Here is a 115,343-nt window from a genome sequence, read left to right on the forward strand (position 1 = left end):
CCAGTAGGTCCTGGAGGTCCACCAGGTCCTGGAGGTCCACCAGAAGGTCCAGTAGCTCCAGTTATGCCGGTAGGTCCTGTCGCTCCTGTTATTCCAGTAGGCCCTATTTGAGGTAAAGGAAAGGCACATGGAAAGGGGATGTGACAATTCTTTTTAAATTTACTCATTTTTACACCTCCCTTATAAATTAACTACCAATTTATATTTATACTTTAACAACTTATGAGTAAACAGACACACGGGTGTAAGGAAAAACCCTATAATAATTACATAAAAGGTTTTAAGAGCAAGCCTTTATTTCACATTCCATACCAAAAAGAGCACTATATATAAGTGCTCTTCGAATCAAAGTTCTTAGTGTAAAAGAGTACGTGATACTAAATGTAATTTTTTCATGGGCGTGAAGTATTTGAACAAAAAAAGCTATTTTAGTAGGGAACAAGTTTAAAAGGCCCTGGTTGACACAGGACCTTTTAAAAGGGAACAACAATTGACATGTTAATAATTATGACTGAAAGTTACTTTCATATTACCATTATTGGGATTTTAATTCTAATAATGGTTGTTGAGAAATAAAAAATTATTTGGCACAACAAAGCAGCTAGCTGAAGTAGCTAACTGCTCCATTGTACAATTTTAGAAGTTTCACTGGATACAGATATAAGTTGTAACGAAAAGTTACAACTATAGTATAAACAGAATTCGAAAAAATATGCAGGAAAGAAAACTAAATTAAAACTTCATTCAGCACAACAAAGCAATCAGCTTAATTAGCTAACTGCTTGTTGTACAAAAGAAAATTAGGCCCTACAAGTTAAGATGTGTAACTTAAAGTTACATTTATAGTGTTAGCAGGACTGGAAATGTTATACGGGGATTAATGCAATAAAAATTTCATTTTGTAGAAAAAAGAAGCTAAAAAAGAGCACTATATATAAGTGCTCTGTTCGAGAGTGAGTATAAATTCCTATCATTCTATACTAGTATATGCTCTGCATTATGTAATTGCTATTAAAATGGGCGTAAGATTTATTAAAAAATAGAGGCTTCTTAATTATAAAGCCTCTATTACCGAAAACTAAAATTACGTTATAGTGAATTCAATTGCAATAGGAGTACCTCCATCTAGGACTGCTCCTCCTACAATAGTAGCAGCTGTAGTAGTCACACCAGTAATAGTATCGCCGGTTTGAATAACACCATTAATATAAAGCGTGAAAAAAGCATAAGAAGCAGGAAATGTTGTTACAGCACCAGTATCATCAGTGAAGTCGGTGTTGGCAAAAGTTAAATCTGCTCCAGCAGCAGTTCCTGTTGCTGCTGTACTTACAAATCGTCTTCCAGCAATAAAAGGCTTAACGATAGGCATTTATGTTCACCTCTTTTTAAGAATTAACTCGGACAAGTTTTTAGAAAGCTTGGTCCTGTATTTTATACTATGTTGTGTTTCTTTGAATAGAAACGGCTTGTACACTAGTATAAAAACACTATTTTGTAATGAAATTATCCAATTTAAAAAGAGCACTATAAAAAGTGCTCCGTCAAAAAATATTGTTATTTACTTAATTTTAATAATAACTAACAAAAAGAAATTGGAATTTGCTTACTGTTATATAAGTTGCGGAAAATTTATTGCGGCTGGGACTACTGTAAATACTCTTAGTGAAATTGTTGCTGACCTTGTTGGTTACCCATTTGTTGACCTTGTTGGCCACCCATTTGCTGGCTCACTTGATCAACTTGTGATTGAGCTTGAGAAATAGCTTGATTTATTTGACTTAATGTTTGATTAGATTGTAGATACTGTAATCCTTGGTTTAATGTTTGAATAGCTTGTTGAATTGTTTGCTGTAATTGTTGATCAGCTTGTTGCATTTGTTGTTGAGATTGGTGACTAAATTGTTGAAGTTGTTGCATTAATTGATTAGCTTGTTGTAATCCTTGTTGGCCACCCATTTGTTGATTTTGTTGTAATCCTTGCTGTTGACTCTGAGATGCTTGAGATAAAGATTGATGTAACTGTTGAATTTGATTTTTAAGACTAGTTAATTCTTGTGAAACTTCTAAATCAGCAGCTTTACGTGCTACAGCCTCAACTTTTTTTCAGTACGTTTGTCCATTTTTAACTCCTCCTTATGTAACCACATCATTGTGTGGAACATTTTTATAATGTACAAATTAATATTTTTAATACTAAAAAGTAAAATTTAGAGACTGGGGAAGAGAGGCATATGAATAGTAATTTAATTAAAAAAGGACAAGCAAAATTGCTTGTCCTAGAAGGAGGAAATCTCAAAGCACTAAATTGACTCGCATTGGTAAACAGGTTCCTGAATAGTATGATTCAAATTAAGAAAGTTATACAAAAATGGCAGGCAAAGAAACTTTGCCTGCTTGTGGGGTGAATGAGTTAGCCAATTACGATAAATTGACTTCTCATTCTTTTACAAAAAGAGTGAAGCCACTAGTATATATGGCTTATAAATAGTGTGTGTAGTGTTCGAGAGCTTATTCAAAAAAATTAAAATGAGTAGTGCCTTTAATAAGTTGGTTTTTCTTAGGTTTGTGTAGAGCGCATGGTAGTATATGAGGATTATTTATTAACGTGCAAATATCTAATGGAATTTTCATTTTGTAGAAATAAGGAAAATAAAAAAGAGTACCATGCATAAGTGCTCTTTAAGATAGGAGGTAACACTTTGAGTTGGATACTTAGGTTAAAAGTATATGGCGTAGAAGTGAAATAAGACCTAAAATTTATAATTAACTCAATGCAAAAGAGCAGTTAACAATCGTTGACTGCTCGGCCCTCAGAGAAAGGGGAAAAAACATTACAGAGGTCACTGTGAATTCAAGCTGTATCAGCCCATTTATAGTATTGGACATAATATAGAATTTTATTCGGACAAATTCAAAAAAGGCAGCTAGCAAAAGCTAACTGCTTAGTCCCAAGGAAGAGAGAGGAGCGCTTTATTAGGTCTAATACTAAAGGCTGAAATGAGGATTTAGAAATTTAGACCTACATATATTATGAATTTCATTTTGGAAATTATGCACTTTAAATATTTTTTGGCAGACAATTATAAAAAGCTGTCTGCCAAGTGAATGAACATTTACGTTTTTATTAGGCTACATCTGTAATAGCTCATAAATAGTATGTGCTTAAATTCTAAATTTATGTAATGAAAACTAAAAAAAGCAGTTAGTTGTATTAACTGCTCTATGTAATACAACCTGGGTCAGAAGTAGATTGTACTGTCATTAGCATTAGTGGAATATCGAATTTTATTAATTCTTTTAAAAAAATCCTTATTTAAATAAAAAGAGCGCTTGTTAAGGCGCTCTATGACCAAGAGAGCATTGAAATAAGATGATCTTGGTTATTGTATGTATGTTCATAATTTATGTGTAGTTTATAAACAAAATCGTTATTTTATCTTAAATAAAAAAGAGCACACATATAAGTGTACTCTCAAATAAGAAAGGTAGAATGCTATGAATGGAAAGCTTCCATACAATAACATATGCTTGTCCAGTAAAAATGTGAATGAATTTTAAACAAAAACGCTTAAAAGGACCCGATTAGGGGTACGGGTCCTTTTAGTGAAACACTAAACTCTTATGGGATTACCAACAGATTACCATAAAAGGGAGTGGATTTCCATGTGTTGGGTATTGAGAAATCTTTTTATAAATCCTTCATTTAGCACAACAAAGCAGCTAGCTCAATGAACTAACTGCTCGTTGTACAAAAGAAACGCTGCACTTACAGAAATAGTTCGTAACTAAGAGTTACAAAAAGTAGTATGAACAGGGTTGAAAATATTATTCGGAAATGAAAGAAAACTAAACAAAAACTTCATTTTATACAATAAAACAGCTAGCGTGATTAGCTAGCTGTCCTGGTAAGAAAAGAAAACGGTGCTTATTAAATGTTGCTTTTGTAATTGCGAGTTACAACTATAGTATGAACAGAGTTGAAAATGTTATGCAAGAATGTTAAATAAAAACTTTATTAAGTACAACAAAGCAGTCAGCTTGATTAGCTAACTGCTAGTTGTACAAAAGAAATTAGGCCCTGCAAGCTCGGATATGTAACTTTAAGTTACAGTAATAGTATGTACAGAACTTGAAATGCTATGTGGGAACAACTTAATAAAAATTTCATTTTGTAGAAATAAGAAAACTAAAAAAGAGCACCATGCATAAGTGCTCTTTAAGATAGGAGGTAACACTTTGAGCCGGGTCTAGGTTAGAAGTATATGGTGTAAAAAAAGAAATAAGAACAAGATTTTATTAACTTAGTACAAAAAGCAGCTAGCAAAAGCTAACTGCTTGGCTGGTTCTCCGTGGGGAGCGGAGAAAGGTTAGGGATTCAATAAATGAGTTCTGGCTATTGCCTATCTACATTATTGACGGAATGTTTATTATATAATCATAGTGGTAATTTATTATTTGTTTTAATTTAAGGCTGGTTCCAAAAAAGTGACATACCAACAAAATATAAAATTATTAAAAGGAAAATTGCTATGAAAATAACTAAAAAGATCTTTTTCATCAGTAGACCTCCTTTATGAAGAATATTAACATTCTTTCAGAATCTGAACAAAAAAATCCTTTTAAAGTGAAAGCAAACTGAATATAGTCCGGCTAGAAAACTAGAGGACACCAATTCATTAAAGCGGCAATTAAAGCTGTTTTAGGGATAGGTGTCCTTTTTATTTTTGAAAAGGGAGATGGGGAAATGAAGGCGCTAGAAGATCAGTTACGCGAATGGAAAAAGCAATCAAAACAAGCTAAGAAGAAAAATAAGAAAAAACGAAAAGAAAAATTAAGCACTCGTGAGATTGAGGGTTTAATGGGGATGCATAGACCTTGCTATGAGCGTAGGCGTGGAGCATTAAGACAAAAGTAATAAAAAATAAAAAGGAGTGGTCTTACATGACTATACAATTATCTTTCTTACCAAAAATCGATAGAGCAGCAACGCAGAAAAAATTAGAAGGTGTTCTCGAAAATGTACGTTTATATAGACAGTTTGGAATGATGCGTGAAGAAATGAAAGTCACTCCTTCTTATGAAATTAGATATCACGGACCTACAAATAATGTGGGAAAGCCATTAGAAGATGTAGTGATGGCTAATATACAACAAAGTGAACGAGAAGAGTGGATTAAGAAAACGTCATTTCGTATCGATCAATTCCTAAATCGTTTGGGTAATGGGCGTGCAGGAAAGGATCAAAGAAATATTATCATTAAGCGTTATTTAGAAGATGAAGATGTATGTGATTATATGGTTTATAACGAAATTGGTATGAGCGAGCGTACTTATCGACGTGTTAAGGCTAGAGTGTTTTATAAACTTGCTTTTGCTCTTAGATTAGAAGTTTACGAGACAGAAGAAACTGGAGGGATTGAATAATGAATTTTGTTCAGCCAATACGTGATCCAGAGCAAATACAACAAATTAAAGAGTATTTAAAAGAAAAGAGTGAACGTAATTATATCTTGTTTGTAATGGGAATTAATACAGGTCTACGTATTAGTGACATTCTAAAACTGAAGATTGGAGATTTAAAGGGAAGCCATATCTCAATGCGTGAAATGAAGACAGGTAAGCAGAAACGAATTCAGATTACTGCAGCATTAAGAAGAGAGTTAAAATGGTACATCAAAGATATGGAAGATTATGAGTATCTAATCAAGAGTAGGCAAGGAACGAATCGACCAATTGGAAGGAGCATGGCGTATAAAATACTGAACAGTACAGCAGCAGTGTTTGGCTTAGATGAGATTGGAACGCATACACTACGTAAGACATTCGGATACCATATGTACCTGCAGACAAAGAATATAGCCTTGCTAATGGAGATATTCAATCATTCAAGTGAACGAGTAACATTACGATATATAGGAGTAAACCAAGATGCAATGGATAAAGCAATGACTAGGTTTAAAATCTAATCATTGCTTTTTCTTTTTAGTTCGAGGATAGCATCACATACCTATCGACTTAAGAACAGAAACTTACGCTTGAACATAATATCAAATCTAGATGAGCAAAGCTATTTCAAGTGAATAGAATTCACTCTTTAAGAATACATAAAATATATACATACAAGCTTAGTCTGATCACTACATCATTAGTGAAAGTAGAATTCTATAAATTTTGGAGGAAGAGATATGCAAAAAAAGGTTCTCCTGTTCACAGATTTGGGGATTGATGATGCGTTTGCTATACTGTACATCTTTTTTCGTAAAGACATTCAACTTGTAGGAATTGTAGCCGATTATGGGAATGTATCAAGAGAAAATGTAATAAGGAACATTAACTATTTGAAGTACATTGCGGGAAGAGAAGAGATACCTGTATTCCTTGGTGCTTCTGTACCGTTGACAGGAATATTGATTCAGTATTTCCCTGAGGTACATGGAAAAGTCGGATTAGGACCTATCATTCCCCCTGAAATTTCATATCCAGTTTATCCTTTAAATGATATTTATCAAATTATAGAATCAAATTTAGAAGATCTTACAATTATCAATTTAGGAAGACTCTCTTCGCTAGCTACGACTTTTGTATTGAATTTACAAACAATGCGAAACGTAAGAGAATGCATTTGCATGGGGGGAGCTTTTTTCTATCCAGGTAACGTAACTGCTGTGGCTGAAGCTAACTTTTACTCAGACCCTTATGCAGCAAACTTAATTCTGCAGCATGCAAAGAACTTGACGGTTATTCCTTTAAATGTGACTCAACATGCGATTGTTACACCCGAAATGGTCCAGCAAATCGATGCATTTCATCGGAATACACAGGATCTTGCAGGACTCATCATCAAACCTATGTTAGATTATTATTATAATTTCTACTCCAAGTCGAGTCCTGGTATAAGTGGAAGTCCTATGCATGATTTTGTAACGGTGTGGTATTTGCTGAATCAAGAGGCTGTTAGCCTTTCAAGGGTACCCATTAAAGTAATTCCTGATCAAGGGGAAGGATTTGGTCAAAGCATTGCAGACTTTCGTTTTGTTACTAATCCAGGCTATAAAACGCATAATGTAGCTTTTCAGTTTGATTATGAAAAGTTCAAGAAGGATATTATGGAAACATTCCTAAAGAAGAGAGTGTAACGGACTTTATTAACTTCAGATAATACGGATTATATGAATGAAATATCACTGCACTTCACGTACAAGAATTCGACTTTTTTAGGTTAAAATTCGTCTAACATACAAAGCTTCCGAAATGTTGGCTGTATCCTATCACTATCAAGCTAACAGAATAAAATCTTCCTAATTGCTGGTACATTAAACCTTTAACTTGATGACCATGTGGTGCTACCCTATTCTATACGGTTACTTATTTTTATTATGTTGTGTAACTCAAAAGAGAAAGTGCTATGAAGCTATCAATATCAAGGGCTGTAGCGTTTGACTTAGTTACACAAAATATAAGATATGGGTAACTGAAAAGCATAAAATGATGTAATTCTGTATATTAGTTAAATATACTTAATACGAGGTGATGATGGAGTGGTCTGCGAAGAGCTACTGTGTGAATTGGTTGAGTATCAAATGTTACAGGGCGAAAAACCGAATCTATTAAGGATAAATCCAAATTATTATAGAATGATATTAGAGGACTTGGCTTATCCAAAGTGGCTAATTAGAAAAAAGCAAAAGGTAAAAGATCATGGTTTATTAGGGATTAGAATAGAAATTACAGATCAAATTGAAAAATTTGAAATGAGAATAGTGAAAGAAGTGGCAGAGTCGTGACCGTTTTTTGGCAGGAAATGTACAGGTTATTTTGGAATTTCCGTGTTATATTTGTATTGTGAGAAGTGGCGGAAAACATTTCTCACAAAATTCCTGATAAATGAAAATGGATCGTCATGACCGGTGGCGATGGTTGCAGATTGGATAACCCGTTGTTTCTTGATTCCACATTCAATTGCAATTTACGTTGTGTAAACGAAGAAGGGCTTTTGCTCTTCTTCCAGTTACTTAATAATATTGATGCAAATAAATGTGAGAAAACAGGTGATTGGAAGAAGGATAAAACTTCATTTACCGTAATTGAAGTGTAAATTAATACTTGAATAAAAAGCATCCATTCGGGTGCTTTTTATTTTATAGATAAGGAGTGAGGATAATGTGTGAGCATAAGTATCAAGTGCTAGATAGTGATACTACTTCTTTCTATTCTGATGCTAATTGTTATGGTGTAGATGTTGCTGCTACTTTCTACTGTGAGAAGTGTCTGGATATACAACATCGGGAGAAGCGGATTGATACAGGTATGATTGAGGTAACGGATAGTGAATGAATATAAAACAAAAAAACAGAAGCGTAAGTTCTATGACAGTGGTGAGTGGAAGAGTACACGCGAACAAGTAAAGAAGCGAGACAACTATGAGTGCCAGGAATGTAAACGTAACGGTCGAGTGCAAACAGATACCAATGAGTACAGTGAGAGTGCCAAACGAAAGAAGATACAGCTCGTTGTCCATCATATAAAAGAACTAGAACATCATCCTGATCTTGCATTAGACATAGACAACCTTGAAACAGTTTGTGTAAATTGTCATAACAAAGAACATGGAAGAGTTTACGAAAAGAAACAAAATAAATGGGAACATGATGAGAAATGGTGAAAATAAAACAAAAATAACACCCCCCCTTAAAATATTTCATGAAAAATTTGTCTTAGGGGCACCGGAGGTGGGGGTCGTTTTTTCAGATTTTTGAGCTGTTTCGTATAGGACCCCTACCCAGTATGAAAATATGATTGAATCGAGGTGATATTATGGCGGACATTGATGAGCGTGAGGTGCTAGTTAACAAAGAAAAAAATCGTTTAAAAAGACTATTTAAAGACATCCCACCTAGTAAGTTGAAAGTGGTAGAAGGGTTAATTATTCAAGCAGCGAGATTACGAGTTTTATTGAATGAGATGTGGATGGATATATCTGAGAATGGTGACTATGAAATGTTCTCACAATCTGATAAAACAGAGCCGTATGAAAGAGAACGACCTGTTGCCCGGTTATATAATACCCGTGATCAATCATATCAAAGGGTCATTAAACAATTAACGGATTTGTTGCCGGAGGGAAATAATAAAAAAGAAATTAAGAAGTATTCGGCAAGTGATTTAATATGATTGTTCATAAGTATGTAAGTGAATATATAGAACTATATGAAACAGGAACCGTATTATTAAATAAAGAACGCATCATGCTTATTAATTATTTAAAGCAAGATATATTAACCCGTAATGATTTACATTTCGATATGGATTTAATTCATAAATGTGTAACTTTCATAGAAAAGTGGCATTTTAAATTAAATTCCTTTCAAAAATTTTTAATAGCATTTGTGTTTTTGTTTGATGAATATGAGGATGTTTATTTTGATCAGCATTTTTGGATGATGGCAAGGGGTGCTGGTAAAAACGGATTGATTAGTGCATTGACACACTTCTTTATTAGCGAATTGCATGGTATTGAGCATTATAATGTATCAGTAGTTGCTAATACAGAAAGGCAAGCTAAGACTTCTTTTACAGATGTTTATGAAAAGAATAAAAAACATGAAATATTAGACGAGCTGTTTGTATCAACAAAACAATTGATAACAAATAAAGCTACCCGTTCGACTTTTGAATTTCATACATCGAATGCAGGAAGTAAAGACTCATTAAGAGATGGATGTGTAATTTATGATGAGATACATAGGTATGAAAATAGCGATGTTGTAGAAGTATTCTCTAGTGGTTTAGGTAAAGTTCCTAACTCTAGGGAATTTTTTATTACCACAGATGGATTTGTTCGTGAAGGGTATCTCGACAAAATGAAAGAGCGAGCTATGAATATTCTGAAAGGAAAAGAAAAAGAGGATAGATTATTTCCTTTCATTTGTAAGTTGGATAATCCTGAAGAAGTAGATAATCCAGATATGTGGGAAAAAGCAAATCCAATGTTTAGTAAGCCTATAAGTCAATATGCTAGAGGTTTGTTTAAAAAAGTTATGCGTCAGTATAAAAACCTTGAGAATGATCCATCTAATAGAGAAAATTTCATGACTAAAAGAATGAATTTACCAGAAGTGGATTTAACTAAGTCTGTAGCTCCATGGGAAGAAATCATGCGTACTGGTTATGAAGAAGATGGAGTAACGCTTAGAGAAGTTCCAGATCTAAGACACAAAACTGCTGTGGGCGGCCTCGACTTCGCCAGCATCAAGGACTTTGCATCAGTCGGATTACTGTTTAAACATGGTGAAGATTACATTTGGAAATCACAATCATTTGTAAGAAAAGGCTTTTTGGACAAAGTGAAATTAAAAGTACCTATTAAAGAATGGGAAGAGCAAGGATTGCTTACTATTCTAGATGAACCAGTCATTAATATCTCTCACATTGTAGATTGGTTTGTAAAAATGCGTGAGTTATACGGGTTTAATACGATTGTAGCTGATACATTCCGTCTTGATCTTGTTAAATCAGCCCTTGAAGCTGAAGGTTTCATATTGTTATACATTCGTAATCCAAAAGCTATTCATTCTTTATTAGCACCAAGGGTCGAAACGTTATTTGCAAACAATCGTATTATTTTTGGAGATAATCCATTAATGCGTTGGTACACCAACAACGTTTACGTCCACATCAAAAAAGACGGTAACAAAGAATATCTGAAAAAAGATGAATTCAAGCGAAAAACAGATGGATTCCAAGCTTTTATCCATGCATTATGGCAAGCAGATAACGTTCTTGTGGATGAATTTGATTTTATGCTAGATGGTATTAAATTCTAATAAAGGGGGTGATAATCATTGGATGGCTGGATGCGGTATTTAAAAGAAATAGTGAGTTAGGATTTATGTTTGATGTGGAAATGTTTATTGAAAAGGCAAATAGAGTCCACATGAAGCGAATAGCGATTGATACCTGTATATCATTTTTAGGAAGGACAATTAGTCAATCAGAATTCAGAGTAAAAAACGGCGGAAAATTCGAAAAAGATGAGCTTTATTACCGATTAAATGTTAGGCCCAATAAGAATATGACAGCAAGTACCTTTTGGGAACAGTTCATTTACAAACTTATTTATGATAATGAAGCTTTAATTATACAAGCAGATGATGGTGATCTACTTATCGCTGATGACTTTGAACATAATGAGTACGCTGTGTTTGAAGATACTTTTACAAATGTCACCGTAAAAGATTATCAGTTTAAGAGAAGTTTTAAACAAAGTGAAGTCATTCATTTAAGATATCGTAATGACAAGTTATCACCGCTTATTGATGGGCTTTTTGCTGATTATGGTGATTTATTCGGTAGGATATTAAGCTCTCAAAAACGTAAAAATCAAATTCGTGCCACAGTTGATATGGACATGCTTGCTGCAAAGAGTAAAGACCATCAAGCAAAACTCCAAAATTTTATAGATGACATGTATAAAGCTGTTGGAGAAAATGATATTGCTATTATTCCACAACAACCAGGATTTAAATACGAAGAAACATCAGGTGGTGTAAATTCTGGTCAAAGTGTGGATGAAATAAACAAAGTAACGAATGGCTTTCTAAATCAAGTAGCTATGGCTTTTGGTATTCCGATCGCTTTGTTATATGGCGAAATGGCTGATGTAGAGAAGCAAACGAAAAATTATATGCTTTTCACAGTGAAACCATTATTAAAAAAGATTTCAGATGAAGCAAACGTTAAATTTTTTGAAAAAGAAGAGTATCTTTTAGGTCAAAAAATTGAAATTAAATCCGTTTCTTATCAGAGTATATTTGAGCTTGCTGAAAGTATCGATAAACTCATTTCTTCTAGTGCATTCACAGGTAATGAGCTTAGATTGGAAGTAGGATATGATATTTCAAATGATCCGAATTTAAACAAACATTATATTACCAAAAACTATACAGAAACTCATTTAACTGAAGGAGGTGAGAAAGAAAATGACGGTGAAAATTGACGTTAAAGGGCCAATTATTTCTAATGATGAAGCTTGGATTTATGATTGGTTTGAAATGGATGCTACAAGCCCAGGAAAGATTTCAAAAGCGCTTGATGAAGCAAATGGCGATGACTTAGTTGTATCAATTAATAGTCCTGGCGGTTATGTAAATGAAGGTTCAGAGATTTACACAGCATTAAAAAATTATCCTGGTCATGTGGAAGCTCAAATTGTTGGGTTGGCGGCAAGTGCAGCATCATTCATTGCGATGGGTGCTGATAAAGTTCGAATCTCTCCAACAGCTCAAATTATGATTCACAATGCCTCTATGTGGAATGGTGGAGATCATCGTGATATGGAAAAGGCTGCTGAGATGTTGAAAACAACAGATCGAGCGATTGTAAACGCCTATGTCATTAAAAGTGGGAAATCAGAAGAGGAACTACTTAATATGATGGCTGAAGAAACTTGGATGGGTCCACAACAAGCATTAGAAAACAATTTTGTGGATGAAATCATGTTTATGGATAATCAGGTTAAAATGACAGCTTCAACTGCCACTTCTGCCATGCTTCCACAGAAAGTAATCGATGGTTTTAGAAATGGAACAATGAACAAAGGCCAAGGGATTACAAAAGAAGATTTAAACGCAGCGTTATCAGGGTTAAAAAACGAAATCCTGAATGATTTACAAAACAATATAGAAGAACAACCAAAGGAGCCGAATCCTAAACCTGTAAAAAACAGTGGGATTAAAGGGCTCCTTTTAAATTTATAAATTTATAAAAATATAAAATTATAAAAAATGGGGGAAACACATAATGACGATTAAATTTAATAAATCTGAAGCATTCAATAAGGCGAAAACAAAGTTAACGGATGCTTTAACTAATGCAGAGAGTACAGAGCAAGAACAAACAGCAGCATTTGAAGGTTTCTTTGATGCGATGCAAACGGATATAATTAACACAGTCCGTAACCAAGTAAATGATGAAATGTTAGATCGTTCTATTCTTCAACAACGCGGTCAAAACGTATTAACAGCAGCAGAAACAAAATTCTTTAATGCAGTTGTACAAGATGGCGGTTTTAAAGACGGTTCTATTCTTCCAGTAACTACACAAGAACGTGTATTTGAAGACTTAGTTAAAGAACATCCATTACTTGATGCTTTAGGTCTACAAGATTTAGGTGCAGTTACAAAGTTCATTTACTCTGATGCGACAAAAGCGTATGCTTGGGGCGAATTATTCGGTGAAATCAAAGGACAAATTAATGCGGCATTTAGACAAGAACAAATTGGTCAACTTAAATTAACTGCATTTGCTGCTATTCCGAACGATATGTTAGAACTTGGGCCGGAATGGGTTGAACGTTATGTTCGAACTTTATTAGTAGAATCTTATTCAGTAGGTTTAGAGTTTGGTTTTGTAAATGGTGGTGGAGTTGTAGCGCATCAACCTGTAGGTTTAATGAAAGATGTAAATGCAACTACAGGCGCGGTTACTGATAAAAAATCATCTGGAACTTTGACATTTGCTCCTTCTGAACATGGCGAAGTAATTGCTGGTGAACTTTACGAAGTGGTAAAAGCTTTATCTGTTGATGGAAAAGGAAAATCTCGTAAAGTATTAAATAAAATTGTGATGGTTGTAAATCCTGTGGATGCAATCGGTGTACAAGCACGTAACACAATTCAAACTCCTAATGGTCAATGGATAATGGCGTTACCTTATAACATCCAAACTGCTGAATCTGAAGAAGTTCCAGTTGGAAAAGCATTATTCTTTGTAAAAGGACAATATCTTGCAGCGATTGCTGGCGGATATAAGCTTAAAAAGTTTGATCAAACATTAGCAATTGAAGATGCTACGCTTTATACAATCAAACAGTTTGCTAACGGTAAACCAAAAGATAATAAAGCAGCTCTTGTTTATGATTTAAAGATTTCTTTCGTCCCTAAAACTCCACCAACTCAAGGGTGATGTGAATGGATACAGTAATTTCAAATGAAATATTACAGCAATTCAAAGATAGAATGCGATTAGGTGATGATGAAGATGATAACCTAAAGCGCATCCTTTCTACGTCTAACAAGGCATTACTTAGAGTGTGCGGAAATTATGATTTAAATAATGACGAGGAGTTCAAAGAATTAGTCTTTGAACGCTCTCGTTATGTTTATAACGATGCATTAGAGTATTTTGACAAGAATTTTTTAAGTCAGATTAATAGTTTAGGTATCGATAAAGCGTTAGAAGAAATCAAACTGGACGGTGATTAATATGCGTCCTTTTCAGTATAAAAAGCCATTGAATACAGGTGATTTTAGAAATCGAATTTGCATTGAACAACCTGTAGTAATAAAAGATGAATTAAACCAAGTAATCGAAACATCTTGGCAAGAAGTTAAAAAAGCATGGTCAATGATAAAAACGGTAAAAGGGTCTGAGTATATTGAAGCTTCAGCTTCACAAGCTACTCGGATCTATCGTTTTGTAATCCCTTATACATCAGGAATTACAGAAGAAATGCGAGTTAATATGAAAAATCGTATCTTTGATATTATCGAACCGCCAATGAATGATGATGAAATGTATCAAACATTGACTATTATCGCAAAGGAGCATACTTGATATGAATGATTTTGCGAGTGATCTTGCTAGAGAATTACAAAGATATGCACATGTTGTGGAAGAAGAATTGTTGACAGCACAAGAAGAAGTAGCCGATCTTGCTGTAAGTAAATTAAGACAAAGTGGCCCTAAAAAAACAGGTGCTTATCGTAAAGGGTGGCGTAAGAAAAAAGAAGGTAATAGCGTTGTCGTCCACAATACAAAAGGACAATTAACACATCTTTTAGAAAAGGGACATGTGAAAGTCGGTGGTGGTCGAGTTCCAGCACAAGTTCATATTCGTCCAGTTGAAGAGTATGTAATTGACGAATTTCCAAGACGTATCGAAAGGGCGGTTCAACAATGATATTAGGTGAATTAACAAAAATTCTTGAAGCTACCGGTTATCCTGTGGCTTATTCGCATTTCACAGCAACGCTAAATAATCCAGTTCCGGCACCGCCTTATATCTGTTTTCTTGTGGATGGATCAGCAAATTTAATGGCTGATAACAAGGTTTACCACAAGATAAATGATTTGAATATAGAGCTTTACACAACTAAAAAAGATTTAGTTGCGGAAGCCAAGCTAGAGAAGGTCCTAGACGATCATGATATCCCTTATGAATCGTATGGGACTTTTATTGAATCTGAAAAGTTGTATCAAAAATATTATGAAACGAGGTTGATATAAATGAATGAAAACAAAGTAGCTTTTGGTTTGAAAAATGTCCATTATGCACTTTTCGATATTAAAGGTGGTGTAGTCACATTTAGCACACCGATTCCATTACCAGGTGCAGTTGAATTAACGTTTGATCCACGAGGGGATTTAATTGAATTCTACGCGGATGACATGCTTTACTATGCGGCAAGTAATAACCAAGGTTATGACGGAACGCTATCCATCGCGACAATTCCAGAACAATTTGCTGTTGATGCATTAGGAGAGGAATTAGACGAAGAAGACGGTGTGTTAAACGAATTAGCTGACGCGAAAGGGAAATCATTTGCATTATTATTTGAATTTGATGGTGATGTACGAGCAACGCGCCACGTTATGTTTAACTGTTCAGCAAGTCGTCCAACACTTGCATCTAAAACGAAAACAAATTCAGCGGAGCCAAATACAAATGAACTTAAATTTGTATCAAGCCCTATTGATATTAACGGAAAACGTATGGTTAAAACGAAAACTACTACTAAATCAAAACAAGCGATTTATGATAATTGGTACAAAAAAGTGTATACAAAAGTACCTGCATTACCGAAAGGAGCATAAGTAGATGGAAAAGACAATTTCAATAGATGGAAAACAAGTCAGATTAAAAAGTACAGCAGCAACAGTTAAACGATATAAAGCACAATTCAGACGTAATTTATTTGCAGATATGATGGGGTTAGGAGCAATTAGTACATTAACTTCGTCAGATGGATCACAACAACCTATCGATACATCTAATCTTGATTTAAGTAAAGTGGACTTTGAGCTTGTTTATGATTTGACTTGGTTATTCGCTAAAACGGCTGATTCAAGTATTCCTGATCCTATGACGTGGCTGGATGAATTTGAAGAATTCCCAATTGAAGAAATCATGCCAGAAATAATGGAACTAGTTCAAGTCACTATGGGAGCAAAAAAAAAATAAAAGAAAACAATGGAGAGCAAGGGATATTCAGTGATGAAGAATTAACCACTGATTTGTTCCTTGCTCTTTGTTATAAAGCGAAATTAACGCGTTGGGATTTAGAAGATATGACAATTGGTGATTGTTTTGATTACATTGCTGAATTCGCTGAAATGGAGAATCCAGACAAAGAAAAAGTTAGAAAAGCAAATCAAAAAGATTACGATGCGTTCTAAGAAATGAGGTGAGAAAATGGCAGGAAGAATTAAAGGGATTACTATTTCTATTGACGGAGAAACCACAGGACTTCAAAATGCTTTAAAAGATGTAAATAAACGGAGTAATGATTTAACCAAAGAGCTTAAAGATGTTGAGCGCTTATTAAAGTTTGATCCTGGTAATGTGGAAGCATTAGCGCAAAAACAAAAATTACTTACACAACAAATTGAAAATACAACGCAAAAGCTAGATAAATTGAAAGCAGCGGAACAGCAAGTACAAGCTCAATTCCAAAACGGAAAAATTTCCGAAGAACAATATCGTGCATTTAGGCGTGAAATTGAATTTACACAAGGGTCACTTGATGGTCTGAAAAATAAACTTGGAAATATGAAAGCTGAACAAGAAAATGTAGCGAGTTCAACAAGACAATTAGAAACGTTGTTTAGTGCTACAGGGAAAAGCGTTGATGATTTTGCAAGTGCATTAGGTAATCGTCTTGTAAATGCAATTAAAAGCGGAACAGCTACAAGTCGCCAATTAGAACAAGCAATTGGGATTATTGGTCGTGAAGCATTAGGAACTGAAGCGGATATTGAAAAGTTACAAAGAGCGTTACGATCTGTGGATGCTGGTAATTCAATACAACAAGTTCGAAATGAATTAAGAGATTTACAGCAAGAAGCCCAAAGGACGGAAAGAGAATTTCAAGAATTAGATATTGGCTTAGAAAACGTACTTGGTGCAATGGTAGCTGGTGGTGGAATTGCCGGGACAATCGAAAAAGCACTTGATATGTCTAAGTTAAAAACAAAGATTGATATTACTTTTGATGTACCTGAGTCCTCCAAAAAGTCAGTAGAAGAAGCTATTAGAGGTGTCACTACTTATGGCGTTGATGCTGAAGCATCTTTAGAGGGCGTGCGCAGGCAATGGGCTTTAAATAAAAATATTAGCGATGAAGCTAACGCATCTATAGTAAAAGGGGCAGCGGTAATTGCAACATCTTATGAAGGTATAGATTTTACAGAGTTAATCCAAGAAACATATGAAATAGGAAATGAATTAGGGATAACTCAAGATAGTGCCCTTGGCATGGTTGATGCATTGTTAAAAATGGGATTTCCACCAGAACAACTAGATATCATTGCCGAATACGGAAGTCAGCTGACTCGTGCAGGTTTTAAAGCTGAAGAAGTCCAAGCGATTATGGAAGCAGGCGTTGAAACAGGTAGTTGGAATTAGATTATAGTTCCCTTGTATGGTGACATACAATGAAAAACTCCTTTAATTCAGTGAAACTCTCAAATGAGACAATACTGAGCGAAGCCTTTTAATTAAGGAACGTGCAACGACTAGTCGAAAGACGTAGGGTGTAAGCAAATGGCACTCGAAATGGGGAGCGACTCAAGTAGTTGAAGATATAGTCTAATCTATGCGGTGACGTATAGCAGTTCATAAGAGAACGGGCGTGACGTTGCGAATCACGTTGAATATAAATGATTGATAATCTCTTAGATGGGCTTAAAGAAGGAAGGGTTCAATTAACTGAATTTGCTCAAGGTGCGGATAAGGCTTTGAAAGAAGCGCTAGAGGGTTCTGGTATTGCCACAGAACAAATAGAAAAGTGGGGTGCAGCTGTCGCTAAAGGTGGAAGTGATGGTTCGAAAGCTATGGTAGAAGTAGCTAAAGCAATTGAAGGGATAGAAGATCCAGTAAAAAGAAATCAAGTGGGGGTTAAAGTTCTAGCCACTATGTTTGAAGATCAAGGACAAAATTTAACTAACACTTTAATAAGTGCTTCAGAAAAAACCGTAGACTTCCAGAAGAATCAGGATAAATTGAATGAATCTATTAAAAAAATGGATGCAAGTCCAGCCGTTAAATTTCAAAAAGCAATGGGTGATTTACAGATGGCGCTGAAACCGGTTCTTGGAGTTGTAGCAGATCTAGTCTCTAAATTTGCGGAATGGATTTCTAATAATCCAGAATTAGCAGCGACATTAGCAGCTATTGGGGTAGCTATCGGTGTGATTTCTGGTGCGATTATGGCACTTGCGCCTATAGTTGTGACGGTCATGAGTATCTTTGGGGTCGGAGCAGCTATAGCGGCTAGTATTGTTGCAGCTATTCCCCTTATCGTAGCTGCTATAGCTGCCATAGGTATTGCAATTTATAAAAACTGGGACGATATCAAAAATTGGACAATAGAAACGTGGAATTCTATTAAAGAATATTTGATAGAACTTTGGGACGGTATCGTTCAATCATCTAGTGAAGCATGGAATTCATTTTTAGAAACAATGCATTCATTCTTTGATCCAATAGGTCAGTTTTTTAGCGATTTATGGATAGGAATAGGCGAGATATGTAGTAGTACCTGGAATTCTATTGTCGAATTTTTCTCAGGAGCTTGGGCTTCATTCACAGAAATGATGCATAGTTTCTTTAATCCGATAGGCGAATTCTTTAGTAGTTTGTGGTCTGGAATTGTTGAAACAGCTTCCTCTTGGTGGACTTCTTTAGTTACAACAGCTTCTGAACTGTGGGGAACACTCGTACAAGCTTGGCAAGACACTTGGAATACCATTGTTACCGTTTTAGATCCAATCATTTCATTTATCGCAACAGTTTTAGAAGCAGGTTGGCTACTTATTCAAGCAGGAGCGCAAATCGCCTGGGCAGCTATAAGCCAATATATTATTCAACCAATTCAAGAAGCTTACAATTGGATGAATACAACAATCAGTGAAATGGTTACTTGGCTTGGTACACAATGGGAAATTGCAAAAGCTGTGGCACAAGTAGCCTGGGGATTATTTAAGCAATATATCATTCAACCAGTCGTAGACACTTGGAACTTAGTAAAAGAAAAGTTCAGTGATTTAGTTTCATGGCTAAATTCACAATGGGAGACAATAAAATCATATACATCAGCAGCGTGGAGTTTGGTAAAACAGTACGTTATTCAACCTGTCCAAGAGTTGTGGAATACAACCAAGCAAAAACTTGGAGATTTAGCTAATTGGATATTAAGTAATTGGGAAACGATAAAATCTTATACACTTACAGCTTGGAATTTAGTGAAACAATACGTAATTAATCCAGTAACTGAAACGTATAATCAAGCCAAACAAAAATTTACTGATCTATATAATTCAGCGAAAGAAAAATTTGATGCTGTAAAGAATGCAGCACAAGAAAAATTCGATGCGGCTAAACGTAACATCATCGATCCAATCAAAGAAGCAGTTGGTAAGGTAGAAGAATTTATTGGGAAGATTAAGGGATTCTTTAGTGATTTAAAATTAAAAATTCCAAAGCCTGAAATGCCACCTCTTCCACACTTTAGTTTACAAACAAGTACGAAAAACGTTTTAGGTAAAGATGTTACTTATCCATCAGGAATTAATATTGATTGGCGTGCAAAAGGTGGTATCTTCACTAAACCAACTATCTTTGGAATGATGGGTGGAAATCTACAAGGTGCTGGTGAAGCTGGACCAGAAGCGGTATTGCCTTTAAATAAAAAGACACTTGGGTCTATTGGTGCAGGAATCGCAGCAGCCATGCCACGACAACAATTTGCTATGCCGGGAGAAATAAATCAATTAATGGGTGACATGAGCCGTATGATGGCTAGTTCTGTGAGTCAATTATCGGGTTTAAAGTCTGTTATGAGTGGTGTGTATGGAAATATGTCAAATAGCAAACAGGCTATGACAAGTGGTGTATCAAATCAAGTATTTAATAACTCATTTGGATCATCTGGTGACGGAGCAATTCCGATGCTTGGCGGTGATTTGGTTGTAGAAGTTCCTGTTGTTATAGAGGGGCGAGATGTGGCGCGTGGTACGTATCGATATACTACCGAGTACCAAGAAAGAGAAAAACAAAGAGACTCAGCCTTTTAGGTTTGGGTTTCTTTATTTTATAAAGAAATGAGGTGTCAACATGAGTTCTTTTACATTTAACAAAATACGTAAAGGCTTTATTCAAATTGCGAAAGGATGGAAAAGACCTACTTGGGCACCATTGAAACGAAATTTTCTAAACGTTCCAGGATATCCAGGCGCAAGATTGTTAAACACACAAACAGAAATGCGCGTTTTATCTATTCCGGTAGGAATTATAGTGCCTGATGGATCTAACTTAGAAAAGCTGAAAGAAGAAATTGCAAGTTGGCTAATAACAGATCAACCCACAGAACTTATTTTTGATGTAGAACCAAACAGAACGTATTTAGCAGTTGTGGATGATAGCTTTGATCCAGATGAATTTGTAACACTTGGAATAGGAACAATCAAATTCATTTGTCCAATGCCTTATAAATTAGGACCAATTCGAAATGCAAAAGCAAAACTAGAACCAAATAATATGATTAAAATGGATGCTTTGAATGAGGGAAGTGTATTTTCAGAACCGAAATTCAAGATACAGGTAGAGAATCCGTCCACATTCATCGATATTATAAATAAAAATGGAGGTCAACATTTTCGTATAGGGTATCCAGTTAAGATAGATGAAACGCCAATAAGTAGGTATGAATTGGTTATGCATGATAAAGCGAATTCTCTAGTGGGTTGGACGGAAGTGGGAAAGGATTTTGTTTCAGATTACGGAATCGTAGCAGGGAAAATGATAGCGGATGGCGCACGTATCATGCCATCTGATTACGGTCAAGGGCAATTTTGGCATGGACCAGCAGTGAAAAGAAGCATTACAGGAGGACCGCTACAAGATTTCACACTTGATGCAATAGTTGAATGTCGAAACTTAAACCCTGCAACTATGGGACGGGTAGAACTTTATTTATTAGATGAAAACAGTGTTGTAGTTGGAAAAGTAGGTATGTTTGATGCATATAGAAATTCTAGCGAGAATTTCGGTGAGGTTATGGCAGGGAACGGTGACTACAATCATCTGATTATAGCAGAAACTGGTTATTATCGTACAACATGGAATGATTTTTATGGACGTCTACACATTGCACGAGTGGGAAATTATTGGCAAGGTGATATTGCTTTAATCGATGAAAAAGGAAATTATCATACAGAAAAATTTGCCCAATGGTGGGATACGGGCAATAGCTTTATGAAAAAGGTAGCTCAAATTGTTGTTCATATATGCTCGTTTAATGATGCACCATCATTAATTGCGGCTGTACATGATATTAAAGTGCAAAAAGTAAACAGCAATACAGAACGTCAAATACCTTATATTGTTCAAAAAGGAGATCTTGTAGAAATCGATTCATCGGATGCAAGTATTCGTATTAACGGAGCAGATGCGATAAATATAAAGGATTTTATGAGTGACTATATACGTATTGAAAAAGGAAAGAATGAAATCGAAATATCCCCAAACAACATTGGACAAGTAGATGTCACATATAGGGAGCGTTACAGATGAGTAAAGCAAATAATCTATTACACATTGTGGATTTTAAAACAGAACAAATCATAGGTGTTATCAAAGAACAGGATTATTGGGATGATTTACGCCAATGGGAGCTTAAAGATAACAAAGATAAATTTGAGTTCACAACAGCTGATGGTACAAAGATAGCGGCATCACTTATACAACAAAACCTTGTCGTTAAACAAACTCGTGACGGTACTTTTGTTTCATACATTATTACAGAAGTAGAACAAGATTCAACAGGTCGTCCAAAAAAGATTTATGCACTTGGTGAACATACAAAGCTAAAGAAAGCGACTGTGATTAAACCGCAAACTTTACAAGCTACTACAGTCAATGAATCTACGGACTTTGCTTTACAAGGTACAGAGTGGAAACGTGGGATTACTGAGTTTGTTGGTATACGTACTATTCATATTAAGGATTTTACAAATCCACTTGATCTCTTAAAACAAATCGCATCTACGTTTGAACTTGAGATTCGTTTTAGAACAGAAATAATGGGATCTTTTATTGTCGGTCGGTATGTAGATGTAATAAAAAAAGTAGGACGTGACAACGGAAAAGAATTCTTGTTAGGAAAAGATGTACAAGGGATCCGGCGCATTGAGAGTAGCCAAGATGTAGTAACCGCTCTTGTAGGTGTTGGTCCACAAAATAGTGAAACTGGCGAATTTCTCACATTTGAAGAGATAAACAATGGCAAACTTTATGTAGGAAATAATGATGCCTTGCAACGTTGGTCAAAAGATGGCAAGCATTTATTCGATATGTATTCACCGCAAACAGAAGATCAAGATATGACGAAGCAACGACTCAAACAGTTAACCGAAGCAGAATTAAAGAAGCGAATTGATAGTTCTACTTCATATGAAGTAAGTGCAGTAGCGCTTGAAAAAGTGTTTGGTTTATCTCATGAATCGGTTCGTAAAGGAGATACGGTACGAATAAAAGATACAGGGTTTAGTCCACCACTTTTCTTAGAAGCTAGGTTAATAGCAGCAGATGAATGTGACACTGATCCATCGAAAGATAAATATATCTTTGGTAATTATCGTGAAATTAAAGATACACGAAGTCTTATCGATAGGTTATACGCACAAATCATGGGTAGCTTATCAAATAAAGCATCTAAAGAATTACTAAATATGTTAGATAAGAAACTTCAAGAAAATGTAACAGAAACAGAAGTCATTCGAAAAGAATCGGAAGCAGCAAAGAAAATCGCTGAACAAGTGGCTGAAAACTTGAAGAATAATACCGTTGATATTATTGAAGGCGTAAATCCACCAACAGCATCCTTAAAGGATAGAAAAACGTTGTGGCAAGATATCAGCAAAGGCAAGCCTGGTATCTTGAAATTGTGGAAGGATGGCAAATGGGATCCTGTTGTTCCTGATGTGGATTCAGTTAAGAAAGAAACGCTTGAGCAAGTCAATAAAAATATTGAATCCACAAAACAAGAGCTAAACCAAAAGGTTCAGGAAGCGAAAAATCAAGCCACAGGACAAGTCAATGAAGTGAAGGAAAGCTTACAAGGTTTTAGTCGTACGATTTCTGATGTGCAAAATAAACAGGGTGAAATTGATAAGAAGGTAACGAAGTTTGAACAGGATTCTAACGGATTTAAACTATCTATTGAATCGTTAACTAAAAAAGATAGTGAAATTAGTAATAAATTAAATACGGTCGAATCGAATGTGGAAGGCACAAAAAAGACAATATCTGATGTGCAGCAAACTGCAAATGATCTTAAGAAAACAACAACTGAAATTAAAGAGCAAGCTGGGAAAATGAGCGAGAAGTTAACAAGTGTAGAAAAGCAAGCAAATACTCTAACAAATAAAACAACTGAGATTGAAAAAAGTGTGGATGGAATCAAAGAAACAGTAACAAAAGTAGAAAATAATCAGGGTGGATTTGATAAGCGTGTAACAGCAGTAGAGAAAAACGCTGAAGGTATTTCTCAAAACGTTAGTAAGTTACAAGAAACACAAACAGCACAAGGTAAACAGATTTCTAACGCTCAATCTACAATCAAACAACATTCTGACGCACTTGATTTGACCTTGAAAATGAGAGATGTTGAGAACTATGTAGGCGGTCTTGGGTCTATTAATGAGATTCGTGACGCTGGTTTTACTCAAGGGAATAAATACTGGGGTTGGGCTACTGGGCACTCTATAGATCCTAACCTAAAGTATAAAGGATACAATTCGTTTTCTATGCACACTACAGGACAAACCCAGGATGTATGGTGGGGTGCTTTTAGTCAATTTATAGATTGTTCTCCTAATGAAGATATTGTTATTTCTGCTTACTTTAACACTGATGGAAAAGTTCCTATTGATAATGGTGTATTTATCGAGATGGAGTTTTGGCAATCGAATAAAACAACCCGAATTTCAACTGCTAGGGAAAGAGTTCAAATCATTACTAATACTTGGGTCAGGGCTATTTGTACAGCTAAAGCTCCGGCAGGAACTGGATTTGTAAGGTTTCGACCATACGTACAAAGAAATGGTAGAGCTTGGTTCTGTATGCCTATGTTACAGCGAGGTAAAGTAGCTACAGAATTTTGGTTGCATCCAAAAGATCAAACTGATGTTGATAAAATGATTGGAGATATTGCTGATAAAGTAGCTACACAAGATTACAATCAGAAAACAACTGAATTCGAGCGTCTTATTTCCGCCAATGCGCAGGGGATTAGTCTTGCTGCAGTAAAGAGCGAAGTATATACGAAAGTACAGGCTGACGGAAGATATGCGGATAAAGCGTATGTAGAAAAACAAGCGGGACGTATTGACGTAACCGAAAAAGCAATTACTAGTACCGTCCAAAAAGGCAATATCATCTCAGCTATTAACCAAACAGCTGAACAGATTCAAATCGATGTTGCTAAGTTGAAGATTAATGCGGATACAATCGTACAATGGCTAACAGCAAAAGGAATAGACGCTGATGTCATTAAAATCAGTGGTGATAAAGTAACAATTGATAAAAATGGTATTACAGCAAAAATGGCTGACTTCTTTTTTGAAGATGAGCGTGGGCAGAAATTTTCAGTAACACCAAGGAAGAATCTCATTCCAGATCATGACTTTTCACACATTTCTTTTAATACTTTTAATAATTACTTTTTGAAGATCGAATACAGTCCTACATGGACAATTATGTCTAATCCATATATTGAGAAACCAGTGGTTAACAATTATGAGCCAATGGTTAATCCGATGCGGATAGATTTGTCAAATTGGATTCGATTTACATTATTTGAAGGGGTAAAACCAGGTAAGAAATACACATTGTCGGCTCATTTCAGAGCAACTACCAATGATAATCGTGTAAACATTACAAACAAGCCAATCATGAGAGCGGTATTCGGTAAATATAACGGTGACACTCCCGTGGAGCTTGGAAGAGCATCAAAAACTTACGATGCACCAAGCATTCAAACTGGGAAAATAGTAAGATACGCTTTAACCTTCACTGTGCCGAGTAACTATGTAGAAGGAAATGGTTATGTTTATATTGATTTATTTGGCGAGGGGCTCTTAAATAATATGCAAGCAATTGCTGTATCAGGTGTTCAGTTGGTGGAAGGTGACGTTCCTTCCGTTTATAACTGGGATACGACACATGGAGAACTCGTAAACGGAACACTGCCTTTTTCTACAATTGCGCTTGGTACAAAAGATAATGTTATTTATCACAATCATGTGAACAAATGGAACTATATGAATGCGCCACTTGAAATCATAAGCAATGGCGAAATGATGGCACTCGTTGGAACTGATCGTGCGGGACTCAGTTTTTATCCCCGTGGCGGTGGAGAACGTAGAAGTTACATCGGTCACATTTACAACAATGAAAATAGATTTCGGATTGAATCGAAGGACCCTGTTGCAACGACACAATCAATTGAATGTAATGGGATTAACGTAGGTGGTGGATACTTTGGTTTTAATGCAGGTTCTATTCATTATACAAATGGTAGCTTAGGTACAGGATGGTATTTCCATGATGGCAGATGGAATTATGTTAATTTCACAAATATGACTTCTAGAACATAGAGAGGAAGATGAGTATGAATCCAGATAAGTTTATGCGTCCAATGCCACCTAATGAACAGTCACCATTCTTAGGTAGAGTAGTTGATTTGAAGAAAGATGAAAATCAGGTCACAGTTAGCATTCCAAACGATATGCTAGAATTTTGCGGTATCAAGGAAGATACAAAAGTTGAAGTTTGGGGGCTCCCTGATGGCACGTTGAGTATGCGGATTGCTACTGCATGTGACTTATGTAATAAGGGTGGTAGAGTTTACGAGATTGAGCTTTTCGATAAAGTAAGTCTTATCTGTGCCGAAGATTATGTAAAGCTAACTGGTAAGAGCCCGGGGGCTTCTGATGAAGTAACAATTGAACATGTGGAAGAAGTAGAAAATAGAATGATAGAAAAAGCATTATCGGCGGATCAATATTAACTAAATACATGTAAATAAATAGGGCAGCCATGAGCTGTTTTTAATTTGAATAAAATACGGATTTTATAGCATAGAGGAGCGATTTCGCTGCTCTTTTTATTTTGAAATGAGGTGGTCAAAGTGGAAGGGTTACAAGAAGTAAGAAGTGATGTTCAAGAAATCAAGCAAGAAATTAAGGAAATAAGATTAGAGATTAAAAGTTTGGAAATGCGTACAACAGGCAACGAGAAAGATATTGATAATATCAACAAGCAACTAGATAAAATTAGCGCAAATACTACCTGGATTTTACGACTTATTGTCGGTGGAATTGTAGGAGCAGCTCTCACTTTCTTTTTGAAGGGAGGTGGTATGTAATGGTTAGTTTAGCTGTAATGATTGGCATTGTAGTAGGTCTTTCGCAAATTGGAAAAACAATCGGATTACAAACAAAATATGTTCCGCTATTGAATGTAACGCTTGGCATTGTGCTAGGCGTTTTATTTTTGGGCGGAGATATAAAAACAGATGTATTTCAAGGAATCATCATTGGACTGTCAGCAAGCGGATTATTTGATCACACAAAAATTATGAAAAAGGATGTTGATGAAAAATGAAAAAGACATTAAAACATATTTCTTCTGTAGTCTTTGCGGTTATTTTAGTTTTATCTATTGCAACAAGCGCTTTTGCTGATAGAACGCTTATTATTCCTGATTTACCGAAACAACCATACCGTTATGGCGTAGGTGCATATGAGGGTGTTGTAGCTCATTCTACAGCCACTCCAGAAGCGCCAGCTATCAACATTCAAAAATATGAGTCTCGTACATGGAGAAATGCATTCGTTCATTATGCAGTTGATTGGAATGAAACAATCCAAATTGCTGATACAAAGTACATTGCTTATGGGGGTGGTCCTTCTGCTAATAAACGTTTTGTACATGTAGAATTATGCGAAACTGCGGACTATACAAAATTCAAACGCAGCTATGATAAATACGTAAAGTTACTAGCTAAAATCTTACGTGATCGTGGATTATCTGTAGAAAAAGGATTATGGACTCACTACGATGTTACGAAGTATCTTGGTGGTACAGATCATGAAGATCCACTTGATTACTTAAAATCTCATGGCGTTTCAGAAGCCCAATTTAGAGCAGATGTGCAACGCACATATAATAATGCTAATGTAGATGTTTCTGTACCTGACAAGCCATCTAAGCCAGCCGAAGTTCCAGTAGCTGTAACAGATGGTATTGCTTATATTGAAGGTTACAACGTCAACTTACGTAAAGGACCAGGTACAAGCTATTCTAAGATTCGTCAACTAAACAAACCAGAATCTTATATTGTGTGGGCGGAAAAGGATGGTTGGTTAAATCTCGGTGGAGATCAGTGGATTAAGAACGATTCATCTTATGTGAAGTTTAATAAGAAAAGCACAGTAGATTCTTCTATTGTTGGAAAGCGTGTTGTTTCAAAAGTTAACAATCTACGTTTCTATGATGCTCCATCTTGGCAGGATAAAGATGTTGCTGGCTCTGTAGATGCAGGGTTAGGATTCACAATTGATGTGAAAGTAACTGTCAATGGATCGTCACAATATAAAGTACACAATAGTAAAGGCAAAACATACTATGTAACAACAAATGAAGCCTATGTGTATGTGAAGTAAAAACAAGGGCCGTCCTTAATTGGGCGGCTTTTTTTATTTGTTGCTTAGCGTGTTTTTTTCAAAATGCTATTGGTTAAAAGGAGACAAAAAAATAAGACCAATCACTATGGTCTTATCATTTTCTATCCGTTATGGTAAAACTAATGTTATTTGTCTTGTCTTTTCCTACGTACCTATCATATCCAAAATCATACGTGTTTGGTGACTCGTTTTCGTCTACCCCTTTAGCGATTAACTTATCTATCTCTTCTATAGATAGTTTTGTGTCTGCAATACGAATCAAACATTCCATTAGTTTATGATACTGTTCATATTTTGTCTTATCCTCAAATACTCTCATGTTTGTTGCAACTGAAACGGAGTTTGATACCCAATCACTCTTACCCATCTTTGAATAAATCGTGAATCCATTCCAGTTTGCGGAATAAACCCTGTCGTTTTCCTTTTCACGATACTCTATCTTTGAATCCTCAATCTCAATCATACCGTTTGAGTATTCTTTCAACTTGTTTTCAAAGTCTAATTGATGTGTGAACCCTTCTTCTATAGTAATAGTATCCTTAGCTGATAGACACCATACGAGCATCAGTCCGATTATGCTTGCTAGTAATACTTTAATTTTCATATACGTTATTCCTTACTTTAATTAGTTACTCTCTTATATCCGTCTTCGTCCATAAGAATCAAGGACACTGCTTTATGAGTTGGCTCCTTTTTATTGCTATGTTATTTAAAATTTACTTTTAGATAATGCCTTTAATATTGGTTTTATAATCAGACCTATTAAACGAAAACTTTTAAATATAGAGCGTACAACCTTCATGAAGATGCCCCCTAAATCAAATAATATATCAAGTATGTATTATTACAAGTTACTCTATTACTTTGTATGTTCTTCCATTTGCTTATCAAGTGCTTTGGCGTAGGCATCCTTAGTTTCCTGATTTAACTTATAAATTGCTTCTTTCCACTGTTCTCCATCTACACCTGACATATATGGAGCGCTTTTTAATATAGCTAGTTGAATCTCCTGTCCATCTTCTTTATTAGCGTCTTGTATTAACTTTGTTCCCTTTCTTGCATCTGTTACTCCTTCTTGTATGAGTCTATGAATGTCTTTGTATTTATCAGGTACTTCTATGTTCTCCATACGGTCTAAGGCTTCAACCATATCGTCTGCTGTTTTGAATACATCTTTATACCCCTTATTATTCTTTGTAGCTTCTCCTAGTTTTAACACTATTAAATCCTTCTTGTATTGAAACTCTACCAGTTGCTCACAAATATAATACGGATACTGTTTTTCAGATATTACTGTTTTCGACATTGCTTTACTGGTTTGCTCAGTCTTAGGAGTAGAATCTTTATCTCCTACCCCACAACCGAACAATAATAGAACTGGAACTGTTAATGCTATGAGTTTTTTTGCTTTCATTATGTATTCTCCTTTTAGAAATCATTGTAATTAATTAACATATTGTACCATAACATAAATTGTAAATATTAGATATATAAAATCCCTATCTTTACCGTTGAATTCATTTATTGTATTAACGAAGAATATGATATACATGCTTGGAAATGAAAAAAATTTACAGCCTGTGAAATGATTATATAATAGAAGAAAAAGAAATATTTATATTGTCATCACCCTGTTGGCGTCAACCTCATGCGCCTAATGGCCACAAAAAACATCTACTTCGTCCCATTCGGCCAAGACGCACCAGAGAAAAAACCGAACTCAATGGTAGCTCGTATGGAGCTACTGGAAGATACAGTATTAGAAGCGCTACAAGGAAAACAATTGCAACCGGTTGTCGTAGAAAAATTCAGATATATGAATTAAAAAACGAAAAAAAACGGACAATTTTTGATGAAACCATCATTCTTACTGTAGAATATGATAAAATTAACGTTATTAAGATTAGAAGGGGTATTGTATACTCCTTCTAATTCTAAGTTATAGAAGGATTGGTATCTAGAAAGGGGCATAGTGATGGAAAAGCAAAAAACTTTTCATGTCGCTGTAGTTGGAGCAACCGGCGCAGTTGGTGAACAAATGTTAAATACTTTAGAGAAACGAGAATTTCCAATCGGGAAATTAACGTTACTTTCATCTAAACGATCTGCAGGTAAGAAACTTGTATTTAAAGGCGAAGAATTTACAGTTCAAGAGGCGACTCCTGAAAGTTTTGAAGGAGTAGATATCGCACTATTTAGTGCTGGTGGATCTGTATCGAAACAATTAGCGCCAGAAGCAGCAAAGCGCGGTGCGATTGTTGTTGATAATACAAGTGCATTCCGTATGACAGAAAACGTGCCACTTGTTGTACCTGAAGTAAATGAAAACGACTTAAAAGAACATAATGGTATTATTGCAAATCCAAACTGTTCTACAATTCAAATGGTAGTAGCTCTTGAGCCAGTTCGTCAGCAATATGGTTTAAAACGAGTAATCGTTTCCACATATCAAGCTGTATCAGGTGCTGGTGCGGCAGCGATTGAAGAACTTCATGAACAATCACAAGCAATCTTAAATGGCGAAGAAGCTAAGGCGAATGTTTTACCTGTATCAGGTGATAAAAAACATTACCAAATTGCTTTTAATGCGATTCCACAGATTGATAAGTTCCAAGATAATGGATTTACATTTGAAGAAATGAAAATGATTAATGAAACGAAAAAAATTATGCATATGCCTGAATTAGAAGTAGCGGCAACATGCGTACGTTTACCAGTTGTATCAGGGCATTCTGAGTCTGTTTACATCGAAGTAGAAAAGGAAGGCGTAACAGTAGCAGAATTAAAGAGCTTACTTGCAAATGCAGAAGGTATTGTTCTGCAAGATAATCCAGAAGAGCAGTTATATCCAATGCCAGCTACTGCAGTAGGTAAAAACGAAGTATTCGTTGGAAGAATCCGTAAAGATTTAAATAACGATAAAGGATTCCATCTTTGGGTCGTATCTGATAACTTATTAAAAGGCGCTGCATGGAATTCTGTTCAAATTGCAGAGCGCTTAGTAAAATTACAATTAGTGTAAACGGCTAAGAGAAGGTGCAAAATATGAAAATAATTGTTCAAAAATTTGGTGGCACATCAGTACGTGATGAAAATGGACGTAAGCATGCGCTTCATCATATAAAAAAATCGTTAGCTGCTGGATATAAAGTAGTTACTGTCGTATCTGCTATGGGCCGTAAAGGTGAACCGTATGCAACGGATACGTTATTAAGTCTTGTAAATCAAGAGGAATCTACTATTTCTAAACGTGAGCAAGATTTATTATTATCATGTGGAGAGTTAATCTCTGCAATTGTTTTCTCTAATATGTTGAATGAGAACGGTATAAAAGCAGCGGCATTAAATGGTGCACAAGCTGGTTTTGTAACAAATGATGACTTTACGAATGCAAAAATCGTTGAAATGAATTGCGATCGTATACATGAAGAATTAGAAAATCTAGATGTAATCGTCGTTACAGGATTCCAAGGGCAAACGAAAAAAGGTGATACGACAACACTTGGACGCGGAGGTAGCGATACTTCAGCTTCAGCATTAGGTGTTGCGCTTCATGCTGAATTTATTGATATCTTCACAGATGTAGAAGGTGTTATGACTGCGGATCCTCGTATTGTAAAAGATGCACGTCATCTTCAAACGGTAACGTATAACGAAATTTGTAATATGGCTTACCAAGGTGCAAAAGTCGTTCATCCACGTGCGGTTGAAATTGCGATGCATGCAAAAGTACCGCTTCGTGTACGTTCTACGTATTCTGATAGCGAAGGTACGCTTATTGCAGCATACGATGGTGCTACAAAAGGGCAGGATGTAGAAGAACGTCCTGTTACAGGTATTGCCCACGTATCAAACGTAACGCAAATTAAAGTACTTGCAAAAGAAACGGCATATGATTTGCAACAACATGTATTTAAAGAAATGGCAAACGAAGGCATTAGTGTTGATTTAATTAACATTTCTCCTACTGGTGTAGCTTACACAGTAAATGATAATGTATCAGCTCGTGCTGTCGAAGTGTTGAAACAACTTGGATATGAGCCAATTGTGACAGAGCATTGTGCCAAAGTATCTATCGTTGGAGCTGGAATGGCAGGAATCCCAGGGGTTACTGCGAAAATCGTTACAGCTTTAGCAGAAAAAGGTATTCAAATTCTGCAATCGGCAGATAGTCATACGACAATTTGGGTTCTTGTAAAAGAAACTGATTTAGTGGAGGCTGTAAATGCATTACATAGTGCGTTTGAGCTTTCAAAAGAAAAGCAACTGGAACAATAAGGAGTGAGACCATGATAGATTTTGGGACAATTGCAACTGCGATGGTAACACCGTTTGATATAAACGGGAATATCGATTTTGCAAAGACAACGAAATTGGTAAATTATTTAATTGATAACGGTACAACAGCAATCGTGGTAGGAGGAACGACAGGTGAATCTCCTACATTAACTTCAGAAGAAAAAGTAGCGTTATATCGCCATGTCGTATCTGTTGTCGATAAAAGGGTGCCCGTAATCGCTGGAACAGGTAGCAATAATACACATGCCTCTGTTGACTTAACTAAAAAGGCAACAGAAGTTGGTGTTGATGCAGTTATGCTAGTAGCGCCGTATTATAACAAACCGAGTCAAGAAGGAATGTATCAGCACTTTAAAACGATTGCTGAAAGCACGCCACTTCCGGTTATGCTATATAACGTTCCAGGACGATCTATTGTACAAATCTCCGTTGATACAGTTGTTCGTTTATCAGAAATAGAAAACATTGTTGCGATTAAAGATGCAGGCGGCGATGTACTAACAATGACAGCAATCATTGAAAAAACAGCGGACGACTTTGCAGTATACAGCGGTGATGACGGTTTAACGTTACCGGCTATGGCGGTTGGAGCGAAAGGTATCGTTTCAGTAGCATCTCATGTTATCGGAAATGAAATGCAAGAAATGATTACAGCATTCCAAGCGGGAGAGTTTAAGAAGGCGCAAAAATTACATCAATTACTTGTAAGAGTAACGGATTCATTATTTATGGCGCCAAGCCCAACGCCAGTAAAAACAGCGTTACAAATGGTTGGATTAGATGTAGGTTCTGTACGTTTACCGCTTCTTCCATTAACAGAAGAAGAAAGAGTAACGTTACAATCTGTAATGCAATCTATTCCTCGTTAATAAGAAATGACCTAGTGTGAAACTAGGTCATTTTTATTTAGATTAAATATACGTGAGTGGTAAAAATAGCATAGTTAACGAGGTGTAATAAGAAGGGGACGGCATAATATTGGTTAGAAATTGATTATAGAGAGCATGTGTTTTTAGTGAATAGCGTTTTATGTTTATATACAGAACACACATGTATATTTTTCCATTAATATCTTATATAAGTAGAAAAAATAATAGGTAGTATGTGGAAAAAAACCTCGCAAATTACAACCTCAATTTAGCTTCTTATATAGTCTTTCATATAATTTAACTTGTGTTCTATTTCTTGTATCAGGTATAATATGGCTAAGTAGCTTAGTACGGGTATGCTTAGCAAAATTGGAAGAAATTATAATTTAATTAAATTTTCATATCATATCGAATAAGATATTTGATTTATATAATGAAAGAGAGGTGAAACCTGGTTTAAAAAATATACAAGGACATGATATCGCATAACGGTAAGGACATTCGTCTTGGACGGTGAATATATGGTGGTTGTAGAGTTTCCCCTGGTGTCTCTACAATTTTAGTGAAATCAGTGTTTGCAAGATTTTTAAACCAGGCAACAACATGAAGAGAAAAGAGAATGAGTCTGTTAAAGTATTTGCTCTTGGTGGAGTAGGTGAAATCGGGAAAAACATGTACTGTGTTGAAATTGATTCTGAAATCTTTATTGTAGATGCAGGATTAATGTTCCCAGGAGATGAAATGTTTGGGATTGATATCGTTATTCCTGATATTACATACTTAGTGGAAAATCAAGAGCGAGTAAAAGGTTTATTTATTACTCACGGTCATGAAGATCATATTGGTGGAATTGTTTATGTACTTCGTAAATTATCTATTCCAGTGTATGCAACGAAATTAACGGTAGGACTTATACAAGAAAAACTTGGTGAAGCGGGCATGTTAGGCCGTGTGGACTTAAAAACAATCGATTCAAATTCAACAGTAGAGTTTAATACTACAACAGTGTCATTCTTTGGAACGACACATAGTATTCCGGATTCTGTTGGTGTTTGTTTCCATACATCAAAAGGTGCTGTAGTGTATACAGGAGACTTTAAATTTGATCAAACTCCAATTGGAAATAATGGAGCAGATCTTGGGAAAATGGCACAAATCGGAAATGAAGGCGTACTTTGCTTATTATCTGATAGTACAAACGCTGAGCGTCCAGGCTATACAGGTTCGGAAAAAGAAGTTGGTGTAGAAATTTCTAAAGTGTTCTACGGTGCAGAAGGTCGTATTATCGTTGCTTCATTTGCATCGAACGTACATCGTATTCAACAAGTATTTGACGCGGCTGCCGAAACAGGAAGAAAAGTAGCGGTAGTAGGACGTAGTATGGTGAAAGTAGTAGACATTGCAAGACGTCTTGGTTATTTAGATGTTCCAGAAGGTATGGTTATTTCATTACAAGAAGTAGACAACTTCCCAGAGAAAAAGGTAGCTATTTTAACGACAGGTAGTCAAGGGGAACCGATGGCAGCACTTTCTAGAATGGCGAAGCAAGCTCATAAACAAATTTCAATTCGTAAAGGTGATACTGTTATTATTGCAGCTTCTCCAATTCCGGGGAATGAAATATCTGTATCGAAAATTATTGATTTGTTATTTAGAGCTGGAGCTGAAGTTATTTATTACGGTGAAAGAAAAGTTCACGTTTCAGGTCATGGTAGTCAAGAAGAATTAAAACTAATGTTAAATTTAATGAAACCTAAGTATTTTGTACCCGTACATGGTGAGTTTCGTATGCAAAAAGCACATGCATATTTAGCTGAAGATGTAGGTATTACAAGAGAAAATATTTTTATCGTAGAAAAAGGCGATGTAATTGCTTTTGGTGATAATGAAGCAAACTTAGTTGGTAAAGTGCAAGCTGGTAATGTCTTAATTGATGGATTAGGTGTAGGTGACGTTGGTAATATCGTTCTTCGAGATAGAAAGATGTTATCTCAAGATGGAATATTAGTAGTTGTTGTAACACTTGGTAAAGATGAAAAGAAAATTATCTCTGGTCCAGAAATCATTTCACGTGGTTTTGTATATGTTCGTGAATCAGAAGCATTAATTGAGCGATCTACAGAGATTGTACGCATGATTGTTGAGCAATCAATTAAAGAATATTCAATTGAATGGTCTATGTTAAAACAAAATATTCGTGAATTATTAGGGCAGTTCTTGTACGAAGAGACAAAGAGAAAACCTATGATTTTACCGATTATTATGGAAGTGTAAAAAAGATCACCTTTACGGGTGATCTTTTTTCTTTTTAAACCCTATCGAATGAAATTTATAACTTAAGAAATAATAGTTATATACGAGTGAAAGGGGATGCGATATGACAGAACGTGATCGTTATACAAATGAAGAAAAAGAAGCTGGGCCGAAAGAAGTTCCGAAAGAAGCTTCAATAGTGGAGAAAATTCAACAGCTTGGACAAACGAATGTGCCGCAAATGAATGAATCACGTATTCATTGTTTAACAATCATTGGACAGGTGGAAGGTCATGTTCAGTTGCCACCGCAAAATAAAACAACAAAATATGAGCACATTATCCCGCAAATTGTCGCGATTGAGCAAAATCCGAAAATTGAAGGTTTGCTTTTAATATTAAACACAGTTGGAGGAGACGTTGAAGCAGGGCTAGCGATTTCTGAGATGGTAGCTTCGCTTTCGAAACCGACGGTATCTCTTGTTTTAGGCGGAGGGCATTCGATTGGTGTACCAATTGCAGTTTCGACTGATTATTCATTTATTGCAGAAACAGCGACGATGACGATTCACCCAATTCGTTTAACCGGTCTTGTTATAGGTGTGCCGCAAACATTTGAGTATTTGGATAAAATGCAAGAAAGAGTCATTCGATTTGTGACGAAACATTCGAAAGTAACGGAAGATCGTTTTAAAGAACTTATGTTTGCGAAAGGGAATTTGACCCGAGATATTGGGACGAATGTAATTGGTGGAGATGCAGTGAAGTATGGTCTTATTGATGATGTGGGTGGCATTGGGAGTGCACTTCAAAAACTAAACGAATTAATAGAGGCTCGCGCAGATGATAATGCAGAAGGAACGATGCTACAATGATTCTATATACAATTATGCCAGAGCAACTTGTATACCCTGCCGATTATTCGCAATGTGAAAGTCAAAAAGTTGTAAATATACATGGTGTTGAATTGATGGTTTCTGAAGAGGAACATGGGTGTTATTCTATTGTGCGTGTGTTAAGTACGAATCCATTTCACTACTTAGAGTATGAGCCTGGTCAGAAAATAACCTTTTAGCAAAAAGAAGGATTTTGTTCAGAAGCTATGGTATAATATAAAAAACAAGACGGTTGAGCAGCCATGAGTAGGGGGCTGCTTTCTTCTGTTTATTTAACATTTTACAAGAAGTGTAAAAATAGAAGAGATAAAGACCTGAAAGAATAGAGAAAACAGACATATAAGTAGAGTTTTTTTAGAGGTTGTCCTTATTTATATGTAGAACACGAGGTGAAGAAATGGCAAAACAAAAGCAAAGAGGGACGAAGGCAAAGGCAAGACGTACGATAAAGCCAACTCTATATTATGAAATCGTCGGTTTGGCTCTTTTTGCACTTTCAATCATTACGATTTTACAGCTAGGCGTTGTAGGGAAATCGTTTGTGTTATTTTTTCGCTTCTTCTTTGGTGAGTGGTACATAATTGGTGTGTTAGGTGTAATAGCTTTATCGGTTTCGTTTGTTATAAAACGTGGATGGCCGAACCTTTTAAATAAACGGTTAATCGGTTTTTATTTAATTGTATTGGCGATATTAATGTTCAGTCATATTACATTATTTAACCTTCTTACGAAAGATGGAGCAGTGCAAAATACTTCTGTTATTGTGAGTACGAAAGATAACTTCTTTCTTGAAATGAAAAAAGGGCCAGATAGCGTTCACTTAGGCGGTGGGATGTTTGGTGCGCTCATGTTCGCAACATGTTACTTCTTATTTGATGAAGTAGGAGCCTATATCATTGGAATTATTTTAGTTATTCTTGGAATACTTTGTATAACAAATAAGCATATTGGAGAAGTTCTTGCCCCGGTGGGTAGAATTCTTAGAAGTCAATTTCAAGTTATGCAAGGGGATTATAAAGATTGGCGATCAAAAAGGATTGCTGAACAAACAGAAAAGAAAAAAACAACAAGAAGTTCAAGACACGCACGTGCTGTGGAGCAAGAAGAAGTGATTGAGCCGATGGAAGAGATGCAAATTGATCCCCCCATTATTTCAAATTTCACTGAGAATTATCCTGTAAATGAAGAAGAGGATAAACGGATGGAAGAAGAACATGTAACAGATCCAATTACTTCACCGTTTATTGAAGAAGCTCCACCTATTGAAGAGCCTAAGAAAAAGCGTGGAGAAAAAATTGTGGAATCTTTAGAGGCGGAAACAAGTGCCCCACCGATGCAATTTTCAAATGTTGAAAATAAAGATTATAAGCTTCCTTCGCTTGATATATTAAAGTTCCCAAAAAATAAGCAAGTTACAAATGAAAATGCGGAAATTTATGAAAATGCTCGTAAATTGGAACGTACATTCCAAAGTTTTGGTGTGAAAGCGAAAGTGACAAAAGTACACAGAGGTCCTGCAGTTACGAAGTATGAAGTGTATCCTGATATGGGAGTAAAGGTAAGTAAAATTGTTAGTTTAAGTGATGATTTAGCGCTTGCTTTAGCTGCGAAAGACATTCGTATTGAAGCGCCTATTCCCGGGAAATCAGCTGTAGGGATTGAAGTTCCGAACTCAGAAGTTTCTATGGTAACACTTAGGGAAGTGCTGGACTCTAAGGCTAATAATCATCCAGAAGAGAAGTTGTTAATTGGTCTTGGACGAGATATTACAGGTGAAGCTGTATTGGCCCGTTTAAATAAAATGCCCCATTTACTAGTAGCCGGTGCGACAGGTAGTGGGAAAAGTGTGTGTATTAACGGGATTATAGTTAGTATTTTAATGCGTGCAAAACCGCATGAAGTAAAATTAATGATGATCGATCCGAAAATGGTAGAGTTAAATGTATATAATGGTGTGCCCCATTTATTAACACCAGTTGTAACTGATCCGAAAAAAGCATCGCAAGCTTTGAAAAAGGTTGTAAGTGAGATGGAACGCCGTTATGAGTTGTTTGCTCATAGTGGTACGCGGAATATTGAAGGGTATAACGATTATATTAAAGCGCATAATAATCAATCGGAAGCGAAACAACCTGAATTACCGTATATTGTAGTAATTGTGGATGAGTTAGCAGATTTAATGATGGTTGCTTCGTCGGATGTAGAGGATGCGATAATGCGCTTGGCACAAATGGCTCGTGCGGCTGGTATTCATTTAATTATTGCAACGCAGCGCCCATCGGTTGACGTTATTACAGGTGTTATTAAAGCGAATATTCCATCACGTATTGCATTCGCTGTATCTTCTCAAACGGATTCTCGTACAATTCTTGATGGTGGTGGCGCAGAGAAGCTGCTAGGTCGTGGAGATATGCTATTTATACCAATTGGTGCATCAAAGCCTGTTCGTGTACAAGGTGCATTTTTATCAGATGATGAAGTTGAGAGAGTTGTAGAATATGTTATTGGGCAGCAAAAAGCACAATATCAAGAGGATATGATTCCACAAGATGTCCCTGAGACAAAGCAGCAAGTTGAAGATGAATTATACGATGAAGCAGTTCAGCTCGTAGTGGAAATGCAAACAGCGTCTGTTTCTATGTTGCAACGTAGATTTAGAGTAGGTTATACGCGAGCTGCTCGTCTAATTGATGCAATGGAAATGAACGGTGTAGTAGGTCCATATGAGGGTAGTAAACCGAGAGAAGTGCTCATTAATGATGTACAAGAAAAAAGTTCTTAAAAAAAGCCTAATTGTTTTTGCAATTAGGCTTTTTTATATACTGTTTTTGTTATATACTATATTCAACAAGAAAGAAAGGGCTTACATTCAAGTCGGTTCTTTAGAATACGAATGCTATGAGTGTGCCTTTTTATAAATGTTCGATATTCATTGTAGAAAAATGTTAAATTTTGTTGACACGTATGAGAGCAAGTGGTAAGATTACTTCGAAAAGAATCACTGCCTCATATAATCTTGGAGATAAGGTCCATAAGTTTCTACCTGGCAACCATGAATTGCTAGACTATGAGGGGAAAAGTGTGTAACAAAGGATGTAAGGGATCTTTGTGCCGAACTTTTTCTCGAAAAGAGGAATGTTTATGGTGCAAAGTTTTTTTTATGCAGTAAAGAGTGAAAATTTTATCTAAAAAAATTATTAATATTTATTCGACAATTGTGTTTATTTTTAGTGATTAGTCATGTTTACTATGTTGTAAGTTGAAAAAAGAGAAAAGAAGTCTTACATCAGAGGTCGAATAATTGAAATGCGGGGGAGTCTTATGTCAGTAAAATCCGATAGTCGTCACCTATATTTACGGGTGATTGATCACATCAAAGAAAAAATTAAAGATGGGGCTTACAAAGAAAGACAAAAGCTGCCATCAGAGTTTGATTTAGCGAAAGAACTTGGCGTAAGTAGAGCTACTTTAAGGGAAGCATTGCGTATTTTAGAAGAAGAAAATGTTGTCATTCGTAGACATGGTGTAGGGACGTTTGTAAATGCAAAGCCATTATTTTCTTCTGGAATAGAACAACTTTCTAGTATTACAGATATGATTTCTAGTGTGGGGAAAACACCAGGAACAATCTTTTTATCATCATCTACAACAACTTTAACCGAAGAAGAAAAAGAGAAGTTTAATAGTGAAGATGGTTTTAATGCAGTGATGATTGAGCGTGTGCGTACAGCGGATGGGGAACCTGTTGTATATTGCATTGATAAACTTGCAAAAGAAATATTGCCGGATTTATCGGGCTACAATGAAGAATCATTACTTACAGTGATACATAATAACACGCATAAGCGCATAACGTATGCGGTTGCTCATATTGAGCCGATTGGTTACCATCCGAAAATCTCACCGATTTTAGAATGTGAGCCTGAAACAGCACTGCTTGTATTAAAACAAATGCACTATGATCAAAATGATGAGCCAATCTTATATTCTATTAATTACTTTAGAGCTGATAAGTTTAGCTTCCACGTATTAAGAAAACGTATGTAAGTAAGTTCCTTTTTAGGGAGGTGACAGCAAGAAGTAAGGGACAGCAGCGTAAGAAGAAATATATATATCATTTTAGGAGGGGTTTCTAGTATGAAGAAAAAAGCAGGTCTTTTATTATCATTAACATTAGCAGCAAGTACAGTTTTAGGTGCATGTGGTAACTCGGATAAAGCGAGCAGTGACAAGAAAGACAGTAAAGACAATAAAGATTTCAAAGTCGGTATGGTAACAGATGTTGGAGGCGTTGATGATAAATCATTCAACCAATCTTCTTGGGAAGGGCTAAAAAAGTTTGGTAAAGATAACGATTTAAAGGAAAAGACAAATTATCGTTACCTACAGTCTGAAAAAGAAGCAGATTATATTCCGAACTTAAAGAAATTTTCAAAAGATAAGTATGATTTATCTTTCGGAATTGGTTATAAATTAGAAGGTGCAATTAAAGAAGTAGCAAAAGAATCTCCAAAACAACAATTCGCAATCGTTGATACTGTTGTAGATGCACCAAACGTAACAAGCATTACATTTAAAGATCATGAAGGCTCATTCCTTGTAGGTGCGGTAGCAGCTATGTCAACGAAATCGAATAAAGTAGGATTTGTTGGTGGAATGAAGAGTGATTTAATTAGTAAATTCGAAAATGGATTTAAAGCTGGTGCAAAGGCAGTAAATCCAAATATTGAAATCGTATCTGAATATGCAGAAGCATTTGATAAACCTGAAAAAGGTACAGTTCTTGCTTCAGCAATGTATGGTCAAGGCGTAGATGTAATTTATCATGCTGCTGGTGGTACAGGTAATGGGGTATTCACTGAAGCGAAAAACCGTAAGAAAAAAGGTGAAAACGTTTGGGTAATCGGTGTTGACCGTGACCAAAACCAAGAAGGTATGCCTGAAAACGTAACATTAACTTCAATGGTAAAACGTGTAGATATCGCTGTTGAAAAAGTAGCACAAGAAGCGAAAGACGGTAAATTAAAAGGCGGTAAAATAGAAGCGTTTGGCTTAAAAGATGACGGCGTTGGTATTGCAAAAACAACTGACAACGTGAAAAAAGTTAACCCTGAAATTTTAACAAAAGTAGAAGAGTTTGAAAAGAAAATTACAGATGGTGCAATTAAAGTACCAGCTACAGATAAAGAGTATAAAGAATATGAAGCTTCTCTAAAAAAATAAATAGAGAAATAGCAAAGGTTAGTTCATAGAACTAACCTTTGTATGTATAAAACTTCCGAATTGCTTAATAAGTTAATAGTGTAATAGGGGAATGTTCCCTGTTAAAAGGAGGAACACAATGGAATACGTAATTGAGATGAATAACATTACGAAAGTATTCCCAGGCATTGTAGCGAATGATGATATTACGCTGCAAGTAAAGCAGGGAGAAATACATGCTTTACTTGGAGAAAATGGTGCAGGGAAATCCACATTGATGAATGTACTATTTGGTTTGTACCAGCCAGAACAAGGTGAAATTAAAATTAAAGGAAAAACTGTAAAGATTACAAATCCGAATATAGCAAATGACCTTGGTATTGGAATGGTACATCAGCACTTTATGCTTGTTCATAATTTTACAGTTACAGAGAATATTATTCTCGGAAACGAACCGAAGAAAAAAGGGAAAATTGCTGTTGAGGAAGCTGCTAAAGAAATTCAAAAACTGTCTGAACAATACGGTTTAGCTGTAGATCCATATGCGAAAATACAAGATATTTCTGTCGGTATGCAACAGCGTGTTGAGATTTTAAAAACACTTTACCGCGGGGCAGAAATTTTAATATTTGATGAACCGACAGCTGTGTTAACACCACAAGAAATTCATGAGCTAATTCAAATTATGAAAAAGCTTGTGCAAGAAGGGAAATCTATTGTTCTTATTACACATAAGTTGAAAGAAATTATGGAAGTTTGCGATCGTTGTACGATTATTCGTAAAGGAAAAGGGATTGGAACGGTTGACGTTGCAAATACGGATGAAAATAAACTTGCAGAATTAATGGTCGGACGTCAAGTGAATTTTAAAACAGAAAAAATAGACGCGAAGCCAAAAGAAGAGGTACTTTCAATTGCAAACCTTGTTGTTCACGATGCACGTCAACTACCTGCTGTAAAAGGCCTTGACTTAACTGTTCGTGCGGGGGAAATTGTTGGTATTGCAGGAATTGATGGAAACGGACAAAGTGAATTAATAGAAGCAATTACTGGTTTACGAAAAGTTGAGTCAGGTTCTATTGCAATTAAAGGGAAAGAAATAACAAATTGGCCTGTTAGAAAAATAACAGAAGAAGGAATTGGTCATATTCCAGAAGATCGTCATAAACACGGACTCGTTCTTGATTTTTCTGTTAGAGATAATATAGTTTTGCAAACGTACTATAAAAATCCGTTTTCAAAGAAAGGGATTTTAAATTTCAGCAAAATTACAGAAAAAGCAAAGGCACTTATTGAACAGTTTGATGTACGTACACCTAGTGAGCAAACGTTAGCTCGTGCACTATCTGGGGGAAATCAGCAAAAGGCAATTATTGCACGTGAAGTAGACCGTGATCCAGATTTATTAATTGCTGCACAGCCGACACGTGGTTTAGATGTAGGGGCAATTGAATTTATTCATAAGAGATTAATAGAGCAAAGAGATAAAGGAAAAGGTGTATTACTTTTATCACTAGAGTTAGAGGAAATTTTAAATGTTAGCGATCGAATTGCTGTTATTTATGAAGGAACAATTGTAGCAATAGTTGATGCGAAAGAAACGAATGAACAACAGCTTGGATTGTTAATGGCTGGAGGAACAAAGAAGGAGCAGGTGGGTACAAATGGCTAAAAAACTTTTAACAGAACGAACGATAAATATTTTAGTCCCAGTACTATCCGTTATTTTTGGCTTACTTGTAGGAGCGATTGTAATGCTAGTTAGTGGCTATGACCCAATTGTTGGTTATAGTGCACTTTGGACAGGCATGTTCGGCAGTCCAAGTGCGATTGGTGAAACACTTCGTACAATGATACCGCTTATTCTTGCTGGTTTATCGGTGGCGTTTGCATTTCGTACAGGTTTATTTAATATCGGGGTAGAGGGTCAATTGTTAGTTGGTTGGCTTGCAGCGGTTTGGTTCGGTTATGCAGTCTCGCTACCAGCTGTTCTTCACATTCCATTATCTATTTTATTCGCGGCGTTAGTAGGCGGAATCTGGGGTTTCATCCCTGGATATTTAAAGGGAAAGTTTCAAGTTAATGAAGTTATTGTAACAATTATGATGAACTATATCGCGTTATATGTAACATATGATATTATTAAGCGCTTTTTACACGAGGGTAATGATAAAACGTACGACATTAAAGAGAGTGCGTCATTATCTTCAGACTGGCTTGCATCCATTACTGACGGTTCACGCCTTCACTGGGGAATTATTGTAGCAATTTTAATCGCTATTTTAATGTGGTTCTTATTAGATCGAACAACTTTAGGTTATGAATTAAAGTCAGTAGGATTTAATCAACATGCTTCTCAATATGCAGGGATGAAAGTTTCTCGTAATGTAGTATTTTCCATGACAATTGCTGGTGCGTTCGCAGGGATTGGTGGAGCGATGGAAGGATTAGGAACATTCCAAAGCATGACAGCGATGTCCTCCTTTACAGGGGTAGGGTTTGACGGGATTGCCGTAGCCTTACTTGGAGGAAATAATCCGTTTGGTATTATCCTTTCAGCTTTATTATTTGGTGGTTTGAAAAGTGCTTCCCCTCAAATGAACTTTGAGGCAGATGTGCCATCAGAGCTTATAAACGTAATTATTGCATGTATCATCTTCTTTGTTGCATGTAGTTATGTGTTAAGATGGGCGCTTACACGCATGAGCAAGGAGGGGAAATAAATGAGCTTTTTAGATATATTAGCCATTCTTGTGACGGGTACGTTATATACATCGGCACCTATAATTTTCACAGCACTAGGTGGTGTATTTAGTGAACGATCGGGTGTTGTAAATATCGGATTAGAAGGACTAATGCTATTTGGTGCATTTATTGGAGTTGTTACAAACTTATTAATGGGTGATACTTGGGGAACGATGACTCCGTGGATTGCGTTATTGTTTGCGGCAATTGGTAGTGGTTTATTTGCATTACTTCATGCAGTAGCATCTATTACATTCCGAGCGGATCAAGTTGTAAGTGGTGTAGCAATTAACTTCTTATCTCTTGGTTTAACAGTATTTGCAATTAAGAAGATCTTTGATAAAGGGCAGACTGACTTTATTCAGTACCGTATTGAAAAGATTGATATTCCAGGTCTTTCGGATATTCCGGTTATAGGGAAAATATTCTTTTCAAATGTACCAATAACGTCGTATATTGCGATTATTTTAGCATTTGTTGTTTGGTATGTTATTTATAAAACACCGTTTGGTCTTCGATTGCGTGCTGTTGGTGAACACCCAATGGCAGCGGATACGATGGGGATTAACGTATATAAAATGCGCTATATCGGCGTTTGTATATCAGGGGTGTTTGCCGGAATTGGTGGAGCGATTTTTGCAATGTCCATTTCTAATAACTTCTCAGGGGCAACTATTACAGGACAAGGTTTCTTAGCTTTAGCTGCTATGATCTTTGGGAAGTGGAATCCGCTAGGCGCACTGGGTGCAGCTCTATTCTTTGGTTTTGCTCAGTCTCTTAGTGTAACGGGTGGAACAATTCCTGTATTAGACCAGATTCCAAGTGTTTTATTAACGATATTACCGTATGTATTCACAATATTAGCACTTGTCGGTTTTGTAGGTCGTTCTGAAGCTCCGAAAGCATTAGGAACTCCTTATGAAAAAGGAAAACGATAAGTAATTTGTAAGTAGAAAAAAGCTCGCACATTAGTGTGAGCTTTTTTACATAGAATATATGTAATACGAAATTTTACTATGTTCCTTACATATTATAGTTTTTAGAAAAAGTCATTTGTAAGCATAATAAGGAAGAAAAATTGGTTTTTTATTTCTAAAAACTGTATATTGAAGAGGAATATTCCTATATACGTAAAGGAGGGCTATAAATGAAACTAATGGAACAACAATTACATGAGTTAGGTGGTTTGCGAGTACATATTATTCCGACTGATAAATATAAAACAAATACCTTTGTATTTCGTTTTAAAGCACCTTTAAATGAGGAGACGGTGACAGAGCGTGCCCTATTGCCATACGTATTGCAAAGTGCGACAGAAAAACTTCCTTCTGTAATTCGTCTACGTCAATATTTAGAAGAATTATACGGATCGTCTTTGGGAGTAGATGTAAGTAAAAAAGGGGAAGACCATATCATCTCCATTTATGTAGACATTGCAAATGAAGTATATTTACACGATGCACCACCGTTATTTGAAAAAGCGCTTTCTATGTTATCGGATATTGTTTTACATCCAGCAACAGAGGGGAATAGTTTCCTACCTTCTATTGTAGAAAGTGAAAAAAGAGCGCTTTTGCAGAGAATTGAAGCTACTTATGATGATAAAATGCGCTATGCAAATGAGCGTTTAATCGAAGAAATGTGCAAAGTAGAACCGTATCGATTAAGTGCAAATGGAAAAAAAGAGAGTGTTACTTCTATTACAAATGAAAGTCTGTATCAATATTATCAAAAGGTGTTAGCGGAAGATGAAATGGATCTATATATTATTGGTGATATTTCAGAAAACGCAGTTGATCTTGTAAGTAAGTATTTTTCTATTACAGCGCGTCCTGTGAGAGAAAGAAATGTACTCCTTCATAAGCGAAATAATGAAGAAAAAGAAGTTGTTGAAAAACAAGAATTAAAACAAAGTAAATTACACATTGGTTATCGTACGTTTGTCACATATAAAGATGAAGATTATTTCGCGCTGCAATTGTTCAATGGGCTGTTTGGAGGTTTTTCTCATTCAAAGTTATTCGTAAATGTCCGTGAAAAGAATAGTTTAGCGTACTATGCAGCATCAAGATTTGAAAGTCATAAAGGCTTGTTGTTTGTTATGTCAGGGATTGAAGCAAAAAATTATGAAAAAGCAGTTGAAATTATTAAAGAACAAATGCTTGCGATGCAAAATGGTGATTTTTCTGAAGAAGAGATGCATCAAACGAAAAGTGTCATTCAAAATCAAATATTAGAAGCAATTGATACGCCACGTGGATTTGTGGAAATGCTATATCATGGTATTATTTCAGATCGTACACGTCCAGTTGAAGAATGGTTAACAGGTATAGAAAGTGTGACGAAAGAAGAGATTGTGAAAGTTGCTAAAAATATTGAACTAGATACAATTTACTTTTTACAAGGAACGGAGGGAGAATAAATGGAGAAGATTGTTTATGAGCAATTAAAAGAGACGCTCTATTATGAAAAACTTCCGAATGGATTAGATGTATATGTTTTACCGAAGCAAGGATTTAATAAAACATTTGCAACGTTTACGACAAAGTATGGTTCTATGGATAATACATTCGTACCATTAGGTAAAGAAGAAATGATTCGTGTACCTGACGGAATTGCGCATTTTCTTGAGCATAAATTATTTGAAAAAGAAGATCACGATGCTTTTCAATTGTTTAGTAAACAAGGAGCATCGGCAAATGCTTTCACATCCTTTACAAGAACAGCTTATCTTTTTTCATGCACATCAAATGTAGAACAAAATTTAAATACGTTGTTAAATTTCGTACAAGAGCCTTACTTCTCTGAAAAAACTGTTGAAAAAGAAAAGGGGATTATCGGACAGGAAATTCAAATGTATCAAGATAATCCAGATTGGCGCTTATACTTTGGATTAATTGATAGCTTGTTTGTAAAGCACCCCATTAAAATTGATATTGCAGGGACAATCGAGTCTATTAGTAAAATTACGAAAGACCTATTATATGAATGCTACGAAACATTTTATCATCCGAGCAATATGTTACTATTTGTTGTTGGTGCAATTGATCCAGAGGAAACAATGGACTTAGTGCGTGAAAATCAAGCGAAAAAAGATTATAAAAATCAGCCGGAAATTGTACGTTCATTTGAAGATGAACCAAATGAGGTAAATGAAAAGAAGAAAATCATTTCAATGCCTGTACAAACACCGAAATGTTTAGTCGGTATTAAAGCGACAAATTTAAAAGAAAAAGGGAAAGCTCTTTTAAAACAAGAAATCGCGCTTACGTTACTTTTAGATTATTTATTTGGAAAAAGCTCCGTTCATTATGAATCGTTATATAATGAAGGGCTTATTGATGATTCGTTCTCGTATGATTATACGGAAGAGAATAACTTCGGTTTTGCAATGGTTGGCGGTGATACGAAGCAACCGGATGAATTGGAAAAGCGTTTGAAAGATATTTTATTAAACACAAATTATGATCAATTAGATGAGGCAGCATTAGAACGAGTAAAGAAAAAGAAAATTGGTGGCTTTTTACGCTCGTTGAATTCACCGGAATATATTGCAAATCAATTTACGCGATATGCGTTTAATGAATCTAGCTTGTTTGATGCATTGACTGAATTAGAAAGCCTAACTGTTCAAGATTTACAAGAAGTAGCGAAATTATTATTATCAGAAGAAAAAATGAGCGTTTGTCAAGTTTTACCGAAAAAATAAAATTTAAAAGATACCCTCATCTTATCATTGATAAATTGTAAGATGAGGGTATTATTTAGTTATATGAAAAATGAGCTTGTAGAGATAAGAGAGGGTAATTATGAAAAAGTATGCATTAGTAACTGGAGGGAGCGGAGGGATTGGCTCTGCTATTTCAAAACAATTAATTCAAGATGGATATACTGTATATGTTCATTACAATAACAGTGAAGAGAAGGTAAATGAGTTACAGAAGGAATGGGGTGAAGTAATTCCTGTTCAAGCGGATTTAGCTTCTAATGATGGGGCAGAGCAGTTGTGGGGACAAATTGAACATCCTATTGATGTTATCGTATACGCAGCTGGGAAGAGTATCTTTGGATTAGTGACAGATGTAACAAATGATGAGTTGAATTATATGGTAGAACTTCAAGTTAAGAGTGTATATAAATTACTATCAATGGCACTTCCATCTATGATTGGGCGGAGAAGTGGAAATATTGTAGTTGTTTCATCTATATGGGGGCAAATAGGGGCTTCTTGTGAAGTGTTATATTCAATGGTAAAGGGAGCACAAAATTCATATGTGAAAGCTTTAGCAAAAGAGGTTTCTTTAAGTGGATTGCGTGTGAATGCGGTAGCACCAGGTGCAATTGAAACGGAAATGTTAAGTGTCTTTTCTGAAGAAGATAAGATTGGCATTGCTGAAGAGATACCATTAGGCAGAATAGGTTTACCAGAAGAGGTAGCAAAGACAGTTTCATTTCTCGTATCATCAGGAGCATCTTACATAACTGGACAAATTATCGGTGTGAATGGTGGCTGGCATTGTTAAAAAATTCTTACATAAAAAATGAAAAGTTGCACAAATTAAGCATGATTTTATTACTCAATAGTGAGGTGCTTAATTATGTCAGTGTTAGATAATTTTGATCAGTGGAAGAGCTTTTTAGGAGAACGTTTAGAACAAGCGGAAGGAAAAGGGCTTAATAATGGTGCCGTATCAGATATGGCATTTCGTGTTGGCGATTATTTAGCAAATGAAGTAGAAGCGCGTAACGATCAAGAAAAATTGTTGTCTGAGCTTTGGAAAGTTGCTGATGAACAAGAGCAGCATACAATCGCAAATTTAATGGTTAAGTTTGTACAACATAAGTAAAAGTAGAGAGGAGAATCTCCTCTCTACTTTTTTTGTATAATAATTACACGGGAGAGATTATACATTTAGCTTCCCTATTAAGGTGAAATCATATAATATAGTACGTAGGTGTAAAGTAAGCAAGGGGAGTGATCTTGGATGATTGAATGGTATTTTGAATATGAAATACATAAAAACCGACCTGGCTTGCTTGGTGACGTTTCTTCGTTAATCGGTATGCTCGGCATTAATATTGTCACAATTAATGGTGTTGATAATGCACGACGTGGGTTACTCCTTATGTGTGATAATCAAGAGCAGATCTCTAGACTTGAATCAATTTTAAATACGATGGATAACATAACGGTAACGAAATATCGTCCGCCAAAGCTAAGGGATAAACTAGCGGTTAGACATGGTAGGTACATACAACGAGATGCAGATGACAAGAAAACATTTCGTTTTGTGCGTGATGAATTAGGATTACTTGTAGACTTTATGGCGGAAATCATGAAAAAAGAAGGCCATAAACTAATTGGGATACGAGGAATGCCTCGTGTCGGAAAAACAGAATCCATTGTTGCCGCAAGTGTTTGTGCAAATAAACGATGGTTATTTGTATCATCTACTCTCATTAAGCAAACTGTTCGTAGTCAATTGATTGAAGATGAGTATAGCGATGACAATATTTTCATCCTAGATGGAATTGTGTCAACAAAGCGTGCCAATGAAAGGCATTGGCAACTCGTTCGTGAAATTATGAGATTGCCTGCAACGAAAGTTGTGGAACATCCTGATGTATTTGTGAGTCAGTCAGAATACACATTGGATGATTTTGATTATATTATTGAGTTACGTAACGATTATGATGAAGAAATTCAATATAATTTAGTAGATGAAATTGAGCAAGGTACGCAAAATAATTTCTCTATGTTCGACTTTTAAAGAAATATTGAGGTGTTAGTAGTGACAGAATTAGGACAAAAGCTGAAAGAAGCAAGAGAAGCAAAAGGCTTGTCTATTGATCAGCTGCATGAGATTACAAAAATTCAAAAACGCCATTTAGTAGCGATTGAAGAAGGCAATTATGACGTATTGCCAGGAGCTTTTTATGCACGTGCATTCATTAAACAATACGCAGATGCGGCTGGATTAAATGGAGAGGAACTGCTTGTAGAATATCAGAGTACGATACCACAATCTGAAAATCGTGATGTTCCACAAGTATCAACTGGACAAAAAACACAAGAAACAATGCAAAAATCTTCATCATTGCCAATGGCAGATCATATGCCGAAAATCTTAATTGCATTGTTAGTAATCGCATTTGGAGTCGTAGTTTGGTTTGTTATTCAAGCACTGACTGGTAAAGATGACGGACGAGTTCCGGCTACTCAAAGTGAGAAAATTGAAGTTAAAAAAGCAGAAAATTCTCCGCTAGATACGAAGAAAGATGAAGCGAAAGCGGAAGAACCAAAGAAAGAAGAACCAAAGAAAGAAGAACCAAAGAAAGAAGAGCCAAAAAAAGAAGAGCCAAAGAAAGAGGAACCAACTGGACAACAAGAAGTAAAAGTAGTTGGAACAAGTGGTAAGGTATCTACTTTGGAAATTCATAATAATAAAACATTAGAACTGGAAATTTCAGCGAAGGGTACAAGTTATGTAGATGTTAAGGACGATGCGGGTAATGAAATTCTAAACACTACAGTACAAAGTGGTCAAACAGAAAAACGTGATTTATCAACAGCAAAAGAAGTGCGACTTAATATTGGAAATGCAACGAATGTTGAAGTTAAACTGAATGGCCAAGTGGTCGCTTACCCATTGGATCCAGAAAAAGAACTTCACCAAAGATTGGTGATAAAAAACCAAGGGGTAGAGCAACCTGCACAATAACAGTCATCGCTTCGATGACTTTTTTCAATGAACAAATGTTTTTGATATGATGGAGGAATAGCTGTGAATTTACCAAATAAAATTACAATATCTAGAATCTTCTTAATCCCAGTTTTTATGGTAATTATGTTAGCACCCTTTGATTGGGGTTCATACACAATTGGTGATGTAGATCTACCAATTCAACACTTAGTAGGGGCGCTTATCTTTATTATTGCCTCAGCTACAGATTGGATTGATGGACATTACGCAAGAAAGTATAATCTTGTAACAAACTTAGGGAAATTCCTTGACCCGTTAGCAGATAAATTACTTGTTTCGGCAGCACTTATCACATTAGTCGAGATGGGATCTGTACCAGCTTGGATCGTTATAGTAATTATAAGTCGTGAGTTTGCTGTGACAGGTTTACGACTTGTACTTGCTGGAACAGGGGAAGTCGTTGCAGCGAATCAATTAGGGAAAATTAAAACATGGACACAAATTATTGCGATTGCAGCGTATTTATTACACGATGTACCGTTAAATTTAATCCATATTCCAGTTGCTGATATCTTTATATGGATTGCATTAATTTTTACTGTTATTTCAGGATGGGATTATTTCTGGAAAAATAGAGCTGCTTTTGTAAACTCAAAATAGAAGTTTATGGGGGAATTGGGATGAATGCTGAAATTATTGCGGTTGGAACGGAATTATTACTTGGACAAATTGCAAATACAAACGCCCAGTTTTTATCTGAAAAGTTAGCTTCAATTGGCATTAATGTGTACTACCATACTGTAGTTGGAGATAATAACAAACGATTACAGCAGGCGATTGAAGTTGCAGAAGAACGTGCGGACATGCTTATTTTTACAGGTGGATTAGGCCCGACAAAAGATGATTTGACGAAGGAAACAATTGCGTCTAGCTTAGGGGAAGAGCTTGTATATGACGAAAATGCATTAGCATTAATAAGCGATTATTTTAAGCGTACAGGTCGTGAGTTCACTGAAAATAATAAAAAGCAGGCACTCGTTTTGAATGGAGCAACTGTATTTGCAAATGATCACGGTATGGCACCTGGTATGGGTTTAAATAAGAACGGAAAAGTATATATTTTATTACCAGGACCACCGAAAGAAATGAGGCCAATGTATGTAAGTTATGTAGAGCCTTTTTTACGTAACTTTACAACAGGAGAAAACATTTATTCTCGCGTGCTTCGCTTCTTCGGAATTGGGGAATCTCAATTAGAGGTGAAAGTTCAAGATTTAATTGATGGACAAACGAACCCGACAATCGCCCCGCTTGCGAATGATGGAGAAGTGACATTGCGTTTAACTGCGAAGCATCAAAATGCTCATGAAGCGGAGAAACTCATTCAGCATATGGAAGATTTGATTTTAGAAAGAGTAGGAGAATTTTTCTACGGGTATGACCAAGAGTTTCTGCACTATAAGGCGATAGAGTTATTGAAGAAAAAAGGATTAACTTTAGCGTGTGCAGAAAGTTTAACAGGTGGTCTCTTCGGTAATCAAGTAACAGAAAGTGCTGGTGTGTCTTCAGTATTTAAAGGCGGTGTCATTTGTTATCATAATGATGTGAAGCAACATGTTTTACATGTACCTGAGGAAGTGTTGTCTACTGACGGTGCAGTTAGTAAAGAATGTGCTCGTTATCTTGCTGAAAATGTTAAAGAATTATTAAAAGCGGATATCGGAATTAGTTTCACTGGGGTAGCAGGACCAGATGCTTCAGAACATAAAGAGCCGGGAACAGTATTTGTTGGATTGGCGATTAAAGATGAACCAACTGTAGTCTTTCCTCTAAATTTAAGCGGAAGTCGTCAACAAATTAGGGAACGCTCAGCAAAATATGGGTTTTATCATTTGTATAAAAAGCTAGAAGAGATATAAGTCTCTTTTAGCTTTTTTTAATGGTTAAATGCAGTTTTATGTAATGGAAAATAAAAAAATCGAATAAATGTTCGATTTTTGTTGGCAAATTGAATTGAAAATAGGTATAATAAGATTAGCAATTCAGTTAAGGAGGAATTTTGAATGAGTGATCGTCAAGCGGCATTAGATATGGCGTTAAAACAAATAGAGAAGCAATTCGGTAAAGGTTCAATTATGAAATTAGGAGAACAAGCTGAGCGTAGAATTTCTACAATTTCAAGTGGTTCTTTAGCACTTGATGTGGCACTAGGGGTAGGCGGATACCCACGTGGCCGTATTATTGAAATTTACGGACCTGAAAGTTCAGGTAAAACAACAGTTTCATTACATGCAATCGCTGAAGTACAGCGTCAAGGTGGACAAGCAGCGTTTATTGATGCGGAGCATGCAATGGATCCTGTATATGCACAAAAATTAGGCGTTAACATAGATGAATTACTATTATCACAGCCTGATACAGGGGAGCAAGGACTAGAAATCGCAGAAGCACTTGTACGAAGTGGCGCGGTTGACATTATCGTAATTGACTCTGTAGCAGCTCTTGTACCGAAAGCAGAGATCGAAGGAGACATGGGTGACTCACACGTAGGTTTACAAGCACGTTTAATGTCACAAGCACTTCGTAAGCTTTCAGGTGCAATCAATAAATCAAAAACAATCGCAATCTTTATCAACCAAATTCGTGAAAAAGTTGGGGTTATGTTCGGGAACCCAGAAACAACTCCGGGTGGTCGTGCGTTGAAATTCTATTCAACAGTTCGTCTTGAAGTACGTCGTGCTGAGCAATTAAAACAAGGTAACGACATCGTCGGTAATAAAACGAAAGTAAAAGTAGTGAAAAATAAAGTAGCACCACCATTCCGTGTTGCTGAAGTTGATATTATGTACGGAGAAGGTATTTCAAGAGAAGGTGAAATCTTAGATATGGCTTCTGAACTTGATATCGTTCAAAAGAGTGGTGCTTGGTACTCGTATAATGAAGAACGTTTAGGACAAGGTCGTGAAAATTCAAAACAATTCTTAAAAGAGAATACGGATTTAAGAGAGGAAATTGCCTTCTTTGTTCGTGATCATCACGGAATTGGTGAAGACTCAGGTGTGGAAGACACGGAAGATTCAACTCTTCAAGATTAAAAAATAAAAGACACGGTCCCGTGTCTTTTATTTTTTTACCTTCTATTAAAATCGTGTATATCGCAGTAGTTAAAAAATTTTTTTTGACTCAAACGGGATGTGTAAAGAGGGATATTCATATGTTTTAAGGGAATAAAATGGTATTTACTAAGGTTTTCCAGGATAATATGCTATCAATTTTTCAAATTCAGATAACATTCAGGACTGAAGGTAAAGAAAGTAAAAGTAGACAACGCTTGACAATGAAAATTCCGATAGATACAATGAGAATGTATATTTTTTCTTATATACGATATACTCTTCTCAAGAAGAGAAGTAATATTCGGAGTAAGGTTTAAATCTTGCCGAAATAATAATATGACATTTTAATTGTGAAATGAAGAAAGTCCCTTAAAAAAGCGGGACGACGGTCTTTGCTGTATGTTGTAATTCAATGTACATGCCGACAGTCTTTTTTCATTCATAGCAAGGGGAGGTGAAATCATGACGAGTACAGTTTGGATACTCATCTCCATTTTGCTTGCAACAGTCGGTGCAGTTGTTGGCTTTTTTGTTCGAAAGTCTATTGCTGAAGCGAAGATTAATGGTGCGGCTAATGAAGCGAGACGTATTTTAGACGAAGCGAATCGTGATGCTGAAGCACTTAAGAAAGAAGCGCTTTTAGAAGCAAAGGATGAAATTCATACACTTCGTACAGAAGCTGAATTAGAAATTCGTGACCGTAGAAGCGAATTACAAAAACAAGAAAATCGTTTAATGCAAAAAGAAGAGAACCTTGATCGTAAAGACGAAACGCTCGATAAACGCGAGCAGCAGTTAGAGAAGAAAGAGGATTCTCTTGTAGCGAGACAACAACAGATTGAAGAGTTGGAAAGCAAAGTGGGAGAGTTAGTTCAAAAGCAACAAACAGAATTAGAGCGCATTTCCAATCTGACACGCGAACAAGCGAAAGCAATTATTCTTGGTAAAGTAGAAAGTGAAGTTTCTCATGAAATCGCTGTTATGGTAAAAGAAAGTGAAGTTCGCGCGAAAGAAGAAGCGGATAAGAAAGCAAAAGAGATTTTATCTCTTGCAATGCAAAGATGTGCAGCTGATCATGTTGCTGAAACAACCGTTTCGGTTGTAAATCTTCCAAATGACGAAATGAAGGGACGTATTATCGGGCGTGAAGGTCGTAATATTCGTACGTTAGAAACGTTAACGGGTATTGACTTAATTATCGATGATACACCAGAGGCAGTAATCCTTTCTGGATTCGACCCAATTCGTCGTGAAACAGCTCGTATCGCTCTTGATAAACTAGTACAGGACGGACGTATTCACCCAGCGCGTATTGAAGAGATGGTCGAAAAATCAAGACGTGAAGTGGACGAGTATATTCGCGAAGTCGGAGAGCAAACAACGTTTGAAGTGGGTGTTCACGGATTACATCCAGATTTAATTAAGATTTTAGGTCGTTTGAAATACCGTACAAGTTACGGACAAAACGTCTTAAAACACTCTATGGAAGTTGCATATTTAACTGGACTTATGGCAGCAGAGCTTGGTGAGGATGAAAAACTAGCAAGACGTGCAGGTCTATTACATGATATCGGGAAAGCTATTGATCATGAAGTAGAAGGTAGTCACGTTGAAATTGGTGTTGAACTTGCGACGAAATATAAAGAGCATCCTGTAGTTATAAACAGTATTGCATCTCACCATGGTGACACAGAACCAACTTCTATCATTGCAGTTTTAGTTGCAGCAGCAGATGCATTATCAGCTGCAAGACCGGGAGCTCGTAGTGAAACGCTTGAAAACTACATTCGTCGTCTTGAAAAGTTAGAAGAGATTTCAGAGTCTTATGAAGGCGTTGAAAAATCATTCGCAATTCAAGCAGGACGTGAAGTTCGTATTCTGGTAAAACCAGATACAATCGATGACTTAGAAGCTCATCGTTTAGCTCGTGATATTCGAAAACGTATTGAAAATGAACTGGATTACCCAGGACATATTAAAGTAACTGTTATTCGTGAAACACGTGCAGTGGAATACGCAAAATAAAGTGGTGAAACACCACTTTATTTTTTTGTGTTGGAATTGGATAAAATAAAGAAAATCAAGTGAAACAAACTTATAATAAATTTGTTGTAAGGAAATTGCTTGAAGTTATAGTAATAAAAAATGTAGTACATAGAAAGGGTAAGACATATGAGAATATTATTTGTTGGGGATGTAGTAGGATCTCCTGGTAGAAGTATGATTCAACAATACGTACCGGCGTTAAAGAAAAAATATACACCTACAGTAACAATCATTAATGGAGAAAATGCAGCAGGTGGGCGTGGTATTACAGAAAAAATTTATCGAAACTTTTTAGAGTGCGGCGCACAAGCGGTTACACTTGGAAACCATGCTTGGGATAATCGTGAGGTATTTGAATTTATTGATGATGCAAAATATCTTGCAAGACCAGCTAACTTCCCAGAAGGAACACCGGGAAAAGGTCTTATATTTGTGAATTGTAATGGAACAGAAGTTGCAGTTATTAACTTACAAGGGCGTACGTTCCTTCCTCCGATTGATTGTCCATTTCGAAAAGTGGATGAATTAATTAACATTGCGAAAAAACGTACGAATATTATCTTTGTTGATTTTCATGCGGAAACTACAAGTGAAAAACAAGCGCTAGGTTGGTATGTAGATGGTCGTGCTACAGCGGTAGTAGGTACACATACTCATGTACCTACAGCAGATAATCGTATTTTACCAAGCGGAACAGCATACATTACAGATGTTGGTATGACAGGCCCGTATGACGGAATTTTAGGTATGGATAGAGAAGCGGTCTTGAAGAAGTTTTTAACAAACTTACCGGTAAGATTTGAAGTGACGAATGGTAGAACACAATTAAGTGCAGTGCTAATTGATGTGGATCCGAATACAGGAAAAGCAAAGAAAATTGAGCGCATTTTAATTAATGACGATCAACCATTTTTTGAGTAAATCTCCGTAAAGATTTAGATAAGTTATTATATTTTAATTTTTTAGAAAAATTACGAAAATTTAGCAGGAATACGCGCCATTCCTCGTGAATATAAGTTAAAGTGATATAATTGCTAATACTTTTTAAAGAAACGAGGAGGAAACGCGGAATGGAAATATTAAAAGTTAAAGCAACGTCGGTCCCTAATTCTGTAGCTGGTGCACTTGCAGGTGTTATTCGCGAACGCGGAACAGCAGAAATTCAAGCTATTGGTGCAGGTGCATTGAACCAAGCGGTAAAAGCAGTAGCAATTGCAAGAGGGTTTGTAGCGCCTAGTGGTTTGGACCTGATTTGTATCCCAGCGTTTACAGATATTATGATTGATGGGGAAGAGCGTACAGCAATAAAATTAATTGTAGAACCTCGTTAAGTTTAAACAACCTGTTTGCAGTATGCAAACAGGTTATTTTTATAGTGGAGGAATGAAAATGAAAATTTTTGATGCTCATTGTGATGTACTCTTACAGTTATGGATTGCAAAGGGGAAAAAGAATTTTAAAAATGATTCACAATTACATATTACATTTGAACAATTAAAGAAAAGAAAAGGAAGTATACAATGTTTTGCTATATATGTGCCAGAAACAGTAGCATATGAAAAACGTTTTGAAGCGGCATTACAAATGATAGATATTTTTTATAATGAAATTTTATCGCTACCAGGTGTGAAGTTGATCCGAACGAAAGCTGATATAAGTATGTTAAAACAGGACGAGATTGGAGCTCTTTTAACATTAGAAGGATGCGAAGCAATTGGAAAAGAGGCGATGAAATTACGTTTGTTTTATCAATTAGGTGTACGTTCCTTTGGATTAACATGGAACTATGCGAATTTGTTAGCTGATGGGGCGCTAGAGACACGTGGAGCAGGCTTAACTACTTTCGGTAGACAAGTTGTACAAGAACTTAATACGTTACATTTATGGACCGATCTGTCCCATTTAAATGAGAGAAGTTTTTGGGATGTGATAGAAATTGCAAATAATCCTATTGCATCTCACTCAAATTGCTATAAACTGTGTGACCATCCACGTAATTTAAATGAGGAACAAATTCAATTCCTTATAAAGCGAAATGGCATGATTGGTGTCACTTTTGTACCTCAGTTTCTTACAAATGAAAAACAAGCGAATATTACAGATATAATAAAACATATCGATTATATTTGTTCGCTAGGTGGAGAAAACAACATAGGGTTTGGTTCAGATTTTGATGGGATTTTAGAAACAGTTGTAAATGTATCGGTGTATGAAGATTATGAAAATGTAATTAATGAACTATATAAACACTATGCTGCATCAACTGTAGAACGATTTTTGTATGATAACTTTGTTGAACATATAAGTTTTTAAGTGTTTTGTTTTAAAAAATCAGAAAAATTAAAATAAATCCAATTGATATTATTGCTTTTTTTAGGACCTAATACTAGAATGAAAAACGAAATAGCTTTATACTTAAGATTCAGGGAAATCAGAAGAGGCATAATTTGCGTCCGTTGTAGTTTATTTGCATAAAAAATGCTAAACTAATACTGTAAAAAAATACACTACAATGAATGCAGCCAAAAGGGGTGTAGGAGATGATTAGTCAACTTTCATGGAAAGTTGGAGGCCAACAAGGTGAAGGAATTGAAAGTACAGGGGAAATCTTCTGTATAGCATTAAACCGATTAGGATATTACCTATACGGTTACCGCCACTTCTCATCACGTATAAAAGGCGGCCATACAAATAATAAAATTCGCGTAAGTACAACAGAAGTACGTGCGATCTCAGATGACTTAGATATTTTAATTGCTTTTGATCAAGAAACAATTGATTTTAACTTCCACGAACTACGTCCAGGCGGAATTGTCGTTGCGGATGCGAAATTTAATCCAACAATACCTGACAATACAGATGTAAATTTATATGTGATACCGTTTACAGATATTGCTTCAGAATTAGGTACATCATTAATGAAAAACATGGTTGCTGTTGGAGCATCAAGTGCGGTATTAGGTTTAGACGAAACAGCTTATTTGGATGTTGTTGAAGAAATCTTTGGTCGTAAAGGAGAGCAAGTCGTTCAAAAGAATATGGACGCAATTAAACGTGGCTCTCAATATATGAAAGAATTGCTAGGTGAGAAAGTAAACATGATGCAGCTTGAAAAAGCTGATGGTAAGAAACGCATGTTTATGATTGGAAACGATGCAATCGCATTTGGTGCGGTAGCTGGTGGCGCTCGTTTTATGTCAGCATATCCAATCACACCTGCATCTGAAATTATGGAATACTTAATTAAAAAATTGCCTAAAGTCGGCGGAACAGTAATCCAAACTGAGGATGAAATCGCAGCTTGTACAATGGCAATTGGCGCAAACTATGCTGGTGTTCGTACATTAACAGCATCTGCAGGGCCTGGTCTTTCTTTAATGATGGAAGCGATTGGTTTAGCAGGTATTACAGAAACACCGCTAGTAATTGTTGATACGCAACGTGGTGGTCCAAGTACGGGGTTACCAACGAAACAAGAGCAGTCTGATTTAATGGCGATGATTTACGGTACGCATGGTGAAATTCCAAAAATCGTAATGGCGCCAAGTACAGTGGAAGAAGCTTTCTATGATATTGTAGAAGCGTTTAACTTAGCTGAAGAATATCAAGTGCCTGTTATTTTCTTAACGGATTTACAGCTTTCTTTAGGTAAACAAACTGTAGAACCGCTTACGTTAGATAAAGTGGAAATTCGTCGCGGTAAGCTGGATTTAGAAGCAGAATTACCAGAACGTGAAAATAAAGCATACTTCAAGCGTTATGAAGTAACAGAAGATGGCGTTTCACCACGTGTTTTACCTGGTATGAAAAATGGTATTCACCATGTTACAGGTGTAGAACATGATGAAACTGGTAAACCATCTGAATCGGCAATAAACCGTAAAGATCAAATGGACAAACGTTTCCGTAAAATGGAGAACTTGAAGTTTAATACCCCTGTTTATAAAAATGTTAAGCATGAGGAAGCAGATGTATTGCTTGTTGGATTTAACTCAACTCGTGGTGCGATCGAAGAGGCAATGGAGCGTTTAGAACAAGAGGGTATGAAAGTAAACCATGCTCAAATCCGTTTAATTCACCCGTTCCCGAAAGCTGAAATCGATCCACTTGTGAAAAATGCAAAACGTGTTGTAGTTGTAGAAAACAACGCGACTGGTCAGCTTGCTAACATTATGAAAATGAATCTTGGTAGTGGTGAGAAAATTTCTAGTCTTTTAAAATATGATGGAAACCCATTCTTGCCAAAAGAGATTTACAATGAATGCAAAAAAGGGGTTGTATTAAATGGCAACATTTAAGGACTTTCGTAACAGTGTAAAACCAAACTGGTGCCCAGGTTGCGGAGACTTTTCGGTGCAAGCTGCAATTCAGCGTGCGGCAGCTAACGTTGGCTTAAATCCAGATGAACTTGCTGTTGTTTCTGGTATTGGTTGTTCAGGTCGTATATCAGGTTATATTAATTCATATGGTGTGCATAGTATTCATGGACGTGCCCTTCCGATTGCACAAGGTGTGAAAATGGCAAATCGTGATTTAACAGTTATCGCATCAGGTGGTGACGGTGATGGATTTGCGATTGGTATGGGACATACAATCCATTCTATTCGTAGAAACATTGACATTACGTATATAGTAATGGATAACCAAATTTACGGATTAACAAAAGGCCAAACTTCACCACGTAGTGAAGCTGGATTTAAAACGAAAAGTACACCACAAGGTTCGATTGAACCATCATTAAATGTTATGGAAATGGCATTAACAGCTGGTGCAACATTTGTGGCGCAAAGCTTTTCAAGTGATTTAAAAGAATTAACGCAAATTATTGAAGCTGGTATTAACCATAAAGGGTTCTCATTAATTAATGTATTTAGTCCATGTGTTACTTATAATAAAGTAAATACGTACGATTGGTTCAAAGAGAACTTAACGAAACTAAGTACAGTAGAGGGATATGATCCATCTAATCGCATGATGGCTATGCAAACATTAATGGAAAATAACGGATTAGTAACAGGTTTAATTTATCAAAATACTGCGCAACCATCATATCAAGAACTTGTAAAAGGCTATAGTGAAAAGCCATTAGTACAAGCTGATTTAAATATGGATCAGAAAATGTTTGATGAGCTTGTTGCTGAATTTATGTAACGATTAGAAGGTTGCCATTTGGCAACCTTTTTTTACTGAATGAAAAATATAGGATAGCTTTGTTTACTTAGAAAATTCAGAATGGTAAAATAATATAAGGATCGTTGTATGGAAATGGCAAGTTCATTGCTTATGAAATGTAAGATAAGGCAGGGCCTATTCCTTGTTAAAATTGGCTAAACGCTTCATACTATGGTAATGTGTATAGGGATAAAGCAATATGCTTTTGGGTAGGACAAGATGAAATAATAAAAAGGGAATGTCTATTTGTGTGGGGAAGACTTCATTCTTACGGATGATTAGATCGATTACTCAAGTTTCAAAGGACAAGTTATCTCTCAATCAAGCTATCTAACCATTTTTAAGGTGGGTCTAAGCGCATTAAAATAGACTACAGAGTGTGTATAGTTAAGGGTGAAAGGAGATTACCGATGAACGAGCAACAACGATTAGCAAGTCAACAAGCAAATTCCTCTACGAAAAAAGAAGAGAAAGATTATAGCAAATACTTTGAAAGCGTATATCAACCACCTTCCTTAAAAGATGCCAAAAAGCGTGGAAAAGAAGAAGTTAAAATTGAACGGGATTTTGGCTTACCTGAAGAGTTTCGTAATTTTGGTGCAGGAAGAAAGTTTTATATTCGTACATATGGGTGTCAAATGAATGAGCATGATACGGAAGTAATGGCAGGTATTTTCACAACACTTGGATATGAACCGACATTTTCAACTGAAGATGCAGATGTAGTTTTATTAAACACTTGTGCAATTCGTGAAAACGCTGAAAATAAAGTGTTTGGTGAACTTGGTCATTTAAAATCATTAAAACGTAGAAATCCGGACCTTTTAATTGGTGTATGTGGTTGTATGTCTCAAGAGGAATCTGTTGTAAATAAAATCATGCAAAAAAATCAGCATGTAGATATGGTATTTGGCACGCATAATATTCATAGATTACCGTACATTCTAAAAGATGCAATGTTCTCGAAGGAGACGGTAGTTGAAGTTTGGTCAAAAGAAGGAGACGTAATTGAAAACCTTCCGAAAGTACGTCGTGGCGATATTAAAGCTTGGGTAAATATTATGTATGGCTGTGATAAATTCTGTACATATTGTATTGTACCGTATACACGCGGAAAAGAGCGAAGCAGGCGTCCAGAAGATATTATTCAAGAGATTCGTCATTTAGCTGCGAATGGTTATAAAGAAATTACGCTACTTGGACAGAACGTAAATGCATATGGTAAAGACTTTGAAGATTTAGAATACGGTCTTGGCGATTTAATGGACGAACTTCGTAAAGTTGATATTGCCCGTATTCGTTTTACAACGAGTCATCCACGTGATTTCGATGACCACTTAATTGAAGTGCTTGGAAAAGGTGGAAATCTAGTGGAACATATTCACTTACCAGTTCAATCTGGAAGCACAGATATGTTGAAAATTATGGCACGTAAATATTCACGTGAACATTATTTAGAACTTGTAAGAAAAATTAAAGAAACAATTCCAAGCGCAGTATTAACAACTGATATTATCGTCGGTTTCCCAAATGAAACAGATGAGCAATTTGAAGAAACGATGTCGTTATATCGTGAAGTAGGATTTGATACTGCATTTACATTTATTTATTCCCCGCGAGAAGGTACACCAGCTGCAAAAATGAAAGATAATGTGCCTATGGAAGTAAAGAAAGAACGATTACAACGATTAAACACACTCGTAAATGGGTTGGCAGTTGAAAAGAATAATCGTTATAAAGGTCAAGTTGTAGAAGTGTTAGTTGATGGGGAAAGTAAAAATAATCCGGAAGTACTTGCAGGTTATACTCGTACGAATAAACTTGTAAACTTCGTCGCTTCAAAATCTTTAATTGGTCAGCTTGTGAAAGTAAAAATAACGGAAGCAAAAACTTGGTCTCTTAACGGGGAATTAGTTGAGGAACCGATTGAGGTGAAATAATAGATGAAAGTATATACGAAAGACGAAATTGTAGAGCAAGCGAAAGAATTAGCGAAAATGATTTCTGAAACAGAAGAAGTTGATTTTTTTAAGAAAGCAGAGGCGCAAATTCATAAAAATGAAAATGTAAAGCACGCAATTGATGAAATTAAAGCATTGCAAAAACAAGCAGTTAACTTGCAACATTACGGGAAGTGGGAAGCTTTGAAAAAAGTAGAAGCTGAAATTGACGCACTTCAAGATAAGTTAGACAATATTCCAGTTGTGCAGGAGTTTAAATCTTCACAAACATATGTAAATGACTTACTACAGTTAGTTGCGAGTACCATTTCTAATAATGTTACAGATGAAATATTAGTTTCAACTGGCGGCGATGTACTTAAGGGTGAAACTGGTGCGGCGGTAGAAAGTAAAAAAGGAAATTGTGGTTGTTAAAGAGATGTCATATTGACATCTCTTTTTTTTAGTGGATTAAACGTAAGTTCTTCTCAAAAAAAGAATGACACATTCCGCTATTGTCACGCATATGATTAAGTGAATAGTGATTGAGGAGGGTTACGAATGTCCGAATTTAGAGAGATTATTACAAAAGCAGTGGTTGGAAAAGGACGTAAGTATACAAAGTCAACGCATACATGTGAATCGAATAATGAGCCAACAAGTATTTTAGGGTGCTGGGTAATTAACCACTCGTACGAAGCGAGAAAGAATGGAAAACATGTAGAAATTGAAGGTTTCTATGATGTGAACACTTGGTATTCGTTTGATGGCAATACAAAGACTGAAGTTGTAACAGAACGTGTGAACTACACTGACGAAGTAAGCATTGGTTATCGTGATAAGAACTTCTCTGGTGACGATTTAGAAATTATTGCTCGTGTCATTCAACCGCCAAATTGTTTAGAAGCTCTTGTATCGCCAAATGGGAATAAAATTGTTGTAACTGTAGAACGTGAATTTGTAACAGAAGTAGTTGGGGAAACAAAAATTTGTGTAAGTGTAAATCCTGAAGGTTGTGTAGAATCAGATGAGGATTTCCAAGTCGATGATGATGAGTTTGAAGAATTAGATCCGAACTTTATCGTTGACGCAGAAGAAGAGTAATAGAAAGCTAGGGAGAAGTTCTTCCTAGCTTTTTACTTTACATAAGTGGTGCTGAATGAACATGAATCTTTATGAAATATGTTATAATGAAGAAAGACTCCTGAAATAGGAGAGATGGATGTCCGTGAAGTGTGACATATATAAAGTTCAACTAATAATCAGTGGGGGGCATCCCCACTGATTATTAGTTGAACCAATCGGGCTTTTACGGGCAGTTGATCTCCCACCTAACTTCTTTGTTCCAGCCGATTTTTGAGGTGGGAATCTTACTGCCCGTTAATGCGGGATGAATATAGATTATTATGTAAAAATTATGGAGGAAAGACATGACGCAATATACGCCTATGATACAGCAATACTTAAAGGTTAAGGCAGACTATGAAGATGCCTTTTTATTTTTCCGATTAGGTGATTTTTATGAAATGTTCTTTGAAGATGCGGTTAAAGCAGCTCATGAACTTGAAATTACATTAACGAGCCGAGATGGTGGTAGTAGTGATCGTATACCGATGTGCGGTGTACCGCATCATGCAGCTAAAAATTATATTGAACAACTTGTTGAAAAAGGATATAAAGTAGCTGTTTGTGAGCAAGTGGAAGATCCAAAAACAGCTAAAGGTGTAGTACGTCGTGAAGTAGTACAACTAATTACGCCAGGAACGATGATGGAAGGGCGTACAATAGACGAGAAAGAGAATAACTTTTTAGCAGCATTAACACATTTCGAAGATGGATCTTATGCGCTAGCTTGTAATGACTTAACGACTGGACAAAATACAGTGACGTTGTTAACAGGTTCAGTAGAAGATATTTTATTAGAGGTGTATGCAACTGGTTCGAAAGAAATTGTTGTAGATTCTACATTTTCAAAAGATGAATTAAATAAATTGACTGAAACATTAAAAATGACGATTTCGTATGAAGATGCAACAACGATTCCGGAAGGGTTAAAACATCTTGTGAAAAATGTTTCACAAGCAAAGTTACTTAAAGCGATTGGACGCTTATTTAACTATGTGATAAGAACACAAAAACGTTCATTAGATCATTTGCAACCAGTAGAAATTTATTATACAAATCAATTTATGAAAATTGATGTGCACTCAAAACGTAATTTAGAGTTAACTGAGACTCTTCGTACGAAAGAAAAAACAGGCTCACTATTATGGCTATTAGATAAAACGAAAACAGCTATGGGTGGCCGTATGTTAAAACAGTGGATGGAACGTCCGCTGATCCAGAAAGAGAAAGTGGAAGAACGTTTAGAAATGGTAGAAACATTTGTAAATGATTACTTCTTACGTGAAGATTTAAAAGAAAAGCTAAAAGAAGTATATGATTTAGAGCGTTTAGCAGGGAAAGTTGCATTTGGTAATGTAAATGCACGGGACTTATTACAGTTAAGACGTTCTTTACTTCAAGTACCAGCTATTTTAGAAGCGATTAGTCTTTTAGATAATGCTTATGCAGCAAGGTTAATTCAAGGTGCGGATCCATGTGAGAGCTTAACTGAATTACTAGGAAGAAGTATTCAGGAAAACCCACCACTTTCTATTAAAGATGGAGATATTATTAAAGACGGTTATAATGACAAGCTTGATCAATATCGTTACGTGAGCAAAAATGGGAAAACGTGGATCGCGGAGCTTGAAAAACGAGAGCGTGATATTACAGGGGTTAAATCATTAAAAATTGGATACAACCGTATTTTCGGCTACTACATTGAAGTGACGAAGGCGAATCTTGCAGCGCTTCCAGAAGGGCGCTATGAGCGAAAACAGACGCTTGCTAATGCTGAGCGTTTCATTACAGATGAACTGAAAGAAAAAGAAACGTTAATTTTAGAAGCAGAAGAGAAAATTGTACAACTGGAATATGATTTATTTACAGCACTTCGTGAAGAAGTAAAAGTATTCATTCCGAAATTACAACATTTAGCGAAAGTAATTAGTGAATTAGATGTACTACAAAGCTTTGCGACTGTAAGTGAAGAAGAGCAGTTTGTAAAACCCGTGCTAACAACGAAGCGTGAAATCTTTATTAAAGATGGTCGCCATCCTGTCGTTGAAAAAGTATTGAACGGGAAATTGTATGTACCAAATGATTGTATTATGCCAGAGAAGATGGATGTCTTTTTAATTACAGGACCGAACATGTCTGGTAAAAGTACGTATATGAGACAATTAGCACTTGTTACTGTTATGTCACAAATTGGTTGTTTCGTACCAGCGACAGAAGCGGTATTACCTGTATTCGATCAAATCTTTACGAGAATTGGTGCAGCGGATGATTTAATTTCAGGTCAAAGTACATTTATGGTTGAAATGTTAGAAGCGAAAAATGCGATTGCAAATGCGTCAGAAAGAAGTTTAATTTTATTTGATGAAATTGGACGCGGTACATCAACGTATGATGGTATGGCGCTTGCACAAGCAATCATTGAACATATTCATGACCAAATTGGTGCAAAAACATTATTCTCTACGCATTATCATGAATTAACGGTGCTAGAAGAAAGTTTAGATCAACTGAAAAATGTACATGTTTCAGCTATTGAAGAGAATGGAAAAGTAGTCTTCCTTCATAAAATTCAAGATGGAGCAGCCGATAAAAGTTACGGAATTCACGTTGCGCAACTTGCTGAGCTTCCAGATAGCTTAATCGCTCGTGCAAAAGAAGTGTTAGCGCAACTAGAAGGACAAGAAGAAATTATTATTCCAAAGCGTGTAGAAGTAAAGGTGCGAGAAGTTGTTCCAGAACCTGTAGTTGTAAAAGAAGAACCGGCAGAAATACAAGAAAAGAAAGAAGAGACTGAAGAAGAGTCACAACTATCTTTCTTTGGAGGAGACCAATCTTCAAAAAAACAAGACAAGCCTGTGCTTGATCAAAAAGAAAGCGCAGTACTTGCACAAATTAAAAAAATTGATTTACTAGATATGACGCCTTTAGAAGCGATGAACGAACTGTATCGCTTACAGAAAAAGTTAAAGAAAGGATGAGTAAGTAGATGGGGAAAATTCGCAAACTCGATGATCAACTCTCTAACTTAATTGCGGCAGGGGAAGTAGTAGAGCGCCCTGCCTCAGTCGTAAAAGAACTTGTGGAAAATTCTATCGATGCGAATAGTACATCTATTGAAATCCACTTAGAAGAAGCTGGTTTATCAAAAATTCGCATCATTGATAATGGAGATGGCATTGCCGAAGAAGATTGTATCGTTGCATTTGAACGCCACGCAACGAGCAAAATTAAAGATGAAAACGATCTGTTCCGTATAAGAACGCTCGGATTCCGCGGTGAGGCATTGCCAAGTATTGCCTCAGTTAGTGAATTGGAATTAATCACTAGCACAGGTGATGCGCCGGGTACCCACCTTATCATTAAAGGTGGAGACATTATAAAACAAGAAAAAACAGCGAGCCGAAAAGGAACGGATATTACAGTACAAAACTTATTCTTTAATACACCAGCGCGTCTTAAATATATGAAAACAATTCATACAGAGCTTGGGAATATTACAGATATCGTGTATCGTATTGCAATGTCACATCCAGAAGTATCGTTAAAACTGTTTCATAATGAAAAGAAATTGCTTCATACATCCGGAAATGGTGATGTAAGGCAAGTACTTGCATCAATTTATAGCATTCAAGTTGCCAAGAAGCTTATTCCAATTGAAGCTGAATCTTTAGATTTCACAATTAAAGGGTATGTAACATTACCAGAAGTAACGCGAGCGTCTCGTAACTATATGTCAACGATCGTAAATGGCCGTTACGTGCGAAATTTCGTATTAATGAAAGCAGTTCAGCAAGGATACCATACATTACTGCCAGTTGGACGATATCCAATCGGCTTCTTATCGATTGAAATGGACCCAATGCTTGTTGATGTTAACGTACATCCAGCAAAATTAGAAGTTCGATTTAGTAAAGAACAAGAATTGCTAAAGCTTATCGAAGAAACATTGCAAGCAGCATTTAAAAAAATACAGCTCATTCCAGATGCAGGCGTAACAACGAAGAAAAAAGAAAAAGACGAAAGTGTGCAAGAACAGTTCCAGTTTGAGCATACAAAGCCGAAAGAACCACAGATGCCAAACATCGTTTTACCGACTGACATGGATGAAAAACAAGAAGAACGAACAACTGTGAAACAACCAGCGCAGCTTTGGCAACCGGCGAAGCGAGAATGGCAACCACCACAGTCGCTCGTAAGAGAAGAGCAAAGTTGGCAGCCATCCTCTAAACCGATAATCGAAGAACCGATTCGAGAAGAGAAATCGTGGAACAGTAACGATGACGACTTTGAATTAGAGGAATTGGAAGAAGAGGTCGGGGAAATAAAAGAGATTGAAATGAACGGTAACGATTTACCACCGCTTTATCCAATTGGACAAATGCACGGAACATATATTTTCGCTCAAAATGATAATGGGTTATATATGATTGATCAACATGCCGCACAGGAACGTATTAATTATGAGTACTTCCGTGATAAAGTAGGACGAGTAGCGCAAGAAGTACAAGAACTACTTGTACCGTACCGTATTGACCTATCTCTTACTGAATTTTTACGTGTCGAAGAGCAACTAGAAGAACTTAAAAAAGTCGGCCTATTTTTGGAACAATTCGGCCATCAATCTTTTATTGTTCGCTCGCATCCAACGTGGTTCCCGAAAGGACAAGAAACAGAAATCATTGATGAGATGATGGAGCAAGTTGTTAAACTAAAAAAAGTTGATATTAAAAAGTTACGTGAAGAAGCAGCCATTATGATGAGCTGTAAAGCATCTATCAAGGCAAATCAATATTTAACGAACGATCAAATATTTGCTTTACTTGAAGAACTTCGTACAACAACAAATCCATACACATGCCCGCACGGGAGACCGATTCTTGTACATCATTCTACTTATGAGTTGGAGAAGATGTTTAAGAGGGTTATGTAGGGATACTAAAATTAGATATTAAAAGGGAGCAACAGTAAATGTTGCTCCCTTTTAATATGTAGAGTTAATTGTTAAACGAAAATAAGGTGGATTGATTTTACAGTTTATTTCTAGACTAAGTAAGCTTTAATTTATCTATGTATAAAAAAGCGCCGTATATCAGCACTTTTTAAAGGTACGTAAATTGTATAATAAAGATTTCTACATTATTAAACATATAACTATGCATGGCCAAATATTGATTCTTATTTGGTTAATTGTTATAAGGATCTATAGGATTATTTGTTTTTATTATTATTATTAATTTTTTCAGTATATAAAACCTGCTCTTTATAATGCTTTTTAATTGGGAAGTTATGTGTACCTGTGCCGTTCTTGAATTTTTTATCAATGGGGTTCTTTAGAGGGACTGTTGTAGTTTCAGTAAATTCATATGGGTAATTTATTTTAGATTTATCTTCAAACATGAAAATGCCTCCTTTTTAGGATTTCCTGAATTCTTTACTATAACATGATATGCATATAGAGTTTTTTTGGACTAGTTATTTATATAGGTTAGAACAATTTAATTACATAACTACTGAAATATTTTAAAGGAAAACAATTTGAGAGAGGTATTGTAATGATAGCCGTTCACTATTATTGTTGTTTAAGTTATCGTGGTGTGTTTGAAATTCTGAAAGGACGTAGCATATTGGTCTATCTAATAACCATTATGTGGTGAGTTTTTTTATTTATCGGTGAAACAAACAATGCATATATATTCGTTATAGATTGTTTTTATAATGTAATATATATATAGTTTTCCTGATAATATAATGCGGAATATTATAGTGTTATTAGGTTATTAGGAACACTTAATGTTGTTTCACAACTGAAAGCGAATTGAAAAAGAACTGAAACTTTTCTCATAAAAATTCAATCTTACTTGAAAAATGAAAGGAAAATGAAATTTTCCAAAAGAAATTCTTTGTTAAGATAAAAAGCATACATAAAAAAAGTATTGACATATCTTAAAAGTGTGTTTTCAAGATATAGTGGGGGAAAAGATGAGAATAGAAAAACAATTAATAAAAAAGATGTATTATGAAACATTCCTAATGGAGAATGAAACAAAACCACCTCTTGACGTACTTGGGGAAGTTTATGTAAACGAAGAAAAACATGAAATTTCCGATGGGTCTTATATTCGTTTTGCACAAGGTGAATTTTATTATCACCATCAAGATTTTGAATCAGCTATTTTCAAATGGGAGAAAGTTGGCAACGAACTAGCACCATGGGCACAAAAAAACATTGCGGATGCTTACTTTGAACTAAACCGACTATCAGTTGCTGAAGAGGTTTATACTTCCATTACTACTGATAACAAAATATTGATGACTGAAATTGGACTGCAACTACTTTCTCTTTACATCGAGCAAAATAATTTTGACTCAGCTTTCGCTGTAATTAAAGAGGCGGTTTCTTTAAATCCCGATTATCCGAATGTCACCAAAATTGCCCGTTCTTTTTATGAAGAACAGCAAGATTTTGATAGTGCAGTAGAGCTTGCTGTGAATGAGCTGGTTCGAACAGAATCTTATCCTTGGTTTGAGGTGCTAAAAGGGTATATCGATAAAGGATTTACTAAAAATATTTCACCAGACTATTTTCATGAAGTATTAGTTACATTAAATCATGTAGATCAAGTGCAATTTACACAAATTGTATCATCACTTTGGAACAGTTATAAAAATGAACAAAATTACTTATTATGGCTTAACACAATAAATGAGTTTTTCTTACATATCGAAATACATTCGTCCGATATATGGGACAAAATTTCTTCTCTTTACGAAGAAACGTATTTTGAATTAATTCAAGGCCAATATACGCTTAGACAATTACATGATATCATTCCAAATCTGTTAACAAATTGGTTAAAGGTAGTCAATTCTTCTTATGCTGTATTTCCATCAGCAGCTGTATTGGCATGGGATGAGATTTTCCCTTCCAAAATAGATGTAGCAAATATAAAAAATGCAGAAAACCTACTGTTGTATTCTATTAATCATGTGGATGGCTTAGAGTATAGTTTACATCTTTTTGAATCTATTACACAGTGGGCACAAAAGCATGATATAGAAATGGGTCACCGATTTAGATGGTTAGTTAGCGAACTTGCAGATTTAAGAACAAATCGTATTTTAGTAACGGGCACTTCAGGAAATGGAAAAACTGCATTTATTAACTCTATAGTAGGAGAAAATATATTAGAAAACTCAATTTCAAATGTAGTGGTTTTAAAAAATGATGCTCATACAGAAATTAACGCTATAACAGACTCAGCAATTACAACAACTGAGAATTTCTCTGATTACCATGATATGATGTCTTTACACCACCAAACGTATAGAGATAGAGCGTGTGTTGAATTTAAACTACCATGCAAATTTTTAAGTGAAAATAAACTTACATTTGTAGTTACACCTGGCTTTAATAGAAATAACGATACTAGAGATGAGATATTTGAATATCTGAATTCTGTAGACGAATTATTGTTCGTATTGAATGCGGATTCACCTTTTACTGACAAAGAACGTGACATTCTATTAAGTATTCAAGAACATACACCAAATCTACAAATTCATTTCTTATTAAATAAAATCGATAACATTTACAGTGAAGCAGAAGTAAAAAGAGTTTTACATGATACGCAAGCGAGAATAAACGCGTATTTCCCGCAAGCGAGACTTTTCCCTTACTCTTCGTTATATACAAGTAATCAACAACTAAATGATTTAACTGAGTTTATTCGTTTTAACTTTAACTATAAAAATATCGATGCAGATCGTACTGAAAAGCTATTGTTTTTCATTCGAAAAACAATTACATACCTTTTAGATAAACGCGTTGAGAAGGAAAACAATCTAGTGGATGCTATGAATTGGAATGAAGATATGTTAGTTAAATTAAATGGTAGTATTAATAACCTTACTGCTTTTGAGAGGGAAAAAATTCATATCATTACACAATCGTATCGTACAATGAAAACAGAAATTACGAATGGTCTTACTGAACATATTCCGAAGCTACTGCAGAGTTGTTCTGATTTAATCAGTGAAGAAAGCGATTTTGGAAACATTGAAATGGAACTAAATACAGCAATGAACGAAAGAGTACACAAATATTTAGAACAAACTGTATTACCTAACTTTGCTCGTTCTATGCAAAATTGGATTGAAACTTCTAATAATGAGTTACTTCAAAGTCAATTGCACTTAGAAGAACTCAGTGAAGGACTTAATTCTTTATTTAGAGAAAATCGAATACAATTAGAATGTGACTTTAAAGTGCTTGATGACTGGCGCAGAGATACTGATAGAATGACGACTAGAATACAAATGGAAGAAGTAAATATTTTACGCCGATTTACGCCAGCGCAATTTTTACTGAAAAGTGCCGGCAAATTATTTGGGGTTCTTCCAAAGAATAGATCTATGCTATATAACAAATATAAACAGTATATAGAAAATGAAGATTATACAGAAGTAACGGCTTCTATTATGAAGAAATTTTTCTTGCAATTTGAGCTGTTTGAAAATACACAAGAGCGGGATATTAATATGTTCTTTAGAAATCCATTTAACTCCTTGAAACAAGCTGTAGAAAATACGCAGTTAGAAATACAAGAAAAACAAGAGATATTACATAAAATGAAATCAAATCCTGAAGTGTATCATGATTCTATAACGCTCTTTGAATTGAGATTACGTCAATGTGAAGTAATCTTAAATATAGGTGAGTATAATGCCTATACAGATTTAAATTTAGAAACAAGCATAGAATAAACGTAAAACAACTCCAAAAGTGGATTTTGGAGTTGTTTTTTTGTTTATATCCGTTGTTATAAGAGGGGAAAAAGGGAGCAACCGTAATGAGTTGCTCCTTTCGCATATATAGATTATTTTTCAGTTTCTTTAATTTTAGTTTTTACTTCGCCAGTTTTAATTTTAGTTTTTACTTCGCCAGTTTTAATTTTATTACTTTCTGAGAAACGTAATAAATCGCCTTCAATAATTTTGTCAGACATACGTAATTCATTTTGTGCACGGTTAATGAGTGCTTGAGCTTCTTTTTTTGGTAAATCTACAATTTCACCTGTTATGCGGTCATAAAAAGTGTTGTTTTTGTATGCATATTTGTCTGTAACGAAGCTACCATCACGTAAAACAACAAATCCTGTATATTCATCTGAAAACATATCGTGACCAAAACGGATATCGTTCGTAGTATCAATCCCTAATAAATTTAGAATAGTAGGTTTCACATCAATTTGTCCCGTAGGCTTTGAAATCGTTTGACCTTTTGTTTGTCCAGAGATATGAATATATAAAGGTGTACGTTGTAAATGTAAAGTATCAAATTCTGTTATTTGATCTTTTTCTAAAAACTGCGCCATTGCACGGTTATGTTTTTCAGAAATGCCATAATGATCACCGTATAATACAATAATAGAATCATCATAAAGCCCCTCGGCCTTTAAACGCTCAATAAAGTTTTTAATGGATTCGTCTAAGTAACGTGATGTTACGATGTAACGATCAAATACGCCATTACCAGAGTTATATGGTTCAATGAATTTTGTGTCTTCATCATACGTAAATGGATAATGGTTTGTTAAAGTAAGGAAACGAGCGTAAAATGGTTGATCAATCGTTTTTAACATATCTACTGATTGATCAAAGTATTCTATATCTTTTAATCCCCAATTTAAATTTGTTTCGGGCGTGATTTTGTAATCAAGTTCATTATAGTAACGATCATAACCAAGAGCTGAGTACATAATGTTACGATTCCAAAATGTTGCGTTATTCGCATGGAATACAGAAGTGAAATAACCTTGTTCACGTAAAATTTCTGGAGTTGCAGTATAATCATTGTTTCCGTGTGTGAAGAATACAGCTCCACGGTTTAATGGATACAACGATGTATCTATTAGAAATTCAGAATCGGATGTTTTTCCTTGTCCAGTTTGGTGGAAAAAGTTATCAAAGTAATAGCTTTCATTTATGAATTCATTCAAGAAAGGTGTAACTTCTTGACCATTGACGGATGCTCCTATTAAAAAGGTTTGCAAGGATTCAAGAGTAACGACAATTACATTTTTTCCTTTCGCTGCGCCAAACATATTAGGATTTGGTTCACTTTGGGTTGCTTTTACGTAGTTTTCAGTTTCTTGTAATTTACTACTATCAGCGAGTGCCTTTTGTGATCCTGCTTTTGCTTGCAGCGTTAAATCATATATTTGGTGAGTGTATAGTCCTAAATTTTTGACAAGCATTACTCGGTCGAAGGATCTCGTTAATAATTCAGGGCGTTCTTTTTCTGCAAGATGCAGATTTGCAGAAAATACAGCAATTGTTAAGGCGAAATATAGTAAGCGTGTAGAATGTGTTACACGTTCTGTTTTAAAGACCAATGTCTTCTTTTTTAATAAAATAAAGAAGAAAATAATGTCTACGAATGCGAGTATAATTTTGTAGTTCAATATTTCTATAATACTACCGCCTAATTGGCCAAAGTTTGATGTTTGTCCAAGTACTGGTAACGTAACGAAATCACTATAAAAATCATAGAACATTACATTTCCGACAAGTACGATCGTTAATAAGAAATTAATACATAGCGCTATATAATTTCGCTTTTCACCAGTTGCAAATAATGCTAATCCAACAAATGCTAACGATGCAGCGAGAGGACTAATAAACAAAATAAGCTCTTGTGTAGAAGACTCAATTTTTAAATCAAAACTGAATCGCGTAATAAGATATGTTTTTAACCATACTGCTAAAGCAATTATGATAACAAAGCTTATATTTTGCATTTGTAAATTTATTTTATTCTTCATTTTTACACCTTCTTTATAAAATTTATTTAACTAAGGTTATATGTTATGTTTTTATAACTATTATAGTAGGGTGAACCATTTAAATTATGTTTTCTAATGGTAATAATTTGCAGTGTTCCTATACATACAATGGGGAATTTAAATGCGAAGCAGAAAAAGTCATATTTGTAGTGAAAGTGACTTATAGACATCCTAACATATTAAACACTATGATGATGTTACAAAATATCGAACAAATGAAAGTGAAAAGGAATAGACGCTTTTTAAACTATTGACATTCAATGAGTTGGAATTTGAATAAAAGGTGAGTTTAAAGTAAACGGTTATATGAAAAACTACATTCTACATAGAATGTAGTTTTTCATATATCCCGTAAAATCATGCTTCTTTGTAGGATAATCATTTCATTAAGTAAAGTGGTGGTGAAACGTAAACCGTTTGACTAGTAGTGTAATGAAAGAGTTCACATATCAGATAAATATTTTCCAACATATAGACCACTTGCAGCTGCTTGAGATAATGAATGAGTAACACCTGAACAATCTCCAACTAAAAATAGCCCATTCATACTTGTTTCAAAATGGTTATTGATTTTTATCGTAGGGGCATAGAACTTTCCATCTATTCCATATAATAAAGTATCTTTATCGATAGGTTCTTGGATAAAATGTTCTAAGCGTAATAAAAATTCTTTGAGTCCGTCAATATATAATGGAGGAATTTCTTTATGCAAATCTCCATAATCTCCGTGTAGTGTAGGTTGTATACGATTATGTTTCATATCTTTTTCCATTGTAGGTTGTTTCTTTAATAAGTCCTCTAAGCGCTGTATAACAATCCGATCTCGTCCTTGATTAATGCCTTTAATAATTGAGTTTGCATATATATTGGCGTCTTTAAGAGTTGTGAAATAGCGCGGGATAAACAAAGTGAAATTTAAGTTAGGAGTGCCAGTTCCTTGCTCTCGAAAATTTTGACCGTCAGGCATAACTAAACCTTCTTCGTACTTTCGAATAATGCGTCCTTTTGGATTCATACAGTAAGTAGTTGCTGTGAAATTTTCACCTTGATAAGAAAGTTTCGTTTCAAAAGTATCTTTTAATATAGAACGTAATTGATGTTCTTTCATTTCTACTCTAATCCCTAAGTCTACACGTGTTTGTTCCTGAGAAATATTTAGAGAAGTGCACATTTCTTTTAACCAATCTGCCCCAGAGCGCCCCGTTGCAAATACGAGTTGCTTAGATTGAACTGTTCCTTGATTTGTAGTTATATTAAAATGATCTTTCTGTTTCATAATATGCTCTACATCTATATGAAATTGGATATTTATTTTCGTAAGTAAAAATTCATAGAGTTGCTGAAAAATGGTACTGGAAATTGTAGTACCAAGATGCCTTACTTCTGTTGTTAACATTTGTAAACCACAAGTTGCAGCTTTCTTAGTGAGATTTACATTTTCTGTAGAATATTTTGAAACTGAATTTCCACCAAACTGACATAGAATTTCATCTACTTCAGCCATGAGTTGCATAAAACCTTCTTTACCTACTTTTTGTTCGAGTTCTCCTCCAAATCCATTTGTATAATTAAATTTTCCTTCAGACTTTCCTAAGCCACCAAAACCGAAATATTTATCACATATGTTACAGTCACACGTTTTTCCTTGATCTAAAGGACAATTTCGATGTTCTAGCGGTTTACCTTTATCAAGAATTAAAATGTTTTTGTTACTTTTGGCTAATGAATAAGCCATAAAAATGCTACTTACTCCAGCGCCGATAATTGTAACATCATACATATTCTTTCACCTGCTAACGAATAGTTTGTTTACTATTTTCCTAGTGTATAACACTTTTATGAAGTTAAGAAATAGCTTTTATGAATAAAGAAAAAGTTTTTGAACTTTATACTTTTTCAATTTCTCTAAGTGGTGGATGAAGTATAAATGTTTTTATTTGAACGGAGATATCGTTTTAAATAATCACTTTTTCATATGATTCATAAAAGTCTACATATAAAAAGAACGGACCTTTTCAGTAAAAAGGTCTGTTCATCATTTGAAAAAGTTGTTAAGTGCATAAATTAGAAGGGAAGTATAGTTTTATTTAGCGAAGGCATGGTTACCGATTACTGCTACTGTTTGACGTGTCGTAATCCATTTGTCTGTTGATGTTTTTGGGTTGTAGAAATAAAGCCAATCAGAATGTATTCCCTTTGTGGAGATAGCCTCTTCTACAGCCATTTTTGCTTCAGCGCTTGCAGGCTGATTAATTCTTCCATCTGTAACAGGAGTAAATGCATATCCGTATTTAATAGGTTCATAAATAACGCCTGTTATTGTATTTGGGAACCCTTTTGCATTTACTCGATTTAGGATAACTTTTGCTACAGCTACTTTTCCTTTATATGATTCGCCACCAGCTTCAGCGGTAACTAAGCGTGCCATTAAGTCTTTTTCTTTTTCGGAAATACTGGAATTAATTTTCAAATGTTGCCCTGTATAAAGCTTGTTACCGATTGTGTTGTTAATTTGTTTTATAGATTGAACGGTTACGTTGTAGCGCTTTGCTATCGTTTCTAATGAATCTCCCGGTTGTACTTGGTAAATAATTTGTCCAGAAGTGTTCGTAGTTTTTTCGTTTTGATGAACTGTAACCTCATTTGATTTCATAGATCCTGGAATATGTAACTGTTCTCCAATAAAAGCTTGATCGTTTCCTTTATTATTCGCTTGTTTAATGGCTTGTATGGAAACTCCATATTGTTTACTAATGCCCCAAAGTGTATCATTCTTTTTTACTGTATGAATGGTGGAAGCTTCAGCTGTACTTTGATTACATACGAATGTAAGTGCTACTGCAGATAAAGGAATTATATGTTTTAGTTTTAATAATTTCATTGTAAATCCTCCTAATAAAGTAAGGTATAACTGTTGCATAATATAATTCAGAATATGGGAATATAAATATTTTAATGTAAGTATATTAGCACATATAAAATAAATAATCATTATAAGTTTTTTATTTACATCCATATAGGATTCAAATATGAAATATTGCATATGAAAATACATTGAAGTTCATATTGCTGCTTACTATAATCTATTTAGTAGAAAGGTAATATGTTATAGAAATAAAATCATTATAGATTAATATGATGATTATTAATTGTTATGAATTAGGAGGATTTATGTAATGAAAATGTTTCAAAGAGTAGGTGTTTCAGCTGTGATCGTCTCAACATTTTTAGGAATAGGGGACAGTGTTAATATTGTAACTGCTGATTCTATAGAACAGCAGAGTAAATTAGGGATAGAACAAGAAACAGATAAACAAATCATTGTAAAATTCAGTGCAGATTTGAAATTACCATATGAAGATGGTATTGAAAAACAGATACAATCTGAAACGAACGATAAAGTATTAGAAGATTTTTTGGCAGAATATCCAGATGTAACATTTACTCGTCTATTCACATCTGTAAGTCCGGAAGAAATACAAAATCTTGAAGTGAAAGCACCTAATAATGTATCTACAAGCCTATTAAACTACTATATTCTTCAAACCAAAAATGATGGGCGTGAAGAAACACTAGTAGATAAGTTAAAAGCATCTTCTTTAATAGAAGATGTGTATATGAAGAAACAAGAAAAAATAATACCGCCTGAAGTGAAACAATTAAGTGTATCTCTTACTCCTAATAATAATCCTAGATTTAATAAACAAGGTTATCTTGAAGCAGCACCATACGGTATTAATGCACCCTTCGCCTGGGGCGTTCAAGGCGGTAATGGAAATGATGTAACCTTTGTTGATATGGAATATGGTTGGTTATTAAATCATGAGGATTTAGTACATCGAAATATTGAATTGATGTCTGGAAGAAATATAGATCAACATGTCGGTCATGGGACGTCTGTACTAGGAATTGTATCATCTGAAGATAATGAAGTAGGGAATATTGGGATTGCACCAAAAGCGAAAGCAAAAGTGATTTCTCAAATAAGAGATAACGGACAGTATAATACAGCTGATGCAATATTAAGTGCTGTAAATCATTTAGAAGCTGGGGATGTTTTATTATTAGAGGCACAAGCTTCTTTTGATGGATATGGTGATAAATATTTACCTGTTGAAGTACAACCAGATATCTTTGATGCAATTCGTGCGGGTACAGATAAGGGTGTTGTAATTATAGAGGCTGGAGCAAATGGTTGGAATGATTTAGATCAATTTAAAGATAGAAATGGTAAACAAGTTTTAAATCGTAATAGTAAAGATTTTAAAGATTCGGGTGCAATTATGGTAGGAGCGGGTTCTTCATCTTTCCCTCATGAACGTATGTGGTTTTCGAATTATGGAAGCCGTATTGATGTGTATGGCTGGGGAGAAAACGTAGATACAACTACAGCTGAGCAAAGTAGAAGTGCTGTAAATCTTTATACATCCAGCTTTAGTGGCACGTCTAGTGCTTCGCCTATTATTGCTGGAGCAGCGACTTTAGTACAAAGTATTGCTAAAGAAAATGTAGGACAACCATATAGACCAAGTGAATTGAGAACGATATTAAGTAACCATAACACTGGAACGAAGTCTAAAGATCCATATTCAGATAAAATTGGTGTTTTACCGGATTTGAAGTCTATCCTAGTAAATTTAGGGTATGAACGAAGAGAACTAAACGGTGGGAATGAGTTACAAGTAACAGAAAATGAACCAAATAATGAACCTAAACAGGCAAATAAAATTAACTTTCATACACCAATGAAAGGGACACTACATAATCGTGATAACGTAGATGTATTTACTTTCCAAATTGACTCGCCAGAAACTATTAATATCTCTCTACTAAATGAAAAAAATATTGGAATGACATGGGTACTTCATCATGAATCGGATGTAAATAACTATGTAGCATATGGTGAAAATGAAGGAAATGTAGTTAAAGGAACCTATAATGCAAAGCCAGGTAAATATTATTTATATGTCTATAAGTATGAGAATAAAGATGGTTCATATGTATTAAATATAAAATAATCGAAAGGAACTTCAGATGAAGTTCCTTTCGATTATTTTAATTCAGGATACGCGAATGTTTTTTTACTTTATCTCGCAATTTGTCGGCAGTAAGAATTCCACCTCGTATTCGTCCGATTAGTTAAACGTTACTTCTATGCAATATTTCATATTTATGAAATGTCATTTATTTTTTACTCACCAGATTATATTATATTCAATAAGTTTGATGTAAAACAGAAAAGGGAGGAATAATAATGAACAATAAGAAGTTTATTTTGAAGTTATTCATATGTAGTATGGTACTTAGCGCCTTTGTATTTGCTTTCAATGATAAGAAAACCGTTGCAGCTAGCTCTATTAATGAGCTTGAAAATTGGTCTAGATGGATGAAACCTATAAATGATGACATACCGTTAGCACGAATTTCAATTCCAGGAACACATGATAGTGGAACGTTCAAGTTGCAAAATCCGATAAAGCAAGTGTGGGGAATGACGCAAGAATATGATTTTCGTTATCAAATGGATCATGGAGCTAGAATTTTTGATATAAGAGGGCGTTTAACAGATGATAATACGATAGTTCTTCATCATGGGCCATTATATCTTTATGTAACACTGCACGAATTTATAAACGAAGCGAAACAATTTTTAAAAGATAATCCAAGTGAAACGATTATTATGTCTTTAAAAAAAGAGTATGAGGATATGAAAGGGGCGGAAAGCTCATTTAGTAGTACGTTTGAGAAAAATTATTTTCGTGATCCAATCTTTTTAAAAACAGAAGGGAATATAAAGCTTGGAGATGCTCGTGGGAAAATTGTATTACTAAAAAGATATAGTGGTAGTAATGAATCTGGGGGATATAATAATTTCTATTGGCCAGACAATGAGACGTTTACCTCAACTATAAATCAAAATGTAAATGTAACAGTACAAGATAAATATAAAGTGAGTTATGATGAGAAAGTAAACGCTATTAAAGATACATTAAATGAAACGATTAACAATAGTGAAGGTGTTAATCATCTATATATTAATTTTACAAGCTTGTCTTCTGGTGGTACAGCATGGAATAGTCCATATTATTATGCGTCCTACATAAATCCTGAAATTGCAAATTATATGAAGCAAAAGAATCCTACGAGAGTGGGCTGGATAATACAAGATTATATAAATGAAAAATGGTCACCATTACTTTATCAAGAAGTTATAAGAGCGAATAAGTCACTTGTAAAATAGTAAATATGGTCATAGTAAGAAGCGGTGAAATACGTCGCTTCTTATTGAAAATACAGTTTTTCTTGTAAATGGAACAATTTTCGAGCTATCGCAATCAATGTTTCATTATGAAAAGACGAAACTTTTAAATCGAATTCATTTCAAGTGAAAAATGAATACAAATAACCTTTTGAAAAAGCGACTGATCTAAGTGATTAGTTGCTTTTTATTTTGAAGTGGATGAGCAAAAAAACATAAAAGTGGTTGGTCCGTTTTTTACAAACATCCATTATGATAAGAGAAGAAAGGTAGTATTTTATTGATGCTTTAAAGAGGAAGTTTTTTATTGAAGTTCTTAATTAAAATAGACTAGCCTTAGAGAGGTGAAAATACAATGAGTTTTGCAATTTCACTAGTAGTTATTATTGTAATTGTATCGCTGTTTGGGACCGTACTAGTTGCACGAAATGTGGAGGAGAATTACGGCAAGTCTACAAAGAGAAATGTGAAAAACTTATCGACTATCTATATTATCCTTCTTTTCGTTCTACTTGTTGGGGTAACGTGGTATGCGGTAGTGATTTAATAACTTTTTAAAGGAACACATTTACATTGTGTATGATGGAGGAGTAGCACTTTGATAAAAAATGAGCGCCACGTTTTAATTGTTTTTCCGCATCCAGATGATGAATCATATTGCGTGGCTGGAACAATTTTAGCTTATGCTCAGCAGAATGTTCCTCTTACGTATGTTTGTTTAACGCTTGGCGAAATGGGGAGAGCGATGGGAAACCCTCCTTTTGCAACACGTGAATCATTATATGCTATAAGAGAGAAAGAACTAAAGAGCGCAACTAATATTTTAGGGATTAAAGATTTACGTATGATGGGATATCGTGATAAGACGCTTGAATTTGAAACTCCTGGAGAATTAAGAAGTGTAATACAAAATTGTGTGGAAGAATTGAATCCTTCGTTAGTCATTTCTTTTTATCCGGGATATGCAGTTCATCCAGATCATAATGCAGCAGGAGAAGCAGTAGCCAGGGCGTTAGCTAATATTCCGGAAAATAAGAGGCCAACATTTTATGCTGTAGCTTTTTCAAATAATCATGAAGCAGAAATAGGGCCACCAAGTTTTAAAAATGGAGTAAAAGAATATGTTCCCAAAAAGTTGGACGCATTGCAAGCACATGCATCACAATTTACGACTAAGGTAGCGGAACTGAAAAGAGAGTATGAAGATGGTGTTCCGGAAACAGTCGAGTGGTTAGAGAGAGAACCGTTTTGGATATACCCGTTCAAAGATAAAAATAAGTGATGCTATAGCTGAAGGTGATGAATATGTATTTTGAATATAAGAATCGAAAGGTTTTTTATAATATAGAAGGATCGGGTCCCGTCATATTGTTTTTACACGGTCTTGGAGGAAACGCAAATAATTGGTTATATCAAAGGCGATATTTCAAGGGGAATTGGACAGTGATTTCAATAGATTTACCTGGGCATGGGAAATCTGAAGGACTAGAAATTAACTTTAAAGAATACGCAAATGTTTTGTATGAGTTATGCAATTATTTAAAGCTACAAAAAGTAGTCATTTGTGGTCTTTCAAAAGGGGCTAGAGTAGGAATTGATTTTGCTATACAATATCCAAGCTTTGTTTCTAGCTTAATTGTTGTAAATGCATTTCCTTATTTGGAACTAAAGGATCGTAAAGAGCGACTTGAAGTATATGATTTACTTAGCTTACAGGATAACGGAAAAACATGGGCGGATACATTATTGAAGGCGATGGGAGTAGCAGATAATGAAGGGATTGTCCGGGGATTTTATCAATCTTTACAGTCTATTAACCCATTGCATATTCAAAGATTATTTGCTGAATTAGTTGATTATGATCAGAGACCGTTTCTTGCAAATATTTCATGTCCTGTTTTAATAATAAGAGGGGGAAATGATGATTTTGTCCCTGAGAAATATGTAAGAGAGTTTGAAATACATTTAAAAAATACGACTTTCATTGAGTTTGAAAATAGTGGACATTTACCTTATTTAGAGCAGCCAACTAGCTTTAATATGACGGTAGAAACATTTTTAAATCATGCGCTTAATTAATACGATTGTTACAGTAAATACTGTTATTAATGAGTAAAGGATAGTTCGTTTTGAGAGGAGGGAACTAGATGGAATGGAAACCAAATCGTGCAGATAAGACACCCGTATATAAACAAATTGCTGATTATATTGAAAGGGGTATTTCTTCAGGTGAATTTCCTTCTGATAGCAAGTTACCTTCTGAGCGTATGCTAGCAAAGGAATTACAAGTGAACCGGAGCACAATAGTAGCTGCATATGAAGAGTTAAAATCACTTGGAGTAGTAGAACGGCAAAAAGGAAGCGGAACTCGGGTGAATACAGACATATGGGGTGTGTCACATAAACGAATACCGAACTGGGGGAGGTACGTTGAGGATGGATCGTTCTTACCTAACGTACCACTTGTTCAACAAATTCGAACGGAAACACAAAAAGATGACTTAATTAATTTAGCGAGTGGAGAATTGTCACCAGAATTAATTCCGAGCGATAGATTTCGAACGATTTTGTCGGAGAAAACATTTATGGAAAACCTCGGTTATGACCATCCACTTGGAAATGAGATGTTGAGAAAAACAATTGCAGTACATGTTCAGCAATACAAACAAATTGAATCAGAATCAAGCTCGATTCTGATTACATCTGGAGCACAACAGGCACTTAATCTTATCGTTCAATGCTTATTAAAACCGGGCGATGCCATTGCAATTGAAGATCCTTCGTATTGTTTCTCGCTTCCCATGTTTAAATCGGCCGGTTTAAATATATTCCATTTACCTGTTGATGAGCATGGAATGAATCCAGATGACTTAATCGATTTGCACAAAAAGCATCGTATTCGTATGGTGTTTTTGAATCCGGATTATCAAAATCCGACGGGCACTGTGCTTTCGTTAGCGAGGCGTAAAAAGATTTTAGAACTGTCTTCTGAATTCGGTATACCGATTGTAGAGGATGATCCATATAGTTTAACTTCTTTTAATGGAGAAGTGAATCCAACATTAAAATCAATGGATCAGAATGGGAATGTTCTTTATATAAGTTCATTATCAAAAATTGTTGCGTCAGGATTACGTATTGGCTGGGTAATTGGCCCTACGCGCGTAATAGAACGTTTAGCAGATGCGAAGCAACAAGTTGATTTTGGTCATAGTGTATTTACACAGTGGGTAGCAAATCAATTTTTAGAATCAGAAGATTTTCATACGCATATTACAATGCTTCGTGGACAATTGAAACAAAGAAGAGATGAGTTAATTAGAAAGCTTGAAGAAATATTAGGGGACCGCGTTGAATTTTTTGTTCCAGAGGGTGGAATACATGTATGGTGCAAAGTACAAGGAACGTTTGATGAATATCATTTATTAGGTGAATCTATACGGAATGGTGTAGCATTTGTCCCTGGAAGTGTTTTAGGTTCTAAAAGTGAATATATTCGTTTTACTTTTGGGAGAGTAAATGTAGAACAAATCCAACTTGGAATTACGAGGTTTGCGGAAACGCTAAACGAAATTTCATAATAGTGATGCGTAATATTGGAATGAGGGGAAGCAATGAAGTATGTGACGCTTTTACTTCAAGTAGGCGTGCTATATGTGTTTAGCTTAGCTGGTACGTGGATTCAGGGAATATTCCATCTATCGATGCCAGGAAGTTTAATAGGAATGTTAATGCTGTTTCTACTCCTTTTTACTCGTATTTTTCCATTAAAGTGGTTTGAGTTAGGGGCAGAAAAGTTAATCGTATTTTTACCGTTATTTTTAATTCCTTCGACAACAGGATTAATGGAATATGGATCTTTTCTTTTAAGTAAAGGAAGTATTATATTCCTTTTAGTTGTTGCAAGTACGGTAGTAACATTGATTGTTTCAGGGTATGTAAGTCAATTATTAGTAACATTCAAAAAATAAAATCGACAAGGTGCACGATTCAAATGGTCTTAATACTTATTACTGTAGTCATATATTTATTTGCGACAAAGCTGTATAAAAAATATACGTTTCCATTTATGTTACCAGTATTAACAGTTACAGCAATTATGATTTGCTTATTTCTGATGTTTGGCATTTCTCATCATGAGTATAAGGAAAATGGTGGGGACGTTCTTTCAGGCTTTTTGAGTCCTGCAATTGTAGCGTTAGCCATACCTCTATTTAAAGAACGAAAGATACTTATGAAAAACTTTTTATCGATACTTATTGGCGTATTGATAGGTATAGTGGCTTTAACGAGTATGAATGTAGTGATTGGTGGGATTTTGAATATAGATAAGGAATTTATACTAACAACTCTTCCGCAATTATCGACAATGCCAATTGCTATTTCATTAGCGGATCAAATTGGTGGTATTCCAACTATGACTTCTAGTTTTGTAGTTGTTGCAGGAATAACAGGTGCTATTATCGGACCGACAGTACTTAAGTTTTTCCGGATAACAAGTACGATTGGAAAAGGAGTGGGGATGGGCTGCGCATCACATATTATCGGTGTGAGTCGACTCGTGAAGGAAGGCGAGAAAGAAGCGACTATCGGTTCAGTAACGATGATTGTAACAGGAATACTCATTAGTATATTAATACCTTATGGAACGAAATTTATATTTTAAAAGTTGTAATAAGAAGTATAATGCTACTTATTTTAAAATGTATGGAGATGATAAAAGTGACAACATGGTTTATAGTTACATTATTTATTTTTGGTGCCATTAAAGTTCTAGTTTCTAGTATGCCAACTTCTGTTGTAGAATCCATTATTAGTAGATTTGAATTACATCAAAAACTTGATGAAGAACATACGACTGTATCGCTAGATGGAAAGAATATAGAGGGCGAAATGAAACTGCAAGTTATAAATGATTTTAACGAGGCTTTATTTTTAGATAAACATTATTTTCCGCCACAAGGTGAAGGCACGCCGATAATCATTGAAACGAAAAAAGGAAAAAGAGTAATTACATTATCGATATATAGTTATGAAGAACATGTTGATGTAATAAGGCAATATAAGAAGAAAGTTGTTGCCTATCGTTTACGTTCTAAAAGTCTTCAAACGTTTGCACCATTAGCAGTAACTGAAGAGTATGCTTAAGAAGAGACCTATAATGGTCTCTTTATTTTTGTATCCAATTATATACTTTCCAAATAAAAGAAAGGAACACCATATAACCAAATAAAGAATATGTATGGTTCCAGTCTGCACTATGTATAAATAAACCTAAACCTTCAGCAACTTGTTCAAAAATGCTAGCACAAATACCTATGGAAATAATAAATATAGTTCTAGAAACGGCAGATAATGTTTTTGAAATTTGTATGAAAATGATTGTTAAAATCGGTAGTACAAACAACGTAAAGCCAATGTTAACTGAAAATATGGATGGGAAGGGCCTAACTGGAAAGAAATATATGTGCTTATGGACAAAGAAAGCATCTAAGTAAGTTCCGATAATTGAAGAGAGTAAGATTGTAACTGCTAATGCTAGAAAATTATTCTTCTTCTCGAAGGAGGACATTTTTCTTTGCGAGAATTGCCAGTTCAATTTTTTCGAGTGTTTTGCAGTAGTCTTCTGTAATTTTTCCATTCATATTTTCCTCCTTATCCACTAAGTAATTTACAACTTGCCAGTCCGTAAACCAATCTTCACTTTCAACTTCTTCATGCTTCATATCTCGCCATGCATAGATGAGTGCAGGGCTGTATATACGATATGCGCCACTACGTAACTGGCATTTCTTTATGCGGCGTTTATAAAACTCACGGGAAAAAGATTCATTTACACTTGAAAATAAATGAGGCCAGTAATCTTTCCTTGAGCCTGTATGTGGATGATGCTCAGCCCAATATATGATTTGAGATAAAATATGTGTATCTCGAAATAATAATGAATACAACCTTTTTCCAATTAAGATTCGTTCATGCAAGGAAGTAAAATGTTTCATTGTATCGCCAATTAATAAAGTTTTTTGATTTGTATTATTTTCGTAGAAAGGGAAAAGGATATGATTAAACTGAAAGAAATCAAAGAGTTTAAATCCGATACTATTGAGTACGGTCTTTTGAAAGTGTGCATTTTGAATCACTCTTTTTTCTAAGTAGTTTTGCTCATTAATAATAGTTGCGATTGCTAATGTTTTTTTGTTCCCAGTTTTCCAAAAATCGTTCCACATCGTTTCCATAAATGTAGAAACATTTAGGTGAGGGAGAAGATGAAATAGCTTTTTTGCTTTTTTAACACTTTGTTCATAAAGTAAAAATTGAGGATATACATCTTGAAAAATGAGCCAATTCCCTCTTTCTAAAAAAGAAAAAAATGTAATTTGATCTTTCTCTGATAAAAGTTTCGTATATAAGTCTCCTTTTAAATCAGTCATATTCCAACCACCGTTACGTGATACCATATGTCCAAGTAGTGCCCAATGTATTTCTGGATATCGAATGTAAAATTGGTAGTACGCGCGTGTTCTCGTAACATTATTTTTATTTAGTTGTTCTGTCTGTATTTTTATATTGTTGATGATGAATTGCTCTTCTTTCGTTAATGTATACATGGTGTCAGAATGAATGAGTTTGCTTTTTTGTTTCAATTCATTTTTTACATCAAATAGGGAGAGAGGCAGTGCTTTGGAAGGTCCGTTATATGTATGATTTGAATTGCTTCGGTCCATTCCGTTACCTCCCTTTTTCATAAGTTTAAACGTGATTATTGGCTATGAATCATTCTATTTATCCTGCTATTTGCCGGGCAGTAAGATCCCCACCTCAAAATTCAGCGGAAGCAAAGAAGTTCAGTGAAGGTCGGGCTGCCCCCCCACTAAATAAAGTTTCACTTTATTTTATTACGAGTATAAGAAATAAATGAGCGGTGTTTTTTACAAGGAATTTATTTATCATGCAAATAGTATAAAAAATCTTACCGTTATGAAGCGAAATAAAAAACAGAAACTATGCTTAATAGTTTCTGTTTTTTTATTTTGTCAATTTAATGTAACAAATGACAATTATGATTTGAATCAATTGAAAATAATTCAATAGCTTTTAATAAATACAATTTTTATGAAATGTACAGCAGGAGGAAAAGAAATGCTTAATAAAATAATTTTAATTACTGGTGGTACAGGTTCGTGGGGACATGAACTTATAAAACAATTATTAGAAAAATCACCGAAAGAAATTAGAGTTTTTTCAAGGAATGAAACGGTTCAGTTTGAAATGCAGCAACAGTTTATAAATGAAACTAGATTAAAATTTATCATTGGAGATATTCGTGATAAAGACCAACTCGTCTATGCTTGCCAAGATGTACATTATGTATTCCATCTTGCAGCTTTAAAACATGTTCCAGTATGTGAGTATTATCCTTATGAAGCTATAAAAACAAATATACATGGTACGCAAAATGTAATTGAAGCATCTATCCAGATGCAAGTTGAGAAAGTTATATATGTTTCAACAGATAAAGCAGCGGATCCATCAAATACGTATGGGATGACAAAAGCAATTGGTGAAAAATTAATGGTTCATGCGAATGTGCAAACGCAGAAAACAAAATTCATTTGTGTTCGTGGTGGAAATGTTTTAGGGACGAGCGGAAGTGTAGTGCCGCTTTTTAAAAAGCAAATTAAGAAGTCTTCACAAATAGGAATTACCGATGTAAATATGACTAGATTTTTCTTAACGATTGAAGATGCTGTTCGGTTGTTATTTAAAGCAGCATTTGACGGAAGAGGAGGGGAAATCTTTGTCATGAAAATGCCGGCATGTAAAATTACAGATTTAGCAAAGGTGTTGATCGAAGATTCGAAAAAAGAATACGTGAAGATAAAAGAAGTAGGGATAAGGCCAGGTGAAAAATTAAGTGAAATGCTTTTATCTGAAGTAGAGAGTAAAACAAGTATAAGTTTTGATCAAAATTATTTTGTGGTACTACCGACTATTCCTATAGAGGGACTTCAAGAATATTATGCTAGTTATCCGCTTGTGGATGTGAAGAGTTTTAGTTCTCAACAAGACTTACTTGCAAAAGATGAGGTGAAACAAATGCTATTAAAGGGAGGATTTCTACGATGAAAAAAAATGCAAGCCTTTTAATAACTGGTGCAAATGGTTTCACAGGTAGACATGCTTGCCAATATTTTTTAGAGCAGGGCTTTCATGTAATTCCTATGTTTCAAAACCGTCCACATAGAGAAAACATCGGAAATAGTATTACTTGTGATTTAACTAATAAGAGCGAAGTAATGAAGGTAATGAAACAAATAAAACCAGACTATGTATTGCATTTAGCAGGAAGAAATTCAGTTATAGAGTCTTGGACAGCTTCTCTTGAATACATGGAGATTAATGTAATAGGGACTTTGTATTTATTAGAAGCGATTAAGCAGGAAGCTTCGCATTGTAAAACATTAGTTATAGGATCTGCATTGCAAGCAGATAGTATGAATAACATAAAAGTTTCAAATCCATATAGTTTAAGTAAAACGATGCAAGTCATTATTGCAGAGGCTTGGGGCGGATTAATGGATTCAAATATTATCATTGCAAAGCCCTCAAACTTAATTGGTCCAGGAGAATCGAATGGCATTTGTTCGATTCTCGCAAAAAAAATGATAGATATAGAATCGGGTAGGAGTAAAGCGATTATTGAAGTAAGCAGTTTGAAAGATAGTAGGGATTTTCTAGATGTACGTGATGCGGTTAAAGCGTATCATGTGTTATTACGTAATGGTATAAATGGGAAACAATATAATATTGGATCAGGAGTGAGACGATCTTTATTAGATGTACTAGAACAATATAAAAGATTAACACAGCTCCATTTTACTATAAAAGAAACAGAGAATAGTGGAAGCAGCTCAAATGTGAGCTTAGTAATAGAGGATATAAAAAAGTTAGGTTGGATCCCAGAAATTCAATTTCATCAATCATTAAAAGATGTACTTGAATATGCGAAGTGCAGTGACATCTGCATGCAATGAAAAATAAAAAAGGGTGTAAGAAGTATATGAATGTGAATGGTTATGAAGCAATAAATAATCAAAATACACTATTTCTTTCGATTGTCGATACGCTGGATTGGAAAGATGAAGAAGCGCATGTTTTGCACATCTATGAGGCGATAAATAAATGTCGAGCATACGTGGAAAAGGTTAATCGGAAAAATCCAGCAGTAGAGACGGGAATTAGGCCTGTAATCCAAGTCTTTACTCAGTGTGAATGTAGTGAGTATGGAAATGATTTTTATGAACTCATCAAAGATCTTTTGCAAGATATAGGATTTGAGTTAAATATTTATATAAATAATAGTAAGTTTACTTACATGTAATAGATTGATATAAAGCAAGATTTTTAATGATAAAGGTGGATATAAGTTATGAATAAAAAGATTCTCTTTACTGGGGGCGGTACAGCAGGACACGTTATGATTAATATGGTATTGATTCCTAAATTTATGGAAAAAGGATGGAGGGTTGAGTATATTGGATCTCAAAATGGAATTGAAAAGTTATTAGTTCAAAATGTTAAGTACAATAGTATTTCAACGGGGAAACTTCGGAGATATTGGGATTGGGAGAACTTTAAAGATCCTTTTAAAATTATAAAAGGCTGCTTACAAAGTTATAAATTAATTAAGAAAGTGAAGCCAGACGTTATCTTTTCGGCAGGAGGATTTGTTTCAGTTCCTGTAGTTATAGGGGCATGGTTAAATCATGTACCAATCGTAATACGTGAGCCAGACAGTACGTTAGGGTTAGCAAATAAAATAGCATTGCCTTTTGCTACAAAACTATGCACAACATTTCCTCATACAGGGGAGAATGTAAGTAACGAGAAAAAAGTTTATGTAGGACCAATTGTAAGGGAAGAAATTGAGAGAGGTAACGTATTACGAGGAAGAAGTTATTGTGAATTTCAGCAAGATAAGCCAGTATTGTTAATTATGGGTGGGAGTCAAGGGGCTAAATGGATAAATGATATGGTAAGGAAAAGTTTAGATACATTATTATTAAGTTTTAATATTGTTCATATGTGCGGTAAAGGAAAGGTAGATTCATCTATTGGCATGGAAGGTTATATGCAATTTGAATATATAGGGGAAGAATTGCCGCATATATTGAATATGGCAAGTGTTGTCGTTTCCAGAGCGGGTTCTACTGCTATTTCTGAATTGTTATTTTTGAAGAAACCGATGTTGCTTATCCCGTTAACTAACGGTTCCAGTAGAGGGGATCAAGTTTTAAATGCTGACTATTTTTCTAGGCAAGGGTATGCGGAAGTTTTACTTCAAGACAGAGCAAGTAATAGTACATTTACACATGCAGTAAACCGGCTATATGCAAATAAGGAGAGATATGTTCAAAACATGAATGGATATAAGAAAACAAATGATGAGGGGATTCATCAATTAATAGATTTAATAAATGAAGTGGTGAAATAATAGAAAGTTAAATAGAAAAACAAAAGGAAAGAAGGTATCTTCTTTCCTTTTGTTTTTCAAATTCATTATTATGTAGCCTATTATATTCTGTATAGAGCTATATACTATAGACGAATACCGTTTTTTAACAGCTTAGTAAATGCATTAGAATAAATAGGTTTACTGTAATAGTAACCTTGAATAAACTGACATTTATTTTTTTGAAGGAAATTCACGTGTTCTTTCGTTTCTACACCTTCAGCGATAACCGACATCTCTAATGTATGTGCTAATGTGATGATTGTTTTAATGATTTCCATTCCATCTTCACACGTTTCAGACATTGTCATAAATTCCCTCGGGATTTTTAAAGTATCGATTGGATATAAAGGTAAGTAAGCAAGCGAAGAATAGCCTGTACCAAAGTCGTCGATTGAAATGTGAATTCCTAAATTTTTTAGTGTACGCAGTTTTATTAATGTTTCTCTTTCATCCATCATTGCAATTCGTTCTGTTAATTCAAGATCGAGAGAACTTGCTGGTAAGCCTGTAGTTGCTAAAGTAGATGAAATAGACTTTACAAAATCTTCTTGTTCAAATTCTTTAGCAGATAAATTTACTCCTATTTTTAAATGAGAATACCCAAGTGCATGCCAACGTTTCATTTGCTCACAAGCTTGTTGTAATGTCCATTTTCCTATTGGAATAATTTGTAGTGTTTCTTCAGCAATAGGAATAAATTCGTATGGAGAAATAACACCTAATTCGGGATGGTTCCATCTGATCAAAGCTTCAGCACCGATAATTTTGTTAGATTCACTGTCAACTTGAGGTTGATATAAAAGGAATAATTCTTCATTTTGAAGTGCGTTTGGTAAATCTTTCTCTAATCGTAATCGTCTTTCGATTTTTTTAGCGATTACATCGTCATAAATAGAGACTGAATTAAGCTCTTTTTCTTTCGCATCATACATTGCGACATTAGCGTTTTTCAAAAGTGTAGAGGCATCGATTCCAGAATGTGGATAAATAGCGATACCAATACTAAGTGATACAGCTAATTTTTGTTCATGTATGACAAATGGTTTTTTCATACTTTCAAATAATTCGTTACATAACTGAAATAAGGAATCATGGTCAGTATAGTTTTCAATTAAGATTGTAAATTCATCGCCACCGATTCTTGATACATAAGTATGTGATGGAAGACATGATTGGAATCGCTGTGCCACTTCTTCTAATATGTAATCACCTGACGAATGCCCAAGTGTATCGTTAATTGCTTTAAAGCGGTCTAAATCTAAATATAATAATGCAAACTCACTATTTATTGTTTGAGCATTCTTTATAACTTTTCTTAATTTCTTATGGAAATAGGCTCGATTCCCAATTTTCGTTACAGTATCGTGGAATGCTAAATATTTTATTTCTTCTTGTTGTTTTTTTTGTGCGGTAATATCCTTTACCATAATATAGCTTCCTGAAATTTGTCCATCTATCATAATAGGGACGATGGTAACGTATAAAAAATAAATAAAACCATCTTTATATTGAGAACTAAGTTGTAAGGATGCCGATTTTTGTTGTTTAACTTTTTCTAATGCAGTTAACAGTTTGTGTTTATCTTCATCTAAAATTATCGAGAAACATGTCTCACCGAGTAACTCGTTTGTTGGTGCTCCGAGTAGGACGCTTCCTGCCTTATTTACATTTAAGAATACTCCATTTAAATCAATTGTAAAAATGGGGTCAGGATGATATTCATATAATGATTCGAATTTTTGCTGTTTCTGAGATAGAGCCTCTGACTTATGGACTAAATCAGAAGTCCTTAAAGTAACTTTATCTTCTAGTTGAGCATTAAATGCTTGTAGACGTTTTGTTAGAGTAGCATTTTGCATACCCACAATAGAATGTCGAATAAGTACAAAAACAAAAGCGATACAATTTCCTGTAATGAGAGTGGAAGATGATGTTTGTTCTTTTAACGTAAACCCGATTAGTATTGCGACGGCCAGATAGGGAAATACGACTAAAATCTTTTTCCCTAATCTAGGGTGTACAGTAAAATAATTTTTATTGTTATTATAATCGTCTGAAATGGAAGCAGCTATTGCGATAAGTAATATAGGTACTCTATATAAAAGACGTAATAGCGTTATAGTATCATTTGCTAAATAGCTATATAGGTAGAAATAAATATAGTTAAAAGTTGCAGAACTTATTAATACAAAAATAAAAATATAAATTTTCCGTTTGGAATTAAAAACAGTTGGACGGAAAAAGAGACTAACACTTAGTAGAAGAAATAATAGGTCTGCAATTGGATATAGAAAGGAAAGAAAAATATCTCCCAGTGAAAGGGAAAATATATTTAAATCTGGCTGATTAAATAAATACCATTCTAATGTGAATACGGAAATGAGTACGATGCATAGATCACAAATAAAGAATGCCTTTTCCCATTTGTTGCATTCTTTTAAGATTTTATAGCAGAAAGCGATAAGGCAGAAGAATAGAAAAAACATGTAAAATACATCAGAAACAGTAAAACGATATATTGGAATCTCAAAAAAGTTATCTTGATACGTATATACTATTTTTCCTAATAAAAAACTACCAATTGCTATTGTGATACATATCCAAAAAGGATTTGAACTAACCTTTTTAGAATATATAGAGTAAATTAGTGATACAAATGTAATGGCTTCAATGATGAGTGAAGCGAAGCGTACATTGAAATTTGAAAAATGAGTAGGGAACAGAAAGAAAAACATAAAATAGATTGAATAGCATACTAACGTTGTAATTAATATGCATAGTTGTAAATTTTTATTTAATTTCAATAAAATCACCTTCTTTAATTATGCACCATATTCGTAATATCTATACATAATAATATTACTTAAGGATTGTATCAGATTTCCATATAAAAAGCATGCTAATAAGAAAAGAATTGAAGAGTGTAATACTTCTTAAAATTGAAAAAGTATTGCGTTCAATAATTTTTAGTTTATAAGGAATATAGATAGAATTTGTATATTTAGTCATCCTTTAGATTTTAAAGGTTTTTTAGTGATTTGCAAGCAGAGATGCAACATTACATATAAAATGACAAGGGACTTCCTTCTAGGTTATAAAACGAAAGGGAAGACTTTCTGTTTTATAATCTGAAAATTTATAATTGAAAATCAGTTTCGGAAAGTAATAAGATAAGAAGGTATGATTTTGTGGGTTTGATAGTGTTGCCATTAAAACTATAAAAAGAGGGTGAACTTTTTATGTTATGTCGAATTAAAGATGCAGAAATATACTACGAAATTGTTGGAGAGGGGAAACCAGTCCTTATTATACATGGCTGTGCCCCTGATCATAGGTTAATGCAAAGATGTATGGAATCAGTATTTCAGAAATATGAAGGATATCAAAAAATTTATATTGATTTACCTGGCATGGGAAAATCGAATGCTCCAGATTGGATAAATAGTTCAGACCATATATTAGAAGTACTTATTGCATTTATTGAGGAGATTATTTCTACTGAAAAATTCTTATTGGTAGGAGAATCGTACGGAGGATATTTGGCTAGAGGGATACTCTCAAAGATGTCTGAGAAGGTGAATGGATTATTGTTAGTATGTCCTGTTGTTGTAGCACAACCAAAAGAAAGACTTTTACCGGATAAACAGGTGCTTGTACGAGACGAGGAGTTTTTAAATACGCTCACTTCTATCGAAAGAGAAGAATTTTGCGATTTGGCAGTGGTAGCAAATGAATATACATATACACGATTCAAAGAAGAAATTAAGCCAGGATTAGATGTTGCTAATTATGAATTTATTGAAAGGTTGCAAAAGAATTACCCTCTTACTATAGATTTTCACCGTAAGAAATATGAGAAACCCGTTCTTTTATTAGCTGGAAGACAAGATATAACGGTAGGGTATCAAGATATTATAGGAATGATTGAAAATTATCCAAGAGCGACATTAGCTGTGTTAGACACGGCAGGACATAATTTGCAAATTGAACAGCCTGAACTATTTGAGAGTTTAGTAGGAGAGTGGATTAGAAGAACAACTTAGCAAAGTGTATAAAGTATATTAAAGGGGAATAAATTAATATTGCGATTACGCCTAAGTTTTTGGATGGGACAGATTAACGTGATGTATAAACAATCTTAAGGAGGAATTATGAGTACATTTATTTACATGGTTAGACATGGTGAATCACTTAAAATAGAGGGGAATGAAAGAACACGTGGATTAACTGAGAAAGGAAATTTAGATACTCATAGAGTAACTGAGATATTAAAAACAGAGGGAATTGATACTTTCATTTCAAGTCCGTATAAGAGAGCTATGTTAACGATAGAAGAGGCAGCTAATTTCTATGAAAAAGAAATAGTAGTATATGAAAATCTTAAAGAGTGTCGATTTGCAAGTGAGGATCAGATTATATTAGACAAAGAGGTGTATCCACTTGTAAAGAAGATGTTCTCTAATCCGGACTTTGCACGAACGGAAGGAGAGTCATATGCGGATTGTCAGAGAAGAGTAGTGAAAGTATTAAAAGAAATCTTAATCGATTTTCAAGGGCGCAAAATTGTAATTGGTACACATGGGCTTGCCATGACATTGATGATGAACTATTTTGATAAGCAATATGGGCTTGAATTTTTAATGAATACAGCAAAACCGGATATATATAAGATGGAATTTAAAGAAGAACAATTAATGAACGTAGAGAGATTATGGAAAGCGGAATAAAATTGGTTGCATGGATTTTGCTGTAAAAGTTACTTTTATAGCAAAATCTTTTTTATTTGAATAGAAAGCATCTTTATCAACTATTTTTAGAATGTTACATCAATAAGTAATTATTCAGTATTTGAATAAATTATGGGAAAATTGGTTTAAGGAAACCATTTTAAATATGACAAAACTCCAAACATTGGATTTATATTCAATAGAAGAAAAAGATGTAGAATTTTGTCTTGTTGTACGTGTTTACTTTTTATTCCGTTACATATAGGCTTTGTGGTGTAAGGGGGCGACATCGCCTTTGCGCTACATTTAGAAGGAGGTCATTGTGATGAAAAAGATGAGAAAATTTGCGGGAGTAGCTTTAGCGGGGACAATTGGATTAAGTGGACTACTTTTTTTAGAACCAAGTATAAGTGCTGCAGAAACATCGCAAGTGCAAGAGGAGAATTTTAATGCGATTCATGTAAAGATGAATCAAAGTGAGCAGTATTTATTGAGTGGTAGAAGTATTGATGTTCTTTCGGGAGATAAAGAAGCAATTCAGTTAAATAAATACACAATTAGTTTTAGTAAACCTGGCGAGTATGTGATTAGGGTAAATGGTTGTGTTTATGACGATATCTATACTTTTACTGTGAGTGAGTAGTATATACTCTTATATTGTGAGATAAAAAAAGAAACACCCTATTTGCGGTGAGAATCGTAAATAGGGTGAATTATTTGTTAGAAAGTTAATGAAAAGAGCAATAGGTATTTAGTTGTGTTTTATATATTTTCATTAATTTGCTCTTTATTTTTGTTATGTAAAGTGTGTAAAAGTGTTTGAAATACTGTAAATGATTGCTGAAAGATTGGACTTTGAATAAAAGTGTATAGAAACGTTACGATGAAAACAGGACCTCCTAGCATATATCCAATAACTAATACAACGCATTCTACTATGATTCTAGCACGGCTAATAGACAGTCCCGTTTTGTCGGAAATAGTAAGCATGAATCCATCGCGAGGTCCAGCACCAATTTCAGCCGCAACATACATACCTCCCCCAATACCTGTGATTGCAATACCGGAAAATAAGATGAGTAAGTTTATCCATAAATAATGAGTAGCGTTTGGAAGGATATTTGATTGTAAGAAAAAGTCCATAATAGGACCGATAAGCAGTGCATTTAAAAATGTGCCTACGTTTATATATTTTCGATCTACTAGTAAAGAAATGAGAACGAGACATAATCCACATATGACACTCCACGTACCAATGGTCCATCCAAATCTTTGGTAGAGGGCCATATTTAAAACTTCCCAAGGATGCAAACCGAGAAATTTAACTTTGACTGCAAGAGCGTTTCCAAGGCCAAAGAAAATTAATCCTAAGAAAAAAAGAAAATAGCGAAAGAGAGTTAGCCTCATCTTTAAAACCTCCCATATTTTATAATTATGTATGTTACCTGTTACGGTTTTAATGTACAAATATTATGTCTTTTTAGCATTCGTTTAAAATTGTTAACAATGTAAATGAAATATACATCTTCACAGTCAAAACAGTTAAAATATTTCGTTTTAAGGATTATAATGGAGAGAGAAACAGAAAAGGGAGTGAACGAACTTGAAACAAGAACTTATTGAAAGATTTACGAGATATGTAAAAATTGATACCCAATCAAATGAAGAAAGCCATACAGTGCCAACAACACCTGGACAAATTGAATTTGGTAAATTATTAGTTGAAGAGTTAAAAGAAATTGGGTTAACAGAAGTAACGATGGATGACAATGGTTATGTAATGGCAACACTTCCCGCTAATACGGACAAGGATGTGCCTGTAATCGGATTTTTAGCCCATTTAGATACGGCAACAGACTTTACGGGGAAAAACGTAAAACCACAAATTCATGAAAATTTTGATGGTCATGCAATTACGTTAAATGAAGAGCTAAATGTTGTTTTAACACCAGAGCAGTTCCCGGAATTACCATCATATAAAGGACATACGATTATTACAACTGATGGTACAACACTTCTAGGTGCAGATGATAAAGCTGGTCTTACAGAAATTATGGTTGCAATGAACCATTTAATACATAATCCACAAATTAAGCATGGGAAAATAAGAGTAGCATTTACACCGGATGAAGAAATTGGTCGTGGGCCAGCGCATTTTGATGTAGAAACGTTTGGTGCATCATTCGCTTACACGATGGATGGAGGTCCATTAGGTGGTTTAGAGTATGAAAGTTTTAATGCTGCAGGTGCTAAGTTAACGTTTAACGGAACGAATACACATCCTGGAACAGCGAAAAATAAAATGCGTAACGCAACGAAACTTGCTATGGAGTTTAACGGGCATTTACCAGTAGAAGAGGCGCCAGAATATACAGAAGGCTATGAAGGGTTCTATCATTTACTTTCTTTAAATGGTGATGTTGAGCAAAGTAAAGCGTATTATATTATTCGAGATTTTGATCGTGAAAATTTTGAGACACGTAAAAATAACGTTGAAAATATTGTGAAGCAAATGCAAGAGAAGTATGGGCAAGATGCGGTCGTTTTAGAAATGAATGATCAATATTATAACATGCTTGAAAAAATTGAACCGGTAAGAGAAATTGTTGATATTGCATATGAAGCGATGAAAAGTTTAAATATCGAACCGAACATTCACCCGATTCGCGGTGGAACAGATGGATCACAATTATCATATATGGGATTACCGACGCCAAATATTTTCACTGGTGGTGAAAACTACCACGGTAAATTTGAGTATGTTTCGGTAGATACTATGGAAAAAGCTGTTCAAGTTATTGTAGAAATCGCAAGACGATTTGAAGAACAAGCTTAGACAAGAACCAAGTAGTAAGAATGTGCTACTTGGTTCTTTTTAATATAGCACGCGCCACAAATAAAAAGTTGCATAAGATTCCCAATTTGTCCAGTTTGCCGCAAAGTCTTTTATTTCATGTTTAGTCGGTTTATTTTCGGAACCTGTAATAAATTTAATTGCATTATGCAGACCAACATCATCAATTGGAAAGGCTGAAGGGAAGCGTAAACAGCGCATTAAAACATAGTGGGCAGTCCACGGTCCTATACCATGGATAGCGGTTAATTGTTTTTCAGCAATTTTTACATCTTGTGTTTGTAGTAACGATTCTTTTGATAGTTTCCCTTCTGTAATAAGCCTCGCAATACCGATTAAATATTCACATTTTCTAGTCGTCATTTTTAATTTTTTAAGATCCTCTACATGTAAATTTGCAATTGTTTCAGGTGATGGGAATATCCTATGTTTTCTATCGTTCCATTTTACGTAACTTCCAAATTGTTCAACTAATCTTCTTTTTAGCGTATAAGCATATGCGAGGTTAATTTGTTGACCGATAATTCCCCAGGAAAGTGCTTCAAATAAATCTGGAATACCTAATGTGCGAAGCCCATAATAATCTTGAATAGGGCCTTGAAGGAGTGGGTCATGTTTAGCTAATGTATAAAAAGGAGCTAAATCGGTAGTGAAATCAAACCACTCTATTACGTAGTTAGCTATAGCATCACATACCCATTTTTCAGAGTTATAGGATTCTCCTAAAAAACGTATTTGAATATTTCCTTCAGTATTTATACTAATTTCAACTAAAGGGTTTACATGTTCAACAGGAATGACTTTATAAATTTTGTTATCTTCAATGTGAAACATACATTCATTGTTAGAACGTGATAGATAGCGTAAGTTTTCTTGGAAATTAAATTCTTTTGGAGCTGCTAAAGTCAATGCGTTATTATATTCTGCTGTCATATGAATTCCACCTGTAATTTTTCTAATGTGAGCAATTCTTTTTTCATTTCTAATCCGCCTCTAAAACCAGTTAGTTTTCCATCTTTTCCTATAACGCGATGGCAAGGAATCGTAATGAGAAGAGGGTTGGCGGCAATAGCAGAAGCAACGGCACGCACAGCTGTAGGTTTTTGAATTCTTTCTGCAATTTCTGAATAAGAATAGGTCTTCCCGTAAGGAATTTCACGTACCGTATTCCAAACGGATAATTGAAAAGCAGTTCCGTAAGCATCGATAGGGAAAGTAAAAGTTTCACGCTTGTTTTCTAAATACTCCATAATTTCTTTCGTATATGTTTGCATGTAATCTGGATTGCAAGTCAATATATGTTGGGGCTGTTTTTTTCTAGCCCATATATTTAGTTCTTCAAAGTTTGCGTCTTGTGATCCAATGAAACAAATTCCATTTTCAGTTGCAGCAATATGAAAGCACCAATTTTTATGTGTAAGTAGCGTCCAATATATAGATTTATTTTTGTAGGAATTCATTATTGTCTACCTCTTTCATTACGTTCTTTTTTCGATATTCAGTAGGAGTAAATCCAGTTTTCTTTTTAAATAAAGTTGCGAAATACTCTTGGTTTTCTATCCCGACAGCAGTACTAATTTCTTTAACGGATTGCTTTGTATGTGAAAGATATTCCATCGCTTTTACAATCCTGAATTGCTGTATATATTCCATTGGGCTAATTCCTGTTATTCTTTTGAAAGTGCGTTGTAAATGAAAGGGGCTACCGTGGCACATTTCCGCCAGTATGCCGAGAGTTAATGCTTCGTCAAAATGCTTTTCAATATACTCTTTAATTTGTTCTACCCACTCTTCATTTGGTAAAGTAATCCCATTTGGTTTACAACGTTTGCACGGACGAAAGTTTTCCTGCAATGCCTGTTCTGCATGAAGAAAAATTCGTACATTGTTTTGATTCGGTATTCTTGATTTACACGATGGTCGGCAAAAGATACCAGTTGATTTCACAGCATAAAAGAATTTGTTGTCATAGGAAGAATCATTATGAATAATTGCTTGCCAATACACACTTGTTAACATAAATTCTCCATTGTGCAAAGAACATCACCTCTGAAATTAGTATAACCTGAATAAAGTGCGTATGTACGTATTCAAAAATGTAAGAGCAAGATTACAAAGATGAAAATATGATTGTTTTTCTATTTTGTGATAGCATGAACTTTGAAAGTGAACAGCAAGAGGAGGATTATAAGTGAAGTTAATTTCATGGAATGTAAATGGTTTACGTGCAGTTATCACAAAAGGTGGATTTTTAGAATATCTTGAGGAATCCAATGCAGATATATTTTGTCTACAAGAAATTAAATTACAGAGTGGACAAATTGATTTAAATCTAGAGGGATATTATACATATTGGAATTATGCTGTGAAAAAAGGCTATTCAGGAACGGCAATTTTTACGAAAAAAGAACCGCTTTCTGTTACGTACGGTTTAGGCATTGAAGAGCATGATCAAGAAGGAAGAGTCATTACTTTAGAATTCGAAGATTTTTACATGATAACGTTATATACGCCAAACTCAAAACGAGGATTAGAGCGTTTAGATTACAGAATGGAATGGGAAGATGATTTCAGGGCTTACATAAAGCAATTAGATGAAAAGAAACCAGTTATTTTCTGTGGAGATTTAAATGTTGCTCATAAAGAAATAGATTTAAAAAATCCAAAAAGTAACCGTAAAAACCCTGGATTCTCTGATGAAGAAAGGGAGAAGTTTACACGTATTTTAGAAGAAGGATTTGTTGATACGTACCGTCACCTTTATCCTAATCAGGAAGGTGCATACTCTTGGTGGTCCTATCGTATGGGAGCAAGAGCGAAAAATATCGGATGGCGTTTAGATTATTTTGTTGTCTCGGACAGAATAAAAGGGCAAATAACGGATGCGAAAATTAACAGTGAAATAATAGGATCAGACCATTGTCCAGTTGAATTACATATAAATTTCTAAAAAAAGAAGTATCTCGCTAATAATAGGCGGATACTTCTTTTTAATTCAGTTTGTTAAAATTTTTCAAATCATTCTTGAAATAATTACATATTAAATATATACTTAGTAACGATAATCATTATCAGTGAAAAGAATTATCAATGGATGAAGTATAAAAGAATTATAGTTTAGGGGAAGTGAATGGGAATGAGTTCCGGATAAAATTATTAATCTAATGAAATATATGCTTAGAACAAGTTTCATGTAGTTAAGTTTTTATATAAAAATAATCTATTTACAGGTTTCGAGAGGAGATATATAAAGATGAACAAGAAGTTATTTACATTAGGGATGGTTACAGTTTTAAGTGTAGGGTTAGCGGCATGTAATAGTGCGGATAAAACTTCAGGGGAGCAAAAGCAACAGACAAAAGCTACGGAAACAAAAAAAGATGAAAAACGAAAAATTACATATTTAGGTAAAGAATATACAGTGCCAGCAAAAGTAGATAAAATTGCGACAGCTAGTTTAGAGTCAATGGAAGATGCGGCAGTACTTGGAATTAAACCAGTTGGTGCGATTACTGTAGGTGGTAAATTACCAAAGTATCTTGAAAAAGATTTAGAGGGTGCAAAATCTGTTGGTGAGAAAATGCAACCGAATTTTGAAACATTACTTCAATTAAAACCAGATGTTATTACATCAAGTACGAAATTCCCAGCAGAAACAGCTGAAAAGTTTACGAAAGTAGCTCCGACGTTCCCAGTATCACACGTTTCAACAAATTGGGAAGATAACTTAAAGTTAATGGGAGAATTAACTGGTAAAAAAGATAAAGCAGAAAAGATTATTAAAGATTACAATGCGGACGCTGAAAAAGCAAAAGCAAAACTAGGAGATAAGTTAAAAGACAAAAAAGTACTTGTCGTTAGACTAAGAGCAAACGAATTATTCCTATATCCTGAAGGCGTATACTTTAACCCTGTCATTTATAAAGATCTTGGACTAACTGCTCCAGAGCAATTGAAAACTGTAAAAGCACAAGAGAAAATTTCATTTGAAAAACTTGCTGAACTTAACCCGGATTATATTTTCTTACAATACGAGGCAAGTGAAAATAAAAACCCGAAAGTACTAGAAGAAATTGAAAGCAATCCAATTTGGCAAAGTATGAATGCTGCGAAAGAAAAGAAAGTATTTGTAAACGTTGTGGATCCAATGGCACAAGGTGGTACAGCTTGGAGTAAAACAGCATTCTTAAAAGAAGCAGTGAAAAATTTATCTAAATAATACAATAAGTAAGGTGCGTTGAATGATATGCAGAAAACAAATGCAGTACCAGTAACTATATTATGTATAGCACCCATACTCATCTTAGCTACAGTTATACTTTCTATTTTGTATGGTGCGAAAAGTATTGATGCTGAAACAGTGTGGAACGCATTATTTCATTTTGATTCAAGCGATGTAAATCATAATATTATTATTACTTCACGTTTACCAAGGGTAGTTGCAGCTCTTTTAGTCGGAGCATTTCTAGCCATATCAGGAGCACTTATGCAGGGGATGACAAGAAACTATCTTGCATCCCCTTCTATTATGGGTGTGACGGATGGTGCAGCCTTTGTTATTACACTATGTATGATTTTTCTTCCAGGAATGTCATCGATCGGTATGGTTTTATGTTCAATGATTGGTTCTGCACTAGGGGCCGGTATCGTGTTTGGTTTTGGCTCACTTCTTCAAAATGGCCTATCTCCTGTTAGGTTAGCAATTATAGGGACAGTTATTGGAACATTTTTAAGCAGTGTATCAGCTGCGATGGCTTCGTATTTTCAAATCTCTCAAAATGTTAGTTTTTGGTTTAATGCAAAGTTAGACCAAGTGGACCCTAATATAATTAAAATCACGATACCTTTTGGGATAATTGGGATAGTTTTAGCGCTGTTAATAGCGAAATCTATTACCATTCTTTCTTTAGGAGAAGAAGTTTCTATTAATCTAGGGCAGCGTACAAAACTAGTAAAAGCGATGGCAATTTTATCAGTAATTTTTTTAACAGGAACAGCAGTTGCTTTAGTAGGAAAAGTTGGTTTTGTAGGCTTAATTATTCCACACATTACTCGCTTTATTATTGGGGTAGATTATAAGTGGATTTTACCATGTGCGGGTGTTATTGGTGGAGTTTTCTTAGCTTTATGTGATGTACTAAGTAGATTTGTAAACTATCCATTTGAAACGCCAATTGGAGTCGTTACATCTTTAATTGGGATTCCTTTCTTCCTTTATTTAATCCGTACAAGAGGAGGAGAGAGACATGCTTAAAAGTTCAAGTCAACGTTTTGGAATGACGATGGGGATTATTATATTTTTAATACTATGTGCCATTTATATTAGTTTAACGAATGGAACGTTTGATATTACGATTACAGATGTATTTAAAACACTTTTTAGAATAGATCCGTTACCAGAGCATGATTTAGTTATTTTTGAGTTTCGTCTTCCGCGCATTGTAATTGCTGGATTAGTAGGATTAGGATTAGGCGTTGCGGGTGCTGTAATTCAAGGGATTACGAGAAATGGTTTGGCGGACCCAGGTATTTTAGGAGTAAATGCCGGAGCAGGTACAGCTATCGTCATTTTTATGTTTTTCTTTCAAGGACAATTAAAGAGCACAGACTGGATTTCTATAATGATGATGCCGATGTTTGGCCTAGTTGGTGGATTAGGTGCAGCCATTATAATCTATCTGTTTTCTTGGAAAAACGGTAAGTTAGATTCGCAGCGACTTTTGTTAACAGGGATTGCAATTGGTTCAGGGTTTGGCGCATTCTCTATGTATTTATCACTCAAAATGAAATCAACTGATTTTGAGATGGCTGCAGTTTGGGTGTCTGGAAGCATATATAGTGCAAACTGGAAGTATATTATTGCTATGTTACCGTGGCTTATCATTTTAATTCCACTTATACAGAAGAAAGCTTATTTATTAGATTTATTTCAATTGGAAGAAACGAGTATTACGAGTTTAGGTGTTTCAGTAGAAAGAGAGAAATCAATTTTACTATTAAGTAGTATCGGACTTGTAAGCGCATGTGTTGCTGTTTCAGGAAGTATTGGTTTCATAGGACTAATGGCACCGCATATAGCGAAAAGACTTGTTGGTATTCAGCATAAGCATATCATTCCTACGTGCGGAGTAATCGGAATGTTTCTTGTAATTGCTTCAGACTTTATTGCAAAAACAGTTTTCACACCTGTAGAGTTACCAGTTGGAATCGTTATTTCTATTGTCGGTGTACCGTATTTCTTATATTTACTTTATAAGGCGAAAGCGTAAGAGGAGGAATAAAAGTGAGTATGTTAAGTGCAAAAAATTTAGAAACAAGTTATGAAAAACTTACAGTGTTTCGCGATTTAAATGTGGAAATACAAGAAGGAAAAGTAACGACAATTATAGGGCCAAACGGGTGCGGTAAATCAACACTATTAAAAACGATGGGACGAATTTTAAAGCAAAAAAGCGGTAAAGTGTATTTGCAAGGAAAGGATTTAAATACAATTCCAACGAAAGAAATTGCCAAGCTGTTAGCTTTACTTCCGCAAACTCCGATTGCACCAGGAGAGCTTAAAGTAGAAGAATTAATTTCTTATGGACGCTATCCACATCGAAATAACGTAAACAAGTTAACCTCAAAAGATAAAGAAATGATTGATTGGGCATTAGATATAACGAAAACTTCAGAATTTAGAACGAGACAAATTGCAAATTTATCAGGTGGTCAACGACAAAAGGTATGGCTAGCAATGGCTTTAGCACAAGAGACAGAAGTGTTGCTATTAGATGAACCGACTACATATCTTGATATGTCTCACCAATTAGATGTATTGCAAATTGTAGAAAAGTTAAATAGAGAACATAACTGTACGATTGTAATGGTATTGCATGATATTAACCACGCAGCAAGGTTTTCCGATGAAATTATTGCAATGAAAGATGGGAAAATTGTTACAACTGGTAGTCCAGAAGAAATTATTACAAATGAAGTCTTAAAAGAAGTATTTCATATTGATGCGCGTGTCATGATTGACCCGTATAATGGGGCTCCTGTTTGTTTCGGTTATGATAGTGTTGTATCTCAAGAAGAAAAAGTAGAAATATATGTAACGAGCTAAAAGGGGGAGATAGGGTGAATACTACTATTGAAAAACAGCAGATTATTACATCTAATACAGAACAGTGGAAAATGTATTCAAAAGTAGAGGGTAAGGAATATCAAATTCATATTTCAAAGCCGAGGCAACCAGCACCGGATTCAGGATACCCTGTCATATACGTATTAGATGGCAATGCCTTTTTTCAAACATTTCATGAAGCGGTTAAAATACAATCAGTAAGGGCTGAAAAAACAGGTGTTTCACCAGCCGTTATAGTAGGTATGGGTTATCCAATTGAAGGAGCATTTTCAGGAGAAGAAAGATGCTATGATTTTACACCTAGCGTAATTTCAAAAGATGCTCCTTTAAAACCAGACGGTAAACCGTGGCCTAAAACAGGAGGAGCACATAACTTCTTTACTTTTATTGAAGAAGAAGTTAAACCGCAAATTGAAAAAAGTTTTGCGATTGATAAAGGAAAACAAACGTTATTTGGGCATTCGCTAGGTGGCCTATTTGCTTTACATATATTATTTACAAACGTAAATGCCTTTCAAAATTATTTTATTAGTAGCCCATCTATTTGGTGGAATAACCAATCTGTGCTTGAAAAAGAAGAGAATCTTATAAATGAATTAAACAATGCAAAGGTTAAAACAGGAGTATTTCTTACAGTTGGTTCACTTGAACGAGAGCATATGGTTGTAGGTGCAAATGAATTGTCAGAGCGCCTTCTCCAAGTAAAACACGATCAATTTAGATTTATGTTTTATGAAGCAGAAGGAGAGAATCATGCATCTGTTGTGCCGACTTCTTTAAGTAAAGGGTTGAGATTTATTAGTCATGTATCCAGTGTTTAAAAGGCTAGTGATTGGAGTAAATTCACATTTTTAAGTTAGTTAATCAAGTGATCGTCTAATAAAATGCAAACAAAAGGCTATGGGGAAATTTTCCATAGTCTTTTGTGTTGTTCAAGTAGAATTGTCCTTTTTGAAAGTTTTGTTTCAACTTTTCGTCTAAAGAGACAAAAAGTTGTCACATTTTCGTCACAATTAGCATAAACATAAAATAGACGAAATGAACTTATTTCCAAAAAGGCTTGATTCATTCAAATCAAGAGGAATAGAGCTGAAAAAGCGCGGATTAAAAGTTCACTATATTCTCAAGGAGGTAGATCGTATGAAAACTATTCTTGCTATCGCTGGACTGATTTGGGTTCTATCACATGGCATCCCAATTTATGAAGGAGAACAAATTCGCAGTGCTCTGAATAAAAATTTTAATGAATATCATATCATTGATCGGCAAGATAATGTTGTGACAGTTCGAGTGAATGATTGTTTTCATACGGTGACCGTTGAAGGAACTTCAGTAGTGAAAGATACAAAAGTATGTGATCAGCAATAACTATATATAGGAAGAAAAAAGTCTCAATTTAAACGTGTGAAGATTGAGGCTTTTATATTTGTAAGCGAATAATAAGCGGGGATGGACAATCCCCGCTTATTATTGTTTCAATTTATCCCGCTATTTGCCGGGCAGGCTACCAGTAAAAGCCCGATTGGGGAGTGCTAATTAAAGTTTCACTTTATTGGATTTTGATTGGAGATATAATGATTTTTTTACAAAAAGGAAAGGGTATAATAAAAATTGAGACTGAGAAGCTAATAATGTGTTAAGAATAATCATAAAGTGGAAATATACTCATATGGGGTATCATACATAGATATTTAATGCTATAATTAGTATACTCATAAAAGCAATTGTTTTATTGGATGAAGAGAAATTTTAAGAAGGTGATAATATGGATCATAAAGAGCATGAATCAGTAACACATAGATCAGAAAAAGAAAAAGAGCAAATTATAAATAGATTGAAGAGAATCGAAGGACAAGTTCGTGGTATTCAAAATATGATTGAAAATGATCGTTATTGCGTTGATATTTTAGTGCAAATTTCAGCGATTAATGCAGCGATGAAAAAAGTAGGAATGGGTGTCTTAAAAAATCATACGAGTCATTGTGTTTCAGGAGCTATTAAAAATGGAAATGGTGACGAAGCAATTGAAGAATTAATGACAGTATTTGAACGTTTTTCAAAAGCGTAAAAACAAGCTAGTATGTAACTGGCTTGTTTTTTTTGTTTACTCGTATATTGGATTTAGGTGTATTGTAGTGAAAAATTGTGTGTAAAATAAACGTTTAGAAAATAATTGAAAAATCATGATACAAAACCATTGATTACCTTAGGGGGGTATGGTAAGATGTAGTTGTGATTAACAAACAATGAAGAAACAAGAGGAGGATTTTAAATGGAACAGTTAACATTAAAAGTTGAAGGTATGTCTTGTGGACATTGTGTAAACTCTATCGAAAGCAGTGTGAAAGAGCTAAACGGTGTTGAACAAGTGAAGGTTCAATTAGCAGAAGGAACTGTTGAAGTTACTATCGACTCGTCTGCTATAACATTAAAAGATATCGTTGCTGTAATCGAAGATCAAGGATACGATGTTCAATAATTATTTTTAGATATGGAAATAAATCGTACTTTAAACGAAGTACGATTTATTTTGCTAATAATTATACCTTATAAGGGTATATAGAGGTGAGAGACATGAATGAACAAAAAGAGGCCAATCTTCAAATATCAGGAATGACATGTGCAGCATGTGCCAATAGAATTGAAAAAGGTCTGAAAAAAGTAGAAGGTGTTCATGATGCAAATGTAAATTTTGCACTTGAAAAAACAAAAATAATGTACGATCCAACTAAAACAAATCCGCAACACTTTAAAGAAAAAGTTGAATCGTTAGGATATGGAATTGTAAGTGATAAAGCTGAATTTACTGTTTCAGGAATGACATGTGCAGCATGTGCGAATAGAGTTGAAAAGCGTTTAAATAAGTTAGATGGTGTGAACAAAGCGACGGTTAATTTCGCTTTAGAGTCGGCAACGGTAGACTTTAATCCTGATGAAGTCAGTGTAAATGAAATGAAGAGTACGATTACAAAGTTAGGATATAAATTAGAAGTGAAATCAGATGAGCAAGATGGATCAACAGATCATCGCTTACAAGAAATTGAACGACAAAAGAAGAAATTTATTATTTCGTTTATTTTATCATTCCCGTTATTGTGGGCAATGGTGAGTCATTTCTCATTTACATCGTTTATTTATTTACCTGATATGCTAATGAACCCTTGGGTACAGCTAGCCCTTGCAACTCCTGTTCAATTTATCATTGGTGGACAGTTTTATATTGGAGCTTATAAAGCGTTACGTAATAAAAGTGCGAATATGGATGTCCTCGTGGCACTTGGAACGTCGGCCGCTTATTTCTATAGTGTATATTTAAGTATTCAATCTATTGGTTCTTCGGAACATATGACAGATTTATATTTTGAAACGAGTGCGGTACTTATTACATTAATTATTTTAGGTAAATTATTTGAAGCAAAGGCAAAGGGACGTTCATCAGAAGCAATTAAAAAGTTAATGGGATTACAAGCGAAAACAGCTACAGTTGTGCGAGATGGAACAGAAATGAAGATTTTAATCGAAGAAGTGGTAGCTGGTGATATCGTTTATGTAAAACCTGGTGAAAAAATACCGGTTGATGGAGAAATTGTAGAAGGAAAATCTGCGATTGATGAATCGATGTTAACGGGTGAAAGTATTCCAGTTGATAAAACAATTGGAGATGTAGTAATTGGTTCTACAATAAATAAAAATGGATTTTTAAAAGTTAAAGCAACTAAGGTAGGTAGAGATACGGCATTAGCTCAAATTATTAAAGTAGTAGAAGAAGCGCAAGGATCGAAAGCGCCTATTCAACGGGTAGCTGATCAAATTTCTGGTATTTTCGTACCGGTTGTAGTTGTGATTGCTATTATTACATTTGCAGTGTGGATGATATTTGTTACACCTGGTGATTTTGGCGGAGCGCTTGAGAAAATGATAGCAGTACTTGTTATCGCTTGCCCATGTGCGTTAGGTCTTGCGACACCTACATCTATTATGGCTGGATCAGGAAGATCAGCTGAGTATGGTATTTTATTTAAAGGTGGAGAGCATTTAGAAGCAACGCACCGATTAGATACGGTTATTTTAGACAAAACGGGTACTGTGACAAATGGGAAGCCAGTGTTAACAGATATAATTGTAGCAGATGGATTCCATGAAGAAGAAATACTACGTTTAGTAGGAGCGGCAGAAAAAAATTCTGAACACCCACTTGCAGAAGCGATAGTAGAAGGAATTAAAGAAAAGAAAATTGATATACCAAGTTCGGAAACATTTGAAGCAATTCCTGGGTTCGGTATTGAATCGATTGTTGAAGGGAAACAATTATTAATTGGTACACGTCGATTAATGACGAAGTTTAATATTGATATTGAAGAAGTTTCTAAATCGATGGAAGAGCTAGAGCGAGAAGGAAAAACAGCAATGTTAATAGCGATAGATAAGGAGTATGCTGGAATAGTTGCTGTTGCGGATACTGTAAAAGATACTTCAAAAGCAGCTATCGCACGACTTAAGAAAATGGGTCTAGACGTTGTTATGATTACAGGGGATAATACACAAACTGCTCAGGCAATTGCAGGGCAAGTTGGTATTGATCACGTAATTGCAGAAGTATTGCCAGAAGGAAAAGCAGAAGAAGTGAAAAAACTGCAAGCGCAAGGTAAGAAAGTAGCGATGGTTGGAGATGGAATAAATGATGCTCCTGCTCTTGCTACAGCAGACATTGGTATGGCAATTGGAACAGGAACGGATGTAGCGATGGAAGCAGCGGATATTACGTTAATCCGTGGTGATTTAAATAGTATTGCCGATGCAATTTTTATGAGTAAAATGACGATTAGAAATATTAAGCAAAACCTATTCTGGGCGTTAGCTTATAATGGCTTAGGGATCCCAATTGCAGCATTAGGTTTCTTAGCACCTTGGGTTGCAGGGGCGGCGATGGCATTTAGCTCGGTATCAGTCGTATTAAATGCGCTAAGATTGCAAAGAGTGAAATTAAAATAATAAAAATTTTAATTTATAGAGTAATTGAAAATGCTTTTATACAAAAAACAATACTTTGAATAAGTGTTGTTTTTTTGTTTGTATAAAAAGAAAAAAGGTATAATAAAGCAGCAATATTGAATCTTATTATAGTAGAAAGCCGAGTGTTAGTTTAGTAAGGAGACTCATATATGTTAACGGATATTATAATTAGGACATTCCAGAAAGAGGATTTAGAAACAGTATTACAATTGTTCTATGAAACAGTTCATACGGTGAATGCAAGAGATTATAACGAGTTACAGCTACAGGCATGGGCGCCAAAGCGACTAGATAGAGAAAGATGGCTACAGTCTTTAGAAAAGAATATTTGTTACGTTGCTGAGTATAGAGGTGTGATAGTGGGGTTTGGGGATTATAATGATGAGCATTATATAGATCGCTTATTTACGCATAAAGATTATCAAGGAAAAGGGGTAGCTTCATACATATTACAGAAGTTAGAAAAAGAAGCAGTGAACTTAGGGCACGGGGATATATATACAGAGGCGAGTATTACAGCAAAATCTTTCTTTGAAAGGAAAGGTTTTATTTGCATAAAGGAACAAAAAAAACAGCACAATGGTCAGATTTTTATTAATTATGTTATGAAAAAATAGCCTTCTCATAAACGAGAAGGCTATTTTTTCATTATTTTACAGCTTCTTTTAGTTCTTTACCAGCTTTGAAAGCAGGTACTTTAGAAGCTGCGATTTGCATTTCTTCACCAGTTTGTGGGTTACGGCCTGTACGAGCAGCTCTTTCACGAACTTCGAATGTACCGAATCCGATAAGTTGTACTTTTTCACCAGCAGCTAAAGCGTTAGTGATTGATTCTACTACAGTTTGTACAACTACAGTAGCTTCTTTTTGAGAAATCTCAGCATTTTGTGCTACGTTTTTAATTAATTCTGTTTTATTCATGTTTTTCACCTCATATGTAAATAATGCTATTTAAGTTGTTATTATAACGTATAAAACATTCGAGAACAAGTGTACGTAGATATATTCACGAAAAAAATGAAATTTGTAATATTTTTTAGGCCTACTTTATAACTATTCCATTTAAGCGGATATAGATTTGTTCTGTATTTCAGTCTTCTCTTTATTTGTAGGTAGTTTCTTATTATAAGATATGAAATAAGGTAGTTCTACAAAATACAAACCGCCTACTAAATTCCCAAAGAAAACAAGAAGTTTGGGAAATATTCAATCCAAGTTACATGACCGGTAAAAATTGCAGCTGGGATAACAAACATATTTGCTACAACGTGTTGAAACCCCAATTTTTTTCATGTTGTCACATCAATGTAACAAAAGGATTTTAAACTACATCTAGAGGTGAAAACATGAATACGCATCATGTAAAAAAAGAACAAAAAAAATCAATCTTAAAGAAACTTATTATAAGTTTCATAAGTATAGTAATGATTCCAGTAAGCTTGTATTTCTATGCGACAGAAATAGAACGAAAACTAATAACAGTTACGTGGAATGAAATAGAAGCCCCGACGATTCCTAAAGAGTTTAATAATAAAAAAATATTGCAATTCTCAGATGTACATTTAGGACCAGAGTTTACATTGAAACAACTAGAAAATTTGGTGGAGAAGATGAATGAATTGCATCCAGATATAGTAGTTTTCACAGGAGATTTAATAGATAAGTTTGGATCTTATAGTGCGGAAAAAGATGAAGCGAAGGTTATTTTGCAGAAAATTAATGCTCCCTTAGGGAAATATGCTGTGTTTGGGAATCATGATAGGGGCGGGGGGGGTAGTGTGTTTTATAAAAAGTATATGGAGGAAGCTGGTTTTTCTGTATTAGTAAATGAAGTGCAGAAAATTAAAGTGGGAAACGGTAAATATATTACAATATCAGGTTTGGATGATTTCTTATTAGGGAAGCCGCAAATAGACGCGACTTTAAAACATGTAAGGCAACAAGATTTCAATATGCTATTAGTACATGAGCCGGATGTTGTAGACAAAGTAGCTTGTTATCCAGTTGATTTTCAAGTTTCAGGGCATAGTCACGGAGGACAAGTTCAAATTCCTTTTATAGGTCCATTAATTACTACAAAATTAGCTGAGAGCTATGTTGAAGGTATGTATGAATTAGAAGGGAAGAATAAGCCGTTACATTTATACGTAAATCGAGGTATTGGGACAACCCGAATGCCGGTTAGATTTTGGAGTGTACCTGAACTTTCAGTATTTGTGTTGAAGCAAAATAGTAATTAGACGATTCTAGAATAGTAGGAGGACTTTCAGAGAAAGTTCTCCTTTTTATTGATTAAATACAGAATGTTATGTAAATTAAATTTAAAGTGTTAAAAAAGAAAGGGGAATTTCTATGATAGAAACATGGCATAAAGAGTTGGAAAGTTTGTATAACCAAATGGTTTCGTGGCGAAGAGATTTTCATCAATACCCAGAGCTATCGTTTCAAGAAATAGAAACACCGAAAAAAATAGCTGCAATCTTAAAAAGTTTTCATATTGATGTGAAAACAGATGTCGGGGGAAGAGGAATCATCGGCGTAATTGAAGGTGGGAAATCTGGGAAGACAATCGCGTTGCGTGCTGATTTTGATGCACTACCTATTCAAGATGAAAAGAAAGTTTCATATAAATCAAAGGTTCCGGGCGTAATGCACGCTTGTGGCCATGATGGACATACAGCAACACTTTTAGGAGTTGCAAAAATATTAAGTGATCATAGAGACCAACTTTCTGGAAAAATAGTTCTTATACACCAACATGCAGAAGAGAAAGAGCCTGGCGGGGCTATCGCTATGATTGAGGATGGTTGTTTAGAAGGAGTAGATGTTGTTTTTGGTACGCATGTATCTTCTCAAATGCCTGTAGGAATTGTTGGTGCGAAAGCAGGAGCAATGATGGCGGCAGCTGATTCTTTTGAGGTGAAGGTTCAAGGGCGAGGTGGTCACGGAGGTATGCCGCATCATACTGTAGATGCTATTATTGTTGCAACACAAATTATTAACCAGTTGCAACTGTTAGTTAGTAGAAAAGTCGATCCACTTCAATCCGTAGTTTTAACAGTTGGTACATTCCATGCTGGTCAAGCGGATAATATTATTGCGGATACTGCTACGTTTACAGGAACCATTCGAACGTTAGATCCTGAAGTAAGAGAATATATGGAGAAGGAATTTAGACGAGTTGTTGAGGGGATTTGTCAGTCTCTTCAGGCTGAAGTTAATATTCAATATAAACGTGGCTATCCAATATTAATAAATCATGTAGAGGAAACGAGTCATTTTATGGAGGTTGCAGAACGTGATCTTGGAAGAGAAAGGGTCATTGAAGTGCCGCCGATTATGGGTGGTGAAGATTTTGCATACTACTTAGAGCATGTTCCAGGAGCATTTTTCTTCACAGGTGCGGGTAATGAAGAAATAGGAGCAACATATCCGCATCATCATCCTCAATTTGATTTTGATGAACGTGCAATGTTAGTTGGTGGGAAGTTACTTTTAAGTCTCGTAAATAGCTATTTACGAAATGGAGATGAATCTCTTCGTACTGTAGATATGGATGTGAAAAAGTAATTTACATAAATAAAAAACAGCAATAGGTTACTTTATATAACC

At 35.0% G+C, this 115,343-nt stretch carries 103 protein-coding genes, 7 pseudogenes and 1 riboswitch; of the genes and pseudogenes, 92 read left to right on the plus strand and 18 right to left on the minus strand.

Features of this window, described 5'->3' with window-relative positions; all coding sequences use genetic code 11:
• The 3 genes and pseudogenes from JDS98_RS30340 to JDS98_RS30345 form a co-directional block, all read right to left on the minus strand.
• A pseudogene (locus JDS98_RS30340) lies at positions 1-167 on the minus strand (BclA C-terminal domain-containing protein); the annotation flags it as partial.
• Positions 168-1,084: 917 nt separating this feature from the next.
• On the minus strand, positions 1,085-1,369 hold the full coding sequence (locus tag JDS98_RS23040) for a DUF4183 domain-containing protein (protein WP_033730179.1): 285 nt from the start codon (positions 1,367-1,369) through the stop codon (positions 1,085-1,087).
• A gap of 290 nt (positions 1,370-1,659) precedes the next feature.
• On the minus strand, positions 1,660-1,956 hold the full coding sequence (locus JDS98_RS30345) for a hypothetical protein (RefSeq protein WP_242480989.1): 297 nt from the start codon (positions 1,954-1,956) through the stop codon (positions 1,660-1,662).
• 2,788 nt (positions 1,957-4,744) lie between these two features.
• Here JDS98_RS30345 and JDS98_RS23050 point away from each other — a divergent pair.
• From JDS98_RS23050 to JDS98_RS23175, 26 genes and pseudogenes are all read left to right on the plus strand, one after another.
• Positions 4,745-4,915 carry a hypothetical protein gene (locus JDS98_RS23050; protein ID WP_199634358.1) on the plus strand — a complete coding sequence of 57 codons (171 nt, stop codon included), beginning with the start codon at positions 4,745-4,747 and terminating at the stop codon, positions 4,913-4,915.
• A gap of 26 nt (positions 4,916-4,941) precedes the next feature.
• Positions 4,942-5,424 (plus strand): ArpU family phage packaging/lysis transcriptional regulator, encoded by a 483-nt coding sequence (locus JDS98_RS23055; protein ID WP_199634359.1) that lies wholly within the window; start codon positions 4,942-4,944, stop codon positions 5,422-5,424.
• A complete protein-coding gene (locus tag JDS98_RS23060) occupies positions 5,424-5,966 on the plus strand; it encodes a site-specific integrase (protein ID WP_199634360.1) in 543 nt (180 codons plus the stop codon). Before JDS98_RS23055 ends, JDS98_RS23060 begins: the two co-directional genes overlap by 1 nt.
• Before the next feature lie 219 nt (positions 5,967-6,185).
• Entirely contained in the window at positions 6,186-7,136 is a 951-nt protein-coding gene (locus tag JDS98_RS23065) for a nucleoside hydrolase (RefSeq protein WP_199634361.1), read from the plus strand.
• 402 nt (positions 7,137-7,538) lie between these two features.
• The gene (locus JDS98_RS23070) at positions 7,539-7,784 is read left to right on the plus strand and encodes a hypothetical protein (RefSeq protein WP_199634362.1); all 246 of its coding nucleotides are present in this window, start codon (positions 7,539-7,541) and stop codon (positions 7,782-7,784) included.
• Between the two features lie 376 nt (positions 7,785-8,160).
• On the plus strand, positions 8,161-8,334 hold the full coding sequence (locus JDS98_RS23075; RefSeq protein ID WP_199634363.1) for a hypothetical protein: 174 nt from the start codon (positions 8,161-8,163) through the stop codon (positions 8,332-8,334).
• A complete protein-coding gene (locus JDS98_RS23080) occupies positions 8,327-8,662 on the plus strand; it encodes an HNH endonuclease (RefSeq protein WP_097855407.1) in 336 nt (111 codons plus the stop codon). The genes JDS98_RS23075 and JDS98_RS23080 overlap by 8 nt, the downstream gene beginning before the upstream one ends.
• A gap of 152 nt (positions 8,663-8,814) precedes the next feature.
• Positions 8,815-9,171: a hypothetical protein gene (locus tag JDS98_RS23085; protein ID WP_000763336.1), complete on the plus strand. Its 357-nt coding sequence runs from the start codon at positions 8,815-8,817 to the stop codon at positions 9,169-9,171.
• Positions 9,168-10,823 carry a terminase TerL endonuclease subunit gene (locus JDS98_RS23090; RefSeq protein WP_199634364.1) on the plus strand — a complete coding sequence of 552 codons (1,656 nt, stop codon included), beginning with the start codon at positions 9,168-9,170 and terminating at the stop codon, positions 10,821-10,823. The genes JDS98_RS23085 and JDS98_RS23090 overlap by 4 nt, the downstream gene beginning before the upstream one ends.
• An 8-nt stretch (positions 10,824-10,831) precedes the next feature.
• Entirely contained in the window at positions 10,832-11,995 is a 1,164-nt protein-coding gene (locus JDS98_RS23095) for a phage portal protein (protein ID WP_199634365.1), read from the plus strand.
• Complete coding sequence (locus JDS98_RS23100; protein WP_097953992.1) at positions 11,979-12,755, plus strand: head maturation protease, ClpP-related; 777 nt, start codon at positions 11,979-11,981, stop codon at positions 12,753-12,755. Before JDS98_RS23095 ends, JDS98_RS23100 begins: the two co-directional genes overlap by 17 nt.
• A gap of 43 nt (positions 12,756-12,798) precedes the next feature.
• Positions 12,799-13,962 carry a phage major capsid protein gene (locus tag JDS98_RS23105; RefSeq protein ID WP_199634366.1) on the plus strand — a complete coding sequence of 388 codons (1,164 nt, stop codon included), beginning with the start codon at positions 12,799-12,801 and terminating at the stop codon, positions 13,960-13,962.
• Positions 13,963-13,967: 5 nt separating this feature from the next.
• Positions 13,968-14,261, plus strand: coding sequence for a hypothetical protein (locus JDS98_RS23110; RefSeq protein WP_097872883.1), 294 nt, complete (start codon positions 13,968-13,970; stop codon positions 14,259-14,261).
• A gap of 1 nt (position 14,262) precedes the next feature.
• Positions 14,263-14,613: a phage head closure protein gene (locus JDS98_RS23115; protein ID WP_097872884.1), complete on the plus strand. Its 351-nt coding sequence runs from the start codon at positions 14,263-14,265 to the stop codon at positions 14,611-14,613.
• A gap of 1 nt (position 14,614) precedes the next feature.
• The gene (locus tag JDS98_RS23120) at positions 14,615-14,959 is read left to right on the plus strand and encodes an HK97 gp10 family phage protein (protein ID WP_199634367.1); all 345 of its coding nucleotides are present in this window, start codon (positions 14,615-14,617) and stop codon (positions 14,957-14,959) included.
• Positions 14,956-15,285, plus strand: a complete 330-nt coding sequence (locus JDS98_RS23125; protein ID WP_199634368.1) for a hypothetical protein — start codon at positions 14,956-14,958, stop codon at positions 15,283-15,285. The genes JDS98_RS23120 and JDS98_RS23125 overlap by 4 nt, the downstream gene beginning before the upstream one ends.
• On the plus strand, positions 15,286-15,873 hold the full coding sequence (locus tag JDS98_RS23130; RefSeq protein WP_199634369.1) for a major tail protein: 588 nt from the start codon (positions 15,286-15,288) through the stop codon (positions 15,871-15,873).
• A gap of 4 nt (positions 15,874-15,877) precedes the next feature.
• Complete coding sequence (locus tag JDS98_RS23135; protein ID WP_098139953.1) at positions 15,878-16,240, plus strand: hypothetical protein; 363 nt, start codon at positions 15,878-15,880, stop codon at positions 16,238-16,240.
• Between the two features lie 231 nt (positions 16,241-16,471).
• Positions 16,472-17,680 (plus strand): annotated as a pseudogene (locus JDS98_RS23140) (hypothetical protein); the annotation flags it as partial.
• 260 nt (positions 17,681-17,940) lie between these two features.
• Positions 17,941-20,352: pseudogene (locus tag JDS98_RS23145) on the plus strand (phage tail tape measure protein); the annotation flags it as partial.
• Between the two features lie 40 nt (positions 20,353-20,392).
• Positions 20,393-21,850, plus strand: coding sequence for a distal tail protein Dit (locus tag JDS98_RS23150; RefSeq protein ID WP_199634372.1), 1,458 nt, complete (start codon positions 20,393-20,395; stop codon positions 21,848-21,850).
• Entirely contained in the window at positions 21,847-25,935 is a 4,089-nt protein-coding gene (locus JDS98_RS23155) for a phage tail spike protein (protein ID WP_199634373.1), read from the plus strand. Before JDS98_RS23150 ends, JDS98_RS23155 begins: the two co-directional genes overlap by 4 nt.
• A gap of 14 nt (positions 25,936-25,949) precedes the next feature.
• A complete protein-coding gene (locus tag JDS98_RS23160) occupies positions 25,950-26,348 on the plus strand; it encodes a hypothetical protein (protein WP_199634385.1) in 399 nt (132 codons plus the stop codon).
• Between the two features lie 120 nt (positions 26,349-26,468).
• Positions 26,469-26,705, plus strand: a complete 237-nt coding sequence (locus JDS98_RS23165; protein ID WP_097887841.1) for a hemolysin XhlA family protein — start codon at positions 26,469-26,471, stop codon at positions 26,703-26,705.
• Complete coding sequence (locus JDS98_RS23170) at positions 26,705-26,944, plus strand: holin (RefSeq protein ID WP_199634374.1); 240 nt, start codon at positions 26,705-26,707, stop codon at positions 26,942-26,944. The genes JDS98_RS23165 and JDS98_RS23170 overlap by 1 nt, the downstream gene beginning before the upstream one ends.
• Positions 26,941-28,005, plus strand: a complete 1,065-nt coding sequence (locus JDS98_RS23175) for an N-acetylmuramoyl-L-alanine amidase (protein ID WP_199634375.1) — start codon at positions 26,941-26,943, stop codon at positions 28,003-28,005. Before JDS98_RS23170 ends, JDS98_RS23175 begins: the two co-directional genes overlap by 4 nt.
• A gap of 115 nt (positions 28,006-28,120) precedes the next feature.
• On the opposite strand, the gene JDS98_RS23180 is transcribed toward JDS98_RS23175, so the two are convergent.
• Together JDS98_RS23180 and JDS98_RS23185 are read right to left on the minus strand one after the other, a co-directional pair.
• A complete protein-coding gene (locus JDS98_RS23180; protein WP_199634376.1) occupies positions 28,121-28,630 on the minus strand; it encodes a hypothetical protein in 510 nt (169 codons plus the stop codon).
• A 255-nt stretch (positions 28,631-28,885) separates the two neighbouring features.
• Complete coding sequence (locus JDS98_RS23185; RefSeq protein ID WP_199634377.1) at positions 28,886-29,440, minus strand: hypothetical protein; 555 nt, start codon at positions 29,438-29,440, stop codon at positions 28,886-28,888.
• 222 nt (positions 29,441-29,662) lie between these two features.
• Between JDS98_RS23185 and spoVFB the strand changes: the two are divergent.
• The 33 genes and pseudogenes from spoVFB to mutL form a co-directional block, all read left to right on the plus strand.
• A pseudogene (spoVFB, locus tag JDS98_RS23190) lies at positions 29,663-29,851 on the plus strand (dipicolinate synthase subunit B); the annotation flags it as partial.
• 150 nt (positions 29,852-30,001) lie between these two features.
• A complete protein-coding gene (gene asd, locus JDS98_RS23195) occupies positions 30,002-31,048 on the plus strand; it encodes an aspartate-semialdehyde dehydrogenase (RefSeq protein ID WP_000414844.1) in 1,047 nt (348 codons plus the stop codon).
• Positions 31,049-31,071: 23 nt separating this feature from the next.
• Positions 31,072-32,304 carry an aspartate kinase gene (dapG, locus tag JDS98_RS23200; protein WP_000692465.1) on the plus strand — a complete coding sequence of 411 codons (1,233 nt, stop codon included), beginning with the start codon at positions 31,072-31,074 and terminating at the stop codon, positions 32,302-32,304.
• A gap of 11 nt (positions 32,305-32,315) precedes the next feature.
• Positions 32,316-33,194, plus strand: a complete 879-nt coding sequence (gene dapA / locus JDS98_RS23205) for a 4-hydroxy-tetrahydrodipicolinate synthase (protein ID WP_000564770.1) — start codon at positions 32,316-32,318, stop codon at positions 33,192-33,194.
• 603 nt (positions 33,195-33,797) lie between these two features.
• Positions 33,798-35,468: a ribonuclease J gene (locus JDS98_RS23210; RefSeq protein WP_000823093.1), complete on the plus strand. Its 1,671-nt coding sequence runs from the start codon at positions 33,798-33,800 to the stop codon at positions 35,466-35,468.
• A gap of 103 nt (positions 35,469-35,571) precedes the next feature.
• Positions 35,572-36,321, plus strand: a complete 750-nt coding sequence (gene tepA / locus JDS98_RS23215) for a translocation-enhancing protein TepA (RefSeq protein ID WP_000139820.1) — start codon at positions 35,572-35,574, stop codon at positions 36,319-36,321.
• Positions 36,318-36,521, plus strand: coding sequence for a YlzJ-like family protein (locus JDS98_RS23220; protein WP_000605018.1), 204 nt, complete (start codon positions 36,318-36,320; stop codon positions 36,519-36,521). Before tepA ends, JDS98_RS23220 begins: the two co-directional genes overlap by 4 nt.
• Before the next feature lie 218 nt (positions 36,522-36,739).
• Complete coding sequence (locus JDS98_RS23225) at positions 36,740-39,124, plus strand: DNA translocase FtsK (RefSeq protein ID WP_001118764.1); 2,385 nt, start codon at positions 36,740-36,742, stop codon at positions 39,122-39,124.
• Positions 39,125-39,328: 204 nt separating this feature from the next.
• Positions 39,329-39,430: riboswitch (purine riboswitch) on the plus strand.
• Positions 39,431-39,663: 233 nt separating this feature from the next.
• Positions 39,664-40,389, plus strand: coding sequence for a GntR family transcriptional regulator (locus tag JDS98_RS23230; RefSeq protein ID WP_000114182.1), 726 nt, complete (start codon positions 39,664-39,666; stop codon positions 40,387-40,389).
• A 90-nt stretch (positions 40,390-40,479) separates the two neighbouring features.
• Positions 40,480-41,565: a BMP family lipoprotein gene (locus tag JDS98_RS23235; protein WP_000725766.1), complete on the plus strand. Its 1,086-nt coding sequence runs from the start codon at positions 40,480-40,482 to the stop codon at positions 41,563-41,565.
• Between the two features lie 118 nt (positions 41,566-41,683).
• Positions 41,684-43,216, plus strand: a complete 1,533-nt coding sequence (locus JDS98_RS23240; RefSeq protein ID WP_000456934.1) for an ABC transporter ATP-binding protein — start codon at positions 41,684-41,686, stop codon at positions 43,214-43,216.
• Positions 43,209-44,267, plus strand: coding sequence for an ABC transporter permease (locus JDS98_RS23245; RefSeq protein ID WP_001085263.1), 1,059 nt, complete (start codon positions 43,209-43,211; stop codon positions 44,265-44,267). Before JDS98_RS23240 ends, JDS98_RS23245 begins: the two co-directional genes overlap by 8 nt.
• A complete protein-coding gene (locus JDS98_RS23250; RefSeq protein ID WP_000008852.1) occupies positions 44,268-45,227 on the plus strand; it encodes an ABC transporter permease in 960 nt (319 codons plus the stop codon).
• A 209-nt stretch (positions 45,228-45,436) separates the two neighbouring features.
• The gene (gene yfmF, locus JDS98_RS23255; protein WP_000772425.1) at positions 45,437-46,711 is read left to right on the plus strand and encodes an EF-P 5-aminopentanol modification-associated protein YfmF; all 1,275 of its coding nucleotides are present in this window, start codon (positions 45,437-45,439) and stop codon (positions 46,709-46,711) included.
• Entirely contained in the window at positions 46,712-47,998 is a 1,287-nt protein-coding gene (gene yfmH, locus JDS98_RS23260; protein WP_000411962.1) for an EF-P 5-aminopentanol modification-associated protein YfmH, read from the plus strand.
• 100 nt (positions 47,999-48,098) lie between these two features.
• The gene (gene ymfI, locus JDS98_RS23265) at positions 48,099-48,812 is read left to right on the plus strand and encodes an elongation factor P 5-aminopentanone reductase (protein WP_097957668.1); all 714 of its coding nucleotides are present in this window, start codon (positions 48,099-48,101) and stop codon (positions 48,810-48,812) included.
• Positions 48,813-48,887: 75 nt separating this feature from the next.
• Positions 48,888-49,136 carry a DUF3243 domain-containing protein gene (locus tag JDS98_RS23270; protein ID WP_000114447.1) on the plus strand — a complete coding sequence of 83 codons (249 nt, stop codon included), beginning with the start codon at positions 48,888-48,890 and terminating at the stop codon, positions 49,134-49,136.
• 138 nt (positions 49,137-49,274) lie between these two features.
• Positions 49,275-50,060 carry a DUF3388 domain-containing protein gene (locus JDS98_RS23275; RefSeq protein ID WP_000574107.1) on the plus strand — a complete coding sequence of 262 codons (786 nt, stop codon included), beginning with the start codon at positions 49,275-49,277 and terminating at the stop codon, positions 50,058-50,060.
• 21 nt (positions 50,061-50,081) lie between these two features.
• Entirely contained in the window at positions 50,082-51,011 is a 930-nt protein-coding gene (locus JDS98_RS23280) for a helix-turn-helix domain-containing protein (protein ID WP_000137454.1), read from the plus strand.
• Between the two features lie 63 nt (positions 51,012-51,074).
• Positions 51,075-51,653 carry a CDP-diacylglycerol--glycerol-3-phosphate 3-phosphatidyltransferase gene (gene pgsA / locus JDS98_RS23285; protein WP_001052980.1) on the plus strand — a complete coding sequence of 193 codons (579 nt, stop codon included), beginning with the start codon at positions 51,075-51,077 and terminating at the stop codon, positions 51,651-51,653.
• A 20-nt stretch (positions 51,654-51,673) separates the two neighbouring features.
• Complete coding sequence (gene cinA, locus JDS98_RS23290) at positions 51,674-52,912, plus strand: competence/damage-inducible protein CinA (protein ID WP_087969816.1); 1,239 nt, start codon at positions 51,674-51,676, stop codon at positions 52,910-52,912.
• 144 nt (positions 52,913-53,056) lie between these two features.
• Positions 53,057-54,088, plus strand: a complete 1,032-nt coding sequence (recA, locus tag JDS98_RS23295) for a recombinase RecA (RefSeq protein ID WP_001283854.1) — start codon at positions 53,057-53,059, stop codon at positions 54,086-54,088.
• 483 nt (positions 54,089-54,571) lie between these two features.
• Entirely contained in the window at positions 54,572-56,134 is a 1,563-nt protein-coding gene (rny, locus tag JDS98_RS23300; protein WP_000204910.1) for a ribonuclease Y, read from the plus strand.
• Positions 56,135-56,281: 147 nt separating this feature from the next.
• Positions 56,282-57,076 carry a TIGR00282 family metallophosphoesterase gene (locus JDS98_RS23305; RefSeq protein WP_001221099.1) on the plus strand — a complete coding sequence of 265 codons (795 nt, stop codon included), beginning with the start codon at positions 56,282-56,284 and terminating at the stop codon, positions 57,074-57,076.
• 149 nt (positions 57,077-57,225) lie between these two features.
• Complete coding sequence (spoVS, locus tag JDS98_RS23310) at positions 57,226-57,486, plus strand: stage V sporulation protein SpoVS (protein ID WP_000404341.1); 261 nt, start codon at positions 57,226-57,228, stop codon at positions 57,484-57,486.
• A 58-nt stretch (positions 57,487-57,544) separates the two neighbouring features.
• On the plus strand, positions 57,545-58,468 hold the full coding sequence (locus JDS98_RS23315; protein ID WP_097957671.1) for a dipeptidase: 924 nt from the start codon (positions 57,545-57,547) through the stop codon (positions 58,466-58,468).
• A 227-nt stretch (positions 58,469-58,695) separates the two neighbouring features.
• Positions 58,696-60,453 carry a 2-oxoacid:acceptor oxidoreductase subunit alpha gene (locus JDS98_RS23320; RefSeq protein ID WP_000625412.1) on the plus strand — a complete coding sequence of 586 codons (1,758 nt, stop codon included), beginning with the start codon at positions 58,696-58,698 and terminating at the stop codon, positions 60,451-60,453.
• Positions 60,440-61,306, plus strand: coding sequence for a 2-oxoacid:ferredoxin oxidoreductase subunit beta (locus JDS98_RS23325; RefSeq protein ID WP_000190161.1), 867 nt, complete (start codon positions 60,440-60,442; stop codon positions 61,304-61,306). The genes JDS98_RS23320 and JDS98_RS23325 overlap by 14 nt, the downstream gene beginning before the upstream one ends.
• A 431-nt stretch (positions 61,307-61,737) precedes the next feature.
• A complete protein-coding gene (miaB, locus tag JDS98_RS23330; protein ID WP_001005380.1) occupies positions 61,738-63,267 on the plus strand; it encodes a tRNA (N6-isopentenyl adenosine(37)-C2)-methylthiotransferase MiaB in 1,530 nt (509 codons plus the stop codon).
• A gap of 3 nt (positions 63,268-63,270) precedes the next feature.
• Positions 63,271-63,702, plus strand: a complete 432-nt coding sequence (locus tag JDS98_RS23335; protein ID WP_000870465.1) for a YlbF/YmcA family competence regulator — start codon at positions 63,271-63,273, stop codon at positions 63,700-63,702.
• Between the two features lie 126 nt (positions 63,703-63,828).
• On the plus strand, positions 63,829-64,371 hold the full coding sequence (cotE, locus tag JDS98_RS23340) for an outer spore coat protein CotE (protein WP_001288802.1): 543 nt from the start codon (positions 63,829-63,831) through the stop codon (positions 64,369-64,371).
• Positions 64,372-64,697: 326 nt separating this feature from the next.
• Positions 64,698-67,370 carry a DNA mismatch repair protein MutS gene (mutS, locus tag JDS98_RS23345; protein WP_199634378.1) on the plus strand — a complete coding sequence of 891 codons (2,673 nt, stop codon included), beginning with the start codon at positions 64,698-64,700 and terminating at the stop codon, positions 67,368-67,370.
• 8 nt (positions 67,371-67,378) lie between these two features.
• On the plus strand, positions 67,379-69,322 hold the full coding sequence (mutL, locus tag JDS98_RS23350) for a DNA mismatch repair endonuclease MutL (protein ID WP_000516451.1): 1,944 nt from the start codon (positions 67,379-67,381) through the stop codon (positions 69,320-69,322).
• A gap of 278 nt (positions 69,323-69,600) precedes the next feature.
• Here mutL and JDS98_RS23355 read toward each other — a convergent pair whose 3' ends face one another.
• Complete coding sequence (locus JDS98_RS23355) at positions 69,601-69,789, minus strand: hypothetical protein (protein ID WP_000461139.1); 189 nt, start codon at positions 69,787-69,789, stop codon at positions 69,601-69,603.
• 113 nt (positions 69,790-69,902) lie between these two features.
• Here JDS98_RS23355 and JDS98_RS30350 point away from each other — a divergent pair.
• A pseudogene (locus JDS98_RS30350) lies at positions 69,903-70,040 on the plus strand (IS6 family transposase); the annotation flags it as partial.
• 331 nt (positions 70,041-70,371) lie between these two features.
• The gene (locus JDS98_RS23360; protein WP_199634379.1) at positions 70,372-73,155 is read left to right on the plus strand and encodes a dynamin family protein; all 2,784 of its coding nucleotides are present in this window, start codon (positions 70,372-70,374) and stop codon (positions 73,153-73,155) included.
• A gap of 113 nt (positions 73,156-73,268) precedes the next feature.
• On the opposite strand, the gene JDS98_RS23365 is transcribed toward JDS98_RS23360, so the two are convergent.
• The 3 genes from JDS98_RS23365 to JDS98_RS23375 form a co-directional block, all read right to left on the minus strand.
• Entirely contained in the window at positions 73,269-75,215 is a 1,947-nt protein-coding gene (locus JDS98_RS23365; protein WP_199634380.1) for an LTA synthase family protein, read from the minus strand.
• Positions 75,216-75,678: 463 nt separating this feature from the next.
• On the minus strand, positions 75,679-77,016 hold the full coding sequence (locus JDS98_RS23370; RefSeq protein ID WP_097957673.1) for an NAD(FAD)-utilizing dehydrogenase: 1,338 nt from the start codon (positions 77,014-77,016) through the stop codon (positions 75,679-75,681).
• Positions 77,017-77,319: 303 nt separating this feature from the next.
• Entirely contained in the window at positions 77,320-78,117 is a 798-nt protein-coding gene (locus JDS98_RS23375) for a cell wall hydrolase (RefSeq protein ID WP_000771179.1), read from the minus strand.
• A gap of 295 nt (positions 78,118-78,412) precedes the next feature.
• Here JDS98_RS23375 and JDS98_RS23380 point away from each other — a divergent pair, with 295 nt between their 5' ends.
• The 10 genes and pseudogenes from JDS98_RS23380 (at position 78,413) to JDS98_RS23425 (ending at position 86,643) form a co-directional block, all read left to right on the plus strand.
• Positions 78,413-80,254 (plus strand): S8 family peptidase, encoded by a 1,842-nt coding sequence (locus JDS98_RS23380; RefSeq protein WP_098054473.1) that lies wholly within the window; start codon positions 78,413-78,415, stop codon positions 80,252-80,254.
• Positions 80,255-80,490: 236 nt separating this feature from the next.
• On the plus strand, positions 80,491-81,477 hold the full coding sequence (locus JDS98_RS23385) for a phosphatidylinositol-specific phospholipase C (RefSeq protein ID WP_199634381.1): 987 nt from the start codon (positions 80,491-80,493) through the stop codon (positions 81,475-81,477).
• 34 nt (positions 81,478-81,511) lie between these two features.
• Positions 81,512-81,625 (plus strand): annotated as a pseudogene (locus JDS98_RS23390) (GntR family transcriptional regulator); the annotation flags it as partial.
• 225 nt (positions 81,626-81,850) lie between these two features.
• Positions 81,851-82,042, plus strand: a complete 192-nt coding sequence (locus JDS98_RS23395) for a hypothetical protein (protein WP_000006467.1) — start codon at positions 81,851-81,853, stop codon at positions 82,040-82,042.
• A 54-nt stretch (positions 82,043-82,096) separates the two neighbouring features.
• The gene (bshB2, locus tag JDS98_RS23400; RefSeq protein WP_199634386.1) at positions 82,097-82,777 is read left to right on the plus strand and encodes a bacillithiol biosynthesis deacetylase BshB2; all 681 of its coding nucleotides are present in this window, start codon (positions 82,097-82,099) and stop codon (positions 82,775-82,777) included.
• Between the two features lie 23 nt (positions 82,778-82,800).
• On the plus strand, positions 82,801-83,574 hold the full coding sequence (locus JDS98_RS23405; protein WP_098819800.1) for an alpha/beta fold hydrolase: 774 nt from the start codon (positions 82,801-82,803) through the stop codon (positions 83,572-83,574).
• Positions 83,575-83,642: 68 nt separating this feature from the next.
• Positions 83,643-85,076 (plus strand): MocR-like pyridoxine biosynthesis transcription factor PdxR, encoded by a 1,434-nt coding sequence (gene pdxR, locus JDS98_RS23410; RefSeq protein WP_000454969.1) that lies wholly within the window; start codon positions 83,643-83,645, stop codon positions 85,074-85,076.
• A 33-nt stretch (positions 85,077-85,109) separates the two neighbouring features.
• A complete protein-coding gene (locus JDS98_RS23415; RefSeq protein ID WP_097957676.1) occupies positions 85,110-85,466 on the plus strand; it encodes a CidA/LrgA family holin-like protein in 357 nt (118 codons plus the stop codon).
• A gap of 23 nt (positions 85,467-85,489) precedes the next feature.
• On the plus strand, positions 85,490-86,161 hold the full coding sequence (locus JDS98_RS23420; protein WP_098711843.1) for an LrgB family protein: 672 nt from the start codon (positions 85,490-85,492) through the stop codon (positions 86,159-86,161).
• 56 nt (positions 86,162-86,217) lie between these two features.
• Positions 86,218-86,643 (plus strand): YfmQ family protein, encoded by a 426-nt coding sequence (locus JDS98_RS23425; protein ID WP_000214609.1) that lies wholly within the window; start codon positions 86,218-86,220, stop codon positions 86,641-86,643.
• 22 nt (positions 86,644-86,665) lie between these two features.
• Here the strand turns inward: JDS98_RS23425 and JDS98_RS23430 are convergent, their stop codons facing one another.
• Both JDS98_RS23430 and JDS98_RS23435 read right to left on the minus strand, forming a co-directional pair.
• The gene (locus JDS98_RS23430) at positions 86,666-87,067 is read right to left on the minus strand and encodes a CBO0543 family protein (RefSeq protein ID WP_131202366.1); all 402 of its coding nucleotides are present in this window, start codon (positions 87,065-87,067) and stop codon (positions 86,666-86,668) included.
• The gene (locus JDS98_RS23435) at positions 87,042-88,220 is read right to left on the minus strand and encodes a DUF2515 domain-containing protein (RefSeq protein ID WP_000376155.1); all 1,179 of its coding nucleotides are present in this window, start codon (positions 88,218-88,220) and stop codon (positions 87,042-87,044) included. The genes JDS98_RS23430 and JDS98_RS23435 overlap by 26 nt, the downstream gene beginning before the upstream one ends.
• 415 nt (positions 88,221-88,635) lie before the next feature.
• On the opposite strand from JDS98_RS23435, the gene JDS98_RS23440 reads away from it, so the two are divergent.
• Genes JDS98_RS23440 through JDS98_RS23455 form a run of 4 tightly spaced genes read left to right on the plus strand, consistent with a single transcriptional unit; the run spans position 88,636 to position 91,990 of the window.
• A complete protein-coding gene (locus JDS98_RS23440; RefSeq protein ID WP_000932618.1) occupies positions 88,636-89,622 on the plus strand; it encodes a UDP-N-acetylglucosamine 4,6-dehydratase family protein in 987 nt (328 codons plus the stop codon).
• Positions 89,619-90,530, plus strand: coding sequence for an SDR family oxidoreductase (locus JDS98_RS23445; RefSeq protein ID WP_097957678.1), 912 nt, complete (start codon positions 89,619-89,621; stop codon positions 90,528-90,530). The genes JDS98_RS23440 and JDS98_RS23445 overlap by 4 nt, the downstream gene beginning before the upstream one ends.
• A complete protein-coding gene (locus tag JDS98_RS23450; protein ID WP_002093408.1) occupies positions 90,527-90,877 on the plus strand; it encodes a DUF6572 domain-containing protein in 351 nt (116 codons plus the stop codon). The genes JDS98_RS23445 and JDS98_RS23450 overlap by 4 nt, the downstream gene beginning before the upstream one ends.
• Positions 90,878-90,925: 48 nt before the next feature.
• Positions 90,926-91,990, plus strand: a complete 1,065-nt coding sequence (locus JDS98_RS23455) for an undecaprenyldiphospho-muramoylpentapeptide beta-N-acetylglucosaminyltransferase (RefSeq protein ID WP_097957681.1) — start codon at positions 90,926-90,928, stop codon at positions 91,988-91,990.
• 104 nt (positions 91,991-92,094) lie between these two features.
• Here the strand turns inward: JDS98_RS23455 and JDS98_RS23460 are convergent, their stop codons facing one another.
• Entirely contained in the window at positions 92,095-94,815 is a 2,721-nt protein-coding gene (locus JDS98_RS23460; RefSeq protein WP_199634382.1) for an EAL domain-containing protein, read from the minus strand.
• 435 nt (positions 94,816-95,250) lie between these two features.
• Between JDS98_RS23460 and JDS98_RS23465 the strand changes: the two genes are divergently transcribed.
• From JDS98_RS23465 to JDS98_RS23475, 3 genes are all read left to right on the plus strand, one after another.
• Entirely contained in the window at positions 95,251-96,054 is an 804-nt protein-coding gene (locus JDS98_RS23465) for an alpha/beta fold hydrolase (RefSeq protein WP_000882567.1), read from the plus strand.
• Between the two features lie 108 nt (positions 96,055-96,162).
• Positions 96,163-96,738, plus strand: a complete 576-nt coding sequence (locus JDS98_RS23470) for a histidine phosphatase family protein (RefSeq protein ID WP_070173663.1) — start codon at positions 96,163-96,165, stop codon at positions 96,736-96,738.
• Between the two features lie 325 nt (positions 96,739-97,063).
• Positions 97,064-97,381, plus strand: a complete 318-nt coding sequence (locus JDS98_RS23475; RefSeq protein WP_016108957.1) for a hypothetical protein — start codon at positions 97,064-97,066, stop codon at positions 97,379-97,381.
• Positions 97,382-97,500: 119 nt separating this feature from the next.
• Here the strand turns inward: JDS98_RS23475 and JDS98_RS23480 are convergent, their stop codons facing one another.
• Entirely contained in the window at positions 97,501-98,145 is a 645-nt protein-coding gene (locus JDS98_RS23480) for a YczE/YyaS/YitT family protein (protein WP_098711846.1), read from the minus strand.
• A gap of 196 nt (positions 98,146-98,341) precedes the next feature.
• On the opposite strand from JDS98_RS23480, the gene pepT reads away from it, so the two are divergent.
• Positions 98,342-99,574, plus strand: a complete 1,233-nt coding sequence (gene pepT / locus JDS98_RS23485) for a peptidase T (protein ID WP_097957683.1) — start codon at positions 98,342-98,344, stop codon at positions 99,572-99,574.
• Between the two features lie 39 nt (positions 99,575-99,613).
• On the opposite strand, the gene JDS98_RS23490 is transcribed toward pepT, so the two are convergent.
• The 3 genes from JDS98_RS23490 to JDS98_RS23500 are packed head-to-tail and all read right to left on the minus strand — an operon-like array spanning position 99,614 to position 101,611.
• Entirely contained in the window at positions 99,614-100,525 is a 912-nt protein-coding gene (locus JDS98_RS23490; RefSeq protein ID WP_098711847.1) for a DNA-3-methyladenine glycosylase 2, read from the minus strand.
• A complete protein-coding gene (locus tag JDS98_RS23495) occupies positions 100,522-101,052 on the minus strand; it encodes a methylated-DNA--[protein]-cysteine S-methyltransferase (RefSeq protein WP_098711848.1) in 531 nt (176 codons plus the stop codon). The genes JDS98_RS23490 and JDS98_RS23495 overlap by 4 nt, the downstream gene beginning before the upstream one ends.
• The gene (locus JDS98_RS23500) at positions 101,033-101,611 is read right to left on the minus strand and encodes a bifunctional transcriptional activator/DNA repair enzyme AdaA (protein WP_098711854.1); all 579 of its coding nucleotides are present in this window, start codon (positions 101,609-101,611) and stop codon (positions 101,033-101,035) included. The genes JDS98_RS23495 and JDS98_RS23500 overlap by 20 nt, the downstream gene beginning before the upstream one ends.
• 172 nt (positions 101,612-101,783) lie before the next feature.
• On the opposite strand from JDS98_RS23500, the gene JDS98_RS23505 reads away from it, so the two are divergent.
• The 11 genes from JDS98_RS23505 (at position 101,784) to JDS98_RS23555 (ending at position 112,348) form a co-directional block, all read left to right on the plus strand.
• Positions 101,784-102,542, plus strand: a complete 759-nt coding sequence (locus tag JDS98_RS23505) for an exodeoxyribonuclease III (protein ID WP_000767623.1) — start codon at positions 101,784-101,786, stop codon at positions 102,540-102,542.
• Between the two features lie 303 nt (positions 102,543-102,845).
• Complete coding sequence (locus JDS98_RS23510; RefSeq protein WP_001035500.1) at positions 102,846-103,811, plus strand: iron-hydroxamate ABC transporter substrate-binding protein; 966 nt, start codon at positions 102,846-102,848, stop codon at positions 103,809-103,811.
• Positions 103,812-103,838: 27 nt separating this feature from the next.
• Positions 103,839-104,846 (plus strand): FecCD family ABC transporter permease, encoded by a 1,008-nt coding sequence (locus JDS98_RS23515; protein WP_001173039.1) that lies wholly within the window; start codon positions 103,839-103,841, stop codon positions 104,844-104,846.
• Complete coding sequence (locus tag JDS98_RS23520; protein ID WP_000920445.1) at positions 104,839-105,861, plus strand: FecCD family ABC transporter permease; 1,023 nt, start codon at positions 104,839-104,841, stop codon at positions 105,859-105,861. Before JDS98_RS23515 ends, JDS98_RS23520 begins: the two co-directional genes overlap by 8 nt.
• Positions 105,862-105,875: 14 nt before the next feature.
• A complete protein-coding gene (locus JDS98_RS23525) occupies positions 105,876-106,697 on the plus strand; it encodes an ABC transporter ATP-binding protein (RefSeq protein WP_097957688.1) in 822 nt (273 codons plus the stop codon).
• 14 nt (positions 106,698-106,711) lie between these two features.
• On the plus strand, positions 106,712-107,539 hold the full coding sequence (locus JDS98_RS23530; protein WP_098711849.1) for an alpha/beta hydrolase: 828 nt from the start codon (positions 106,712-106,714) through the stop codon (positions 107,537-107,539).
• Positions 107,540-107,858: 319 nt separating this feature from the next.
• Complete coding sequence (locus tag JDS98_RS23535) at positions 107,859-108,086, plus strand: hypothetical protein (RefSeq protein WP_128853734.1); 228 nt, start codon at positions 107,859-107,861, stop codon at positions 108,084-108,086.
• Positions 108,087-108,483: 397 nt separating this feature from the next.
• On the plus strand, positions 108,484-108,786 hold the full coding sequence (locus JDS98_RS23540) for a metal-sensing transcriptional repressor (RefSeq protein ID WP_000349642.1): 303 nt from the start codon (positions 108,484-108,486) through the stop codon (positions 108,784-108,786).
• A gap of 204 nt (positions 108,787-108,990) precedes the next feature.
• Complete coding sequence (copZ, locus tag JDS98_RS23545) at positions 108,991-109,197, plus strand: copper chaperone CopZ (protein ID WP_000436968.1); 207 nt, start codon at positions 108,991-108,993, stop codon at positions 109,195-109,197.
• A 95-nt stretch (positions 109,198-109,292) separates the two neighbouring features.
• The gene (locus JDS98_RS23550) at positions 109,293-111,710 is read left to right on the plus strand and encodes a heavy metal translocating P-type ATPase (protein ID WP_097953950.1); all 2,418 of its coding nucleotides are present in this window, start codon (positions 109,293-109,295) and stop codon (positions 111,708-111,710) included.
• 170 nt (positions 111,711-111,880) lie between these two features.
• Positions 111,881-112,348, plus strand: coding sequence for a GNAT family N-acetyltransferase (locus tag JDS98_RS23555; RefSeq protein WP_000954491.1), 468 nt, complete (start codon positions 111,881-111,883; stop codon positions 112,346-112,348).
• 31 nt (positions 112,349-112,379) lie between these two features.
• On the opposite strand, the gene JDS98_RS23560 is transcribed toward JDS98_RS23555, so the two are convergent.
• Together JDS98_RS23560 and JDS98_RS23565 are read right to left on the minus strand one after the other, a co-directional pair.
• Entirely contained in the window at positions 112,380-112,652 is a 273-nt protein-coding gene (locus JDS98_RS23560; protein ID WP_001043903.1) for an HU family DNA-binding protein, read from the minus strand.
• A 141-nt stretch (positions 112,653-112,793) separates the two neighbouring features.
• Positions 112,794-113,014, minus strand: a pseudogene (locus JDS98_RS23565) (formate/nitrite transporter family protein); the annotation flags it as partial.
• 63 nt (positions 113,015-113,077) lie between these two features.
• On the opposite strand from JDS98_RS23565, the gene JDS98_RS23570 reads away from it, so the two are divergent.
• Both JDS98_RS23570 and JDS98_RS23575 read left to right on the plus strand, forming a co-directional pair.
• Positions 113,078-113,971, plus strand: a complete 894-nt coding sequence (locus tag JDS98_RS23570; protein ID WP_001091710.1) for a metallophosphoesterase — start codon at positions 113,078-113,080, stop codon at positions 113,969-113,971.
• Between the two features lie 112 nt (positions 113,972-114,083).
• Positions 114,084-115,301 carry a M20 metallopeptidase family protein gene (locus tag JDS98_RS23575; protein ID WP_000573505.1) on the plus strand — a complete coding sequence of 406 codons (1,218 nt, stop codon included), beginning with the start codon at positions 114,084-114,086 and terminating at the stop codon, positions 115,299-115,301.
• The last annotated feature ends 42 nt before the right edge of the window (positions 115,302-115,343 follow it).

It is taken from the genome of Bacillus cereus group sp. N11 (genome assembly GCF_016483605.1).
Lineage (GTDB): Bacteria > Bacillota > Bacilli > Bacillales > Bacillaceae_G > Bacillus_A > Bacillus_A toyonensis.

What these genes read in the sequence shown, in the direction of transcription:
- JDS98_RS23040 (WP_033730179.1), bottom strand. Translation starts at nt 1,369, where the DNA reads ATGCCTATCGTTAAGCCTTTTATTGCTGGAAGACGATTTGTAAGTACA.
- JDS98_RS30345 (WP_242480989.1), bottom strand. Translation starts at nt 1,956, where the DNA reads ATGGGTGGCCAACAAGGATTACAACAAGCTAATCAATTAATGCAACAA.
- JDS98_RS23050 (WP_199634358.1), top strand. Translation starts at nt 4,745, where the DNA reads ATGAAGGCGCTAGAAGATCAGTTACGCGAATGGAAAAAGCAATCAAAA.
- JDS98_RS23055 (WP_199634359.1), top strand. Translation starts at nt 4,942, where the DNA reads ATGACTATACAATTATCTTTCTTACCAAAAATCGATAGAGCAGCAACG.
- JDS98_RS23060 (WP_199634360.1), top strand. Translation starts at nt 5,424, where the DNA reads ATGAATTTTGTTCAGCCAATACGTGATCCAGAGCAAATACAACAAATT.
- JDS98_RS23065 (WP_199634361.1), top strand. Translation starts at nt 6,186, where the DNA reads ATGCAAAAAAAGGTTCTCCTGTTCACAGATTTGGGGATTGATGATGCG.
- JDS98_RS23075 (WP_199634363.1), top strand. Translation starts at nt 8,161, where the DNA reads ATGTGTGAGCATAAGTATCAAGTGCTAGATAGTGATACTACTTCTTTC.
- JDS98_RS23085 (WP_000763336.1), top strand. Translation starts at nt 8,815, where the DNA reads ATGGCGGACATTGATGAGCGTGAGGTGCTAGTTAACAAAGAAAAAAAT.
- JDS98_RS23090 (WP_199634364.1), top strand. Translation starts at nt 9,168, where the DNA reads ATGATTGTTCATAAGTATGTAAGTGAATATATAGAACTATATGAAACA.
- JDS98_RS23100 (WP_097953992.1), top strand. Translation starts at nt 11,979, where the DNA reads ATGACGGTGAAAATTGACGTTAAAGGGCCAATTATTTCTAATGATGAA.
- JDS98_RS23105 (WP_199634366.1), top strand. Translation starts at nt 12,799, where the DNA reads ATGACGATTAAATTTAATAAATCTGAAGCATTCAATAAGGCGAAAACA.
- JDS98_RS23110 (WP_097872883.1), top strand. Translation starts at nt 13,968, where the DNA reads ATGGATACAGTAATTTCAAATGAAATATTACAGCAATTCAAAGATAGA.
- JDS98_RS23115 (WP_097872884.1), top strand. Translation starts at nt 14,263, where the DNA reads ATGCGTCCTTTTCAGTATAAAAAGCCATTGAATACAGGTGATTTTAGA.
- JDS98_RS23120 (WP_199634367.1), top strand. Translation starts at nt 14,615, where the DNA reads ATGAATGATTTTGCGAGTGATCTTGCTAGAGAATTACAAAGATATGCA.
- JDS98_RS23125 (WP_199634368.1), top strand. Translation starts at nt 14,956, where the DNA reads ATGATATTAGGTGAATTAACAAAAATTCTTGAAGCTACCGGTTATCCT.
- JDS98_RS23130 (WP_199634369.1), top strand. Translation starts at nt 15,286, where the DNA reads ATGAATGAAAACAAAGTAGCTTTTGGTTTGAAAAATGTCCATTATGCA.
- JDS98_RS23135 (WP_098139953.1), top strand. Translation starts at nt 15,878, where the DNA reads ATGGAAAAGACAATTTCAATAGATGGAAAACAAGTCAGATTAAAAAGT.
- JDS98_RS23150 (WP_199634372.1), top strand. Translation starts at nt 20,393, where the DNA reads ATGAGTTCTTTTACATTTAACAAAATACGTAAAGGCTTTATTCAAATT.
- JDS98_RS23155 (WP_199634373.1), top strand. Translation starts at nt 21,847, where the DNA reads ATGAGTAAAGCAAATAATCTATTACACATTGTGGATTTTAAAACAGAA.
- JDS98_RS23160 (WP_199634385.1), top strand. Translation starts at nt 25,950, where the DNA reads ATGAATCCAGATAAGTTTATGCGTCCAATGCCACCTAATGAACAGTCA.
- JDS98_RS23170 (WP_199634374.1), top strand. Translation starts at nt 26,705, where the DNA reads ATGGTTAGTTTAGCTGTAATGATTGGCATTGTAGTAGGTCTTTCGCAA.
- JDS98_RS23175 (WP_199634375.1), top strand. Translation starts at nt 26,941, where the DNA reads ATGAAAAAGACATTAAAACATATTTCTTCTGTAGTCTTTGCGGTTATT.
- JDS98_RS23180 (WP_199634376.1), bottom strand. Translation starts at nt 28,630, where the DNA reads ATGAAAATTAAAGTATTACTAGCAAGCATAATCGGACTGATGCTCGTA.
- JDS98_RS23185 (WP_199634377.1), bottom strand. Translation starts at nt 29,440, where the DNA reads ATGAAAGCAAAAAAACTCATAGCATTAACAGTTCCAGTTCTATTATTG.
- asd (WP_000414844.1), top strand. Translation starts at nt 30,002, where the DNA reads ATGGAAAAGCAAAAAACTTTTCATGTCGCTGTAGTTGGAGCAACCGGC.
- dapG (WP_000692465.1), top strand. Translation starts at nt 31,072, where the DNA reads ATGAAAATAATTGTTCAAAAATTTGGTGGCACATCAGTACGTGATGAA.
- dapA (WP_000564770.1), top strand. Translation starts at nt 32,316, where the DNA reads ATGATAGATTTTGGGACAATTGCAACTGCGATGGTAACACCGTTTGAT.
- JDS98_RS23210 (WP_000823093.1), top strand. Translation starts at nt 33,798, where the DNA reads ATGAAGAGAAAAGAGAATGAGTCTGTTAAAGTATTTGCTCTTGGTGGA.
- tepA (WP_000139820.1), top strand. Translation starts at nt 35,572, where the DNA reads ATGACAGAACGTGATCGTTATACAAATGAAGAAAAAGAAGCTGGGCCG.
- JDS98_RS23220 (WP_000605018.1), top strand. Translation starts at nt 36,318, where the DNA reads ATGATTCTATATACAATTATGCCAGAGCAACTTGTATACCCTGCCGAT.
- JDS98_RS23225 (WP_001118764.1), top strand. Translation starts at nt 36,740, where the DNA reads ATGGCAAAACAAAAGCAAAGAGGGACGAAGGCAAAGGCAAGACGTACG.
- JDS98_RS23230 (WP_000114182.1), top strand. Translation starts at nt 39,664, where the DNA reads ATGTCAGTAAAATCCGATAGTCGTCACCTATATTTACGGGTGATTGAT.
- JDS98_RS23235 (WP_000725766.1), top strand. Translation starts at nt 40,480, where the DNA reads ATGAAGAAAAAAGCAGGTCTTTTATTATCATTAACATTAGCAGCAAGT.
- JDS98_RS23240 (WP_000456934.1), top strand. Translation starts at nt 41,684, where the DNA reads ATGGAATACGTAATTGAGATGAATAACATTACGAAAGTATTCCCAGGC.
- JDS98_RS23245 (WP_001085263.1), top strand. Translation starts at nt 43,209, where the DNA reads ATGGCTAAAAAACTTTTAACAGAACGAACGATAAATATTTTAGTCCCA.
- JDS98_RS23250 (WP_000008852.1), top strand. Translation starts at nt 44,268, where the DNA reads ATGAGCTTTTTAGATATATTAGCCATTCTTGTGACGGGTACGTTATAT.
- yfmF (WP_000772425.1), top strand. Translation starts at nt 45,437, where the DNA reads ATGAAACTAATGGAACAACAATTACATGAGTTAGGTGGTTTGCGAGTA.
- yfmH (WP_000411962.1), top strand. Translation starts at nt 46,712, where the DNA reads ATGGAGAAGATTGTTTATGAGCAATTAAAAGAGACGCTCTATTATGAA.
- ymfI (WP_097957668.1), top strand. Translation starts at nt 48,099, where the DNA reads ATGAAAAAGTATGCATTAGTAACTGGAGGGAGCGGAGGGATTGGCTCT.
- JDS98_RS23270 (WP_000114447.1), top strand. Translation starts at nt 48,888, where the DNA reads ATGTCAGTGTTAGATAATTTTGATCAGTGGAAGAGCTTTTTAGGAGAA.
- JDS98_RS23275 (WP_000574107.1), top strand. Translation starts at nt 49,275, where the DNA reads ATGATTGAATGGTATTTTGAATATGAAATACATAAAAACCGACCTGGC.
- cinA (WP_087969816.1), top strand. Translation starts at nt 51,674, where the DNA reads ATGAATGCTGAAATTATTGCGGTTGGAACGGAATTATTACTTGGACAA.
- recA (WP_001283854.1), top strand. Translation starts at nt 53,057, where the DNA reads ATGAGTGATCGTCAAGCGGCATTAGATATGGCGTTAAAACAAATAGAG.
- rny (WP_000204910.1), top strand. Translation starts at nt 54,572, where the DNA reads ATGACGAGTACAGTTTGGATACTCATCTCCATTTTGCTTGCAACAGTC.
- JDS98_RS23305 (WP_001221099.1), top strand. Translation starts at nt 56,282, where the DNA reads ATGAGAATATTATTTGTTGGGGATGTAGTAGGATCTCCTGGTAGAAGT.
- spoVS (WP_000404341.1), top strand. Translation starts at nt 57,226, where the DNA reads ATGGAAATATTAAAAGTTAAAGCAACGTCGGTCCCTAATTCTGTAGCT.
- JDS98_RS23315 (WP_097957671.1), top strand. Translation starts at nt 57,545, where the DNA reads ATGAAAATTTTTGATGCTCATTGTGATGTACTCTTACAGTTATGGATT.
- JDS98_RS23320 (WP_000625412.1), top strand. Translation starts at nt 58,696, where the DNA reads ATGATTAGTCAACTTTCATGGAAAGTTGGAGGCCAACAAGGTGAAGGA.
- JDS98_RS23325 (WP_000190161.1), top strand. Translation starts at nt 60,440, where the DNA reads ATGGCAACATTTAAGGACTTTCGTAACAGTGTAAAACCAAACTGGTGC.
- miaB (WP_001005380.1), top strand. Translation starts at nt 61,738, where the DNA reads ATGAACGAGCAACAACGATTAGCAAGTCAACAAGCAAATTCCTCTACG.
- JDS98_RS23335 (WP_000870465.1), top strand. Translation starts at nt 63,271, where the DNA reads ATGAAAGTATATACGAAAGACGAAATTGTAGAGCAAGCGAAAGAATTA.
- cotE (WP_001288802.1), top strand. Translation starts at nt 63,829, where the DNA reads ATGTCCGAATTTAGAGAGATTATTACAAAAGCAGTGGTTGGAAAAGGA.
- mutS (WP_199634378.1), top strand. Translation starts at nt 64,698, where the DNA reads ATGACGCAATATACGCCTATGATACAGCAATACTTAAAGGTTAAGGCA.
- mutL (WP_000516451.1), top strand. Translation starts at nt 67,379, where the DNA reads ATGGGGAAAATTCGCAAACTCGATGATCAACTCTCTAACTTAATTGCG.
- JDS98_RS23355 (WP_000461139.1), bottom strand. Translation starts at nt 69,789, where the DNA reads ATGTTTGAAGATAAATCTAAAATAAATTACCCATATGAATTTACTGAA.
- JDS98_RS23360 (WP_199634379.1), top strand. Translation starts at nt 70,372, where the DNA reads ATGAGAATAGAAAAACAATTAATAAAAAAGATGTATTATGAAACATTC.
- JDS98_RS23365 (WP_199634380.1), bottom strand. Translation starts at nt 75,215, where the DNA reads ATGAAGAATAAAATAAATTTACAAATGCAAAATATAAGCTTTGTTATC.
- JDS98_RS23370 (WP_097957673.1), bottom strand. Translation starts at nt 77,016, where the DNA reads ATGTATGATGTTACAATTATCGGCGCTGGAGTAAGTAGCATTTTTATG.
- JDS98_RS23375 (WP_000771179.1), bottom strand. Translation starts at nt 78,117, where the DNA reads ATGAAATTATTAAAACTAAAACATATAATTCCTTTATCTGCAGTAGCA.
- JDS98_RS23380 (WP_098054473.1), top strand. Translation starts at nt 78,413, where the DNA reads ATGAAAATGTTTCAAAGAGTAGGTGTTTCAGCTGTGATCGTCTCAACA.
- JDS98_RS23385 (WP_199634381.1), top strand. Translation starts at nt 80,491, where the DNA reads ATGAACAATAAGAAGTTTATTTTGAAGTTATTCATATGTAGTATGGTA.
- JDS98_RS23395 (WP_000006467.1), top strand. Translation starts at nt 81,851, where the DNA reads ATGAGTTTTGCAATTTCACTAGTAGTTATTATTGTAATTGTATCGCTG.
- JDS98_RS23405 (WP_098819800.1), top strand. Translation starts at nt 82,801, where the DNA reads ATGTATTTTGAATATAAGAATCGAAAGGTTTTTTATAATATAGAAGGA.
- pdxR (WP_000454969.1), top strand. Translation starts at nt 83,643, where the DNA reads ATGGAATGGAAACCAAATCGTGCAGATAAGACACCCGTATATAAACAA.
- JDS98_RS23415 (WP_097957676.1), top strand. Translation starts at nt 85,110, where the DNA reads ATGAAGTATGTGACGCTTTTACTTCAAGTAGGCGTGCTATATGTGTTT.
- JDS98_RS23420 (WP_098711843.1), top strand. Translation starts at nt 85,490, where the DNA reads ATGGTCTTAATACTTATTACTGTAGTCATATATTTATTTGCGACAAAG.
- JDS98_RS23430 (WP_131202366.1), bottom strand. Translation starts at nt 87,067, where the DNA reads ATGTCCTCCTTCGAGAAGAAGAATAATTTTCTAGCATTAGCAGTTACA.
- JDS98_RS23435 (WP_000376155.1), bottom strand. Translation starts at nt 88,220, where the DNA reads ATGGACCGAAGCAATTCAAATCATACATATAACGGACCTTCCAAAGCA.
- JDS98_RS23440 (WP_000932618.1), top strand. Translation starts at nt 88,636, where the DNA reads ATGCTTAATAAAATAATTTTAATTACTGGTGGTACAGGTTCGTGGGGA.
- JDS98_RS23445 (WP_097957678.1), top strand. Translation starts at nt 89,619, where the DNA reads ATGAAAAAAAATGCAAGCCTTTTAATAACTGGTGCAAATGGTTTCACA.
- JDS98_RS23450 (WP_002093408.1), top strand. Translation starts at nt 90,527, where the DNA reads ATGAAAAATAAAAAAGGGTGTAAGAAGTATATGAATGTGAATGGTTAT.
- JDS98_RS23455 (WP_097957681.1), top strand. Translation starts at nt 90,926, where the DNA reads ATGAATAAAAAGATTCTCTTTACTGGGGGCGGTACAGCAGGACACGTT.
- JDS98_RS23465 (WP_000882567.1), top strand. Translation starts at nt 95,251, where the DNA reads ATGTTATGTCGAATTAAAGATGCAGAAATATACTACGAAATTGTTGGA.
- JDS98_RS23470 (WP_070173663.1), top strand. Translation starts at nt 96,163, where the DNA reads ATGAGTACATTTATTTACATGGTTAGACATGGTGAATCACTTAAAATA.
- JDS98_RS23475 (WP_016108957.1), top strand. Translation starts at nt 97,064, where the DNA reads ATGAAAAAGATGAGAAAATTTGCGGGAGTAGCTTTAGCGGGGACAATT.
- JDS98_RS23480 (WP_098711846.1), bottom strand. Translation starts at nt 98,145, where the DNA reads ATGAGGCTAACTCTCTTTCGCTATTTTCTTTTTTTCTTAGGATTAATT.
- JDS98_RS23490 (WP_098711847.1), bottom strand. Translation starts at nt 100,525, where the DNA reads ATGACAGCAGAATATAATAACGCATTGACTTTAGCAGCTCCAAAAGAA.
- JDS98_RS23495 (WP_098711848.1), bottom strand. Translation starts at nt 101,052, where the DNA reads ATGAATTCCTACAAAAATAAATCTATATATTGGACGCTACTTACACAT.
- JDS98_RS23500 (WP_098711854.1), bottom strand. Translation starts at nt 101,611, where the DNA reads ATGTTAACAAGTGTGTATTGGCAAGCAATTATTCATAATGATTCTTCC.
- JDS98_RS23510 (WP_001035500.1), top strand. Translation starts at nt 102,846, where the DNA reads ATGAACAAGAAGTTATTTACATTAGGGATGGTTACAGTTTTAAGTGTA.
- JDS98_RS23515 (WP_001173039.1), top strand. Translation starts at nt 103,839, where the DNA reads ATGCAGAAAACAAATGCAGTACCAGTAACTATATTATGTATAGCACCC.
- JDS98_RS23520 (WP_000920445.1), top strand. Translation starts at nt 104,839, where the DNA reads ATGCTTAAAAGTTCAAGTCAACGTTTTGGAATGACGATGGGGATTATT.
- JDS98_RS23535 (WP_128853734.1), top strand. Translation starts at nt 107,859, where the DNA reads ATGAAAACTATTCTTGCTATCGCTGGACTGATTTGGGTTCTATCACAT.
- JDS98_RS23540 (WP_000349642.1), top strand. Translation starts at nt 108,484, where the DNA reads ATGGATCATAAAGAGCATGAATCAGTAACACATAGATCAGAAAAAGAA.
- copZ (WP_000436968.1), top strand. Translation starts at nt 108,991, where the DNA reads ATGGAACAGTTAACATTAAAAGTTGAAGGTATGTCTTGTGGACATTGT.
- JDS98_RS23550 (WP_097953950.1), top strand. Translation starts at nt 109,293, where the DNA reads ATGAATGAACAAAAAGAGGCCAATCTTCAAATATCAGGAATGACATGT.
- JDS98_RS23555 (WP_000954491.1), top strand. Translation starts at nt 111,881, where the DNA reads ATGTTAACGGATATTATAATTAGGACATTCCAGAAAGAGGATTTAGAA.
- JDS98_RS23560 (WP_001043903.1), bottom strand. Translation starts at nt 112,652, where the DNA reads ATGAATAAAACAGAATTAATTAAAAACGTAGCACAAAATGCTGAGATT.
- JDS98_RS23570 (WP_001091710.1), top strand. Translation starts at nt 113,078, where the DNA reads ATGAATACGCATCATGTAAAAAAAGAACAAAAAAAATCAATCTTAAAG.
- JDS98_RS23575 (WP_000573505.1), top strand. Translation starts at nt 114,084, where the DNA reads ATGATAGAAACATGGCATAAAGAGTTGGAAAGTTTGTATAACCAAATG.